We start from the raw sequence: 114,082 nt of genomic DNA on the forward strand, positions 1-114,082 counted from the left end.
CTCTCGCTGACCGCGCTCACCCAGGGGCCGGGCTTCGTCCAGGCCGGCACCGACCTGCTGCGTTCCAAGTCGCTGGACGCCAACTCCTACGACTCGGGCGACTGGTTCAACGCGATCCAGTGGGACCCGGCGCAGGGCAACGGCTGGGGCCGCGGCGTGCCGACGGCGGCCGACAACAAGGAGATGTGGCCGGCCGCCAAGTCGCTGCTGGCCGATCCGAAGCTGGCGATGGGGGCCGCCGACATCCGGGCGACCACCGCGCAGTACCAGCAGTTCCTGCGGATCAAGCAGGGCTCGCCGCTGTTCTCGCTGCTCACCCTGGCCGCCGTCCAGCAGCGGCTCTCCTACCCGCTCTCCGGCACGCCCGGCGAGACGCCCGGGGTGATCACGCTGCACCTGGACGGCACCGGGCTGGCCGGGGCGCAGAAGGGCATCACCGTGGTGTTCAACGCCACGCCCACCGCGCAGAGCCAGACCGTGGCCGCCCTGAAGGGGACGGCGCAGGCGCTGCACCCGGTCCAGGCGGGCGGGGCCGATCCGGTGGTCCGGCAGTCCGGTTTCGCCGCCGCCACCGGCACCTTCACCGTGCCGGGCCGCACCGTGGCGGTCTTCGTCCAGAACTGACGCTCCGCCGTACCCGGCCCCGCACCGCCCTCGGGCGGCGCGGGGCCGTGGTATTTCCCGCCGGTGCCCGGCGCGTGAGTGGCCGAAAACCGTCGTTGGCACGGCCGGAAAGGTGAGGTGACGGATCCGCCCGGCAGCACGGTCCACCGTGCGGATGCCGAGCGGGCCCTGAGCGCTGGTCAGTGCCCGCCGGAAGTGATCGAACCTTTCGGGTGGCGATGAAAACCGTCGTCGGTAGTTCCCGCGCCTGTAACACGGACGGGGGTCCGACGGATGAACGGTCCCGGTAGCTAATCGGCCAATCAGTGGCATGCATCTGTCATTCACGGCTCGTTTACTGCCACGATTCCCCCGGCTGCAGACGAGGGGGCCCCACCCCCCGGTGCGGCTGTCCCAGGTCAGGTTCAGCGCCTCTTCCTGCCAGCAACTGCTCGGTCTTTGCTCCGCAACCGCACCCGCGCCGCGCACCCGGCGGCGGGGGCCCCCACTGCGCCGCAACCCTGCGGCCAGGTTCTCTCCACCGCACGCGCACCCCGCGTCGGTCGGAAAAGGAGTCCGCATGTCCCGTTACACCCAGGCTCGGAAGGCAGCGGTTGTCATGGCCGCCTCCACCGCGCTTCTGGTGACCGGCATCCCCGTCATCGCGCAGGCCGCCACCCCGGACGCGCCGGCCGCGGTCGCCGCCCAGCAGGCGAGCCGTGCCCAGCTGATCGCCTCGGCGACCGGGCAGACCGCCGCCCTCGCCCAGACCCTGGGCCTGGGCAGCGAGGAGAAGCTGGTCACCAAGGACGTCTCCCAGGACGCCGACGGTACCCGCCACCTGCGGTACGAGCGCACGCTGAACGGCCTTCCGGTTCTCGGCGGCGACCTGGTCGTGCACCAGAGCGCCACGGGTGCGACCAAGGGCGTGGACCGCGCCAGCACCGCCCCGCTGACCGGCGTGAGCACCACGCCGAAGCTGGCCGCGCCGGCCGCGCAGTCCGCCGCGCTGGCCGCCGAGTCGGGCGCCGCGCTGGAGTCCGCGCCCCGCCTGGTGGTCTGGGCCGCCGACAACAGCCCGCGCCTCGCGTGGGAGACGGTCGTCTCCTCCACCGAGGCCGACGGCACCCCGAGCAAGCTGCACGTGGTCACCGACGCGACCTCCGGCCAGGTCATCCAGAAGTTCGAGGGCATCCAGACCGGCACCGGCAAGGGCGTCTTCGTCGGCAACGTCACCATCGGTACGACCCAGTCGGGCTCCTCGTACCAGATGAAGGACGGGGCTCGCGGTGGGATGTACACCACGAACCTGAACCACGGGACCTCGGGCACCGGCACCCTGTACACCAAGTCGACCGACAGCTGGGGCGACGGCACCGTCGCCAACAGCGAGTCGGCCGCGGTCGACGCCCACTACGGCGTCGCGGCCACCTGGGACTACTACAAGAACACCTTCGGCCGCAACGGCATCCGCAACGACGGTGTCGGCGCCTACAGCCGCGTCCACTACGGCAACAACTACGTGAACGCCTTCTGGGACGACTCCTGCTTCTGCATGACCTACGGCGACGGTGACAGCAACACCCACCCGCTCACCGAGCTCGACGTCGCGGGCCACGAGATGAGCCACGGCGTCACCGCGGCCACCGCCAACCTGAACTACTCGGGTGAGTCCGGCGGCCTGAACGAGGCCACCTCGGACATCTTCGGCACCATGGTGGAGTTCTACGCCAACATCCCGACCGACAACCCCGACTACCTGATCGGTGAGTTGATCAACATCAACGGGGACGGCACCCCGCTGCGCTACATGGACAAGCCCTCCAAGGACGGCGGCTCGGCCGACTACTGGTCCTCCACGGTCGGCAACAAGGACGTCCACTACTCGTCCGGTGTCGCCAACCACTTCTTCTACCTGCTGTCCGAGGGCAGCGGCGCGAAGGTGATCAACGGCGTCAGCTACAACTCGCCGACCCAGGGCAACATCGCCGTCAGCGGCATCGGCCGGGACAAGGCGGCGGCGGTCTGGTACCGCGCGCTGACCACCTACATGACCTCCACCACCAACTACGCCGCGGCGCGCACCGCGACGGAGAAGGCGGCCACCGACCTGTACGGCGCCGGCAGCGCCGAGCTCAACGCGGTCAGCACCGCCTGGGCGGGCGTCAACGTGGGCACCGCTCCGAACCCGGGTGGCGTCACCGTGACCAGCCCGGGCAACCAGAGCACCGCGCTGAACGGCTCGGTCAACCTGCAGATCGCCGCCACCGGCGGCACCGCCCCGCTGACCTTCACGGCCACCGGCCTGCCGACCGGCCTGTCGATCAGCTCCAGCGGCAAGATCACCGGCACCGCCACGACCGCGGGCACGTACAACGTGACCGTGACCGCGAAGGACGCCGCCAACAAGACCGGTTCCACCAGCTTCACCTGGACCGTCTCCGGCGGCGGCGGCAGCTGCACCCCGGCGCAGCTGCTCGGCAACGCCGGCTTCGAGACCGGCAGCGCCGCCCCGTGGACCGCCTCCAGCGGTGTCGTGGACAACAGCGCCTCGCAGGCCGCGCACGGCGGTACCTGGAAGGCCTGGCTGAACGGCTACGGCTCCGCCCACTCGGACAACCTCTCGCAGACGGTGACCATCCCGGCCGGCTGCAAGGCCTCGCTCAGCTTCTACCTGCACGTCGACACGGCCGAGACCGGCTCGACGGTGTACGACAAGCTGGCGGTCACGGTCAACGGCACCGCGCTGAAGACCTACTCGAACGTGGACGCCGCCGCGGGCTACCAGCTCCGCACCTTCGACCTCTCGTCCTACGCGGGCCAGACGGTCACCCTGAAGTTCGCCGGCACCGAGGACGCCTCGCTGCAGACCAGCTTCGTGATCGACGACACCTCGATCGCCACCAGCTGACCCGCTCCGGCGGTCAGTAGAACCAAGTAGGACAGGGAGCAGGGCCCGGCAGCCACGGCTGCCGGGCCCTGCGTCGTGGGTGCGGCGGGCGGCCCGTCCGGGGGCCCGCCCGGCGGGCACGGGGCGTGAGCTTCCGGAAACGGACCGGCAACCGCGGGGCAACCGCCGGGCAACACGAAACACGGGCGAAACGTGTCCGTCCGCAACCAGAAATCCGCCCTCGCGACACTCTCCCAACCGACCCGCGCTCCTCCCTGGCGCGGGCCCGTGGGAAGGCACGCCCCTATGTTCCTGGCTGACCCGTCGCCCGGCCTCGACACCGGAGACACCGCCTGGCTGCTGGCCAGTACCGCACTCGTCCTGCTGATGACCCCCGGCCTGGCGCTGTTCTACGGTGGCATGGTCCGCACCAAGAGCGTGCTCAACATGATCATGATGAGCTTCGTCTCCATCGCCGTGGTCACCGTGGTCTGGCTGCTGGCCGGCTACTCGCTCGCGTTCGGCCCGGACGTCGACGGCTGGGGGCTGATCGGCGGCCTGGACCACCTCGGGATGGCTGGAATCACCCCCTCCTCGCTCACCGGCCACGTCCCCACCGTGCTGTTCGCCACCTTCCAGCTGACCTTCGCGATCATCACCGCCGCGCTGATCAGCGGCGCCATCGCGGACCGCGCGCGGTTCGGTTCCTGGGTCGCCTTCACCGCGGTCTGGACGCTGCTGGTCTACGTCCCGGTGGCGCACTGGGTGTTCGCGCCCGGCGGGTGGATCCTGTCGAAGCTCGGCGCGCTCGACTTCGCCGGCGGCACGGTGGTCGAGGTCAACTGCGGGGCCAGCGGACTGGCCCTGGCCCTGCTGCTCGGCCCCCGGATCGGCTTCCGCAAGGAGGCGATGCGCCCGCACAACCTGCCCCTGGTGCTGCTCGGCGCGGGCCTGCTCTGGTTCGGCTGGTTCGGCTTCAACGCGGGCTCGGCGCTGGGCGCCAACGGCCTGGCCGCGTCCGCGCTGCTCAACACCCAGGCGGCCGGCTGCACCGGGCTGCTCGGCTGGCTGCTGGTCGAGAAGCGCCGGGACGGCCACGCCACCACCCTGGGCGCCGCTTCCGGCGCTGTGGCCGGCCTGGTCGCCATCACCCCCTCCTGCGGGAGCGTCGACCTGCTCGGTGCGCTGGTGATCGGGCTGGCGGCGGGCGTGGTCTGCTCGTACGCGGTCAGCTGGAAGTTCCGCTTCGGCTTCGACGACTCGCTGGACGTGGTGGGTGTGCACTTCGTCGCCGGGGTCATCGGCACCGCGCTGATCGGCCTCTTCGCCAGCGCCGCGATGACCGGCGGCCCGGTCGGGCTGCTGCACGGCGGCGGCCTCGGCCAACTCGGCAAGCAGCTGGCCGCGGTGGCCGCCGTCGCCGTCTACGCGTTCGCCATGACGTACGGGATCGGGCGGGCGGTCGACCGGGTGATGGGCTTCCGTGCCGACGAGGAGCACGAACTCACCGGCCTGGACCTCGCCGTGCACGCCGAGACCGCGTACGATCACGGCGTCCTGGGCCACGGTACGACCGCCCATGCCACCACCGTGCTCACGCACTCCTCCGACAGGACCCCCTCCGCATGAAGCTGATCACCGCGATCGTCAAGCCGTTCAAGCTGGACGAGGTCAAGAACGCCCTGCAGGCCATCGGGGTGCACGGACTGACCGTCACCGAGGCCAGCGGGTACGGGCGCCAGCACGGGCACACCGAGGTCTACCGGGGTGCCGAGTACCGGATCGACCTGGTCCCCAAGGCCCGGATCGAGGTGGTGGTCGAGGACGCCGACGCGGACCAGGTGATCGAGGAGATCGTCCGGGCCGCCCGGACCGGGAAGATCGGCGACGGCAAGGTCTGGGCGGTGCCGGTGGAGACCGTCGTCCGGGTCCGCACCGGCGAGCGCGGGCCGGACGCCGTCTGAGGCCCGCCCCGCCGTCCTGAGCGGCGCTGAGCGGCCCTGAGCTGCCCTGGAGACACTACGGCGATGCCCCCGTGCGAGACCGCGCGGGGGCATCGCCGCGCCGCGCGACGAGTGGAAGGTCGTATACGAGGTTTCCGGGGCTGCGGAAACGTTGTTCCCAAGGCCTTGACGGGCTCTCAGAGTGACCTTAGGTTCAGCGCTGAAAGTTTCCTGCAAGTTTCAGCAACCTTTCATGCGCGGTACCCCAGGCTGCCCCACCCCAGCCCCCAGGAGACATCGTGGTCACCACCGCCCCCGTCCGCCGGCCTGCCCGGACGGCCGGCGCGCTCGCCGCCTCCGCGGCGCTCGCGCTCTCGCTCACCGCCGCCTTCGGCGCGGCCCCCACCGCCCAGGCCGCCCCACCCGGCAACGGCAAGGACGTCACGGCCACCCTCTTCGAGTGGCGCTTCGACTCCGTCGCCAAGGCCTGCACCGACACCCTCGGTCCGAAGGGCTACGGCTTCGTCGAGGTCTCGCCGCCCCAGGAACACATCCAGGGCGGCCAGTGGTGGACGTCCTACCAGCCGGTGAGCTACCGGATAGCCGGGCGCCTCGGCGACCGGGCGTCCTTCAAGAGCATGATCGACACCTGCCACGCGGCGGGCGTCAAGGTGATCGCCGACTCGGTGGTCAACCACATGGCGGCCGGCTCCGGGACCGGCACCGGTGGTACCAACTACACCAAGTACACCTACCCCGGGTACTACCAGGACCAGGACTTCCACTCCTGCCGCACCGCGATCAGCAACTACGCCGACCGCTCGAACGTGCAGAACTGCGAACTGGTCAACCTCTCCGACCTGAACACCGGCAGCTCCTACGTCCAGCAGACCATCGCCGGCTACCTGAACGACCTGGCCTCGCTCGGCGTCGACGGCTACCGGATCGACGCGGCCAAGCACATCGCCGCCGCCGACCTCGCCGCGATCAAGGCGAAGACCGTCAACCCCAACGCGTACTGGGTGCAGGAGGTCATCTACGGCGCGGGCGAGCCGATCCAGCCCACCGAGTACACCGGCACCGGCGACGTCGACGAGTTCCGCTCCGGCACCTGGCTGAAGAGCGCCTTCCAGGGCGGCCGGATCGCCGACCTCGCCTCCTGGGGCTCCGGTCTGCTGCCGGGCGACAAGGCCCGGACCTTCGTCGACAACTGGGACACCGAGCGCAACGGCTCCACGCTGACCTACAAGGACGGCTCCGCCTACACCCTGGCCAACGTCTTCATGCTGGCCGACCCCTACGGCTCGCCCAACGTCTACTCCGGCTACGCCTTCTCCGGCCACGACGACGGCCCGCCCAACGGCGGCACCGTCAACGCCTGCTACAGCGACGGCTGGAACTGCACCCACGCCTGGCGGCAGGTCGCCAACATGGTGGGCTTCCGCAACGCGGTGGCGGGCACCGGGATCACCAACTGGTGGTCCAACGGCAACAACGCGATCGCCTTCGGGCGCGGCGGCAAGGGCTTCGTGGCGATCAACCGCGAGAGCGGGCCGGTCACCCAGACCTTCCAGACCTCGCTGCCGGCCGGCTCCTACTGCGACGTCCAGCACGGCGACCCGGCGGCGGGCGGCTGCGGCGGCCCGTCCTACACCGTCGGCTCGGACGGCCGCTTCACCGCGACCGTCGGCGCGGGCGACGCGGTGGCGCTGTACGTGGGCGCTCCCGGCGGCGCGGGCAGCTCGGGCGGTTCCAGCGGTTCCGGCGGTTCCGGCGGCGGGACGCCGGTGAGCGGCGGCGCCTCCTTCGCGGTCAACGCGACCACCGTGCCCGGGCAGAACATCTTCGTGGTCGGCGGCACGGCCGCGCTCGGAGGCTGGGACCCGGCCCGGGCGCTGCCGCTCTCCTCGGCCGCGTACCCGGTCTGGAAGCTGGACGTCACGATGCCGGCGGGCACGTCCTTCGAGTACAAGTACGTCCGCAAGGACGCCTCCGGGGCCGTGACCTGGGAGTCCGGCGCCAACCGCACGGCGACGGTGCCGGCCTCCGGCGGCCTGGTCCTGAACGACACCTGGCGCGGCTGACCCGCGCCGACGGCCGCCACCCTCCGCCCTGCGTCGGGGAGGGCGGCGGCCGTCAGCGTGCCACCCTCCCCGGGCGGCCGTCAGCGCGCCGCCCGGCAACTACCCCGGGCGAGTGGATCCCGCCGCTTCGCCGCCCCGGTACGGGTGAACGCTGTCAGCATCACGGGATGAGAACCACCCCCGCCGTCCTGGACGTCGAACTGTGCGGCGGCCGCTGGGACGGTCACCGCAAGCGGGTCCACGCCGCGGCTCCGCCGCCCTCGCTGCGGATGGTGCTGCGGGCCGAACTGCCCGCCGCGGAGGCCGGCGAGTACTGGCCGACCACCAGCGTCTACCGGCTGGACGAGACCGGCGGCCGACGGCGCTACCGCCACTCCCACGACGAGTAGCGCCGGGTGCCCCGCGGTCCGCGTCGGCCGGGTGCCCCCGCGGCCCGGGTCAGCCGCGTCCGATGTACGGCATCGCGGTCGCCATCACCGTGGCGAACTGCACATTGGCCTCCAGCGGCAGCTCCGCCATGTGCCGCACCGTGCGGGCCACGTCCGCGACGTCCATGGTCGGCTCCACCGCGATCCGCCCGTCCGCCTGCCGCACGCCGGTGCTCATCGCCGCCGTCATCTCGGTCGCCGCGTTGCCGATGTCGATCTGCCCGCAGGCGATCCGGTACGGACGCCCGTCCAGCGACAGCGACTTGGTCAGCCCGGTGACGGCGTGCTTCGTCGCGGTGTACGCGATCGAGTGCGGTCTCGGCACGTGCGCGGAGATCGAGCCGTTGTTGATGATCCGGCCGCCCCGCGGGTCCTGGGCCTTCATCCGCCGGAACGCGGCCCGGGCGCAGAGGAAGGCGCCGGTCAGGTTGAGGTCGACCACCGCCCGCCATTCGGCGATGTCCAGCTCGTCCACCGCGGCGGGCGCGCCGAACGTCCCGGCGTTGTTGAACAGCAGGTCGACCCGGCCGAACGGCTCGGCGGCCGCCGTGAAGAGCGCGTCCACCGCCGCCGGGTCGGTGACGTCGGTCGGCACCACGACGGCCGCCCCGCCGCCCGGTCCGGCCGCCGCGCAGAGTTCGGCCGTCCCGCGCAGCGGCTCCTCCCGCCGTCCGGCGAGCACGGGCAGCCACCCGGCGGCGGCCAGCTCCACGGCCACGGCGCGCCCCACCCCGCTGCCGGCTCCGGTGACGACGGCGATCTGCTGTGGCATGGCGGTACTCCTCGGAGGGTCTTCGGGCGGCCCGTCGGTCGACGGCAGGTGCGATCGTTCCCGATCCGCCGCCCCGAGTCACTGGTGGAAGGTCCCAAAGTCCGGCCCCCCTCCCGTCCGGCGCGCCGTCGGTTGTGGGGGCCCCGCAGGCGCCCCCGCCACCCGGCGGGGCGGGCCACCCGCCGGATGGCGGGGGCGCCTGCGGGGCTTGACCCGATCGGGGACAAACCTTGAATCGGCGCAGGCCGCAGCGCAACCGGGCCGCCCGGGTCCACGTCATAAGATCGCAGGACGGCGCGCTCCCGCGAGGGGCGGCGCGCCGCCGCCCCGGGGACCGGCGTGACGTCGCACCCCGGGTCTGTCCGGCCCCACCCGGGGGCCGCCGGCCGGCTCCCGAGGGGCCGGGCGTGACATCGGTCGGAGAGTCCTCACCGTGCAGCCGCAGTCCACCCGTGTCCGTGCCGCCCTGACCGGCGCCGCCGCCTTCGCCCTGGCCGCCTCGCTGGCGGCGTGCGGCAGTACGGATGCCGGCGGCAAGGGGGACGCCGCCAAGGCGAGCAGCGCCAAGGGCGGCGCCGGTACGGCGAGCGGCACCCCCGCACCCGGCAGCCCGACGGCCGCCCCCGGCACCCCGACGACGACGGCCCCGAACCCGGCCGGCAAGGTCCTCATGCCCACCGGCCCGGAGGCGAGCTTCGGCAAGGCCCGGGACACCGCGGCCGGACAGATCCTGATGACCACTTTGAACGGGCCCAAGTCGGGCGTCTCCGGCAAGGTCTGGGTCTGGCTGCCGCCCCAGTACAACGACCCGAAGTACGCCCGGACTGGCTTCCCCGTGCTCACCCTCTACGCGGGCGGCCAGAGCGCGGGATACAACACCTGGACCGACAACCAGCTGCCGATCCAGGAGATCGACGCCGATCTGGCGAAGGCCGGCAAGGCGCACCCGTTCATCATGATCATGCCGGTGCAGAACCTCGACTCCAACGAGGCCAAGGCCCTGGAGTGCGCCGACATCCCGGGCCAGCCCAAGATGGGCACCTGGATGGCCGAGGACATCCCGGACTTCGTCCGCGCCAACTTCCGGACGGTGAAGGGCCGCGACGGCTGGGGCCTGATGGGTGCCTCCACGGGTGCGTTCTGCAGTGCCAAGCTGGCGCTGCAGCACCCGGACAAGTTCAAGGCCGCCGTCCCGATCGACGGCTACTTCAACCCGGACTCGCCGCTCTGGAAGGGCCACGAGGCGGAGCGGCAGGCCAACAGCCCCGATCTGCTGGTCACCCAGGGCAAGGCCGAAGTGAAGCTGCTCGCCACCGCGGGCGGCGCCAACCCGTTCGAGATGAAGCTGGTCAAGGCGTGGGTCGCCAAGGCCGCACCGCCGCTCTCGGTCGAGTACTACGAGCAGGCCGGCGGCAAGCACCTCACCAGCGACTTCAAGAAGATGATTCCGGACACGCTGCAGTGGCTGACCAGGAACCTCGCGGGGCCGCAGAGCGACTGACCCGGCCGGGGCGGCGCCGCCGTGGACGCGTCCGGTGGCGCCGCCCCGGCGCGGGCCGCCGGACGCCGGGTCGGGGCCCCGCCTCCGTCTTCGTCCCCGCCTCCGTCTTCGTCCCCGTCGGCGCGCCCGTCGCCGACGGCGCGGACGGCTGCCGCCAAGTCCGCGGCAGGCCGCTGACCTGCGCGTCAATCGGACATTGATTCGCCTCTGATCGACTACGGCCACTGTGGTGGGACCGCATTCCGCCAGTGCCGCCAGCCACGGAACCGGTCCGGGAGGACCGGTCGTGCCATGCCGTGCAAGCCCGCCGTGCCAAGTCGTGAAGAGAGTGCCATGCCGAGCCGTCTGCTGTCCCTAGCGTCCCCCTCCGTGCCCGCCCAGGCGGGCTCCCAGTGTCAGCGGGCCGCCGACGAGGAGCCGCAAGCCATCCGGTTCGCCGGGCTGCGGCTGGTGCACAAGGCCCTCCGTCGCGACCTCGCCCGACTGCCCAACGCCCTGCGGCTGCTCCAGCCCGGCGAGGACGAGAAGGGCGAGGCGCTCCTGCGGCACTGGACCTTCGTCACCGCGATGCTGACCTGCCACCACGAGCAGCAGGACATCCGGGTCTGGCCGTTGGTCCGCCGCTTCGCGCCCGAGCTGCGCCTGCTGCTCAACTGGCTGGAGAGCGACCACCACAACCTGGACCACTCCTTCACCCGGGTCACCACCCTGGTCCGGATCGCCAGCCGGGACGCGGGCAGCACCTGGCCGGTCGCCTACGCCATGGACGACCTGGCGGCCCGGCTGGAGACCCACCTGCGGATCGAGGAGCGCCAACTGCTGCCGCGGATGGAGCGGGTCTTCGCGCGGTCCTCGCGGGTGGGAAGCCTGCCGGAGCTGCTGGACCTGCTGCGTTCCGCCGACGGCCCCGGTACCGCCGACGCGCTCGCCTGGCTGCTGGACGGCGTCGAGCCGGCGGTGGTCGAGTCCCTGCTGGCCCAGTGCGGCGACGATGTGGCGCGCAACTGGCCGCACTGGCACGCGACCTACCAGCGCTGCACCGGCCTGCTCTGGGGCCCGGCGGAGGCCCTGGACGGCTCCGCCGAGTGAGCGGCGGGCCGTTCGCGGGCCCTCGATCTACGCGCGTGGCATATGCCGGGCGCCTATGTCGCGACGGGGTGCGATGATCGGCGCCGGGTCCGCGTCGGGCGCGCTGGGCGTCTCAACTCCCCGTGCCCCCTAAGGGATTGACCCCGGTGCCGTAGGGGGCGGGATGGTCCGGACAGTCCGGGGGCGGCCAGGGGGAGGGTACCGCCGGGGGCCGATGGCGGGGCCCGGGCCGCCGCCTACCGTCGGAACCATGACCACAGCGACCACCACCGCGCGCCCCGCGCGCCGGCCCGTACCGGGCCGCCCGACCCTGTTCGCGGCGGCCGCCGTGCTGCTGCTCGGTGCCGGGCCGACCGCCTGCGAGGGCGGCGCCGCGCTCTGCACCAGCGACAACAGCTGCGACGTCGTCGTCCGTACCGCCGGCGGCGACTCCACCCACACCGTCGAGGTCTTCGGCGGCGACCGGACCGTCGAACTGATTGTCAGTCACATCACGGACAGTGCGGCCGAGGTGAGACTCGGGGACGACACCAGGACCGTCGCCGAGGGTGCCGAGACCGCCATCGGCACGGCCAAGATCACCCTGCGCGACGCCAACGCCCACGACCACGACGCCGAACTCCACGTCAGCCGCTGACCGTCGCCGCGGTCGAACGTCGCCGCCACGCACCGGGTGCCGCAGTCGCCCGTCGCCGCCATCGGCCGGGTGCCGCCGCGGGCCGGTACCGAGCCGCGACCGTGGCCCGCTACTCGGGCAGGCGGTTGAGCCAGGTCAGCGGAGTCACCCAGATCGCCTTCTCCGGCGAGCCGTCCCACTCCACCGGCAGGCCGGCCGCCTCCAGCGCCGCGACCACCGCGCGGCCGATCTCCACCGTCCTGAGCTCCGCCGGCTCGGCGCTCCCGCCGTCGGCCCGGAACCCGCCGTAGCGCAGCATCAGTCCACGCCCGGCGGCCGCCCCCTCGGTGTCCTGCTGATGGAAGAAGACGAAGCCGCGCGAATCCTCGTCCGCCTCGCCGCCGATCTCCGCATAGCCGCAGTTCGCACAGCAGGTGAAGTCCATCGCCGCGACGATGCCCTGCTCCTCCAGCGCGTCGAAGGCCTCCTCCAGCCGGTCCACGTCCGTGGTCTCCGGCCACGAAGCCTGCTCGGCCAGCCGCTCCTGCCAGAGCGGGGCGACGATCTCCTCGGCGTCCTCCGGCTCCAGCCCCTGGTCCTCGAACTCGTCGACCAGGGACTCGGCTATCTCGTCCGGCTCCTGGAACCCGCAGCGGATCAACTCGCGGGCACGCTCCTCCGCCTCGCGCCGTACCTCGAAGCTGAGCTCGGTCTCCTGGTTCATGCCCGCATCCTCGCACCGACCACCGACAGTCCCGCCGGCCGCCCCCGGTGCTACCGTCCGCCGGTGCCCTCCCTTCTCGAACCGCCTCTGATCACCCGTCTGCTGGCGGCCGACCGCATCCTGATCGCCGGCGCCGGCGGTGGATTCGACGTGTACGCGGGCCTGCCGCTGGCACTCGCGCTGCGCGCGGCCGGCAAGGAGGTGCACCTGGCCAACCTCTCCTTCAGCCACCTCCACGGCCTCCCCGCCGAGGTCTGGCTGGAGCCCGACGTCGCCCGGATCCGCCCCGACACCGCGGCCCCCGACGGCTACTTCCCCGAGCGGACGCTGGCCCGCTGGCTGCACCGGCAGGGCATGCCCGACACGGTGTGGGCGTTCCCGAAGGTCGGGGTGCGGCCGCTGCGCGACGCCTACCGGGCGCTCACCGCCCATCTCGCCGTCGACGCCGTGCTGTTGGTCGACGGCGGCACCGACATCCTGATGCGCGGCGACGAGGCCGGCCTGGGCACGCCGGAGGAGGACATGGCCAGCCTCGGCGCGGTCGCCGGGCTGACGGAGGTCCCCGAACGCCTGGTCGCCTGCCTGGGTTTCGGCATCGACGCCTTCCACGGCGTCAACCACGCGCTGGTGCTGGAGAACCTCGCCGCGCTGGAGCGGGCCGGCGGCTACCTCGGGGCGTTCTCGATCCCGCGCGACAGCCGGGAGGGCGCGCTCTACCTGGACGCCGTCGAGTACGCGAGGGCCGCGTTCCCCGAGTACCCGAGCATCGTCAACGGTTCGGTGGCGGCCGCCCTGCGCGGCGAGTTCGGCGACGTCCGGTTCACCGACCGCACCAAGGGCAGCCCGCTCTTCGTCAATCCCCTGATGACGCTGTACTTCGGCGTCACCGTCGAGGCCCTGGCCGCCGAGCACCGCTACCTGCACCTGATCGAGCGGACCGTGCTGACCCGCCAGATCAGCAGCGTGATCGAGGAGTTCCGCGACACCCTGCCGGTTCGGCGCCCGCCCCGGCAGTTCCCGCACTGACGGCGGCGGGTGCGCCGGGCCCCGGCGCCCGTTCAGCCCGAGGCGAGCCGGAACTCCAGGTTCCCGAACCGGACCTGGTCGCCCGGGCGGACGCGGACGCCGCCCGCGACCCGCAGCCCGTTCACGTGCGTGCCGTTGGTCGAGCCGAGGTCGTACAGCACCCAGTCCTCGCCCTCCCGCCGCAGTTCGGCGTGGTGGCGCGACACCGAGGCGTCGTGCAGCCGCAGCCCCGAGCCCGGCACCCGGCCGATCGTCAACTGCCGTGCGGCGGGGTGCGGCAGGCTCAGTCCGGGCAGCCGCTCGATCCGCCAGGCCCCGCGCAACCGCACGCCGAAGGCGGAGAGCTGACCCACCGTCCGCAGGACGAAGCGGCCGAACGGATTGCCGGTCGGCAGGTCGGCCATCGCCCGGTCGAGCTCGGCCCGACTGCCGGCGTGCAGGACGAGTTCCATCCGGCCGAGGAAGGTGTCGTGGGACAGCCGGCCGCTGCCCGCGCCCTCCCGCAGCACCCCGAGCGCCTGGTCGCGCTCGGCCTCGGACGGCCGGACCACGTGCGTCCGGATCTCAGGAGACGTCATGGCCCGATTGTCGGGTCACCCGCCCGTGCCTGTCCAGATTGCCGGGCGCGCCGGTCGGCCCGGCGGCCGCCGGTCCGTCCGCCGGTCCGTCCGCCCGGCCGTCCACCCGGCCGGCCGCCGGCCCGGGGTCAGGCCTTCCTGGCGGCGGCCAGGATCTTGACGGTGGTGTGCAGGAAGCGGGCCGTGGCCGAGCCCCGGTAGGACGCGCCGAAGAGCTTGCTGCCGGTGCGCCACTTGCCGTCCCGCAGGTGGATCACCACGTACGCGGCACCGGCGTCGGCGCCGATCACCTCGTAGTCGCCCTTGGGCGAGGTGTAGGGGACCGGGAAGTCCGCCGGCAGCGGCTCGGAGAGGAAGTTGACCACCAGACGGATCTCCGGGGTGGCCTCGATGCCCGCGAACGGCTCGGCGTCGAGCAGCGCCGCCACCTCGTCCACGGTGCGCAGCATCGTCGGGACGGGGTAGCCGAGCGCCTCGGCCAGGTGCTCCTCGATGCGCCGGGTGAGCGCGGCCCGGTCCGGCTCCGCGGTGCGGAAGAAGACGTTGCCGCTCTGGATGTACGACCGCACGTCGTCGAGGCCCAGCTCGGCGAAGAGGGCGCGCAGCCGCTCCATCTTCACCGTCCGGCCACCGACGTTGAGGGCCCGCAGGAACGCGATGTACGTGGTCGTGGTGGTCACCCGTCCAGTCTGGCACCGGGCACCGACAGCGCCTTCGACAGCGCCTCCCAGGCACGGTCGGTTCCCGGTGCCAGACTGGAGGCCATGGCTACCTGGCAGGATTTCGAGCGCGAGGCACCGGAGCTGGCCCTCGCCGTGCGGGCCCGTTTCGAGGCGAACAAGCACCACGTCCTGGCGACGCTGCGCGCGGACGGCTCGCCCCGGGTGAGCGGCATCGAGGTGGACTTCCTCGGGGCGGACCTGACGCTCGGGTCGATGTGGGGCGCGCGGAAGGCGCGCGACCTCCAGCGCGATCCCCGCTTCGCGCTGCACAGCACCCCGAGCGACGAGACCCTGGCGGGCGGTGACTCCAAGCTCTCCGGCCGGGCCGTCGAGATCACCGACGAGACCGAGCTGGCCGCCTACGCGGCTGACCTGCCGGAGCCGCCGCCCGGCCCGTTCCAGGCCTTCCGGCTGGAGCTGGAGCAGGCGGTGCACACCACCGTAGGCGACGACCACCTGTGGATCACGTCCTGGCGGCCGGGAGAGCCGGTGCGGCGGATCGAGCGGCACTGACCGGTGCCGGCCGCCCGGTCGCGGCGGCACCGTCCGCTCGCGGGCCCTACGGCAGGACCGACTTGAGGACCTCCGGCGTGCGGGCCACGACGGCGTGGCCGTCCTCCGCGGTGATGATCGGGCGCTGGATCAGGATCGGGTGCTCGGCCATCGCCGCGATCCAGCGCGCCCGGTCCTCCGGCTCCCTGGTCCAGCGCTTCATGCCCAGGTCCTGGGCCGCCTGCTCGTCGAGCCGGGTGATGTCCCACGGCTCCAGCGACAGCCGCTCCAGGACCTGCTCCAGCTCCGCGGCGGTCGGCGGGTCCTCCAGGTAGCGCCGCACGGTGTACTTGGCGCCGGCGGCTTCCAGTGCGCCGAGTGCCGTGCGGCACTTCCCGCAGCGGGGGTTGATCCAGATCTCCATGCCGCCAGGGTACCGACTGCCGGTCCCCGGCCGGGTGAACCCGGGCTCCCGGGAACTACCGTGCGTCCACCGGCGGTTTACGAACCGGCAGCGAGGCCCCGGGAACGCGGTCTCGGCAGCGGACCGCGGGAGGGGAGCACCGGGTGGACGGCGCGTCGATCATCGAGCGGCTGACGGCCGACAGGGGCATGGCGGACCCGTACCCGCTGTACGCGCGGCTGCACGAGCTAGGCCCCGCCGTGCCCGCCGGGCCCGGCACGGTCCTGGTGGCCGGCCACGCCGCGGCCAACCGGGTGCTGCGTGACCCCGGCTTCGGGTTGGAGGACATCGAGCTGCTGGCGGAGGCGAACGCCGAGGTGGCCCGGCACTCGTCGGTGACCCTGCTCGGCCGCTCGATCCTGCAGCGCAACGCGCCCGACCACGCCCGGGTCCGCTCGCTGATCGCCTCGGCCTTCAACGCCCGCCGGGTGGCGGCGCTGCGGCCGGCCGTCGAGGCCGCGGTCGGCCGGCTGGTGGACGCGATGGCGGAGCAGGGCGCGGACGGCTCGCCGGTCGACTTCATGGACGCCTTCGCGTTCCGGCTGCCGGTCGAGGTCATCTGCGAACTCCTTGGCGTCCCGGAGCCGGACCGCTACCGGTTCCGCGCCCTCGCGGGAGACCTGACCGTCGCCCTGGAGCTGGTCCAGGACCTCGCCGAGCTGGCCGTCGCCGACGCCGCCGCCGACGAGCTGTCCGGTTACTTCACCGCGCTCGCCGCCGAGCGCCTGGCCCGTCCCCAGGGCGACCTGGTCAGCGACCTCGCCCGGATCGCCGTCGACGCCCCGGAGCGGATCTCCGGCCGCGAGCTGCTGGCCAACCTGGTGCTGCTGCTGGTGGCCGGCTTCGAGACCACCACCAACCTGCTCGGCAACGGGCTCTCGCTGCTCTTCCGGCATCCGCGCGCGATGGCGGGGCTGCGCACCGGCGCGCTCGCCCCGGCGCGGTTCACCGACGAGGTGCTGCGCCACGACTCGCCGGTCCAGCTCACCACCCGGATCGCGCTGGCCGCCGGGCTCGACGTGGCCGGTGTGCCGACGCCGCCCGGCACGGTGGTGCTGGTCCTGCTGGCCGCGGCCAACCACGACCCGGCCCGCTACCACCGCCCGGAACTCTTCGACCCCACCCGGACGGACAGCCAGCCGCTCAGCTTCGGCGGCGGCGCGCACTTCTGCCTCGGCTCCCAGCTGGCCCGGCTGGAGGCCGAGCTCGCCGTGCCGGCGCTCCTCGACCGCTTCCAGCGACTCGCCCCCGGAGGCGTCCCCACCCGCCGCGACCGCCTCGTCCTCCGCGGCTTCGACACCCTCCCCGTCACCATCCGCTGACCCCGCCGAGCCCGGAACGCACCGTGCCCTGGGGGCCAGCGAAACGCTGACCCCCAGGGCATGGTGCGAGGCCGAACGGCCGTGCGGCGAGGGCCTTCTACAGGTCGTAGTACAGCTCGAACATGTCTCCGACCTGCGGAAACATGGAGCCCCTAGGAGATCATTTCACAACCAGTGCACGCGCGGCGGCCTCAACGGACGCGAGGCGCCGAAAGGCGCCAGGTGGTGATGATGAGGTCGCGCCAGTTGGTCGCTGTGGGGTGCTACGTAGGGCTAGCGAACTTCGTACAAGGCGTCCAGATCGGTCGCGATACCTCGCAGGTCGGCGCGCGGTCGCCTACTCGGACAGGGGTGAGAGGCGGAGGCGTTTGAAGGGCGGAGCGGCTGGGCGCCGGTGCTGCCGCCTGGCGAAGCATCGCGGCGGCGCCAGCCTGCTGTGAAGCGGCCGCTCGCCATGGCTGCGGCTCAGATGAAGAGTTCAAGCTCGGGGCTCAAACCGCTCTGGATCTCGGCGACGACGATCCAATGACGATGGCCCTCCAGTCTGTACACCGCCCGCAGTCGGACCACCGGCGCCTCGTCGTAGTAGTCCTCCGCCCAGTCCGCGATGCGGTCCTGGTACCAGCTCGGCGGCCGGGACTGCTCCACTGCCGGGGTACGAAGTGGCCGCCTCGTTCCAGACCACCCTTTAGGACGGCCTCGCGGCCCGGCTCGGTGACTAGGCCGATACCAGGGCTGAAGCGGACAGGCTTCCAAATGACGTTCGGCAGCTTCGCGCGCTGCCCGTCGGTCAGGGCCGGCCCGGCCGAGTGGCCCCGGTCGTTCAGCAGCGTGAGGGTCACCCGTGTCCAGACGGTCCAACCCGACCGGCCCGTCGAGGGCGACGCTCAGCCGGAAGTGGTCGGGGCCAAGGCGAGTCACATTGAACCTGAGTTCAGGCGTGAGTTCGCGGGGCCAGCGGTTCCGCTGGATCCCCGCGACCTCCTTGGCAGTGGCCGCCGCGTCCTTGGCGGTGAAGACGCCTCGAGGGTGGCCTGGCATGCCAGGGCCGCGGTTGACACAACACCGGCAGCAGTCCAGAACGTGCCGTCCATCCAGAAATGGGCCATGGCGTGGACCGTGGCAGCGCCCGTCTCCGGACCAGGGAGGGACGATCGAACCAGGACGTGATCGTTGGCCAAGCCTCAGCGCCCTCGCCTTCGCCCTCGACACTTTCCTCCCCGCCCGCTGCCACATCCCCGCCCCCACCCTGACCCGACTGCCTGTCTCCTAGAGGCCCGGACCCTCCTCGCCCGACGGGGGCGGGCGCACGCACCTATTGGCTGCGGGCCTCCGGAATGCGCCAGGTGATCAGGAAGCGCTCCGACGGGGGCTGGCCGGGTCTGCCGACCGGGATCATGCTTTTCACGAGGTAGCCGAAGACCTGGTGCTGGGCCTCCTCGGAGATCTCGTCCCAGGTGTCCGGGGTCAGGGTCATCACCTCGCGCACCAGGCTCTGGTCGGCCTCGGCGCGTAGCATCTCGATGCGGTCCTCGCGGTCCATCGTGTCGTCGGCGTGCATGGCTCGGATCGAGGCCGGGAGCAGGTTCGGCTCCGCGCGCAGGCGCCGGACGATCTCCTGGCAGGCGTAGCGGAAGCCGAGGTGTATCTCCAGCGCCTCGTAGCCCGGGTCCCGGTAGCCGTAGGGCGAGCCGCTCTCGGCCCCAATGTAGTCGCCCTTGAGGATGCGAAGCAGTGCGCGCAGGGCGAACTCCGCACCGTGGTCCTCGATGAGCCGGACGCCGGAGCTTACCCAGTCGTCCTCCGTCACCAGGGGCTCGTGCGGGACGGCAAGGGACGGGTGGATCTCGATGGCGTTGAACGGATTCAGCAGCATTCCGGCGACCAACTCCGGTGTCCACTCGCCGGTCTCGCCACCCCAGCCGTGCAGCGTCAGCTCCCTGGCGGACCTCATGGTGCCCGCTTCGCCAGCGCTCACCGCCCGCCACAGGCGCTGGAACCGCCGGACCTCGCCCTGCGGGTCCCTGGGCGGGTCACACTGGTCGGCCAGCACCGCGACGATCGCCTGGACGGTGTCCCACTTCGGTGCGTGGAGGCCGTTGAGAGCGGTGCGGACGCCTTCGTGGCTGGGGCAGCCGGGGAGGTCGGGTCGGTCCGCGATTAGGGCGCTGATCCTACGTGAACTCAATTTCCCAGCTGCGCGATGCAGTTCTTGTAGGGATCGGGCCAACTCGCTCTGAGAGAGGGTCAGTTGGTTAAGCGTAGTGGCTGCCACGGCTCGACAGGCTACCTTCCTGGGTCGGATGCCGGACGACCGCACATTCCTGTGTCGACGGCTGTCAGGTTTCGCCAGACTTCTCGGGGTAATGGCTGTCAGAATGGTGACAGGTCGTTGGCGGTGGTGTCGACGATGGGCGTACGCGCCGGACCGCGGCCGCGTCCCGTCCCAAGGAGCCACACCTGTGCACATTCCCGCCTATGCCTGGGTCATGATCCGCTCCGCCATGCCGATGGTACCCACTTCGCGTCAAGTTGCCGCACTGGATTGCTGCTTGTGCGACCAGCCGTTCGACGGCCGGGCGGCCGTCCCACTCGGGCCGACTCCGGCCACAGGCCTGTTTGGATGCCGGGACTGCCTGACCCGGCTGGTGAAGCGGGCTCGCCAGCTCCGCGACAGCGCGCTCGTCCAGGAGGCCGACCTGGCGCACGCGCAGGCGGCGGCGTGGAGCGCGACCCGCCTCCGCCACCTGGCTTCCCTCGAACACGTGCGGCGGGCCGCGGAGGCCGTGACAGGTCTTGCCGAGGACGACGGCGTCGAACCGCTCGACGTGGCGTGGCTGCTGGTGTCGCTGGAGTCGGCGCGCGCCTGGACCACCGAGGACGCTCCCCGGCCGCCCGGTTCCGAGCCGGTGGACGAGGAGCTTCGGGAGGCAGGTTTTCGGATCTCGCTGGAGATGATCTCCGCCCGTGAGGCCGTGGCGCGGCGCCTTGTCTACCACCTGATCAACGAAGCCGCGTTGCCGGAACCGGAGGCCTGCGCGGAAATGGAGTGCCCGGAGTCCTGCTTCGGCCGCCACGATTGGGAACACATCGACTGCGGACCGGACGCCGTCTTCGAGGACCTGGCCTGTCGCGGGATTGAGCTGGAACGCACCGACGACCTCCTGCCGCCGCGGCGCAGACCGTCAGTCGAGGAGGAGCCGCCGCTCACCGGCTTCGACGGCGACCCGGACGAGCTGGTGGACAAGTACGGGCAAGTGCTGGCGTACTTCGGGCTCGACCATGAGAACACCGAGGTACTCGTCGACGCTGCCGCGGTCGGGCTGGTGGCCGATGTCTGGCGCAACGGCCCCTTGGACGCGACACACGCGGCCGGTACTGGGCCGTCCGACGGCGAGATCTTCGCCCAGAGCGTCGACCTCTACCGCGCGGCCCGCGCAGCCCTGCTCTCCGCGCGGGATGGCGGCCCAGAGGAACTGCTCGTGTTCCAGGCAATCGCCTCCGATGTGCGGCTGCGGTGGGCGGGCGGTTCCTCCTTCACCCTGTTGGCCTGCGGAGAGCCCACCGACGAGTTCTGCCAGGACATCGATAACCGGCTCTGGTTCACCGGCAAGCAGATGAAGGAACTGGGCTGGAGGACTTCGTTGATGCACCGGGCGATGTCGGCCGTGGTCAAGACCCCGGGGCACTTCGGCATGCCGGGCTGGCCCGCCGTCGCGGCCACCGCCCTGCGGAGAATCGACACACTGGACCGGACGGACGCGCCCGGGACGCTGCACGACCTCGCAGCCGTCGAAGTCGCACTCAGGGAAGCACCGGACCGACTGGGCGCGGACGCGCTCGACTGGCTCTGCCGCCGGGGCGTGTTTGCCCCGGAAGTGGGCGTGCCGCGGTGAACTGGGACGGAATCACCATCGGCATCCTCGCGGCCTTCGGATGCGTCATGCTCGTACTCGCCCAGATCCGCGAGGTACTGGCCAAACTGCCCGAACTGATCCGGTCCTGGCGCCGGGTGCGACAGGAACTCGCGGCCCCGGTGCCCAGACCGGACGGGCACGGCAGTGACCCGGGTACCGGCACTGTCTAAGAGGTCCTAACAGAAGTCATAGTCGCGTGACTGTCAGATGATGCGCTCGTTGGTCCGTCTGTTGGAAAGAGGGAGTCTCGTCCGTGGGTCGTGTCGGACGAAATATGGGGCTTGATCGAGCCGTTGTTGCCCGGGCCGGCGCCGAAGCTGAAGCAGGGGCGACCTCGTGATCCGGACCGGCAGGCGCTGTGCGGCTGTTCGTGCTGCACACCGGCATCCAATGGGAGTACCTGCCCCAGGAGCTCCGCTTCGGCTCGGGCATGACCGGCTTGGCCGCCTGGAACGAGGCCGGCGTGTGGGACCGGCTCCATCTGGTCCTGTTGCGAAAGCTCCGGGCCGCCCGGCAGCTCGACTGGTCCCGGGCGGTGATCGACTCCAGCCACGTCCGGGCTGCCCGGAGGGGCCCAAAAGCAGACCGAGCCCGGTGGACCGCGCACGACCGGGCAGCAAGCACCACGTCCTCGTCGACGCCCAGGGCATCCCGCTCGCGGTGTCACTGACCGGAGGCAACCGCAACGACGTCACCCAGCTGCTGCCCCTGCTGGCGAAAGTTCCCGCCGTGGCCGGCCTCGTCGGCCGACCTCGGCGCCGCCCCGACCTCCTGTTCGCCAACCGCGGCTACGACCACGACAAGTACCGGCGCCTGGTGTGGAAGCAGGGCATCAAGCCGATGATCGCTCGCCGGGGCGTGCCTCACGGTTCCGGCCTGGGCGTCTACCGTTGGGTCGTCGAACGGACCATCGCCTGGCTCCACGGCTTCCGCCGCCTGCGCATCGGCTGGGAACGGCGCGACGACATCCACGAGGCCTTCCTCGGCCTCGCCGCCTGCCTGATCACTCACCGCCACGTCAAACGCCTTTGTTAGGACCTCTAAAGAGGTCTGCCGCTTTGGGGGTAGGGCTCGAACTCGGCGCGCGCAACAAAATCCCCCGTGCCGGTTTTCCGTCCGGCGAGGGCCACTTGTCGGCCAGCATAGGAGAAGTTGCGAGGCTCGGGGCGCCCTGCATGCCTGTTCACCGTTTCACTCTCATTTCACATCGCGAGTTGGCAGCGTTACTCCTGCAGGTGTTTCCGCAGGTCAGGAGAGGTCCTGACCTGCGGAAACGACGAGGGATCGACCTGTGTTCCCGCGGAGGGGTCCCTACAGGTCGTAGTTCTGATCGAACATGCCTCTGAGCTGCGAAAACATGACCCCCAAGGAAGATCATTTCATAATCAGTGCACACGCGACGGGGATCACGATGAGACGCGGTGAGAAGTGTCGAGCGGAAACTGTGAGGAGTCGAAGAGCCTGGTCCTCGGCGACCATTTCAAGCACAGGTGCGGAGACGCACCGATAAAGTGCTGCTCGCCATCGACCTCAAGGACAATCCGTTCGGCTTCGGCTGCGGAGCCGTAGAGGGATGGTCCCTGTCAGCCATGGTGACGGGCCAACAGGGAGTCGGGGATCGCTGCCGTGATAGGGGGTTCATGAGTTCCACGATGAGCGAAGTGCAGATCCTCGCGGGCTCGCGTGCAGAGCACGAGGAAGCGGAGGCGTGCCTCGACACCGGTCGGGTCCTCCGTGTAGCTGTCCAGGTCGGGGACGAAGACGCTGTCGAACTCCAGGCCCTTCATGCTCATCGTGCTGACGATTCTGATGGGATGGGTCGAGAAGTCCATGGAGTTGCGGTAGTGGTCGTCGAAGACGTACGCCTGGGTCTTCTTCTCGAGCCCACGGGACGCCAGCTCGCTCTGAATCCCTCGGATCGTCTGGACCGACCTACAGATGATTCCGATGCTTCGGTCCTGATGGGCGTTGAAGTACTGCACGATTCCGGTGAGGAGGCCTTCGAGGGACGGAATCCGCATGACGACGGGCAGGCTGCCGGACCGCCTCGGCAAGGGCAACTCGGTTCGGTCCTCCACGCGGAACTCCGACGCCAGCATGGCGATCTCGCGGCTGCTCCGGTGATTCTGTCGCAACTCCAACGGAGCAGCTGGCGTACCGAGCGTCCGACAGAGCTCGACAAGTGCCGTCTCCTCAGTACCTATGCGCTGTTTCTCATCCGCGAAGACGGTGACATCGACACCGAGGATGCGGCAGAGGCGGTAGAAGCCGAGCGGGAGATTCTGGCCTTCGTCGACGACGAGGTGCACCGTCACCCCGACGCCCCGCAGCATGCAGCTCCGCTGCATCTCGACCCAGTCGAAGCGCCGCTCATCCTCGGCGGCCCGTGGCGGTTTGCTTTCGAACTTCTCCCGCCACAAGGCATTGAGCCACCGGGCGCACGTGGTCACGCGCGGCGTCCCGGTCAGCTCCGGGGCCAGTTGCGCGATGTACTGGTGCAGCAGGTTGTAGCGGGTGAGGAGGACGACCTCGTGGCCGGCCGTGGCCAGCGCCCACGCACGGTAGACGGCCATCACGGTCTTTCCGCCGCCGGGGGGACCGGTGACGACGTGGCGTCCCCGGAAGGGCAGTTCGACCACCGCCCGCTGGTCGCCTCCGAGTTCCAGCAGTGAAGGGAATCTCATGACCCTTCCACTGCCTCGGCCGACTCCAGCAGGGCCGCCTGCAGAACCTCCTGAAAGAAGCCGGGAACCTCGTTGCCGCCGATCAGTAGAGTCCGGTCCAGGAGGGAATTGTCGATCTCGCAACAGGTCTCCGGGAGCAGGGTGCAGGCGTGGCACGCCGCGCGGTTCAGGTTGGCCAGCGACCGACCCGTCGAGTCGGCGCATAGTGGATCCTGCGAACACCACTGGGCTGATTCGAGCAGGCGGATCAGCGTCTCCCCCAGATACGGCGGCCGACCCTGACGGACGAGCCCGCCGAGGGTCCCCTCGGTGTCGCCAGCGGCCGTGTAGATGAACACGCCGGCCTGCGGTGGGTACGTGCTGTCCGTGGGATGGCTCCGGGCGTAGACGCGCTCGCGCAAGGATGCGGCGTTGTAGCCACTGTCGTAGGACAGCTGGCGGATGAAGTGGTGGGCCAGCGTATGCAGCATGACGAAGCGGGGCAGCAGCACCGGTCCTGACTTGTCCCTCAACCTGTCGACCTTGAACGATGCCTCCAGGTCCTGCTCGATCCGTCGGGTCCAGAGGCGGACCGATTCGAGTCGTTCCCAGGCACCCAGGCGTTCCTCGTCCAGTGAGACGAAGATCCCTTCGCCGTAGGTCTCCACAGCGGGCAGCCACTTCGCCCGCCTCGCGGTGTCGACCGAGACGAGTCGACCGCCCTCGTCGTTGTCGCCGGAGCTGGGTTCGTAACGGGAGAAGCCTTCGAGTGCCCGGACCTCGCGCACCTTGTCCGCCACGACGACGGAGGCGATCCTCCGATCCAGCTCCTGCATCGAGTTCGGGGCGGTGCTCGCGATGTCGAGACGCGTCCGACGCACGGAGAACGTCTTGGACCCGGGTACGGACTCCGGCTCGGAGAACGCCGCCCACTCGGCGATGCTGAGGTGCTCGTCCGAGCCGAACGGCGACGACGGGGTGTCTTGCGCGGAGGCACGGCGGCCGATCGCGTCGACGAACTCCTCGGTGACCCCGCACTCGGAGGCGATGATGGTCCGGAAGCTGTCGGCGATCGGACTGCCGTAGCGGTCCCGGTAGTCGAGCCAGAAGCGGTTGTCGACGACCAGTTGGATCGCCGGGTCCTGTTCAGACGGGGCGTTCGGGGCCGGGATATCGATCGCGGAGTGGACGACCGGGAAGTAGACGTTGGCAGCACCGCGCTGTACCGCCTGAGGGGTCTCCTCACAGGATTCCGGCTCGTCGGTCTCGTACTGCCAGGGGTGGGTCCCGGCGCAGTTCATGCCCAAACCTCGTAGGACGTTCTTGTGGCTGATGCCCGAGAGATCCCGCTGGGCGCGGCAGGTCTCGCACTCGATGTGCAGGGCCTCGAGACCGGACGATTCGGGTGTGGCGAGGAACCGGAGCCGACCAGACCGGCACTGTCGTTGATCGTGACCCTCGCTCGCTGAATGAGCCCAGCGGAACCAGTTGATGTCGGCCAGGTGACCGGACCGACAGACCTGGATGAAACGCATGGGCGCCAGTTTCGGTCTGCTCGGGCAGCGCCCGCAGGTGGGAACCCGGTCCTTCTCCTCGAGCGAGGTCTTCCAGAACGCCATCGACCGGCAGAGGGGGCAGAACAGCCACTTCGGGAAACGCACGTACGTGGGCCCGTTGCGGCTGGTGTAGGCCGCTTTCCCCGATGGGATGACGGGAGCCGAACGGAAATCGTCCACGCGCAGCTTCGTCGCGAGCCGGGGGGACTCCACCCGTTCGGCGGTCTTGGCCCAGCTGCGGATGTCCGCAGCCACGAACGATTCGCCCCGAAGATCGATAATCCCGCCGACCCCGAACGGAACAATGGTCTGCGTTCGGCGGACCTTGCGACGGATGTCCTTCACAGCGTTCACGCCCCTCTGACGACGACGAGGCAGTCGCGGTCGACATTTCGCATCGATTGGGCCGTTTCCCACAGACCCTCCTGCTTGCCGAAGTCGGTCAGGAGGGAGTTGAATGTGCGGCCCTGGGGACGGTAGTACAGCCGCCCGCCTTCGCCCCGCGCGCCCTCGGCGGCCTGCTGCCACTCGTCGATCCGCCTGTCCAAGTGCTCCGCCGTTGCTTCAGCCTCGTCCGGGTCGGCACGCCGTACGTGGTCGACGATGAGATTCCGGATCCGGGCGACCTCGTCCATGTGATCCAGGATCTCCCCGGCCCTGTTCTCGGCAGAGAGCCCGATCCCGTGGCGCACGAGGATGGTGAGCACGGCGTGCAGGGCGCGATCGCGGGACGGGAGCGACCACGGGGTGACGCTGGTGGGTTCGACGTGCCGGTAGAGCGAACGATGATAGACGCCGAACGACTCGTAGTGAGAGCGGTCACGAGGCTTGGTCGACCGGAACAATGTGACGATCAGTCCCGGGACGTCGCGTCGGCCCACACGGCTGGTGGCCTGGATGTACTCGGAAGTCGTCTTGGGCTGTCCGTTCATGAGCATCAGGCCGAGCCGAGGAACGTCGACACCGACCGACAGCATGTTGGTGGTGGCGAGGAAGGAAACACTGCCCTGCTCCCCGAAGCGCCTTCCCAGGCGGTCGAGCAGCCGCGGTTGGTCGGCTCGCGGGACGTTGCTGGTGAGTTCGACCACCGAGTCGTCGTTCAACCGGCGGCGTCGGGATTCGTCCTTGGTGAGGTGCTCCAGCCGCGCCGGGATGTCGTCCCTCGCGATCGTGACGGTCCGGCCGAGTTCCCTGAGGCTGTTGTGGTAGGCCACCATGGTCCAGTAGGCGTCCCGTCGTGCCTCGTCGCCCCCCAGGTCCATCGGCGCCTGGAGGCCAGCGGCGCCCACGTGGACAGTCGCCGTGGAAGCGGTGTGGCCCTGGGCCATCACGCCGACGTACAGGCGCCCGGGCTTCTCTTCGTCGGGTGAGGCGAAATACGAGCGACCCGCCTCGAGACCCGCGGGTGGGAACAACTGGACGGGACGTCCGTAGAGGCTTCGGATCTGGTCCTGTGAACGTCGGATCGTCGCCGTGGATGCAATGACCTTTGGTGTCGTGCCCTGCCAGGAGCAGAGTTCGAGGACTGCGGATTCGTACAGGCCGACCGTGGTCCCCAGGGGACCTGCCAACAGGTGCAACTCGTCCTGGATCACCAGGGACGGCGCTCGCCTGCCGTCCTTGCCGAAGAGGTTGCCGGCCTCGGACTCCCACGCCAGGCGGGCGAACTTGTCCACCGTGCCGAGCACGAAGGTCGGCGGTTCCCGGTAGATCTGCTCGTCCACCACGGCGACGGGCAGCCGGTCGTGGAAGACGCACGATTGCCGCGGACAGAAGAACCAGGTCTCACCTCCGTCCGCGTGGATGCCAAAGTCCTGGCCCTGACCGCTGCGTTCGGGGACGATTTCGGTACCGCACCAGGGGCAGCGCTCCAGCAGGAAGCGGTCGTCCGGTTCGGGCGACTGCTTCAGGGCGTCGAGTTCCTGTTCGGCGGCGGAGATCCTGTTCGGCGTCGTCTCCTGACCGACCCAAAGCCCGATACTGATGGGTTCCTGCCCGAGGTCGTGGCGCAGCTCGCCGTCGTGGCCGGCTCTGATGTACTCCAGCGCGCAGATCGCGGTGGCCGTGCGCTGGAACTGCTGCGTGGTCAACAGACTGAGGGTGTACCGGCTCAGGACCGCGGTGCCGCCGCCCGCGACACCGTACTGGAGACGGCGGCGGATGATCTCGAAACAAGCGGTGAGCAGGTAGGTCTCGGTCTTTCCGCCACCGGTCGGAAACCAGATGAGGTCGACCGTCCTGCGGTCCTCGTGGTCCGGGATCATCAGGCTCTCTACCACGAGCAGGAAGTAGGCGAGTTGGAACGGGTGCCAGGCGTAGTCGGTGGGAGGCTCCGCGAGTTCGACCACCTCGCTGTTCCTGCGTCGGCGATTGCCCGCCAGCTCGGGACGGCTGTGGAGCATTTGGAGTGCCATGGCCCGATTGGCGAGACGGAAGGATTCCCGCGCCCGATCCCCGGTGGGTGTCGACGAGGTGAGCGCGGTCACCCCGGAGGCCATTCGGTCGAGCGCCGCGCCGATCCTGCCCAGCAGGCGCCCGGCAGGAGCGGCGGCCCATCGCGGCAATGACTCGGCCGCGGACTGCTGGGCCTCGAACCACTTGCGGTACCCGAGGACGAACGAGTGCAGGCCGTCCCGCAGATCCTCGACCGTGAGCTCGGGCTTCGACAGGTGCGCGAGGTTGAGGACCGGCAGGTCCCGGGGACCGTCGGGCTTGATGTGCGCGACGACCTGTTCCGGCATGACCTCAGTACGCAGGGCGGTCACCGGGCCGGAGCTGTCGTCCCACACGACGGCACATCCGTGGCCCACGGCACGGGTGATGATGTGCCGGTACTGCACACGCAGCTCCTGCTCCTCCTCGTCTCTGCTGTTGAGGCGGGTGCTCGGGTATTCGAGCACACTGCCGTCGCTCGTGGTGGCGCGGAGCGAGACCTGGAAGAGCATCAGCTCCCGGTTCTTGTGACGACTCTCATCCTCCCTGTGCGCGTTGGACAGCACGCAGGTGACGAGGTGCCCGGTGCCGAAGCTGCGCCAGCGGACGTGCAGCAGGCCGTGTCCCTCCAGGCAGGAGACCGGTGAGTCGAATCCGAGTTCCACGGTCGTGGGCGTCGACAGCCTCGGCTGTCGCCTCCAGCTGCGTCGTCCGCCATCACGGAGCGTCAGGTAGCGCGATGCCTCGCAGAGGACCTCGATCCGACGGGCGTCAGTGAAGAAGGAGAAGCCGAGAGAGGAGGGGAGCCAGGCGTTGGCCTCGGCGACCGGATCATCGGCAAAGCCGTCGTCCTCGCCCGACCCGGCCGCGGACTCGTCGAAGCTCTCCTCGCCCTCGACCGCCGCGTGTTCGAGCATGGAGGAACCGCGCGGGTGCAGCGTGCCCATCAGGTAGCGGCGGTCCGGCGGATCGACGATGTGTTCCTCCTCCTCGGGCCCCGGACCGACCAGTTGACGGCGGAGGTAGGAGACGTAGGTGTCTCGGTGGGCGGAGAGCGACGGCTCGGCGTCGGTCACTTCGGTGCTCCCCCTCGCGTGATCACGGCCGCGCCCAGATCGCCCAGCATCTTCCTGACACCTGGACGACATGCGACCCAGAGCTGGGCACGAGCCCTAGTGCAGGCGACGTAGAGCGCATCGAGTCGGCCGTCCAGATGCTGGGGCTCAAGGTCGATCAGACAGACGACGTGATTCTCGTGCCCTTTGAAGTCGGCGACGGACGACCAGGTGAGCCTGCGCCTGGTACGGGCGGAGCCGACCACGTCGGTGAAGAGTTCGATCTTGGACACACGCCGGCACAAGCGGGCGGAGCTCGAGTCCCAGTCGCCCGCGACCGACAGCAGCGTGATGTCCTGTGGTGAGACCTCCTGCTCCAGGAGGTCGTTCACGTAGGCATCGAGGAACGCAGCCTCGTCCTGCGCGTCCTGGACGTTCTGGTACAAGGGGCGCTCTCCTTCGCCGGCCGAGGCGACACCCACGTCGGCGCCCGTGTAAGCCTTGACCTCCTTGACGATCTGCACGGTGTTGCGGCAGTTGCGCTTCATCGGCCCGTTCATCGTGCCCATGCCGCGCAGGTAGGCCCATGCCTCGGGGTCGAAGGTCGCCGGAGCGAGTAGCTGGTTGTTCTGGTCCAGCATGAATGTCCATCGGCCCTGTTCGAGCCCGCCCGCCGACAGACCGTCCAGGACACTGAGACTGTCGAACGTCATCAGGTCCTGGGCCTCGTCGACGATCAGGTGGTCGAAGGTCCGACCATGAACCTCCGCCAACCGATCGAACGGCAGGACGGTGACCGGGTGGTCGGAGAGGATCCCGGTCAGGTGGGTGGTCAGGGTGGGGCTCGCGGCGGTGAAGAGAACGCTGCCGGTAGCGGAGCTGCGTCGCGCGGCCTCGGCCGCGAGGAACGTCTTCCCGGTACCGGCGCCTCCGGTCCAGATGAGGCGGGAGTTTGACTCCAGCTCGTCGAGTCTGTCTAGCTGCTCCTCGGTGAGGCGCTCGAAAGCCACGTCCAGGTCCGTCAGCCGGGCGCGCAGGTTCGGGACGAGATCGAAGTCCGGGCGTACCGCCTTGAGCATCTTCTCGCGCAGCGGCGCCGGTACGGGGGTCTTCGCCCACCGGTTGCGCGTGCGCCAGAAGCGGGTGGCCCGAGCGATGCCCTCGGTCAGCCCGCGCCCGCCGTCGTATGACTTGCTACCCAGATACTGCTCGGGCTCGAACTCGGTGCTCCGGTCGAGGTCGACGTCGGGTGTGATCACCAGATATCCGCTCGGGACCCCCAGCGTTCGTAGATCGCCGACCCGCTCGCCGAGCTGCTGCTCGAACGCGTGCATACCCCCGCTGGCCTGAGCGAAAGGGCTCTCGCCGGGGTGCTCGTCGACACCGGACGGCCCGTAGTACCACTTACCGTCCTGCTGGCCAACCCTGCCGCCCTTGACCTCGATGAAGAGCAGCAGCTCCGGCATGATGACGACAAAGTCGATCTCGCCGACGCGCTTCCGGGCGTGTCGTGGGAGGTGGACCGAGTGCAGCGCGACGCTCCGGGCATCCGGGATCGCTTTGAGCGCCGAGAAGACACTGCGCTCCGCCCGACTGCGCGTGCTGTTCGAGATCTCACTCGGGATGATCCGCATCAACTCTCCCCACCCTCACCGACAGATCTTCAACATACCGACTTTCCGCCATTCGAGTGCGGGCTGTGTCGAGGAGTCGCTGGCAGTAGGGGTCGGTCGAGTGATGAACTACGGGGGGACACGTGCGAGCGGGTGGGGCGATCATGGTGAACGGTGGTGCAGCCGGTGGGCGCCTGCATGGTATCGACCGGGCTTTCCTCGTCGGTCTGATCGGTCGATTCGAATCGGAAGGGGTGGACGGCAGGTACGCGCTGACACAGGTGGCGAGGGCCGCGCGCCTCGACGAGGAACAGGCCGTTGACCTGTGGATGTCGGTCGCCAGGAGCCGGGCGGGCTTCGCCTCCGACGAGGGGGAGCGGGTCGGGGCCGGGCCGGTCGACAGGTCCGAAGCGGTGTCCGTCGAGAACGTGGATGACGCCGCCGAGTTCGGCTTCCCCGACGACGAGGTGGAAGCTCCGGACATCGACCAGTTCCGGGGTACGGTGCGTGTCCATGACCTGGAGGCGGCACGCCGCCTGGGCCGGATCGTGCTCCGTGCCGATCGGCGGCGACTTCACCCGGACAAGCATGTCCTGAGCGCGGAGGAGGAGGTGGGACTCTGTCTTCTGTTCCGAGACGGCATCGCGGCGGGGGCAGAACTGCCGGACGGATACGTCGCCGCTCTCGCACGCGACGGCGAGCCATACCAGGCATTTTCGGCGATGATCGCCCATAATCGCCGGTTGGTCCTCAGCACCGTTCTGGCGCTGGGGTACCGGGCGGATCACCCTGATCACGAGGATCTCGTGCAGCACGGCACGATCGGTCTGATCAGGGCTGTGGAGAAGTTCGACATCTCCGTCGGGTGCAAGTTCTCCACCTACGCGACCTGGTGGATCCGTCAGCGCGTCACTCGCGCAGTGGCCGACGAAGGGTCGGTCATCCGCCTTCCGGTCTACATATGGACCGAGATCGAAAAGCTCCGGCGGAGAGAGCGGGAGTTCCACGAGCGAGGAGTCCGACCGACCGCCCTCGATCTCTCGCTCGCATGCGACCTGCCCATGGAAAAGGTGACCGAGTATCTGCGGCTCGGTCGACGGACGGCCTTCTCGATGGACCAGCCCGTCGGTGAAGGCGTGACGCTCGGACAGCTGATGGTCGTCGAGACGGCATCGGTCCCGGGGCCGGAGCACGCGCTGTGGTCCCGGTTCCAACGCCAGGAGCTCCTGCAGTGGTTCGAGGACTGCGGACTGCAGGAACGGGACCGCAAAGTGCTGTTCCTGAGGTTCGGATTCCTCGACGGCCGGCGGTGGACCTTGGACGATATCGGCAAACAGTTTAATGTCACGCGCGAACGTATTCGGCAGATCGAGGGCAGAGCACTGAAGGACCTCGGGATCCTGCTCGGCCTGCGGCCGGACAATGCCGCTTCCGAGCGACGGCGGTCGAAGGCGGCCGCGAGGCGGGCGGCCCTGGAGCGGGCCGAGCGGGGCGGAACCCCGGGGCGTCGCGGTACGGTCGGCAAAGCGGAAGTAAAGGACAGTTCCGAGGGGAGAGGGGGAACGGTGACCTCGAAGGAGGCATACCCCGGTCCGCAGAAGGCCGGACCAGCGGGCGAGCACGGTGTCGATGCCACGGGCCTCAAGGCGGCGATGTCGACGACCACGGTGGAGGGTTCTTCGGGTGGTGTCGGTGTGCCGCCGGTCTGGTACCACCGTCCCGGTCACAAGGATGGTGGGCGGGAGTTCGGCAACGCGGCCGCCTTTGCCTTCGAGGCGGACCTGGAGGTACTGGCACGCGAAGCCACGCAGAACAGCCTGGACGAGCGCGATCGGCGGAACGACCGTCCGGTCAGGGTCCGTTACACGATCCACGAGCTGACCGGGGACCATCTGGCCCGATTCCGAGACGCGATCCGTTGGGACGACCTCAGGCCGCACTACGAGGCTGCCGCTTTGCAGGACCAGAAGGTCGGACGCGTCATCAGCACAGGTCTGCGCGAGATGTGCGAGAAGGAACGGCTGGTTCTGCTCCGCATCGACGACTACAACGCGAGCGGCCTGACAGGCGACGACTACGAGAACGGCCGGTTCGCCGCCGTGGTCCGACGTCAGCTCGACAGCCGGAAGGCGGACGCTTCGGCCGGGGGCTCGTACGGCCTTGGGAAGGCGACCCTGTGGGCCACCAGCCGGCTCGGCCTCGTGCTCATGAACTCGACTCTCTCCGAACCGCACGAGGGACACATTAGGCGCCGGCTGATCGGACGGCTCGACCTGCCGTGGCGGGAGGTGTCCGGTGAGAGGTTCGCGGGTCCCGCCTGGCTGGGGCAGCCGGACCCCGCAGCGGAGAACACGAGTGTCGTTCGCTCCTGGTGGGCGGACGAGGAGACGGTTGAACGCCTGCACCTCACCAGGGAGTACGACGACCCCGGGACGTCCTTCCTGATCGTGGGAGCGCACGACGTGGCGAGCCTCGTCGGTGCGGGACCGGACGATGACGGCGACCCGAGTGACGACGAGGACAGTCTGGAGCGCATGCACCAGCGTCTGGTCGGTGCACTGGGAGGTAACTTCTGGGCCGCAATGACGGCGGGAGGGGATCGTCCCCACCTCCTGGAGGCGTCGGTCCGGACGCTGCGCAATGGTGTGGCACACCTTGCGGAGGAGCGGGTCGATCCCCAGCTGCACCAGCCCGCTCGTACCCGCGCGCTCCAGGCATTCCTGGCCGGTACCACGGTGGACCGGCTCACTGCTGCGGGGCAGGTGGCTCTCGCCACGGTGCGCTTGAACCTCCCCGAGCGGGAGGGGCTCGCCGTTACTGCGGGCGAGCACCGAGCGGTGCTGCTGGTCACCGATGCCACGGACGCCGATGGCAGGATCAACCAGGTGACCACGATGCGTGGAAACCGCATGACGGTCCGGACCAGCCGGGTACCAGGGCTCCCGGTCGGGACCAACCCGTTCCAGGCCGTGCTGCTCGCGGGCCGGGCGGCGGGGGAGGACGCGCCGTTCGCCGTCGAGGCGGAGGAGTTCCTGCGTGCCTCGGAGCCGCCGGAGCACAACAAGTGGGGCCAGACCGACGAACTGAGAACGCGCTACTCGCCGTCCGCACACCGTCGGATCGCGGCGATGACGGCGGAGATCAACAAGGCGGTGCAGCAGCTTGTGGCGGTCACCAGGAAGGACAAGCGCGACGGCACGAGCAGGGTTAGTAGGCGACTGAAGATCTCGGGGAAGCCCGCCGTCAAGGTCAGGGGTACGGTCACGCCGCCCAGGCTCGACGATCTGGAGACCATCATCGACTCCTTCGGCGCCTGGCAGATCACTGCGGTGGTCAAAGTGTCGCCGGGAGAGGAGGCGTGGGCCATGAGCCCGGTGGCGAAGGTGGAAGTGCGTTCCGGCCCCCGCCCGTTGGTCCGATGGTCCGAGCTGGCCGCTGTCAGTAACTGTGAACTGGTCGACGGTGTCCTGCACTTCGCACCGGGTGCGCGACGCGCGGTGTTCCGCGGAGTCACCGACGTGTCGACGCATCCGGTACGAGCCGGACTGGCCGGACTCGTCGTCGAACTTCAGGAGAGCAAGGAGGCCGACGCATGAGGGCCTACGCGTACCCACGGTTGACCGGTCCGGTGACGACCAGGGTTACCGCGGTTCGGCTGCGCGGTCCGGGCGACAGTCGGGAACACTTGGAGTCCCGTGGGTGGTCGGTGGTCGAACAGGTCGTCGCGCTCGGCATGGCGGAGCGGGGCGACTGGCACACGGCCAGGCTCTCACTTGCGGTGACGGTGCCTGCTCGGGAGATCGAGACGAAGAAGCATTGGTCGGACGTCGCCGTCGTCGCCGTACTGACGGAGGGGATCACAAATGCCCGAACGGTGGCCCGGTTGACACCCGGCACCGATGGCGGCCAGGAATGGACCGGTGAGATCGAACTCGACCGGGACAGCCACGTCGACCGGGCGTCCCTCGCCGTGCACGTGGCTGCCACGGTGGGAGGTGTGACGGGCAGGATCATCGGGTCCACCGAGCAGGATTGGCTCGTCGACGTGACCTCTGAAGCTCCATTGAGGGATCGCCAACTCGATGTAACCACTGTAAGTTTCGCTCGCGGCAAGGAGTGGTTGAGGCCCTTCAGGGAGGTTCCCTGGATAGTGGATATCTCCGGTCGAATGCCCGCAGTGCGCCTGAACTCGGACTTCGAGGGATTCGCGGCACTCGTCCAGAGCCCTGGTTCTAAGATGGAGACCATGGTGGGTGAGATGCTGCTGGCGCAGATGTGCGCGGAGGTGTGGACAGCGGTGTTCCATACGGCCATCGGAGACCTGGAGATCGAGGAGGACGGGGCGCCGCTCTTCCCACCGGACTGGCGGGGCGCGGTGCTCCGCGAGATGCTTCCGGACATCGTGCCCGGGCGATCGGCCGAGGCGGCCCTGCGCGAGGTCCACAACAGGCGTGTCGGCGAGGGTAGCTGGGCCGATCTGCAACCGCGGATCCAGTACGCCGCGGCTCGTCGCGCTGATGTTCCCAAGGCATTGACCTCTGCTGTCCGTGATATCGAACGATTCGAGCAGGAGACCCACGCGTGACCTCCCGACCGGAGCACTTGCCGGAGCGCCTCGCTCTGATCTCCGATGCGCAGGCCGCCGAGTACCTGACGGCGGGAGTGCTCGAAGGAAAGGACGATGTCCGTTCCATCGCTCTGAGCAAGGCGGCGGAGCCGCTGCCCGGAGATGACGTGCGAGCAGACTTGTACCGTGTCCGGGACCTGATCGACGACGCGATGGACATGTTCCACTCCGAACGGCCGACCGCGGCGGACGCATGGTTGGCCCCGAGACTCCACGAAACCCTTCGACTGACTCGTAGGGAAGCCGCCGAGAAGGGATTCTGGACCTACCTGGCCCTCGGGGTGGCGCCCGACTACGTTGTGTGGCGTCACCTGCCCGACCCGAGGGCCGACGGGTCTCCCCGCGCCGTGGCCCGGGACAGGTTCGTCGGTCCACACTACAAGCAGGCGTTTGCCAGGCTCTGGTGGGCCGCCGAGCTGTTCCGTGACGGCCCGGACTACCGGCCTGTTGTTGTCGCCTGCGGCAACCAGGACATGCTCAATTCCGCGGTGCGGCTCGATGTCATCGACCACCGCCCGACCGCTCTGGCCTTGGTCCGACTCCTAGAGCGGGGAACGGTGCGGACCGGGCGGGAGGTCAATGCGTTGATGCCGGCGATCAACGCCGCAGCGGTCACCCTGATGTACGACGTCATCGCCCCGGACGTCGATCGTGACGGAGATGCTCTGCGCGAGTGGGTCGAGGGCGCGGCCTCAGCTCTTCCTGCTCTGCGGAACACCTTGCCGGACGGACCCGACGAGGAACAGGTCCCGGAGGACGCAGTGCGGCACCTGGTGGCCCAATTCGAGGATCTGTTCTCCGACGTCTCGGTCAGGGGGCGGGCTTCCGGTGAGTCTGGTTGACCTTGTGGCTGTCCTCTGGGCATCGGGTCCGGTCACCGCATCCGATGTCACGTAGGCGGGCGATCAGATCGTCGCTCACTTCCGGCCAGGTCGTCGAGTCCGCCAACTGTGCGCCCGAGGGAGCGGTGCCGCGCAGCGCGTGGCTGAGCACGTGCATGCCGAGTCGGGGCGGCACGGCGTTTCCGACCTGCTGCGCCTGATCGTTGCCCGACCAGGGGAAGTTGTGTGGGAAGGTCTGCAGCACTCCGGACTCGGCGATCGTGAACCGATCAAATTTGTTCTCTTCGTAATCCATTTGTGTCCGGTAGATTTTGTTACGGGATACCTTTCCGGTGACGGTGAAGGCGGGCTCGGAGGACAGCCGCCGACCGCGCTTCTTCGGGTTGCCGTTGGAACCGTAATTGGATACGACGAAGAACTTCGTCCGGCCCTTGGCGTGGAACCGGGACATGTCGACCGACGAGCCTGGTAGCACGTCAGCGGCATCGAGCGCCTCCGCCATGGAGACCCAGTTGTCTGCGGGACGGGAATCGATCGTGAATGCCTCTGTCTGGCTTGTCTTGCCCCTGCCGCGACGCACATCGAAAGAACGGTGCGTTGTGCTGGGCCGTGAGACAGCGCCGGAGCCCACGAGGCGCGCGATGAGCACTGCTCGAGTGCGTGTCTGTGGGACCCCAAACTGTTCGGTCTTCAGCACCCAGCAATCCGCCTCGTACTTGACGCCTCCAAGCCGTCCTTCGCCACTGCGCAGGAGTTGGGCGTAGACCTCCCACAATGGCAGCACCGCGGGTACCTGTTCCAGGACGATCGCCCGATACGGGTCACGGCCCTTGGTCTCTATTGCCTTGAGCAGCCAACGGAGGGGCTCCAACACCAGTGCGGTGCGTGGGTCCACGTTCAGGGAGTGCAGGTCCTCGTCGATCCGGGCTTCGTCCTCGCCGGAGACGAGTCGGCGGATGAACTCCTTCACCGTGTCGAGCGCTGCCCTTCCGGCACCACGCCCCGCCACGGAGAACGACTGGCACGGGGGGCCGCCAGCCAACACGTCCACCGACCGGGGGATCTCGTCGAAGCGTGTCCGGCGCATGACGCTGACATCGGCGTGGAATGTCGGAAGGCCGGCCGCATAACGGGTTTCGCAGGCGTTCCGATCCCATTCGATGCCGATGCTCTTGTACCCCAGGAAGTGCGCGGCCACATCGAGCCCGCCGGGGCCCGCGAAGAGGTCCAGGACGCGGACTTCATCGAGAGGGTCGATCTGTGTTCCTGGGCTGCTCATGGGGCTGAAGTCTAGCCGGCGGCAGCGACAGCGCCGAGGGCCGGGCGTCGACCGGCTGGTCGTGAGCACAGGGGTACGTTGAGCGTCAGGCGTCCTTGGCCTGTCGACTCCGCGGTTCCGGGGCCGCTGTTCCGTGCGGTGTCCCCTTACCGCGGCGGTGTTGTCCACGGTCCGAGCTCTCTACGAGGAGTCGAGCGAGCCGCCTTCTCCTCATCCACGGCCGTGGCGACCGTGCGCGCGACGGTGTTTGGTGACTCGTGTTCCCAGAAGCGCATGACCGTCCAACCCTCGGATATCAGCTGGGCGTTCGTCTCCAGATCTCGTCCGATGTTGCGGTCGAGCTTTTGCCGCCACCACTCCGCGTTTGCCTTGGGGCTCGTGGCGTGCTCCGGGCAGCCGTGCCAGAAGCAGCCGTCGATGAGAACGGCCAACCGGGCTCGTGTGAATGCGATGTCGATCTTGCGTCTGCGCATGCCGGGCACGGGAAAGTGGGTGCGATAGCGATAGCCCGAGGCATGGAGGATCTTTCGTACGGCTAGCTCGGCCGCCGTGTCGCGGCTGGTCTGGCGACTCATCCGGGCCGAGACCTCAGGGGTGGAGGGCAGTACAGCTGGCATGGCTCCATTGTCCCGTTCTCATGGCGTGCACCGGCATCGTGTGCCCGCCTGCCTGGGCACTGGCGGTGTCACTGCTGATGCTGTCAAGGTCCCTGAGGCTGGGTCTCCGGCAACGCCTTCCGGCGTGGCAGTCGGCGATGCCGCACGATTACCGAGATGCCTCGCCCCATCGCCGCCAGCACGATCGCGAAATAGACCGCCGCGACGGTGTGGCCAGCGGGACGGTGCCGGCCCCGCCTCCGGGGGGTGTGGAGCGGGGGCGCAGACCGAAGGCGAAGAGTGTGGGGAGGCTGACGACGATGATCTTCCGCCGCTCGGGATTCGTGCGCCGAAGCCCGGTCGGCCGGTTGGAATTAGTTACATGCAATGCGCTCGACGGGGAGACCCGGCCGAGCGCAGGCGCGGGCTGCTTGCGTCCTGATCACCACGTGATGCAGCGGGTCCTCAGGTTGGCTCGCCAAGCGGCAGCCAGGACGACGCACACGCAACGGCTACTCATCGTCACGACGCTGGGGGCTGTGCAGTGGCGGTCAGGCCTCTGAGGAGTTTGCGTCGAGATCGAACTCGGTGCACTCTCATTTCACACCGCGAGCCCGTGAGTCTTCGAGTGCAGCTTTCCCACGGATGTTTCCGCAGGTCAGCGAGGCGCTGACCTGCGGAAACGGTGAGAGATCGAACTGCGTTTCCGCAGGTCAGACGGGGTCCTACAGGTCGTAGTACAGCTCGAACTCGTGGGGGTGGGGGCGGAGGGCGATCGGGGCGATCTCGTTGGTGCGCTTGAAGTCGATCCAGGTCTCGATCAGGTCGGGCGTGAAGACGTTGCCCGCGAGCAGGTACTCGTGGTCGGCCTCCAGGGCCTCCAGGACGGCCGGGAGCGAGGACGGCACCTGCGGCACGTTGGCGTGCTCCTCGGGGGCCAGCTCGTACAGGTCCTTGTCGACCGGCTGCAGCGGCTCGATCTTGTTCTTGATGCCGTCGAGGCCGGCCATCAGCATCGCGGCGAACGCGAGGTACGGGTTGGACGACGGGTCCGGCGCGCGGAACTCGATGCGCTTGGCCTTGGCGTTGGAGCCGGTGATCGGGATCCGGATCGCCGCCGAGCGGTTGCGCTGCGAGTAGACCAGGTTGACCGGGGCCTCGAAGCCGGGCACCAGCCGGTGGTAGGAGTTCACCGACGGGTTGGTGAAGGCGAGCAGCGAGGGGGCGTGCTTCAGCAGGCCGCCGATGTAGTAGCGGGCGGTGTCGGACAGGCCGGCGTAGCCCTGCTCGTCGTAGAAGAGCGGCGAGCCCTCCGTCCACAGCGACTGGTGGACGTGCATGCCCGAGCCGTTGTCGCCGAAGATCGGCTTCGGCATGAAGGTGGCGGTCTTGCCGTTGCGCCACGCGACGTTCTTGATGATGTACTTGAACAGCATCAGGTCGTCGGCGGCGTGCAGCAGCGTGTTGAACTTGTAGTTGATCTCCGCCTGGCCGGCCGTGCCGACCTCGTGGTGCTGGCGCTCGACCTCCAGCCCGGCCGCGGCCAGTTCCAGCGACATCTCGGCGCGCAGGTCGGCGAAGTGGTCGACGGGCGGGATCGGGAAGTAGCCGCCCTTGTACTTGACCTTGTAGCCGCGCACGTCGCCCTCGGCGGAGCCGCTGTTCCAGGCGCCGGCCTCGGAGTCGATGTGGTAGTACGACGCGTTGGCGCTGGTGTCGAAGCGCACCGAGTCGAAGACGTAGAACTCGGCCTCGGGGCCGAAGAACGCGGTGTCGGCGATGCCGGAGGAGGCGAGGTACGCCTCGGCCTTCTTCGCGACGTTGCGCGGGTCACGGCTGTACGCCTCGCCGGTGACCGGGTCCTGGATGAAGAAGTTGATGTTGAGGTGCTTGTCCCTGCGGAAGGGGTCGAGGCGGGCCGTGGCCAGGTCCGGGACGAGTGCCATGTCGGACTCGTGGATGGCCTGGAAGCCGCGGATCGACGAGCCGTCGAACATCAGGGTCTCGGACGGGTCGAAGGTCGCCGCGGGTACGGAGAAGTGCTGCATGACGCCCGGGAGATCGCAGAACCGGACGTCGATGAACTTCACATCGTTGTCCTGAATGAACTGCTTCACTTCGGCGGCGTTGTTGAACATCCATCCTCCTCGGCGTGCGAATGGGGCTCACCCTAGGAACAGGCCGTTTCCGACCGGTGACCCGCTCGTTTCCTGAATGTTAACCGCCGCCCCCGGGCGGGCGGCAAAGTCGTACGCTCCGGGGCAAAACGCTTCGCCGGCCCGGATCGCGCCCCCCGAGTGGTCTGGACCACTTGGGAAGCCCCGGGAGACGCGATTCACCCTCCGGGGGAGCCGGTGCCGAGCCGCGCCGTCCGCCCGGTTAGTGTGGATTCGTGGACACCAGAGAAGCGTTGGGATCGTGGATCGACGGCCCGAAGGCGGCCGCCGAGAAGATGGGTGCCGACTTCGGCCACCGCGGTGAGCGCCTCGGACTGCCCAAGGAGGGCACCGGCTCGATCGGCGGCCCGGGCCGGCGCCTGGGCGCGCTGTTCGTCGACGGCTGGCTGATCGCCCTGGTCGCCTACGGGCTGCTGGGCAAGGGCTCGCCGGCCTCGGCGAACCTGTGGACCACCCCGCTGTTCTTCGCCGTCACCGTGCTCCTGCTCGCCACCACGGGCACGACCGTCGGCAAGCGGCTGTTCGGTCTGCGGGTGGTCCGCCTGGACGGCCGCCGCGCGACCATCCCGCAGGTGCTGCTGCGCACCCTGCTGCTCTGCCTGGTGGTGCCGGCCCTGGTGTGGGACCGCGACACCCGCGGCCTGCACGACAAGGCGGTCGGCACGGTCGAGGTCCGCATCTAGCGGACGCCGCCCCACGGCGCCCCCCCGGAACGACGAACGGCCCCGCAGCGGAGATTCCGCGGCGGGGCCGTTCGCGTCGATGGGGGAGGGGGTCAGCGGACCTGGCCGCCCTTGGGCATCCGGGCGCCCTTGGGCATCGGGCCCTTGGGGATCGGCGCCTTGGAGAGCAGGTCGCCCAGCGCGCGGAGGCGGTCGTTGGTCTCGGTGACCTGGGCGGGCGTGATCGCGCGGGGCAGTCGCATCAGGTGGACCTGCAGCTTCTTGAGCGGGATCTCGCCCTCGCCGGTGCCCACCACGATGTCGTGCACCGGCACGTCGCCGACGACCCGGGCCATCTTCTTCTTCTCGGACGCCAGCAGCTGGCGGACCCGGTTCGGGTTGCCCTCGCCGATCAGCGCGATGCCGGCCCGGCCCACGGCGCGGTAGACCGCGTCCTGGTTACGGGTGACCGCCACCGGGGTGGAGCTCGCGCTCCAGCCTCGCTTGATGTTGTTCAGCACCGCCGCCACGGCCCCCGGCTGCCCTTCCATCTGCCCGAACGCCGCGCGCTCGGCCCGGCGCCCGAAGACGATCGCCATGGCCAGGAAAGCCACGATGAAGCCCAGGATGCCCAGATAGATCGGGTGGTCGATCGCGAAGCCGATGGCGAGGAACACGCCGAAGGTCAGCAGGCCGACGCCGGCGATGATCAGGCCGATCTTGGTGTCGACCTTCTTGGTCATGGTGTATGCCAGGCGGATCTGCTTCAGTCGCCCGGGGTTCTCGGATGTTTCCCTCGCCATAACGCTCATGGTACGTGCCGTCGGTACGGGATAACCAAGCCCGGGTACCCGTTCGCACCGAACCGTGACCCGGGTGCCCCGGGACGGTCGCGCACAGTGGTCGCGCGGGGGCGGCGCCGGAGGGGCCCTAACGGCGCGCGGACTCCACCACGGGGCCTCCCGGCACCGTGTCGCGCTCGCGGTCCGCCGCGTAGCGGCGGTTCTCGCAGACCGCGGCCCAGGCGTTGCGCCGGGCCTGTCGCTGCCCGCCCGCGAGCAGCACGCTCTCGGCCAGCCGCAGCGCGGTGCCCACCGACCGGATGCCGACCTGCATGTCGAACAGCTCCTCTTGTGGCGGATCCTGTCGCGGATCTCGTCGCGGATCTCGTGGTGGATCACAGGGTGGATCGTGTGGCGGAAATGATTCGAACGCTTCCATCCTCACCACTCCGTGTTACCAGCCCGTGACCCGTCAGTCAAAGCCCGGTGAACCCGAAGGGGCGGAGCCGTAGCTCCGCCCCTCAGATGGCTCACACCGGACGGCGGCCGGACCGGACCGCGGCCCCGCGGCCGGAACGACCCCGCAGCGGCCGCCGGCCGCAACCGGCCCCGCGGCCGCGGCCGGAACACGACCGGACGCGGTCAGACCGCCGCGGTCCGCTCGCGGTGCTCCAGCGCCTGCCGGTACAGCCGCCCGGCGCGGTACGAGGACCGCACCAGCGGGCCGGACATGACCCCGGCGAAGCCGAGCTCCTCGGCCTCCTGCTGCAGCTCGACGAACTCGTGCGGCTTCACCCAGCGCTCGACCGGGTGGTGGCGCAGCGACGGGCGCAGGTACTGGGTGATGGTGATCAGCTCGCAGCCGGCGCCGACCAGGTCGGCCAGCGCCTGGCTGACCTCCTCGCGGGTCTCGCCCATGCCCAGGATCAGGTTGGACTTGGTCACCAGCCCGGCCGCGCGGGCCTGGGTGATGACGTCCAGCGAGCGCTCGTAGCGGAACGCCGGGCGGATCCGCTTGAAGATCCGCGGCACCGTCTCGACGTTGTGCGCCAGCACCTCGGGGCGGGACGAGAAGACCTCGGCCAGCTGCTCCGGGACGGCGTTGAAGTCGGGGATCAGCAGCTCGACGCCGGTGCGGCCGCTCTCGCGGCCGGCGGTCAGCGCGTGCACCTGGCGCACCGTCTCGGCGTACAGCCAGGAGCCGCCGTCCGCCAGGTCGTCGCGGGCGACGCCGGTGATGGTGGCGTAGTTGAGGTCCATGGTCACGATGGACTCGGCGACGCGGCGCGGCTCGTCACGGTCGAAGTCGGCGGGCTTGCCGGTGTCGATCTGGCAGAAGTCGCAGCGGCGGGTGCACTGGTCACCGCCGATGAGGAAGGTCGCCTCGCGGTCCTCCCAGCACTCGAAGATGTTGGGGCAGCCGGCCTCCTGGCAGACCGTGTGCAGCCCCTCCTTCTTCACCAGCGACTGGAGGGCGTTGTACTCCGGCCCCATCTTCGCGCGGGTCTTGATCCACTCGGGCTTCCGCTCGATGGGGGTCTCGCTGTTGCGGACCTCCAGGCGGAGCAGCTTCCTGCCGTCGGGTGCGACAGCGGACACGTGCGACTCCTAGAACTAGACGGGGTACCCCCAGGGTACGCCTGTGCTTGTACGGCCTTCGCCGGGCCCGTGGCCCGCAAACGCAGGGCAACAGTGCTACCGGCCGGTAGATTCCCGGGTGGCGAGGTCGGTCGGCCCCCGGGGGCGGGCTCAGCGGCCGAGTGCCGGTTCCGGCAGCTCGGCGAACACCTCCGCCAGGCGCTTCTCGACCACGGACAGCGCCTCGCCGACTTCGAAGTCGCGGCCCAGCTCACCGGAGAGCGAGGCCACGCCCGCGTCCCGGATGCCACAGGGCACGATCCGGTCGAACCAGGTCATGTCCGGATTGCAGTTCAGCGCGAAGCCGTGCATCGTCACCCCGCGCGAGACGCGGACGCCGATCGCGGCGAGCTTGCGGTCGTCGCCGCGCTGCCCGGCGTTGGACGGCGCGTACTCGGGGCCGGCCAGCCGCGGGTCGATGCCCAGTGGCAGGCCCATCCGCAGGGTGAGCTTGCCGATGTCCACCACCTGCGCCGGGTCGACCACCGCGTCCGGGATGCTCGCGCCGAGCACCCAGACCCCGCTGCGGCCCTCGATCCGGGTGGTCTCCACGCCGAACTCGCCGCAGGCCCGGATCAGGGCCTCCTCCAGCCGGCGCACATAGGCGACGACGTCCATCGGCTCGGGGAGCTTCACGATCGGGTAGCCGACCAGCTGGCCGGGGCCGTGCCAGGTGATCTCGCCGCCCCGGTTGACCTCGACCACCGGCGTGCCGTCCAGCGGCAGGTCGGCCGGGTTGGTGCGGCGGCCCATGGTGTACACCGGGGGGTGCTCCAGCAGCAGCACGGTGTCGGGGATCTCGTCCGCGACCCGCAGGGCGTGCAGCCGCTGCTGCTCCTCCCAGGCCTCCTGGTAGGGGACGGCACCTTCGCCGGTGCCCAGGCGCACGAATCGTACGTTCCCGCTCATGCGCCCACCTCGTCGCGCTCTGTGGCCACTGCTGCTCCTTGCCCGGCGTTCGAGACCAACCTCGCCACTGTACGCCCGAGCCCCGGCCGGTCGTTCAGGTGCCCGAATGCGGTGGACGACCGGCCCGAACCGCCCGCAGCGACCCCCGGGAGCGCCCCGGGAAGGCCCCGGGAGCACCCCGGCTCAGGCGCCGGCGAGCAGTTGGAGGCGCAGCGCCAGCTGGAGCTCCAGCGCGCGCTCGGGACGGTTCCAGTCCGGGCCCAGCAGCGCCTCGACCCGGTCCAGCCGCTGCACCACGGTGTTCACGTGCACGTGCAGCTCGTCCTTGGCCCGGGTCAGGCTGCCGCCGCAGTCGAAGTAGGCGCGCAGGGTGCGGACCAGTTCGGTGCCGCGCCGGGCGTCGTAGTCCAGCAGCGGGCCGAGCGTCGCGCGGACGAAGCCGTCGACGTCGTGGCCGTCGCCGAGCAGCACGCCGAGGAAGCCCAGGTCGCGGGCCGAGGCGCCGTCCCCGGCCCGGCCGAGCACCCGCAGGGCCCGGACGCAGCGCAGGCCCTCGGCGTACGAGGAGGCCAGCGCGACCGGCCCGGCGGCGGGACGGCCGACGCCCACGGTGACCGGGAAGCCGGCCAGCCGGGCCAGCCGCTCGGCGGCCAGCTCGGCCGCCTGCTGGGCGGACGCCGGGCCCGCCGTACCCGCGGCGCCCGTCGGCGCGTCCTCCGGGAGCAGCAGGACCACGGCCTCGCCGTGCTCCGCGCTGATGCCGCGCGAGCCGAACAGGTAGCGCCCCGCCGCGCCCGCCAGCCGGCCGCGGTCGGTCGCCGCGGCGCCGGGGGCGCCGGCCGGCTCCGCCACCAGCACCAGGTGCGGGCGGCCGAGGTCCACGCCGAGCCGGCGCCCGCGCGCGGTCAGGCCGGCCGGGTCGCGGTCGGGGGCGGTCAGCAGGTCGGCCAGCAGCTCGCCGCGCACCCGGTTCTCGGTCTCGGCCACCGAGCGGCGCAGCAGCAGGAGCAGCGCGGTGACCACCGCGGCCCGTTCGAACAGCCGCCGGTCGGCGTCCTCCAGGCCCGGCCGCCCGCGCAGCACGAGGGTGCCCAGCGGCTCCTGGCCGGCCAGCACGGCGCAGACCCAGTCCTCGCCGTGCCGCACCGACCGGCCCTCGGCGCGGGAGGCGGCGACGGCCCCGGCCAGCCCCTCGGCGGGTCCGGCCCGGCCGGCCAGCGGGTCGCCCTCGGTGTCCAGGACCGCCACCTCGCCGCCCAGCAGGGCGGCGACCTCGGCGGCGACGTCCGGTACCTCGGCGCCGCGCAGCACCAGGTCGGTGAGCCGGTCGTGGCCCTGCTCGGCCCGCTGGACGGCGGCGGAGTGGGCCCGGATCAGTTCGTTGGCGCTGTTCAGCCCGGCCAGCGCGGCCCGGGTGTCGGCCAGCGACTTGGCGGTGTCCAGCGCGATCGCGGCGTGCGCGGCCAGCGAGCAGAGCAGCGCGACCTCGTCGGGGGAGAAGGCGCGCGGGGCGCGGTCCGCGGCGAACAGCACCCCGATCACCCGCCCGCCGAGCAGCAGCGGCACTCCGATGATCGCCACCAGGCCCTCGTCCAGCACGCCGGCGTCGATCGTGCCGGTGTGGTGGAACCGCTCGTCGGTCCGGTAGTCGGGGGTGGCGTACGGGCGGGCGGTCTGGGCGACCAGGCCGCCGAGGCCGTCGCCCAGGCTCAGCCGCAGGGTCTGGAAGAGCACCGAGACGGAGCCGTCGGTGACCCGCATGTAGGTGTCGCCGGCGGCCTCGTCCGGGAGGGTCAGATAGGCGGTGTCGGTGCCGAGCAGCAGCCGGGCCCGGCGGACGATCGCCTGGAGCACGGTGTCCAGGTCCCGGGAGGCGGCGAGGTCCCCGGCGGTGTCGAAGAGCGCCGTCAGCTCGGCCTCGCGGCGGCGGTGCTGACGCAGCGTCCGGTGCACCCGCAGCGCCTGCCAGGTGGCGTCGTCGATCGCGCTCAGCACGGCGGCCGGCGCCCCCCGGCGGCGAGCGTCGGCCAGGACCTCGGCGAAGTCCTCGGTGGCGGCCCCGGAGGCCAGGAGGTCGAGCAACCGCCGTAGCGCGGGTGCCGCGCCGGTCTCGGGACGGGGGTCGTTCACGGTACGGCCGCCAATCGGCAGTGGGTCGCTACCCCAGGGACGGAAGCGCGATCGTAGCCGCTCGGCCCGGCGGGCGCGGGTGGCCGGTGCGGGTGGCCGGCGCGGGTGGCCGGCGCGCACGGTGTCGTGGGCGCCGGCCACCGGTCCGTCAGGCCCGCGCGGTCCTGGTGACGGCGGCGCTCTCCGGTGCACCCGCCACCCGGTCCTGCGCACCGGCCTGTGCACCGGCCTCCGGGTCGGCCTCGGTCAGGTCGCGGCCGCGGGTCTCCCGGGCGCAGAGCACCGCGAGGACGGTGATCACCGCCGCGACGGCGACGTACACCGCGATCGGCGTCGAGCTGCCGTAGTCCTTCAGCAGCGCCGTCGCGATCAGCGGGGCCGGGGCGCCGGCCGCCACCGAGGCGAACTGGGCGCCGATGGAGGCGCCCGAGTAGCGCATCCGGGTCGCGAACATCTCGGAGAAGAAGGCCGCCTGCGGCGCGTACATCGCGCTGTGGAAGACCAGCCCGACGGTCACCGCCAGAAGCAGCGAGCCGAACGAGCGGGTGTCCACCAGCCCGAAGAAGACGAACGCCCAGACCCCGACGCCCACCGCGCCCACCAGGTACACCGGCTTGCGCCCGACCCGGTCGGAGAGCGCCCCGAAGACCGGGATCAGCGCGAACTGGATCGCCGAGGCGATCAGCACCGCGTTCAGCGCGGTCTGCTTCGGCAGGTGCACCTGGGTCACCGCGTAGGCCAGCACGAAGGTGGTCATCACGTAGTACGAGATGTTCTCCGCCATCCGGGCGCCCATCGCCACCAGCACCTCCCGCCAGTGGTGGCGCAACACCGCCACCAGCGGGGGCTGCTCCACCGCCCGGCCGGCCGCCTTCCGCGCCTCGGCGGCCGCCAGCGCCTGCTGGAACAGCGGCGACTCGTCCACCGCCAGCCGGATCCACATGCCGACCGCCACCAGCAGCGCCGACAGCAGGAACGGCACCCGCCAGCCCCAGGACAGGAAGGTGGCGTCCGACTGCACGGTGGTGAGCAGCGACAGCACGCCCGCCGCCAGCAGGTTGCCCGCCGGGGCGCCGCCCTGCGGCCAGGACGCCCAGAAGCCGCGCCTGCGCGCGTCCCCGTGCTCGGAGACCAGCAGGACCGCGCCGCCCCACTCGCCGCCGAGCGCGAAGCCCTGCACCAGCCGCAGCACGGTCAGCAGCACCGGCGCGGCGGCGCCGATCTGGTGGTACGTCGGCAGCAGGCCGATCAGCGTGGTCGAGCCGCCCATCAGCAGCAGGCTCACCACCAGCAGCCGCTTGCGGCCGACCCGGTCGCCGAAGTGCCCGAAGACCAGCGCGCCCAGCGGCCGGGCGGCGAAGCCGATCGCGTAGGTGAGGAAGGCGAGCAGGGTCCCGGTCAGCGGATCGCTCGCCGGGAAGAACACCTTGCCGAACACGAGCGCCGCGGCCGTGCCGTAGAGGAAGTAGTCGTACCACTCGATGGTGGTGCCGATGAGGCTGGCACCGACCACCTTCCAGAGGGGGGAGCCTGGTCTCGCGACGGCGGGGGAACTGGCCATGGGCGGGGTCACCTCGAAGGGGGGAGTGGGGTGCGGGGGCATCAGCGGGCCGTCCAGCCGCCGTCGACGGGGAGGCTGGCGCCGGTGATGTAGGAGGCGTGCGCGGAGCAGAGCCAGAGGGCCAGCTGCGCCACCTCGTCGGGTTCGATCAGCCGCTTGACGGCGGGCCGGTCGAGCATGATCTGCTCCACCACCTCGTCCTCGCGGATGCCGTGCGCGAGCGCCTGGTCGGCGATCTGCCGCTCCACCAGCGGGGTGCGCACGTACCCCGGGTTGACGCAGTTGCTGGTGACTCCGTGGGGCGCGCCCTCCAGCGCGACCGTCTTGCTCAGACCCTCCAGGGCGTGCTTCGCCGTCACGTAGCCCGACTTGAAGGCGCTGGCCCGCAGGCCGTGCACGGAGGAGATGTTGACCACCCGCCCCCAGCCCCGCGCGTACATGTGGGGCAGGGTGCGGCGCAGGATGCGGAACGGGGCCTCGACCATCACCCGCTGGATCAGGGTGAAGCGCTCGATCGGGAACTCGTGGACGGGCGCGACGTGCTGGAGGCCGGCGTTGTTGACCACGATGTCGGCGTCGTCCGGCAGCGTCTCCACCGCCTCCGGGTCGGCGAGGTCGGCGACGTGCGCCACGCCGCCGATCCGCCCGGCGAGTTCCCGGGCCGGGGCGGCCGCGAGGTCGACGACGTAGACCCGGGCGCCGGCCTCCGCGAAGGCTTCGGCGCAGGCCCGGCCGATGCCCGAGGCGGCCCCGGTGACCAGGGCCGTACGGCCTTCGAGCGGGCGGGCTGAAGTGGTGTCCATGGCCGAGAACGGTAGGAAGCCGGCGGCCCGGCTCCCATGTGATGGCGTACCACAGCGGCCGGGCGCCCTGTGGTGGTCACCGCTACGAGGGCCGATCGGCGGTTCAGCCGCCCCGGGCCAAACCCGTGCCGCTCGGGCTTCCCCACAATGGGCGCCGATGCTTCACCCGTTCGGAGGATTGCTCGGTCAGAACCGCCCATAGCGCCCGAATGCTCGCTACATTCACGCCGATTCCCGACAGGGGGCGCCGCCACAGGCAGCCGAAGTGCTGGTGGAGCCGGTACGGCGTCCGAGAGGTGTTGACTGACTATGCCCCAACGGCCTGCAACCGACAGCCCGGCGTACGGACCGCTCGACCCGCTCGACCAGCACCGAGGTCCGGTCGGCCGGGCCCTTCCGGACGCCCCCGAGGCCCCGGCCGCCGCCGATATGCGGCTGCCCGCGCAGGTCACGACCGCACCGCACCGGAGCGCCCCGGCGCCCGCGGACGCGCCCGTCGCACCCGCGCCCGCCCCGCCACCGGCCGCGGTGAGCACCGGTCCGGCTCCGCAGAACGGCCAGCTCGCCGCCCTGATCGAGGAGGCCGGCTTCTCGCACGCCGGCCTGGCCCGCCGGGTCGACCAGCTCGGCCTGGAGCACGGCCTGGACCTGCGGTACGACAAGACCTCGGTCACCCGCTGGCTCCGCGGCCAGCAGCCGCGCGGGGCCACCCCGGCGCTGATCGCCGAGGTCTTCACCCGCCGGCTCGGCCGCCGCCTCACCGCCCAGGACCTCGGCCTGGACGCCTGCGCCCCGGTCTACGCCGGCCTGGAGTTCGCCGAGACGCCGCAGGAGGCGGTGGACATCGTGGCGAGCATGTGGCGCAAGGACAACGGCCCGCAGTCCGAGCTGCGCCGGATCGCCTTCACCCCGGCCGGCCTGGTCGTCCCCAGCCGGGACTGGCTGATCGGCCGCACCGACGAGCGGGTCGCCCGGGACGGCTCCACGCTGCCCCGGCCGGACACCGCCGCCGGCCCGGCGCCCGGCGGTCCGGCCGGGCCCGGCGGGCCGTCCGCACCCCAGGCGCGCGCTGCGGCGCCCGGAGCGTCCCCCGCCCGCCCGGCCCGCGGCGCCGGCGCACCGCCGGCCCCGGCCGCCTCGGCCGCCGCGATCGGCCGGGTGCCGACCCAGAGCCGTCGGCCGCCGACCGCCGTCGAACCGCCGTACACCGACCCGGCCCGCGAGCCGAGGCCCGCGCTGCGCGTCGGCCGGGGCGACATCGCCGCCATCCGCGCCGTCGGGGACCTCTTCCGCGCGCTGGACCACGCCTACGGCGGCGGGCACGCCCGCCAGGCGCTGGTCCGCTACCTGGAGAGCGAGGCCGAGCCGATGCTGCGCGGCCGCTACGGCGAGCAGATCGGGCGGGCGCTCTTCGGGGCCGTCGCCGACCTGACCAGGCTCGCCGGCTGGACGTCCTTCGACATCGCCGCGCACGGCCTGGCCCAGCGCTACTTCGTCCAGGCCCTGCGGCTCTCCCAGGCCGCCGGGGACCGCGCGCTCGGCGGCTACATCCTGGTGACGATGAGCCAGCAGGCCGTCCATCTCGGCCACGGCCGGGAGGCGGTCCAGCTGGCGCGGGTCGCCCAGCAGGGCGTGGGCACCGCCGTGCCGCCCACCGTGCAGTCGCTGCTGCACGCCGCCGAGGCGCGCGGCCACGGCCTGCTGGGCGACGTCCGCTCCTGCACCACCGCCCTGGTCCGCTCCGAGCGGGCCCTGGCCGGCGCCCGGGCCGGCGATGAACTGCCTTCCTGGGCGCGCTACTTCGACGAAGCGCAGCTCTCCGACGAGTTCGCCCACTGCTACCGGGACCTCCAGCAGTGGCGGACGGCGGCGCAGCACGCCGAGAAGTCCCTGCGGCTGCGCTCGCCCGCCTACGCCCGCAGCCGGATCTTCTGCCGGATGGTGCTGGCCACCGCCCGGCTCGGCATGGGGGACTTGGACGAGGCGTGCACCATGGCCACCGACGCACTGCGGGCGGCCGGGGAGATGCGCTCGGCCCGTTCGCTGGAGTACGTCCGGGACTTCCACCGCCGGCTCACCCCCTACCGGGGCAGTCCGGTGGCCCGCGCCTTCGAGGAGACGGCGCGCCAGGCGGGGGTGATCTGACGACGGCCCGCGCCGGGGGGCCGCCCGGCCGGGCCCGGCGGCCGGTCCGCCGCGGCGGCTACCAGCTCTCGGCGTTGACCCGCTGCCGGTCGCCCCCGGCGGCCGGTGGGCGGGCGCTCCCGCGCAGCCGCTGGGCGAGCAGTGGGAAGGCCAGGACGGAGAGCATCCCCGCGCCGACCAGCGCGGCCGCGGTGGAGGACGGCAGGTGCCCGGCGTCCACCTCGATCGTGGTGATCACCACGACCAGCGGCAGCGCGGTCGCGCCGTACAGGCCGAGCGCCGCCCGGTCGCGGCGGCCCAGCCCGATCGGGGCGAGGAGGGCCGCCGGCAGTCCGCGCACGGCCAGGAGCAGCAGCAGGAACACCGGGACGAGCAGCAGGCTGCCCGGGTCCCGGAGCAGCGCCTCCAGGTCGAAGTTCATCCCGCTGACCACGAAGAACACCGGCACGAGGAAGCCGAAGCCGATGCCCTCCAGCTTGGCCTCGATGACCTCCTCCGTGGCCTCGGGCACGTCGGTCAGCAGCAGATGGGAGATGATCCCGGCGGTGAAGGCGCCGAGCAGCATGTCCAGGTCGAGCCAGACCGCGGCGGACACCATCGAGGTCAGCACCAGGATCACCGTGCGGATCGCGAACTGGCCGGAGGTGCGCAGGGTGCGGCGGATCAGCCGGGTCACCCAGTCCGGCCGGGGCCGCCGGGCGAAGCCGACGGCGGCCGTCGTGATCACCGCGAAGACGGCCAGGATGACGGCGGTCCTGGCCGGGCTGTTGCCGCTGAGCAGGATCGCGACCGCGATGATCGGCCCGAACTCGCCGACCGCGCCGGTGGCCATCACCAGCGAGCCGAACGGCGTCGGCAACTCCCCGGAGTCGCGCAGGATCGGCAGGATGGTGCCGAGCGCGGTGGTGGTGAGCGCGAGCCCGGCGAAGGCGCCGTTCAGCGGGTCCCGGTTGACCGTGGCGCCCACGCCGAGGGCCACCACCAGGGACACCAGCCACGCGGCGCCCGCCCGCTTCAGCGGGCCGCCGCGCAGCTTGGCGAAGTCGATCTCGTAACCGGCCAGGAACATCAGCATCGCCAGGCCGAATTCGGAGAGCGCGTCGACCAGCCCGTCGACCTGCGCCCAGTCCAGGACGTCGGGGCCGATCAGGACGCCGAGCACGATCTCGAACACCACCGTGGGCACGGCGACCCACCGCAGCAGCCGGTCGGCCAGCAGCGGGGCGGCCACGGCGGCGGCCGGGATCAGGATCAGTGCGAGCGGGTCGATCCGGCAGTCGGCGCTCACCGGGCGAGGGGCCCGGGGTCCTGGACGGAAAACGTCCGATTAGCGGTCATATCGGCATACTGGCATGCCGTGACGTGCCGTCCCGGCAGCCCGGCGGCCGCGTGTTACGCCGCCGCCTCCGCCTCCCGGGCGGAGACCGGCAGCCCGAGGTCGCGCGCCACGGCCAGGGCCGCCCGCCGCCCCGACACCAGGGCGCCCTGGACGCTGCTGGTGTCCCGGTGGTCGCCGCAGACGTACAGCCCGGCCAGCAGGCGCACCGGGCGGCGGTTGTTGTGCGGCGGCGGCATGGCCGGCACCGCGTCCGGGACGTGGCGCACGCTCAGGAACTGCCAGCCCTTCGTCGGGACGCCGTACAGCTCCGCCAGCCGGGCCCGCACCGCGGGTTCGAGCGCGGCGGGCCCGCCGGAGTCGAAGGAGCGCCGCCCCAGCACGGTGGTGGCGATCAGGGCCTGCCCGGGCGGGGCGTACGAGTGGTGCAGCTCGCTGAGCACCAGGGAGTGCGAGACCAGCGGCGGGTGGCCGTTCGGCCGGTCGCCGTCCAGCAGCAGGACGGCCTCGCCGATCGGCGCCCGGTCGGCCGCGTGGTAGAAGGTCGTGACGGGGTGGAAGTCCGGCAGTCGCAGCCCGGGCAGTAGCGCGGCGGCCGAGCGTGCGTCGGTCGCCACCACGACGGCCTGGGCGCCGATCCGGCCGTGGCCGGCGGTCTCCACGCCGTCGGCCGCGATCGAGGTGACCCGCACGCCGGGCCGCAGGGTGTCGGCCGGCAGGGCGGCGGCCACTTGGGCCGGGACGGCCGCGATCCCGTCGGCGGGCAGACAGAGGCGGCCGCGCGCGTAGCAGCGCAGCACCAGGTCGGCGATCCGGCTGCTGGTGCCCAGGGCCGGATCGCTGAGCAGGGCGCCGAGCAGCGGCCGCAGGAAGCCGTCGACGGTGCGCGGGGCGAGCCCGCGTTCGCCGAGCGCGCGGGCGGTGGTGGTCTCCGGCCGGGCCTGCAGTCGGCCGGCCGGGGTGGCGGCCAGCCGGCTGAGCCAGCTGCCCAGCCGGGCCTTGTCCAGCGGACTGCCCAGCGGGGCCCGGGAGGCCGCCTGGCGGGCGGCGGTCAACTGCGGGTCCCCGGCGCGGTAGCGGCGGCCCCCGCTGTGCACGAGCACGCCGGGCGCGAGCGGGTGCAGGCCGAGCCGGTCCAGGTCGAGCGCCCGGCTCAGCTCGGGGTACGCGGTGTTCAGCAACTGGCTGCCGTGGTCGAGCCGGAAGCCGTCCAGCTCGCGGGTGGCCATCCGGCCGCCGATCCGGCCCGAGGCCTCCAGGACCTGGACGGTCAGGCCGTAGCCGGTGAGCGCGCGGGCGGCGGCCAGGCCCGCGAGTCCGGCCCCCACCACGACGACGTCCGGATCGGACTGTCGGCGGGTGCGGCGGGTGAAGTCGTATGTGGGCACTGGCGTGCTCCCTCCCTGGTCCCGGAGCTTCGGCCGACGCAGGCAGCGGGGTGCCGGGACACGGTCCGACGGTGTGATGCCCAGTCAGTACGAGCGTCAGACAAGCACACCGGGCCCTATCCGGGTCCCGGGGAGGGTTCGACAGCATGCGGTGGGGGCGCGGTCACACACGGTGCCCGCAAGTGGTCCGGTTCGGGCTCCACGGGCGCGCACCGTCACCAGGGGCGTGCGGCGCGCCTGGTTCGTGCTCCCGTGCGCCCCCTCCCGGAGCCCCTCCCGACCCCCGCTCGGCATATGCCCCCGGCCAGGGCTGATGCCGTAGCGGGCGTACGCGGGCGGCCCGGGCGGGGCAGCCGCGCCCGGACCACTCGGCCTACCGCAGGCGCCCTACCGGACGCGCCCGCTCCGCGCGCACCCCGCGGCCGCCCGGAGCGGCCGCCACCATGCCGCCCCGCGGCGACGGCGCCGCCGCGACCGCACGGCACCGCCGCTACGGCTCCGCCACTCGCGGAACCGCCGCGACGCCGCCCCGCCGCTACAGTGCCGCCCGCACCGCCGAGTCCACGTCCGGGTGCTCGAAGCGGAAGCCGGCCTCCAGCAGCCGCCGCGGTACCACCCGGTGGCTGCCGGTCACCTCGACGGCCAGCTCGCCCAGCACCGCCTTGAGCGCCGCCTCCGGCACCGGGAACGGCGTCGGCCGCTTCAGTACCCGGCCGAGCGCCGCCGTCAGTTCGGCGTTGGTGACCGGCTCCGGCGCGCTGAGGTTGAACGCGCCGCTCAGGTCGTCGCGGTCGATCAGGAACCGCAGTGCGGCGACCTCGTCCGCCAGTGAGATGAAGCTCCAGTACTGCCGGCCGTCGCCGAGCCGCCCGCCGAGCCCCAGGCGGAACAGCGGGAAGAGCCGACCGCCGGCCCCGCCCGCGGCCGAGAGCACCAGCCCGGTGCGCGGGTGGACCACCCGGATCCCGGCCCGTTCGGCGGGCCGCGCGGAGGCCTCCCACTCGACGCAGACCTCGGCGAGGAAGTCGTCCCCGGCGGGCGAATCCTCGTCGATCACCCGGTCGCCGGTCTGGCCGTAGTAGCCGACGGCCGAGGCGCTGACGAAGACCCGGGGCGGCTTGTCGAGTTCGGCCATCGCGACGGCCAGCGTTTCGGTGCCGAGCACCCGGCTCTCCCGGATCTCCCGCTTGTACGCGTCGGTCCAGCGGCGGTCGCCGACCCCGGCGCCCGCCAGGTGCACCACCGCCTCGACGCCGGCCAGCCCGGCCCGGTCCACCTGGCCCAGCAGCGGGTTCCAGCCGATCGCCGTCGTCCCGTCCGGCCGCGGACCGGTTCTGGAGCGGTGCCGGACCAGCCGGACCACCTCGTGGCCGTCGGCCAGCAGCGAGCGGACGAGTGTCGAGCCGATCAATCCCGTGGATCCTGTGACCGCGATGCGCATGGGCCCATCCTCGCAGTTTCCGGCGGCCGGAACTCCGTATCCACCCCGGGCGCGGCTGACTAGCATGGCGCGCATGCACGCCGAAGATCTGATCATCCGTCCCGCCCAGACCGAGGACGAGAAGGAACTCTCCGCGCTCAACCGGGCCGCCTGGTCCTGGCAGAGCGACGTCGCCCCGCAGCCGGCCGAGGGGGACACCGTGTTCGACGAACGCCACACCCCGGACCAGTTCCTGCTCGCCCTGCTGGGTGGCCGGATCGTCGGCTACATCCGGGTGGTTCCGCCCACCCCGCTGGCCAGTAACGGGCACGTGCGGCAGATCCAGGGGCTGGCGGTCTCCGCCGGGGCCCGCGGCCGGGGCGTCGGCCGGGCGCTGGTGGAGGCGGGCTGTGCGGCCGCCGCGGAGCAGGGGGCGCGTCGGATCACCCTGCGGGTGCTCGGGCACAACGCCCCGGCCCGCCGCCTCTACGAGGCCTGCGGCTTCGTGGTCGAGGGTTCGCTCGCCGAGGAGTTCCTGATCGACGGCCGGTACGTGGACGACATCTGGATGGCCCGTTCACTGCTCGGCTGACCCCGCGCTCCGCCCTCCCGCGCCTGGCGGGTCGCCCGTCGCCCCCTCCGGCGCGGCGGGTGGGTCGCGTGCCGCCTCCCGGGGCCCGAGTCGCTGACGGGACGTCAGATCAGGGTCCCCGGGGTGGTGCAGACTCGTGACAGACCCAACCTGTCTGGAGCAGTGCCGCGCCGGGTACCGTACGGCCGTGAGCAACTCGACGCCTCCCGGGTGGTACCCGGTACCGGGTGCGGACGGCACGCCCGGTCATGAGCGCTGGTGGGACGGCAACGCCTGGACCAGCGACGTCCGCCCCCTCCAGGCGGGCGGCGGCGGGCTCGCCGACGCCCCGACCCAGGTCTCCTGGCAGACCCCGCAGCAGCCCGCCCCCGTCTCCCCGCCGCCCGCGTACGGCTACGGCGCGCCTCAGCAGGGCACGCCCGGCTACGGCTACCCGACGCCGGACCAACAGGCCTACGGCTACCCGCAGGGCGGCTATCCGCCGTCGCCGCCGCCGCCCGGCCGGATGAAGCCGGGCGCGGTCGTGGGGATCGTGGTCGGCGTGCTGGCCGTGGTCGGCGTGGTCGCCGCGATCGCCCTCAACAGCGGCGGCGATCCCAAGGCCGACCCGGAGCCGGTGCCGACGGTCACCGTCACCGACACCCCGAGCCGGACGCCGAGCCCCGGCCCGACCACGCGCACACCCGCGCCCACGCCCACGCCGGCCCCTAGCCTGCCGCCGGTGCCGGTGGTCAAGGACACCGCCGCGGACGCCCAGCACTCCATCACGGTGCCGATCTTCCAGGGCTGGGACTCGCAGACCGACACCACGCACTCGACGGTCTTCCTGGGCAGCGGCCGCTACACCTGCCCGAGCGGCGGCTCCTGCATCAGGGGCCAGTTCTCGGTGGAGAAGGACACCATCTCCGGAGCCTCGGCCCGGGCGGCGGCGGAGGCGGCGATGCCCACCTACGCGGCGGCGATCTTCACCGGGATCACCTCGCACACCGACGCGGGCTCCGCCAACACCACCGTGGCGGGCGTCTCCGGCTACGCGGTGCGGTGGCACATCACCACCTCGGACGGCACCAAGGGCTACATCCTGCTGGCGGCCGTCCCGGCCAAGGGCGGTGGCTTCGTGGCCTTCGAGGGCGGGGTCGACGACGCCGCGGGCGCACCCGATCCCACCGTGCTCGACCAGATCCTCAAGGGCATCAAGCAGGACGGCAGCGGCTCCGGCTCCGGCACCTGAGCCCGGGCGTCCGACGCCACCGGCAGCCCGAGCGGGTGTCCGAGCCACCCGCTCGGGCACCCGCTCCGGCGTTCCGGCCGCCACCGGGCCGGACCTCCCACCGGGCCGGACCCTTCGCCGGGCCGCTCCCGGTACCGCTCCCGGGTCAGTCCCCGTACCGCTCCCAGAGCTTGGGGAACCGTTTCGCCATCGTGTCCGGGTCCTCGAAGTCCAGCGCGGCGCCGGCCGGCCGCGCGGGCTGCCGGTCGCCCACCTCGGGCAGCGGCAGCCCGGTCAACTGCTCGTACGCCTCGTCGGCCGCGTAGCCCAGGTCCTCGGCCTCGCCGTCCTCCTCCTCGTCGAACTCCGGGAGCAGGTCGGCCAGATCGTCCGGCTCGTGCAGGCCGCCCTCGAACACCTCCCGCCCCTGGCCGATCAGCCAGCAGCGGAAGTAGTCGAAGGTGTCCTCGGAGGCGCCGTCCAGCAGCAGGTGGGCCGCGCCCCACAGGTCGGTCCGGTAGGCGCGCTGGAACCGGGCCTCGAAGAGCCGCGCGAAGTCGATGACGTCGTCCGGGGTCAGTTGGACGAGCCGTTCCACCAGCCGTTCCGCCTGCTCGTCGGGGTCGCCGTCGGCGTCCTCCCGGGTGTCGTCGATGATCTGCCAGAAGTCGGTCTCGTCCATCACCGCTCCAGCATCCCTGTTCGCCCGCGCGATCGCATGCGATGGGCCCGGCGAAACGCGGGCCGCGCCGGGGGAGTACGGGTACCGAGGCCGGTGTCGGGCGGCCGGGCGCCAACGCGGAACCCCGCGCCGTCCGGGGACGACGCGGGGTTCCGTACTGCGTGGGCTGCCGTGGCGGCCGGCTCAGAGGCCGAGCTCGACCTCGAACTCGCCGGCCTCCAGGATCTCCTTGACGGCCACCAGGAAGCGGGCGGCGTCGGCGCCGTCCACCAGGCGGTGGTCGTAGGAGAGCGACAGGTAGGTCATGTCACGGATGCCGATGGCGGTGCCGCCGTCGGCCTCGATGACGACCGGGCGCTTGACCGTCGCGCCGATGCCCAGGATGGCGACCTGGTTCGGCGGCACGATGACGGTGTCGAACAGCGCACCGCGCGAACCGGTGTTGCTGATGGTGAAGGTCGCGCCGGACAGCTCGTCCGGAGTGATCTTGTTGCCGCGGACCTTGCCGGCCAGCTCCGCGGTCTTCTTCGAGATGCCGGCGATGTTGAGGTCGCCCGCACCCTTGATGACCGGGGTCATCAGACCCTTCTCGGAGTCCACCGCGATCCCGATGTTCTCGGAGTCGAAGTAGGTGACGGTGCCCTCGGCCTCGTTGATGCGGGCGTTGATCACCGGGTGGCTCTTCAGCGCCTGGGCGGCGGCCTTGACGAAGAACGGCATCGGGGACAGCTTCACGCCCTCGCGGGCGAGGAAGGCGTCCTTGGCCTTGCCGCGCAGCGAGATGACCTTGGTGACGTCCACCTCGACGACGCTGGTCAGCTGGGCCTGCTCGTGCAGGGCCTTCAGCATGTTGTCGCCGATGGCCTTGCGGATGCGGGTCATCTTGACCGTCTGGCCACGCAGCGGGGACGGCGCGGCGGCGGCCTTCGGCGCGGCGGCCGGGGCGGCAGCGGCGGGGGCCGGAACGGCCTTCGCCGCCTCGGCGGCGGCGATGACGTCCTGCTTGCGGATGCGGCCGCCGACACCGGTGCCGGTGACGGAGGCCAGGGCGACGCCCTGCTCGGCGGCGAGCTTGCGCACCAGCGGGGTGACGTAGGCGTCACCGCTGTCGGCGGCCGGCGCGGCGGCCGGAGCCGGGGCGCCGGCCGGAGCCGGGGCGGCGACCGGAGCGGCCGGAGCGGCCGGAGCCGGCGCGACGGGGGCCGGGGCGGCGACGGGGGCCGGGGCCGGCGGGGCCACCGGGGCGGCCGGAGCCGGAGCCTCGGCCGGAGCCGGAGCCGGAGCCGGAGCCGGAGCGGGGGCGGCGGCCGGAGCCGGGGCGGGAGCGGCGGCCGGAGCCGGGGCGGGAGCGGCAGCCGGGGCCGGGGCGGCCGGGGCCGCGCCCGGGGCGCCGATCAGCGCGAGCTGGGCGCCGACCTCGGCGGTCTCGTCCTCGCCGACCAGGATCTTCACCACGACACCGGCGACCGGCGACGGGATCTCGGTGTCGACCTTGTCGGTGGAGACCTCGAGCAGCGGCTCGTCGACCTCGACCGTCTCACCCTCGGCCTTCAGCCAGCGGGTGACGGTGCCCTCGGTGACCGACTCGCCCAGCGCGGGGAGCAGCACCGGGGTGGCGTCGGCGGCCGGCGCGGCGGCCGGGGCGGCCGGAGCCGGAGCCTCGGCGGCCGGGGCGGGGGCGGCGGGCGCCTCCGCGACCGGGGCCGGGGCGGCGGCCGGAGCGGCCTCGGCGGCCGGGGCCGCGGCGGGGACCGGCGCGCCGGAGCCGTCGTCGATGACCGCCAGCTCGGCGCCGACCTCGACGGTCTCGTCCTCGCCGACCTTGATCGAGGCCAGGATGCCCGAGGCCGGGGCCGGGATCTCGGTGTCGACCTTGTCGGTGGAGACCTCGAGCAGCGGCTCGTCGACCTCCACACGCTCACCCTCGGCCTTCAGCCAACGGGTGACGGTGCCCTCGGAAACGCTCTCGCCCAGCGCGGGCAGTGTTACTGAGACCGCCATGGTTTCAGCGACTCCTATCAAGTCTTGCGTACTGGAATGGGGGGAGTGGGGCGTGATCAGTCGTGCGCGTGCAGCGGCTTGCCGGCCAGCGCCAGGTGCGCCTCGCCCAGGGCCTCGGACTGGGTCGGGTGGGCGTGGATGAGCTGCGCGACCTCGGCCGGCAGAGCCTCCCAGTTGTAGATCAGCTGCGCCTCGCCGACCTGCTCGCCCATCCGGGCGCCGACCATGTGGACGCCGACCACGGCGCCGTCCTTGACCTGGACGAGCTTGATCTCGCCGGCGGTCTTCAGGATCTTGCTCTTGCCGTTGCCGGCCAGGTTGTACTTGAGGGTGACGACCTTCTCCTTGCCGTACAGCTCGACGGCCTTGGCCTCGGAGATGCCGACGGAGGCCACCTCGGGGTTGGAGTAGGTCACGCGGGGGACGCCGTCGTAGTCGATCGGCACGGCCTTGAGGCCGGCCACGCGCTCGGCGACCAGGATGCCCTCGGCGAAGCCGACGTGGGCCAGCTGCAGGGTCGGGACGAGGTCGCCGACGGCGGAGATGGTGGGCACGTTGGTGCGCATGTACTCGTCGACGAGCACGTAGCCGCGGTCCATCGCGACGCCGTTCTCCTCGTAGCCGAGGCCGGCCGAGACCGGGCCGCGGCCGATGGCCACGAGCAGCAGGTCGGCGTCGATCTGCTTGCCGTTCTCGGTGGAGACGCGCACGCCGGTCTCGGTGTACTCGACACCGGAGAAGCGGGCCTTCAGCTCGAACTTGATGCCGCGCTTGCGGAACGCGCGCTCCAGCAGCTTGGAGGAGTTCTCGTCCTCCAGCGGGACCAGGTGCGGCAGCGCCTCGACGATGGTGACGTCGACGCCGAAGGACTTCCAGACCGAGGCGAACTCGACGCCGATCACGCCGCCGCCGAGGATCACGGCGGACTTCGGGATGCGGTCGAGCTTGAGCGCGTGGTCCGAGGAGATCACGCGGTCGCCGTCGATGGTCAGGCCCGGCAGCGACTTCGGCACGGAGCCGGTGGCGAGGACGATGTGGCGGCCCTCGACGCGCTGGCCGTTGACGTCCACCGAGGTCTGCGAGGAGAGCTTGCCCTCGCCCTGGATGAAGGTCACCTTGCGGGAGGCGACCAGGCCCTGCAGGCCCTTGTACAGGCCGGCGATGACGTCGTCCTTGTACTTGTGGACGCCGTTGATGTCGATGCCCTGGAAGGTGGCCAGAACGCCGAACTCGGCGGCCTCCTTCGTCTCGTCCGCGATCTCGGCGGCGTGCAGCAGTGCCTTGGTCGGGATGCAGCCGCGGTGCAGGCAGGTGCCGCCCAGCTCACCCTTCTCGACCAGGGCGACGCTCAGACCCAGCTGAGCGGCGCGGAGCGCCGCGGCGTAACCGCCGCTTCCGCCTCCGAGAATGACTACGTCGAAAACGGTGCTGGCGTCGTTCGCCACGTCACGTCCTCCATGCAATGGGGTGGGTCGCCGGGCCGGTCGCGGTCCGGTGGGTCGGAAGCCTTTGTGGGGCGCCCAGTCGTGCCGGAAATACATCTTCGCACTTGTTCACGGCAGCTGATGTCCGGGTCCACCCCACGGGCGTCCCAAAGGGCGGTCACAGGGGCGGGAACAGCCCCGACCGAAGGGCATCATCGCAGCTCAATGCGGGCTTGACAGCGGCGGGAGCGGCCTTTGGCGCGGCCCGGCCCGCCCCCGGTTCCGCACTGTGGAACAAAGTTTCGCCCGCAGCGAACAGAGGTGCGGACGGGCTCCCGCCTTCTACTCGCAGGTAACAGCGCCGCGGGCGGGCGGGCACCCGAGGGCGGGCCGGCCCCGGGAACGCGGACGGGGTCCGGCGCGAGTGCGCGGGACCCCGTCCGTCCGAACCCCGGATCAGGCCTTGTCGCCCGCCGCGGTCCGCTCGGCGAAGCGGACCAGGGTGCGCACCGCGCTCGCGGTGCCGCCCTTGGGGGTGTAGCCGAACGGCGCGCCCTCGTGGAAGGCGGGGCCGGCGATGTCCAGGTGGGCCCAGTCGATGCCCTCGGCCACGAACTCCTTGAGGAACAGGCCGGCCACCAGGCCGCCGCCCATCCGCTCGCCCATGTTGGCCAGGTCGGCGATGGTCGACTCGGTCATGCCCTTGCGCAGCTCGGCCGGCAGCGGCATCGGCCAGGACTGCTCGCCGGCCTCGCCCGCGACGGTGTGCAGGGTCTCGCGCAGCTCGTCGTTGTTGGCCATCACGCCGAAGGTGCGGCTGCCCAGCGCCAGCATCATCGCGCCGGTCAGCGTCGCCACGTCGACGATCACGTCCGGGTTCTCCTCGCCGGCGCGCACGATGGCGTCGGCCAGCACCAGGCGGCCCTCGGCGTCGGTGTTCAGCACCTCGACGGTCTTGCCGCCGTACATGCGCAGCACGTCACCCGGGCGGGTGGCGGTGCCCGACGGCATGTTCTCGGCCAGCGCCAGCCAGGCGGTGACGTTGACGGCGAGGCCCAGGCGCTTGGCGGAGACGACGGCGGCGAACACCGCGGCCGCGCCGGCCATGTCGCACTTCATGGTCTCGTTGTGGCCGGCCGGCTTCAGCGAGATGCCGCCCGAGTCGTAGGTGATGCCCTTGCCGACGAACGCCAGGCTCGCCTTGGCCTTCGGGTGGGTGTAGGCCACCTTCACCAGCCGCGGCGGGTTGGCCGAGCCGTTGCCGACGCCGAGCAGGCCGCCGAAGCCGCCCTTGAGCAGCGCCTTCTCGTCCAGCACCTCGACCTTGAGGCCGTGCTCCTTGCCGGCCGCCTGGGCGATCGCGGCGAAGCCCTTGGGGTTCAGGTCGTTGGGCGCGGTGTTGACCAGGTCGCGGGCGCGGTTCATCTCCTCGCCGAGGACGACGGCGCGCTCGACGGCGGCCTTGGCGTCCTTGCTGCCCTTGCGGACGGTCAGCAGCACGAGCTCGCCGACCGGCTCCTTGGCGCTGCCGTTGCCCTTGTAGGTGCCGAAGGAGTAGGCGCCGAGCAGGCCGCCCAGCGCGACCGCCTCGACCTCGTCGGCGGACTCGGCCGGCAGGGCCAGCGCGGCCTTCTTGCTGCCGCCCAGGGTGCGGGCGGCGACACCGGCGGCGCGGCGCAGCGTCTCCAGGCCGTAGCCGGCGTCGGCGGCCTCGCCCAGGCCGACCGCGAGCACGAGCGCGGCCTTCAGGCCGGCGGGGGAGGGGACCTTGACGGCCTCGCCCTCGGCGCCGGTCGCGCCCAGGGTGGTGAGGACCTCGGCCAGCTTGCCCTCGAACGCCTCGCTCACGGCCTCGGCGCCCGGCGCCAGCACGATGCCCTTCGGGCCCTTCGCCACACCGATCACCACGGCGTCCGCGCGCAGCGAGGCGGCGGAGGAGGTGCTCACAGACAATGCAGTCACGTAATGCGTCCTGTTCTATCGCGGTCCACGGCACCGGTCACGGCACGGCTGCCGCACCGGCGCAGCCCGGGGCCGCCACTGCGGGCCGTCCCGCCGGAACGGGCCGGGTCCGGGGCCCCTGGCGCGTGCGTCCACCGGTCACGGCGGCCGCACACACCAGAAGCCCCGGCTCCTCGACGCGCGTCGGCCGGGCCGGACCTGCGACGGTGCAGGGCTGCGGTGCTCCACGCATGGTAGTCCGCATGCTGGGATCACGCGCCGCCGGTGTCCCAACGCCGGGAGCGGGGGCCGGCGGCGGGTCTCAGCCCATCAGCGCGAGGGTGACCAGGGTGCCGGTCGCGGCGGTCTCCGCCATCGCGCCGAGGACGTCCCCGGTGATGCCGTCGAACCGGCGTACGCAGCGCCGCAGCAGCAGCCAGGAGCAGCCGAGGCCGACCGCAACGGCCAGCGGCAGCCGGAGGACTGACGAGCCGTCGAGCAGGCCGAAGGCGGCCAGCAGCAGCGCCGAGCCGGCCGTCGCCGCCACCGCCGCGGCCGGCGGCACGGTGCCGGCCACCATCGCGCCGAGCCCGCCCGGCCGGGCGGCCGGCACCGGGCGCAGGCAGCCCCAGCCGAGTGCGCACCGCGCGGCCGTCGCCGAGGCGAGCACCGCGAGCGCGCCGCCGGCCGGCGACGCGTCGAACCGGCCGGTCAGCGCGGCGATCTGGGCCAGCAGCACCAGCACCAGGGTCAGTACGCCGAACGGCCCGATGTCGGACTGCTTCATGATGCGCAGGGCGTCCTCGGCCGGTTTGCCGCTGCCCAGGCCGTCGGCGACGTCGGCCAGGCCGTCCAGATGCAGGCCCCGGGTCAGCGCGGCCAGCACGCCGACGGCGGTCACCGCGCCGAGCGGCCCGCCCGCGCGCCAGGCCACCAGCGCTCCCGCGCCCGCGGCCAGTGCCCCGAGCGTCAGGCCGACCACCGGCGCCGCCGTCATCGCCCGGCCCGCCGTGGGGCGGTCCCACCGCTCGACCCGCACCCTCAGCACGGAGAGCGTGCCGAACGCGAACCGCAGCCCCTCACCCCACCGGGCCGGCTCCCGTGCCGAAGCGTCCTGCATGGCCCGCCGCTCCTCGCATCCGTACCGTGGTGCGCCGCGCACCGCGACGACCCGCCCCCGTCCGGGCCCCGGGGCGGTCAGACCCGGCCGAGCAGCTCCGCGGCCGAGGGCAGCTTCGGCTGCTCCTTGGGGGCCGCCGGGGTGCTCGGGGCGGGCGCGTGCTCGGCCAGGGCGTCCGCCGCGGCCTGCAGCAGCGGCAGCGCCATCAGCGCGCCGACGCCCTCGCCCATGGTGATCTCCTGCTCCTGCAGGGGCGTCAGGGTCAGCCGGTCGTAGGCCTTGGCCTGGGCCGGCTCGCCGGTGGACTGCCCGGCCCGCCACCACTCCGGCGCCCGGAACGCGATCCGCTGCGCGACCAGCGCGCAGGCCGCCGAGACCACACCGTCCAGCACCACCGGGAGCTTGCGCACCGCGGCCTGAAGCAGGAAGCCGGTGATCGCCGCGAAGTCGGCACCGCCGGTGGCGCCGAGCAGCGCCAACTGGTCGCCCAGCACCGGCCGGGCCCGCCGCAGCGAGTCCCGGACGGTCGCGCACTTGACCATCCACACCCGGTCGTCGATGCCCGAGCCGCGCCCGGTCACCGCGGCCGCGTCGGTGCCGCAGAGCGCGCCGACCAGGACGGCCGCCACGGTGGTCGCGCCGACCCCGAGGTCGCCCAGGACGATCAGGTCGGTCCCGGCGTCGGCCTCCTCGTCGGCGACGGCCATCCCGGCCCGGAAGGCCTTGACCGTCTCCTCGGGGCTCAGCGCGTCCTCGACGTCGACCCGGCCGGAGCCGCGCCGCACCCGGTGGGCGACGACCTCGTCCGGGAAGTCGGAGGGGTCCGCGTCCACCGCGACGTCCACCACCCGCACCTCGGCGCCGAAGCGCCGGGCGAGCAGGGCGACCGGCGCGGTGCCGTCCAGCACCGCCCGCACCCGGGCGGCCGTGCCGCCCTGCGCGGGCAGCCGGGACACCCCGAGGGCCGCCACCCCGTGGTCGGCGGCGAACAGCAGCACCTTGGGCGCCGACAGCGGCCGCACCGGGGAGCGGCCCTGTACGGACGACAGCCAACTGCCCAGCTCCTCCAGCCGGCCGAGGCCGCCGCGCGGGCGGTCCAGCGCCTGCCAGCGCTCTTCGGCGGCCCGCCGGGCGCTCTCGTCGGGGCGCTCGACGAGCGAGGAGAACGTATCGAGATCCACGGTCGTGTCCATCGATCGGAAGGCTACACGCCGCGGGTGTTCAGCCTGCGGCGGGCTTGACCGTCAGAACCTGCCCCGCCACGACGAGCAGCACACGCTCCGAGGCGTCGGCCACCGCCATGTTCAGCCGGCCCAGGGTGTCGCGGAACCGGCGGCCCGAGGCGGTGGCCGGGACGACGCCCATGCCCACCTCGTTGCTCACCGCGACCACCGGGCGCCGGGTCGCCGCCCAGGCCCGGGCGAGCTCCTCGCAGCGCCGCTGGACGGCCGCCTCGCCGCCGTCCGCCCAGACCGCGTCGTCCCAGGCGCCGCACTCGTCCATCACCGCGGTCAGCCAGAGCGCCAGACAGTCGATCAGCACCGGCGCCGGGTCGGCGGGGTCGGCCAGGACCGCCGCCAGGTCGCAGGTCTCGGCGGTGCGCCAGCTCGCCGGCCGCCGGTCGCGGTGCAGCGCCACCCGCTGGGCCCACTCGGTGTCACCGTCGCGGGCGCCGCCGGTGGCCACGTACAGCACGTCCGGGTACCGGGCGAGCAACTGCTCGGCCCTGGTGGACTTTCCGGAGCGGGCGCCGCCGAGGAGCAGGGTGCGGGGGAGTGCGGGGTGGGCTGCCATGCCGTCCATCCTGCCAAGGCGGTGGCGCCCCGCCCCGCGCGGGCCCGGCCCGGCCGGCCGGGGAGCCGCGACCCGGCCGACAAACGCGGCCCCGGTCAGGCATACGGAAGATCGGGCCGGGCAGGCTAAGGTGCGCGCAGCAGCAGGCAGCGCACAGGTCGTCAGTGGGAGGAACCGGGCATGGTCTGGACGTGGCGGTACGAGAAGGCGGACGGCACCGTGGTGGCCCCGGGCGGCGGCCAGGAGGAGGAGTTCGCCGGCCAGGGGGACGCCGAGACCTGGATCGGGGAGAGCTGGAAGCAGCTGGCCGAGGACGGCGTGGACACCGCGGTCCTGCTCGACGACGGCCGGGAGATCTACTCGATGAGCCTGCACGAGGCCTGAGCCCGCCCGCACGCCCTCGGGAGCGGCCGCTACTTGGCCCCGAAGACGTGCAGCAGCGCGGCGACCTGCCGGTACGGGTCGGTGCGGCCGGCCCGCTCCTCGGCCTCCAGCAGCTGGGCCAGCTGCCGGCCGTCCACCGGCGGCGCCGCGTCGTCGGGCGCGCTGTCGGTGAAGACCCGCACGCCGTACCAGTGCCGCAGCGGCACGGACACCTCGGAGAGGGTGACGGCGAGGTCGGCGAGCCGGTCGGCCCGGGCGGCCAGCCCGAGCCGGTTGTAGTAGCGGTCGCTCTCGAAGGCGTGCAGGGCGGCCCGCCAGTCCCCGGCGGCGGCGGGCCGCAGGGCCAGCGCGTCACGGTTGCGGACCAGCAGCGAGAGCAGCCCGCCCGGGGCCAGCAGCCGGGCCAGCGAGGCGATCATCGGATCCGGGTCCGGCAGGTACATCAGGACGCCGTGGCAGAGCACCACGTCGAAGCTGCGCGGCCCGAACCAGCGCCCGCACTGGTGGCCGTCGCCGCTGAGCAGCTGCATCCGGCCGCGGACCTCGGGCGGCTCCTCGGCGAGCGCCCCCTGGGCGACGCCGAGCGCGACCGGGTCGGAGTCGATCCCGGTGACGTAGTGGCCGTCCCGCGCCAGCCGCAGGGCCTGGGTGCCCTGGCCGCAGCCGATGTCGAGGACGCGCTGTTCGGCGCGGCCGGTCAGCTGCTCGGCCAGCTGCCGGGCGACCAGCTCCTGCCGGACGAGGTTGCGCAGGCTGCCGAGGCGGTCCAGCCACGGGCCGGTGCCGCCGGCGAAGGAACCGCTGCGCGAGGGCAGCCGGCGCTCCTGGGCGAGCCGGTCGTGGCCGCCGTCCCCCTGGCCCGGAAGCGCGTACAGGCCGGGCCCCTCCCAGGAGGGAGGGGCCCAGCCGGAGTCCACCGGTTCGGCGGTCAGGGCTTCTCTCCGCGCCGCACCTGCGGCTTGGGCAGGCGCAGCCGGCGCATCTGCAGGATGCGCATCAGGCCGTAGGCGACCGCGCCGCGGGTGTTCTGGCCCGCGAACCGCTCGGTGAGCGACTTGCGCAGACCGAACCCGAGGCGGACGAAGTCCAGCACCACCAGCACGAAGAAGGCCAGGAAGAGCAGGGTGGAGAGCAGCTGGAGGGCGGGCACCTTGACGATGCTGAGCACCAGGATGACCACGGCGGCGGGCAGGAAGAACTCGGCCAGCGACCAGCGGGCGTCCACGTAGTCGCGGGTGAACTTGCGCACCGGGCCCTTGTCACGGGCCGGCAGGTGCCGCTCGTCGCCCTCCAGCAGCGCGGTGCGCTGCTTCTCGCGCTCGCTGCGCATGCGCTCGCGCGCCTGGCGGGAGGCCTCCTTGCGGTCCTTGGGCACGGTCACCCTGGTCCGCCGGTGGGCCTCGGCCTCACTGCGCTTGGGCGTCGGCCGGCCCTTCTTCGCCTGCGGATCGCGGGTCTGGGTCGTCTCGTCCTGCTTCTCCAGCACGGCGGCGGAGGCAGCGGCATCATCTGAACGGCGTCGGAACACACCCCCAGCGTACGGGGTGCGCGACCGCTTCCACGGGTGTCCTCGGACCCAAACGCATATCGATCGCGCCGGTCCGGGCCCTCGGCCGGGCTTCCGGGGGTCTTCCCGTAGGGGATCACCGCTTCGGACGATGGGTGGGATGAGGGGCGGATCCACCCCGGGGATGAGGCCCGGGAGGGGGACGCTGTAGCAGTCTTGTTGCAGGCAGGTGCACTGCGGCGAAGGGCTCGCTGCACATACACTCGTCGTGTCTGGTAACGAGATAAAGACCGCAGGCCGGAGAAGGGGGCACCCGAGGCCCATGAGCGACGGAATCATGAAGCGTATGGGGTTGATCTTCCGCTCCAAGGCGAACAAGGCCTTGGACCGGGCGGAGGATCCCCGTGAGACGCTCGACTATTCGTACCAGAAGCAGCTTGAGCTGCTGCAGAAGGTGCGTCGCGGTGTCGCGGACGTGGCCACCTCGCGCAAGCGCCTGGAGCTCCAGCTGACCCAGCTGCAGCAGCAGTCCGCCAAGTACGAGGACCAGGGCCGCAAGGCCCTCTCGCTCGGCCGGGAGGACCTCGCGCGCGAGGCCCTGACCCGCAAGTCGAACATGCAGTCCCAGATCACCGACCTGGAGACGCAGTACCAGCAGCTCCAGGCCGAGGAGGAGAAGCTCACGCTCGCCTCCCAGCGGCTGCAGGCCAAGGTCGACGCCTTCCGCACCAAGAAGGAGACGATCAAGGCCACCTACACCGCGGCCCAGGCGCAGACCCGGATCGCCGAGTCCTTCTCCGGCATCTCGGAGGAGATGGGCGACGTCGGTCTGGCGATCCAGCGGGCCGAGGACAAGACCGCCCAGATGCAGGCCCGGGCCGGTGCGATCGACGAGCTGCTGGCCTCCGGCGCGCTCGACGACGCCAGCGGTCTCGGCCGCAAGGACGACATCGAGGCCGAGCTGGAGCGGGTCGCCGGCGGTTCGGACGTCGAGCTGGAGCTGGCCCGGATGAAGGCCGAACTGACGGGCGGCTCGCCGGCCTCCGGTCCGCAGGCCATCGAGCCGGGCAAGGGGCAGCCGCAGGACGCCCAGCCGGACTCCCCGCGGATCAACTACAACAAGTGACCTGAGCTTCACCCCACGAACCAGGGAGACGCACGGCATGATCATGAGGGTCATGGGGGAGGGCCAGTTCGAGGTGGGCGACGCCCATCTGAACCGGCTGAACGAGCTGGACGACGAGCTCGTCACCGCACTGGACTCGGGGGACGAAGAGCAGTTCCGCCGAGCGCTCGGGGAGCTGCTGGGCGCCGTCAAGGAGTTCGGCACCCCGCTGCCGGACGCCTCGCTGGAGCCCTCCGACCTGATCCTCCCGGCTGCTGACTCGACGATCGACCAGGTCAGGGAGCTGCTGCGGGCCGAGGGTGACGGCCTGATCCCCGGATTGCCCGAGTAGCGGCCGTCTCGCGCCAGACGAAAGGGCGGGCTCCTCCAGTACGGAGGAGCCCGCCCTTCGGCGTGCGGTGGCTACGGCAGGGCGAGCATCCGGTCCAGCGCCGCCTTGGCGTGCTTCTCGGTCTCCGGGTCGACCCGGATCACGTTCGGCACCCGGCCCTCGACCAGCGACTCCAGTGCCCAGACCAGGTGCGGCAGGTCGATCCGGTTCATCGTGGAGCAGAAGCAGACCGCCCGGTCCAGGAAGACGATCTCCTTGTCCGGGTGCGCCTTGGCGAGCCGGCGGACCAGGTTCAGCTCGGTGCCGATGGCCCACTTGGAGCCGGGCTCGGCGGCGTCCAGCGCCTTGATGATGTACTCGGTCGAGCCCACCATGTCGGCGGCCGCGACGACCTCGTGCTTGCACTCGGGGTGCACCAGCACGGTGACGCCGGGGATGCGCTCGCGGACGTCGTTGACCGAGTCCAGCGAGAACCGGCCGTGCACCGAGCAGTGGCCGCGCCAGAGGATCATCTTGGCGTTCCGCAGCTGCTCGGCGGTCAGGCCGCCGTTGGGCTTGTGCGGGTTGTAGAGCACGCAGTCGTCCAGCGAGAAGCCCATCTCGCGCACCGCGGTGTTGCGGCCCAGGTGCTGGTCGGGCAGGAAGAGCACCTTCTGCCCCTGCTCGAAGGCCCACTCCAGGGCCCGCTTCGCGTTGGACGAGGTGCAGATGGTGCCGCCGTGCCTGCCGGTGAAGGCCTTGATGTCGGCGGAGGAGTTCATGTACGAGACCGGGACGGTGACGTCGGCTATGCCGGCGTCGGTCAGGACGTCCCAGCATTCGGCGACCTGCTCGGCGGTGGCCATGTCGGCCATCGAACAGCCGGCCGCGAGGTCCGGCAGGACGACCTGCTGGGCGTCGCCGGTGAGGATGTCCGCGGACTCGGCCATGAAGTGCACGCCGCAGAAGACGATGTACTCGGCCTCCGGGCGGGCGGCCGCGTCGCGCGCGAGCTTGAAGGAGTCGCCGGTGACATCGGCGAACTCGATCACCTCGTCGCGCTGGTAGTGGTGGCCCAGGATGAAGACGCGATCCCCGAGCGCCTCCTTCGCGGCCCGCGCACGGGCGACGAGGTCCGGGTCGGAGGCGGCGGGAAGGTCGCCGGGGCACTCGACGCCGCGCTCGCTGTTCGGGTCGGCCTCACGGCCGAGCAGCAGCAGAGCGAGCGGCGTCGGAGTGGGGTCGACGCCGTAGGTCTCGGTGATGGTGGTGGTCACGGGCGGGTGCCCTTCTGTGCGGCCGATCAGTCGGTGCAGCCTTCTCGTCTATCTGACGCTATCTATGATAACCGCTTAGCGTCAGACTGACGATGGCCATTCTGTCGATGTGACGAGAACCGCTTCCCGCTTCGGGCCCGTTCGGCGGCGCCGGAAGCACGATATGGGGCGGTTCGGCGTGGCCGAACCGGTATCCGGGCCCGGCCGGGTTTGGCTGGGCCCATGAAGGCAATCGCGATCCGCCGCTACGGCGGCCCCGAGGTGGTGGAGTACACCGACCTCCCGGACCCCAAGGTCGGGCCGGACTCGGTACTGGTGGAGGTCAGGGCGGCCGGGGTGAACCCGGTGGACTGGAGGGTCCGGGACGGCGCTCTGGACGGCCTGCTGGACGTCCACTTCCCCCTGGTGATGGGCTGGGACGCGGCCGGGGTGGTCCGGGCGGTCGGCGGCGGGGTGACCGAGTTCGCCCCCGGCGACGAGGTCTACGGCTACGTGCGCAAGGACTCCGTCGAGCACGGGACCTACGCCGAGCTGGTCGCCGCCCCCGTCCGCACGCTGGCCCGCCGGCCCGCGGCCCTGGACTGGGCGCAGAGCGGCGGCCTGCCACTGGCCGGCCTGACCGCCCTCCAGGGCCTGCGGGCGCTGCGGGTGGCCGCGGGCGACACCGTGCTGGTGCACGCCGCGGCCGGCGGCGTCGGCCACCTGGCCGTGCAGATCGCCAAGGCGTTCGGGGCCCGGGTGATCGGCACCGCGGGCGAGCGCAACCACGACTACCTGCGCGGCCTCGGCGCCGAGCCGGTGGCCCACGGCGAGGGCCTGGCCGAGCGGGTCCGGGCCCTGGCGCCCGGCGGGGTGGACGCCGCCCTCGACCTGGTCGGCGGCGGGGCCGTCGAGGTCTCGGCCGCCCTGGTCGCGGACCCGTCCCGGATCGCCTCGGTGACGGACTACCGGGTGAAGGCGCTCGGCGGCCACTACGTCTGGGTCCGCCCCGACGCCGCCGGGCTGGCGGAGCTGGCCGCGCTCGCCGACGACGGGCGGCTCACCGTCACCGTCGCCTCCACCTTCCCGCTCGCGCAGGCCGGCTCCGCCCAGGCGCTCAGCGCGGAGGGCCGCACCCGGGGGAAGATCGTGCTCCTGGTGGACTGAGAACGGTCCGCGAGCCGTCATCTGCCAGCGGTGGACTCGGTCCTGTCATCCGCCAGAATGGTGCAGAACCGTTTCGGCGGCCACCGTCCCGCCGACCCCCGTACGACCCGTGGAGCCCCGCACCGATGACCAGCAGTCGAGCACACGAGACGGTCGGGGCGACCCTCGACGAGACCGACCGTCTCCTGCTCGCCCGGCTGGGCAGCGACGGCCGGGCCTCCTACGCCGAGATCGGCGTGCAGGTGAACCTCTCCGCCACCGCCGTCCGCCGCCGGATCGACCGACTGCGGGCGCGCGGGGTGGTCCGCGGCTTCACCGTCGTCCTCGACCCCTCGGTGCTCGGCTGGCAGACCGAGGCCTTCGTCGAGGTGTACTGCCGGGAGCGGACCGCCCCGGAGGAGATCCTGGCGAGCCTGCGCCAGTTCCCCGAAGTGGTCGCGGCCTGGACGGTCACCGGCGACCCGGACGCCCTGGTCCACCTGCGGGCCTCCGACACCCGGCACCTGGAGGCCGTGATCGAGCGGATCCGGCGGGAGCCCGGCGTCCAGCGCAGCCGCTCCTCGGTCGTGCTCTCCCAGCTCATCGGCTGAATCCGAACGGCCCAGTCCGCTCCCTCCAGGGGCCGGCGCGGCCGCCCCCCGGGGCCGCCCGGCGGCCTGCGCAGGAATCCTGCGCGGGCCCCGGCCAAGACGCTCGAATCCTGCCTGACCAGCCGCGTTCGGACGCGCGGCGGGGGCGCGGTGCTGCCTAGGCTGATCACATCCGGCGGAGCGGTGAGACGTCCCGCGCCGCCGGACCTCCCCCGACACCCCACAGCCGAGAGGGACCCCCGTGTCCGCAGCACCCGACCGCATGCACCGGCCAGACAACGAGCTGGTCGACCTGGTTTTCGACTACATGCGGGAGCGGCTGCAGTACGACCCCGTTCCGCTCGACCACCCCGGCGACGGCGAGCACCTGCGCACCCAGCTGGCCGGTCTGCTCAACGCGGACGGCAACAACCCGGCCGACGTGCTGAAGCTCTACGACCACGAGCTCTCCCGCGCGGTGATCTCCGCCGACAGCCCGCGCTACCTCTCGTTCATCCCGTGCGCGCCGACCAAGGCCGCGCTGCTCTTCGACATGGTCGTCTCCTGCGCCTCGCTGCAGGGCATCTCCTGGCTGGAGGCGGCCGGCGCCATCGCCGCCGAGAACCAGGTGCTGCGCCTGATCGCGGACCGGGCCGGGATGCCCGAGTCGGCCGGCGGCACCTTCGTCTCCGGCGGTTCGGCCGGCAACCTCTCCGCGCTGGTCGTCGCCCGCGACACCGCCCGCCGCCGGCTCGGCGTCGGCCCGGAGGCCCGGCTGCGGATCGCCGTCGCCGACCAGGTGCACTCCTCGGTCAAGAACACCTTCAACATCATCGGCGTGGAGGCCTTCAAGGTCCCCACCGTCGACCGCCGCTTCACCGGCGAGGCGCTGCGCGCCGCCCTGGCCGCCGACCCGAACCCGGAGACGGTGATCGCCGTCGTCGGGACGGCCGGCACCACCAACGAGGGCATCATCGACGACCTCCAGGGCCTCTCCGAGGTGGCCCGCGAGCGCGGCCTCTGGTTCCACGTGGACGGCGCCTACGGCGGCGCGGGCCTCTTCGCCCCCTCCGTCCGGGCCCGCTACGACGGCATCGAGCACGCCGACTCCTTCGTGGTGGACCCGCACAAGTGGCTGTTCGCCCCGTTCGACTGCGCCGCGCTGATCTACCGCAACCCGCAGCTCGCCCGCGCCGTGCACACCCAGGACGCCTCCTACCTGGACGTGCTGCACACCGAGGGCGACGAGTGGAACCCCACCGACTACGCCTACCACCTGACCCGGCGCGCCCGCGGCCTGCCGCTCTGGTTCTCGCTGGCCGTGCACGGCACCCAGGCCTATACCGACGCCATCGAGACCGGCCTCACGCTGGCCCGGGACACCGCGCAGCTGATCCGCGACACCGAGCACCTGGAGCTGCTGTTCGACCCGCAGCTCTCGGCGGTCTGCTTCCGCCGCAAGGGCTGGACCAACGACGACTACTACCGCTGGTCGCAGCAGCTGCTGGCGGACCAGATCGGCTTCGTCACCCCGACCGGCTGGGACGGCGAGACGGTCGCCCGCTTCGCCTTCCTGCACCCGGGCACCACGATGGCGATGGTCCGGGAGATCCTGGACACCATGGTCTGAGCCCCCGCGGCCGACCGTGCGAACGCGACGGCCCCCCGCCGGCCGACCGGCGGGGGGCCGTCGCGTCACAGCAGCGCGCCGTCGGGCAGGTACGGCGCCGGCGGGCGCATCCCGCGCAGGCCCAGGAAGCCCACGGTCCGCGGGCTCAGCCCGACCTCCAGGCCGACGTCCAGCGCCCACTCCTGCTCGGCGGTCAGGTGCCCCACGTGGGCGTCCACGCCGTCCGGCACCCGCGCCAGCGCCTCGCGCAGCAGCCGGGCGGCGATCCGCTTCGAGGTCGCGGCCAGCAGCCGCACCTCGCCGCCGTCGCGGTAGCAGTAGCCGCTGCCGGCCAGCGCGTCGGCGATCAGCAGCTCCTCGCAGTGGCCCAGCATCAGCTCGTGGTCCGGCCCGTGCGCCGCGCCGCGCAGCCGGCGGTCCACCGAGTCCAGCAGGTGCCGGTGGCTGGCGTTGCCGGGGTGCACCGGGATGTCACCGGGGTCGAGCAGCCCGGCCCGGTCCACCCGGCCGGTCAGCGCCATCGCCGGGTGCAGGGTGAACCCGGCCAGCCGGTACCGGCGGGCCGCCGCCGGGGACGGCGGGACGCAGAGCATCCCGCGCAGGCAGCCGCGCCCGTACGCGGCGGCCCGCTCCAGCAGCAGCCGGCCAAGGCCGTGCCCCTGCGCCTCGGGCCGCACCACGAGCAGCGCCAGGATCCAGAGGCCCTCGCGGCGCAGCGACAGCACCGCGCCGACCGGTTCGCCGTCGCGCTCCGCCAGCCAGCAGCCCTGCGGGTCGGTCCGGACGAGGTGTCTGGTCCTGGCCAGCCGGCCCACCGGGGGCCCGTCCTGCGGGGCCGGGCCGGCGGTGTCGGCGAGCGGCGCGAACGAGGCGCGGGCGATGTGCTGGACGGCCTCCGCGTCGGCGGCGGTGTCCTGGACCAGGCGCAGGATCATGCCCACCATCCTGGCCGTCGCACCGGTCGCCCGGGGCCGGTTCCGCCGGATCCGCGGTCGGGGCGGTGTCCGAGCCGCGCCGTCTGTGCGAGCATGGGGAGCGTAGGGGAGCGGGTGGTACACCCGGCCCACGAATATTCCGCCGCCGAAAGCCGCCGAAATTACACCGCCGTCCGGGAAATGAATCCGGACGGCCGTTGGTTGGCACTGGCGGCAGACCGTCGTCAAGACCGGGAGAAAGCAGATGACCGTCCAGGACGAGACCACCGTCGAGAGTGGCATCCTCCTTACCGATGCCGCCGCGGCCAAGGTCAAGGGCCTGCTGGAGCAGGAGGGCCGCGACGACCTTGCGCTTCGCGTCGCCGTCCAGCCCGGTGGTTGCTCCGGCCTGCGTTACCAGCTGTTCTTCGACGAGCGCTCGCTCGACGGCGACGTGCTCAAGGACTTCAACGGTGTCAAGGTCGTCACCGACCGGATGAGTGCCCCGTACCTCGGCGGCGCCACCGTCGACTTCGTGGACACCATCGAGAAGCAGGGCTTCACGATCGACAACCCGAACGCCACGGGCTCCTGCGCCTGCGGCGACTCGTTCAGCTAGTCGGCAGACGGCGAGGGCGGCCCCGGATTCTCCGGGGCCGCCCTCGCCGTTTTCCCGTACCGGGCCACGGGCCCTACTTCCCGCCGATCTCCGGGCCGGGGCCGGCCGGGTCCGGGCCGACGTGCGGGTCGCTCTCCAGCGGCACCGGCTGACCGGTCGCGAGGTCCGTCACCGCCCGGCCCATCAGCGGCTGCTTCAGGTCGGCGGTCACCGTCTGCCGCTTGGCCAGCTCGGCGCAGGCCTGCCCGGCCGGCATCGGCGCCGCCACCGTGACGCGGACGTCCACCCGTCCGGGCTTGGACTCGTCCGCCTTCAGCGCGTACTTCTCGCAGATCCCGCCGTAGAACCAGACCGTCAGCTTGGTCCCGTCCACCCGGTAGGTGATCGCGGGGTGGGCCGGCCGGCCGTTCGGGTCGGGCTCACCGACCGCGATGCCCTCCCGCGGGGGAGTGGGCACCGGGGTGGGCGTCTGGCCCGGGCCGGTGCCCGGCGCGGGGCCGGTCGGCCGGGGGTCGGGGGTGCTCGCCGTCGGATCGGTCGGCGGGGTCGCCGCCGGCGGCGAGTCCGGGGCCGGCGGCGCGGTGGTGGCGGTCGTCGGGGCGGGGGAGCCGGGCGAGGGCGTCGCGCTCGCCGACGGCGAGGCCGAACCGGTGGCCGAATCCGCGGCCGCCTTGCCGTCACCGTCCCCACAGCCGGCCAGCGCGGCCGCCGCCAGCAGCAGACCCGCCAGGGCCGCCGCCCGCCGTCGGCCCGGCCGGGCGGGCCGTGCTCCACCGGTACGCCGGGGCATCGTCTCCAGGTCCATCTGACATCCTCCCGAGGGTTTCGGCGGCGCCGCCTCCACGGCCGCACCGCGCGGATGTGACGTGCCTCGGACGAATCCGGTTCCCGCCCGCCCCCGGGGAGGATCACATGCCGTACTCGGCCATCCCGGCGACCAGGCGCTGGGCCCCGGAGGAGACGCTGAAACCGACTGGGGCGGGAGCGCTGGGCTCCGGGCCGGTCGCCAGCAGCGGCCAGAAGCGGCGCAGCTGCCGGGAGGAGTCCACCAGCGCGTCCAGCGTCTCGCCGTCGGCGTCGCCCTTGAGGGCGGGCGGAACACGCAGCGGGTGGTGATTTGGCATCATCGGGCATCGCTCCGATCCACGGTGCCGCGGCCGCACTGCCACGGCTCGGTCAGGGCCGGACCGGCCCCTGCCAGCGACCCTAGGCCGCCCGTCCGGCCCCCACCAGAGCTACCCGGGGGTAGTACACGTTCGACGGCGACCGGTGCCAGGAGGGGCGCTCTTGCTGCCGCCCGCCCCCCGCCCGGTACCGTGGGTGGGTTCCGCCCCCTGCTTTTCCCGTGGCCCATGCCGCCCTCCTGAGGAGACCTCCCGTGCGTATCGCCGTCGCCGGTTCGATCGCGACCGACCACCTGATGACGTTCCCCGGTCGGTTCTCCGACCAGCTCGTGGCCGAGCAGCTGCACACCGTGTCGCTGTCCTTCCTGGTCGACACCCTCGACATCCGTCGCGGCGGTGTCGCGCCGAACATCGCGTTCGGCATGGGTGTCCTCGGGCTGAGCCCGATCCTGGTCGGCGCCGCCGGCGCGGACTTCGGGGAGTACCGCAGCTGGCTGGAGCGCAACAACGTGGACTGCCGCTCGGTCCACATCTCCGAGACCCGCCACACCGCCCGCTTCATGTGCACCACGGACGAGGACCACAACCAGATCGCCTCGTTCTACACCGGTGCCATGGCCGAGGCCCGCAACATCGAGTTCAAGCCGATCGCCGACCGGGTCGGCGGGCTGGACCTCGTGCTGATCGGTGCCGACGACCCGCAGGCCATGGTCCGCCACACCCAGGAGTGCCGGACCCGCGGCTACGCCTTCGCCGCCGACCCGTCGCAGCAGCTGGCCCGCCTGGACGGCGAGGACATCCGCGAGATCGTCGACGGCGCCGCGTACCTGTTCACCAACGAGTACGAGGCCGCGCTGATCGAGACCAAGACCGGCTGGGACGCCGAGGAGATCCTGACCCGGGTGGGCACCCGGATCACCACCCTCGGCAGCAAGGGCGTGCGGATCGACCGCAAGGGCGAGGCCCCGGTGGTCGTCGGCTGCGCGCCCGAGGAGGCCAAGGTCGACCCGACCGGCGTCGGTGACGCCTTCCGGGCCGGCTTCCTGGCCGGTCTCTCCTGGGAGCTGGACCTGGAGCGCTCCGCCCAGCTCGGCTGCATGCTCGCGACCCTGGTGATCGAGACCGTCGGCACCCAGGAGTACGAGCTGCGTCCGCTCGCCTTCCTGCAGCGCTTCGAGGCCGCGTACGGCGCCGCAGCCGCCGCCGAGGTCCGGGCGCACCTGGTCAAGTAGCCGAGCGGTCCGGCGTACCCGCTCAGGCGGTGCGCCGCACCAGGTAGGCCGAGCCCCGGTCGCCGCCGAAGTCGGCGGCCGGGGCCTCGCCCAGGTACTCCTGGCCGCGCATGCCGCACCAGGCCGGGACGTCCAGCCGGGCCGCCTCGTCGTCGGCGAGCACCGCGACCGTCCCGCCCGCCGGCACCTCGCCGATCCGCTTGGCGAGCTCGATCACCGGCAACGGGCAGCGCTTGCCCAGCGCGTCGATCACCAGCGCGTCGGTCGCCGGCGCGCCGCTCTGCGGCCCGGGGGCGCCCGCCGGCTCCCCGGCCGGCCCGGGCAGCGCCAGGTCCAGCCCGAGCGGGGCGCGGACCCGGGCCACCAGCTCCGGCAGCACCGCGAGGAACCGCTCGACGTCGGCCTCGGCCGCGCCGAACGGCAGCGAGACCCGGACGTTCCCCTCGGTGAGCACGCCCATCGCCGCCAGCACATGGCTCGGCGTCAGGGTGGAGGAGGTGCAGGACGAACCGGAGGAGACCGCGAAGCCGGCCCGGTCCAGCTCGGTCAGCAGCACCTCGCCGTCGACGTACAGGCAGGAGAAGGTGACGAGGTGCGGCAGCCGTCGCACCGGATCGCCGACCACCTCGACCTCGGGCACCGACCGCGGCACCCGGGCCCGGATCCGCTCGACCAGCGCGTGCAGCCGGGCGTTCTCCCGCTCGGCCTCGGCCCGCACCGCCCGGAGCGAGGCGGCCGCGGCCACGATCGCCGGGACGTTCACGAAGCCCGGCACCCGGCCGCCCTCGCGCTCGTCGGCCGGCAGCGGCGAGGCGTACCGGACCCCCTTGCGCACCGCCAGGACGCCGACCCCGGCCGGGCCGCCCCACTTGTGCGCACTGGCCGTCAGCAGCGACCAGCCGCCCGGGACGTCCACCCGCCCGGCGCTCTGCGCGGCGTCCACCAGCAGCGGGACGTCACCGCAGACCTCGGCCACCTCGGCCACCGGCTGCACCGTGCCCACCTCGTGGTTGGCCGACTGGAGCACGGCCAGCGCGGTGTCCGGCCGCAGCGCCGCCGCGAACCCCTCCGGCGACACCCGCCCGTACCGGTCGACCGGTACCACGCCCACCTCGCCGCCGGCCCCGGGCCGGGAGTGCTCCCAGCGCTCGGCGGTGTGCAGCACGCTGGAGTGCTCCACCGCGGAGTGCACCAGGTGCGCGCCCCGGCGCCGGTGGCCCGCCAGCGCGCCGAGCATGCCCGTCTGGACGGCCTGGGTCCCACTGGTGGTGAAGGAGATCTCGTCGGCCCGGGCGCCGAGCACCTCGGCGACCGTCTCGCGGGCGGCGTCCAGCAGCATCCGGGCCTGCCGCCCGGAGCGGTAGAGCCGGGCCGGATCGGCCCACCCCTCGTCCAGCGCGGCGGTCAGCGCCTGCCGCGCGACGGGGTGGAGCGGGGCCGTGGACGCCACATCGAAGTACACGGTCACATTTAACGACACTCCCGGTCGCATTCCGGCCGTCGGCCACGCTCACCGACCGTCAGACGATCAACCCGAATGTCCGATTCGTCCTCGTCCGACGGGCCGTCACCCACGTTGTTCGAGGTCATCCCCCGATCGGGCGTACGGACCTCTAATGCCTACGATGACCTGCGGCGCAGCCCTTGCGGGGCCTGATCGGGCGACCGGGCGGCGCGTTACCGGGACCTGCCCGTCAGCAGCGCATAAGGCTGGAGTAGGGTTTGGCCCGCATAAGCATTCAAACCGTGCCCGTGGACGGGTCGCCGGGGAGGCTCACAAACCTCCGCGGGGCGACGCGAAGGCGGGCGAGACTTCGGGAAGGCGCTACGTGAGTCCCAACGGCTCCGACCGCTCGCCGCGGCGCACGATGCGGCGGAAGCTGCCTCAGGCGCTGGCACTGGGCCTCGTCATCGCGACCGCCACCGGCTGCTCGGCCAACGACCTCCCCAGGCTTGGCCTCCCGAGCCCCGTCACCGAGGAAGGGCCGCTGGTCCTCCACATGTGGCAGGGGTCCTGGATCGCGGCGCTGGTGGTCGGCGTACTGATGTGGGGTCTGATCATCTGGAGCGTGATCTTCCACCGGCGCAGCCGCACCGGTGTGCAGGTCCCTCCGCAGACCCGGTACAACGTGCCCATCGAGGCGCTCTACACCGCGGTCCCCATCATCATCGTGTCGGTTCTCTTCTACTTCGTCGCCCGCGACGAGTCGAGGCTGATCTCCGTCTCCGAGAAGCCGCAGCACACGGTCAACGTGGTCGGCTTCCAGTGGAGCTGGGCGTTCAACTACGAGAACACCGAGAACCCCGACCCGGCCAACAAGGACGCCGCGTACGACGTGGGCACCCCCAAGGAGGTGCCGACCCTGTACCTGCCGGTCAACGAGTCGGTCCAGTTCCGGCTGACCTCTCGTGACGTCATCCACGACTTCTGGCCCGTCAACTTCATGATGAAGATGGACGTCGTCCCGGGCGTGGTGAACAAGTTCGAGGTCACCCCGACCGTCAAGGGCACGTACATGGGCAAGTGCGCCGAGCTCTGCGGCGTCGACCACTCGCGCATGCTCTTCAACGTGAAGGTCGTCGACCGCGCGGAGTACGACAAGCACCTGGCGGACCTCCGGGCCAAGGGCCAGACCGGCGCGGTGCCCTCCGGCATCACGACCATGGGAAGTGAAGAGAAGTGACCATCCTCAACGAGCCCGCCGCGGCCGGCGGGGGCGCCGGGGCCGTCACGGTCGGGGCGCAGCGGACCCGGAAGCCGGGTTCGACCATCATCAAGTGGCTGACCACCACTGACCACAAGACGATCGGCACGCTCTACCTGGGCACGTCGTTCGCCTTCTTCCTGATCGGTGGCATCCTCGCCCTGGTCATGCGCGCCGAGCTGGCTCGTCCCGGGACCCAGATCCTGTCGAACGAGCAGTTCAACCAGGCGTTCACGATGCACGGCACGATCATGCTGCTGATGTTCGCGACGCCGCTCTTCGCCGGCTTCGCGAACTGGATCATGCCGCTCCAGATCGGCGCCCCGGACGTGGCGTTCCCGCGTCTGAACATGTTCGCGTACTGGCTGTACCTGTTCGGCTCGACCATCGCGGTGGCCGGCTTCGTCACCCCGCAGGGTGCGGCCGACTTCGGCTGGTTCGCCTACTCCCCGCTGTCGGACGCCGTCCGCTCGCCGGGCATCGGCGCCGACATGTGGATCATGGGCCTGGCCTTCTCCGGCTTCGGCACCATCCTCGGTGCGGTCAACTTCATCACCACGATCATCTGCATGCGCGCGCCCGGCATGACGATGTTCCGGATGTCGATCTTCGTCTGGAACGTCCTGCTGACCGCCGTGCTGGTCCTGCTGGCCTTCCCGGTCCTGGCCGCCGCGCTGTTCGCCCTGGAGGCGGACCGCAAATTCGGGGCACACGTCTTCGACCCGGCCAACGGCGGGGCGCTGCTCTGGCAGCACCTCTTCTGGTTCTTCGGCCACCCCGAGGTGTACATCATCGCGCTGCCGTTCTTCGGCATCGTGTCGGAGATCATCCCGGTCTTCAGCCGCAAGCCGATGTTCGGCTACTCCGGCCTGATCGCGGCCACCATCGCGATCGCCGGTCTGTCCGTGACGGTGTGGGCCCACCACATGTACGTCACCGGCCAAGTGCTGCTGCCGTTCTTCTCCTTCATGACCTTCCTGATCGCGGTCCCGACCGGTGTGAAGTTCTTCAACTGGGTCGGCACCATGTGGAAGGGCTCGCTGAGCTTCGAGACCCCGATGCTCTGGACGGTCGGCTTCCTGGTCACCTTCCTCTTCGGTGGTCTGACGGGTGTCCTGCTCGCCTCCCCGCCGATCGACTTCCACGTCTCGGACTCGTACTTCGTCGTCGCCCACTTCCACTACGTGGTCTTCGGCACCGTCGTCTTCGCGATGTTCGCCGGCTTCCACTTCTGGTGGCCGAAGATGACCGGCAAGATGCTGGACGAGCGCCTCGGCAAGATGACCTTCTGGACGCTCTTCATCGGCTTCCACACCACCTTCCTGGTGCAGCACTGGCTCGGCGCGGAGGGCATGCCCCGCCGCTACGCCGACTACCTGGCCGCGGACGGCTTCACCACGCTGAACACCGTCTCGACCATCGGCTCGTTCCTGCTCGGCCTGTCGATCCTGCCGTTCCTGTACAACGTCTGGAAGACGGCCAAGTACGGCGAGAAGGTCGAGGTGGACGACCCGTGGGGCTACGGCCGCTCGCTGGAGTGGGCGACCTCCTGCCCGCCGCCGCGGCACAACTTCCTCACGCTGCCCCGGATCCGCTCCGAATCGCCGGCCTTCGACCTCCACTACCCGGAGATCGCCGCGCTGGACTACCTGGAGAACCACGGTGAGCCGGCCAAGCACCTCGCCGGTGTGACCCCGGCCAAGTACGACGTCCCGCAGCTGGGCAAGGGCAAGAAGGAAGGCGACGCCTGATGAAGGAACAGGGCAAGATCTTCCTGGGCCTCGCGGTCTTCACGCTCGCGATGGCGATCACCTACGGCGTCTGGACCAACCACTCCGACCTCGGGGTGGAGGCCGCCGGTACCACCGCGCTGTTCCTCGCCTTCGCCCTCTGCGCCTTCATCGGGTACTACCTCGCCTTCACCGCCCGCCGGGTGGACAGCGGCGCTGGTGACAACCCCGAGGCCGAGGTCGCGGACGACGCCGGCGAGCTGGGCTTCTTCGCCCCGCACAGCTGGCAGCCGCTCTCGCTGGCGATCGGTGGCGCGCTCGCGTTCATGGGCGTGATCTTCGGTTGGTGGCTGCTGTACTGGTCGATCCCGATCATCCTGATCGGCCTGTTCGGCTGGGTCTTCGAGTTCTACCGGGGCGAGAACCAGAACCAGTAGGTCTCCCTCGCACAGGGCCGGGCATTCCGCAAAGGATGCCCGGCCCTTTTGCGTCCCCGGAGTGACGGCCTCACCCCCCTGGGCGAACGGGGGGTCGCTCGGATGTCGCTCCGCCGCTTCACGTTCCTACGATCTGATCAATCGTGCGAACCCTCGGAGGCGGTCATGGCCGACAGGCGCGGAACCGCAGGTATCGGCAGCATCTCGCTGGCTCTCGTCGTACTGGCCCCACTGGCCGCCTGCTCGTCCGGTGAGGACGACGCCCCGGGCGCCGTCCACCGGGTCGACGCGGCCCCGCTGGTGCACCTCTCGGCGACCGGGACGGTGGATCCGTCCCAGCCGGTGACGGTGACGGCGGTACCCGGCAGCCGGCTCACCGACGTCACGGTGGTCGGTCCGGACGGCCGGGTGGTGGCCGGACAGCTCTCGGCGGACCAGCTCAGCTGGCAGACCACCGGGCGCCTCAAGGCGGCCACCGCCTACACCGTCAGGATCGCCGCCGACGACGGCAAGGGCGGTCGCGGCGAGACCACCGCCGGCTTCAGCACGGTGGCGGGCCAGCGCCTGCTCACCGCCAAGCTCGGCCCGGACTCCTCCGGCACCGGCCTCTACGGCGTCGGCCAGCCGCTCACCGTCCAGCTCTCGGAGGCGGTGAAGGACCCGCAGGCCCGCCAGGAGGTCGAGCGCGCCCTGACCGTCACCTCGCAGCCCGCCGTCACCGGCGGCTGGTACTGGGTGGACGACAAGAACCTGCACTTCCGGCCGGAGGAGTACTGGCCGACCGGCACCACCGTCAGCCTGGTCTACGACGGCACCGGCAGCCGGATCGCGGACGGCCTCTACGGCGGCGACCGCGCCGCGCTGGCCCTGCGGATCGGCGAGCGGGTGGAGTCGGTGGTGGACGCCGCCACCCACGAGCTCACCCTGACGCGCGGCGGCGAGGTGGTCCGGACGATACCCGTGACCACCGGCAAGCCCGGCTTCGACACCCGCAACGGCGTCAAGGTGGTGCTCGGACAGGAGCGCCAGGTGCGGATGAGCGGCGAGACGATCGGCATAGCCGCCGGCAGCTCGGAGGCCTACGACCTCAACGTCGAGTGGGCCACCCGGGTGACCTGGAGCGGCGAGTACGTGCACGCCGCGCCCTGGTCGGTGGGCTCGCAGGGGGTGGCGAACGTCAGCCACGGCTGTACCGGCATGAGCACCGAGAACGCGAAGTGGTTCTACCAGAACACCCGGATCGGCGACCTGGTCACGGTGGTCAACAGCCAGGGCCCGAGCATGGAGTCCTTCGGCAACGGCTTCGGGGACTGGAACATCGCCTGGACCGACTGGGTCAAGCACAGCGCCCTCGGACAGCCCGTCAACACCACGCCGCCGGCCTCCCGGGCCCCCGCCACCGGGATGATCCGCCCGGAGCTCTGACGCCCCTCCCGGCCCCGGCCCGGGCCGCTCAGCCCTCCCGGCCGGGCTCCCGGTGGGCCAGCCGCAGCGCCGTCGCCACGGCCGCCAGGGCGTCCGCCTCCGGCACGCCGAGCCGCCGGACCCGCTCGGCGTACTCGGTGGCCGCGGCGGCGGCCAGCCGGTGCGCGGTGTCCCCGGTGGCGGCGATCAGGGTGCCGCGCCGGCCGTGCGTCTCCACCACCCCGTCGGTCTCCAGCTCGCGGTAGGCCCGCGCCACCGTCCCGGCCGCCAGCCCGAGCTGCTCGGCCAGGGCCCGGACGGTGGGCAGCCGCAGCCCGGTCGGCAGGTCACCGGTGCGGGCGCGCTCGGCGATCTGCTCCCGGATCTGCTCGTACGGGGGCGTGGCGGCGGCGGGGTCGACGGACAGCTCCACGGGGGCTCCTGACGGTGGGGCGGACGGGAAAGCCCGAGGGCCGCCGACCAGGAAGAACTCTGGTCGGCGGCCCTCGGGGGTGACGCGGGGGATGCGTACGGGATCAGTGGTGGCCGTGGCCGCTGGTGATCTCGTGGTGCTCCTCGGCGGTCGGCTTCGGGATCCGGCTGCCCTCGCCGTAGAAGCCGCGGGAGAGCTTCGCCCGGGTACGGGGGATCAGCCCGGCCTTGGCGGCCACGCCGTTCTCGTCCGTCTCGGCCGGCAGCTCGAACACGGGCGGCTGCTCGTGCGAGGTGAGCTTGTGCAGGTCGGCCTGCGGCAGCTGGGCGTGCACCTCGATGAACTCGCCGTGCGGCAGGCGCTTGATGACGCCCGTCTCGCGGCCGTGCAGCACCTTCTCCTTGTCCCGGCGCTGGAGGCCGAGGCACCAGCGCTTGGTGGCGATGAAGGTCAGCACCGGCACCACGAAGAAGCCCACGCGGACGAAGTACGTGATGTCGTTGATCGACAGGTGCAGGTGGGTGGCGAACAGGTCGTTGCCACCACCGACCAGCAGCACCAGGTACAGGCTGATCCAGGCGGCGCCCAGCGCGGTGCGGACCGGCGCGTTGCGCGGGCGGTCCAGGATGTGGTGCTCGCGCTTGTCGCCGGTGACCCAGGACTCGATGAACGGGTAGACCGCGATCGCGACCAGGACCAGCGGGAAGATCATCAGCGGGACGAAGACACCCAGGTTCAGGGTGTGGCCCCACAGGCCGATCTCCCAGCCCGGCATGACGCGGATCAGGCCCTCGGAGAAGCCCATGTACCAGTCCGGCTGGGCGTCCGTGGACACCTGGTCGGGGCGGTACGGGCCGTACGCCCAGATCGGGTTGATCGTGGCGATCGCCGAGACGGCGGCGATGAGACCGAAGACCAGGAAGAAGAAGCCACCGGCCTTGGCCATGTAGACCGGCATCAGCGGCATGCCGACGACGTTCTTCTCGGTCTTGCCCGGGCCCGCCCACTGGGTGTGCTTGTGGTAGAAGACCAGGATCAGGTGCGCGACCAGCAGGCCGAGCATGATGCCGGGGATCAGCAGCACGTGGATGGTGAAGAACCGCGGCACGATGTCGTGGCCGGGGAACTCGCCGCCGAACAGGAACATCTGGATGTAGGTGCCCACCAGCGGGACGGCGAGGATCGCGCCTTCCATGAAGCGGATACCGGTGCCCGAGAGCAGGTCGTCGGGCAGCGAGTAGCCGAAGAAGCCGTCGAACATGCCCAGGACCAGCAGCAGGAAGCCGAAGACCCAGTTGATCTCACGCGGCTTGCGGAACGCGCCGGTGAAGAACACGCGCATCATGTGCACGAGCATCGCGGCCACGAAGACCAGCGCGGCCCAGTGGTGGATCTGGCGGACCAGCAGGCCGCCGCGGACCTCGAAGCTGATGTCCACCGTCGACGCGTACGCCTCGGACATCGGGATGCCCTTGAGCGGGATGTACGAGCCGTCGTAGATGACCTCGCCCATGCTGGGCTTGAAGAACAGCGTCAGGTACACGCCCGTCAGGATGATGATGACGAAGGTGTAGAGGCAGATCTCGCCCAGCATGAAGGACCAGTGGTCCGGGAAGATCTTCCGCAGGTTGGCCTTGGCGAGGGAGTAGATCCCCAGCCGGCCGTCCGTCCAGTCAGCAGCCTGCTCCCACTTGTTGGCGGGCTTGGCACGCGTGCTGCCGGCGGGCTTGGCGGCACCGGAGGTGGTGCTGCTCGCGCTACTCATCGAGCACGCTCCCAGTAGCTCGGGCCGACGGGCTCGTCGAAGTCGCCGGTGGCGACCAGGAAGCCCTTCTCGTCAGTGGTGATCTTCAGCTGCGGCAGCGGGTGGCCGGCCGGGCCGAAGATGACGCGCGCGCCGTCCGCCAGGTCGAAGGTCGACTGGTGGCAGGGGCAGAGCGCGTGGTGGGTCTGCTGCTCGTACAGGCTGATCGGGCAGCCGACGTGGGTGCAGATCTTGGAGTAGGCGAGGATGCCCTCGAAGCCCTTCTCCCGGGACTCGGTGTCCTTGATGTCCTCCGGTGCGATGCGCACCAGCATCAGGGCGTCCTTGGCGATCTGCTGCTGGAAGTCCTCGTCGTGCGTGCTGAGACCCTCCGGCATGGCGAAGGTCAGCGAGCCGACGATGACGTCCTCGGCCTTCATCGGCTGGTTGGTGTTCATGTTGATCAGCTGCAGCGGCTTCACATCGGTGGCCTCGCGCCAGCCGGTGTGCTCCAGCTTGTCCTCGGGCAGCGGGCCCAGGTCGCGCAGCAGCACGACGCCGGACAGCGGCACCAGGGCCATCGAACCGATGAGGGTGTTGCGGATCATCTTGCGGCGGCCGAAGCCGGACTCGGCGGCGCCGGTCCTGAACTGCTCGATGACGTCCGCGCGGACCTCGTCGTCGGCCTCGATCGGGTGACGCTCGGCCGGGATCTCGTGGTCCGACATCAGGGTGCGGGCCCAGTGGACCGCACCCGCGCCGATGCAGAACAGCGCGACGCCCAGGGTCATGCCCAGCGCGAAGTTCAGCGCGCTGACGTGGCCCAGCGGGAAGATGTAGACGATCTTGTCCGGGTCGATGGCCACGTAGGAGGCGATGAAGCCCACGGTGGCGAGCATCGAGACCACGAACATCAGCGAGACCTGGCGCTCGGCCCGCTGGGCGGCCCGCTCGTCGATGTCGGTGCGACGCGGTTGGTGGGCCGGCAGGCCCGGGTCGGCGAACGGATCGCCGTGGGCGGCCACCTCGTGGTGTCCGGCGGAGCCGTGTGACTCCGGGAGCTTCTCTTCTGACATGTCGTGGCTCATGACTTCTTGGCCTTGGTGGTGTGGGCGGCGACCCAGATCGCGACCGCGATGAGCGTGCCGAGACCGAAGATCCAGCCGAACAGGCCCTCGGTCACCGGACCGAGGCTGCCGAGCGTGAGACCGCCGGGGTTCGGCTCATCGTTGGTGGTGTGGCGGACGAAGGCCACGATCTGCTTCTTCTGCTCCTCGGGCATGGTGGTGTCCGGGAACGACGGCATGTTCTGCGGGCCGGTCTGCATGGCCTCGTAGATGTGCTTGGCGTCCACTCCCTCCAGCGACGGGGCGTACTTGCCCTGGGTCAGGGCACCGCCCTGGCCGGCGAAGTTGTGGCACTGGGCGCAGTTGGTGCGGAACAGCTCGCCACCCTTGGAGAGGTCCTCGGGGTTGGTCGAGGTGTACTGCTCCTCGGTCGGGATGACCGGGCCGGGGCCGAGCGAAGCCACGAAGGCGGCGAGCTGGTCGATCTCCGCCTGCGAGTAGATGTTCTTCTTGCGCGGCACCTGGGCGCCGGGCTGCTGGGCCGGCATGCGGCCGGTGCCGACCTGGAAGTCGACCGCGGCTGAGCCGACGCCGACCAGGCTCGGACCGTCGCTGCTGCCCTGGCCGTTCAGGCCGTGGCAGGAGGAGCAGCCCACGGCGAAGAGCTTCTTGCCCTCATCGATCGCGAGCGACTGCGCGGCGACGTCGGCCTGCGCCTTGTCGGCGGGCGCGAACGCGGCGTACAGCCCCCCGGTTGCCGCCAGGGCGAGAAGTAGGACGACCAGCGCCGCCAATGGGTGGCGCCGTCGTGCGGAGAGCTTTTTCACGGAATAACCCCGGTGTCAGGATCTGGTCGACTGGTGGGTGCACCCGGCGGCCGGTCTGGCCGGCACGAGGCTGCCTGTCTAGGGCTGCGCGCGCGGTCGGTCGGTTGGGAGCGTAGGCACCGGCAAATCGGGCCGTCGCCGGTGAGGGCGGGACCCGGAGCCGGTGGCCAGCGACCTGATCAGCTGGTTACTTGATCAGGTAGATGGTCGCGAACAGGCCGATCCACACGACGTCGACGAAGTGCCAGTAGTACGACACCACGATGGCGGCGGTGGCCTGCTCGTGCGTGAAGCGCTTGGCTGCGTACGTCCGTCCGAGGACCAGCAGGAAGGCGATCAGACCACCCGTCACGTGCATACCGTGGAAGCCGGTGGTCAGGTAGAACACCGTGCCGTACGGGTCGGAGGACAGCGAGAGGCCGTCCTTCTTGACCAGCTCGGTGTACTCGAAGATCTGGCCGCCGATGAAGATCGCGCCCATCACGAAGGTGATGACGAACCACGAGCGGAGCTTCTTCACGTCCCCGCGCTCGGCAGCGAACACGCCGAGCTGGCAGGTGAGAGAGGAGAGCACCAGGATCGTGGTGTTGACCGAGGAGAAGGGCACGTTGAGGGCGTGCGCCTTCTCGCTCCAGAACTCGGCTCCCTTGACGGAGCGGAGCGTGAAGTACATCGCGAAGAGGGCCGCGAAGAACATCAACTCGGAACTGAGCCAGACGATCGTTCCGACGCTGACCATGTTCGGCCGGTTGACCGATCCGTGCGCGTGCCCGGTTTCTACTGCTGTTGCTGTCGCCACGACGGACATTATGTCGGTCCCTTATTCCGTCTTCACGCCGGGGGGTGTCCCTCGGAGTGTCCGGTGCGTGCGGTATGCCCCGGTGGGGCCCGCCGGGACGCCCGGATGGCGGCTGAGCAGGGGCGTGTCCCTTTTCTGACGGTTCTTCGAAGGCATCTTCGACCCTGATGCCCAGCGTGTCGCTCCACTCCTTCGGGGCCCGCCGGGAGTAAGGGAAAGGCCCTCGGGTCGGCCGTACGGGTGGACCGCGACCGCGGGGGTGACGGCCTGTCCTCCGGGCGGGTGAGTCGTGGGCGCGGCGGCTTGAGACGGATCGCGCGGGAGTGGCTCGGCGGGCGGTGATCGGGAGTAGCATCCGGGTTGAGACGAACGTGGTCCGGATCACACTTGAGGGAGCAGGGCCCATGGCGTACACCACCGACGAGACGCTGACCGTTCTCGTCTACAGCCACGACCGCAACACCCGCGAGCAGGTGCTGACGGCCCTCGGCCGCCGGCCCGCGGAGGATCTGCCGGAGCTGACCTACCTGGAGTGCGCGACGACCCCCGCGGTGCTGAAGGCACTGGAGAAGGGGGGCGTGGACCTCTGCGTGCTGGACGGCGAGGCGGTCCCGGCCGGCGGCCTCGGGCTCGCCCGGCAGTTGAAGGACGAGATCTACGGCTGCCCGCCGGTGCTGGTGGTGATCGGCCGGCCGCAGGACTCCTGGCTGGCCGCCTGGAGCCGGGCCGACGCGGCCATCTCCCACCCGGTGGACCCGGTGGCGCTGGCCGAGGCGGCCGCCACGCTGCTCCGGGCCCGGCTGGCGAAGCGGGCGCCGGCCGCCCGGTAGGACCGCGTCTCAGTGGGAGAGAAGTGAAGGCGACGGCGGGGCGGAGGCGTCCCGCCGCTCGATAGGCTGGCTCCATCCTTACGGAGAACCCCTCGGGGAACCGACAAGAGCTGGAGTCAGCCATGGTGAACGTGAACCCTGCGAACGGCGGCAAGGACCCCGTGCAGGTGGTCCGCACCTGGCCGGACATCCTGTCGGCGCTGCTGCGGGGCGAGGACCTCGACCGGGCGGACACCGCCTGGGCGATGGACCGGATCATGAGCGGCGAGGCCTCCGCCGTGCAGATGGCCGGCTTCATGGTCGCCCTGCGGGCCAAGGGCGAGACGGTGGACGAGATCGTCGGCCTGGTGGACTCGATGTACGCGCACGCCGAACCGCTCTCCATCCCCGGCCCGGCGGTCGACATCGTGGGCACCGGCGGCGACCGGGCGAAGACCGTCAACATCTCGACCATGTCGGCGATCGTCGCCGCGGCGGCCGGTGCCAAGGTGGTCAAGCACGGCAACCGGGCGGCCTCCTCGGCGAGCGGCTCCTCGGACGTGCTGGAGAAGCTCGGCGTCAATCTGGACCTCTCGGCCCGGCGGGTCGCCGAGGTTGCCGAGGAGGTCGGACTGACCTTCTGCTTCGCGGCCAGGTTCCACCCCGCGATGCGGCACACCGCCCCGGCCCGCAGCGGCCTCGGGGTGCCGACCGCCTTCAACACCCTCGGCCCGCTGACCAACCCGGCCAAGGTCACCGCACACGCGATCGGCTGCTTCGACACCCGGCTGGCCTCGCTGATCGCCGGGGTACTGGCCCGCCGGGGGTCCACCGCGCTGGTCTTCCGCGGCGACGACGGCCTGGACGAGCTGACCGTCACCACCACCTCCCGGGTCTGGATCGTGCGCGACGGCGAGGTCACCGAGACCTCCTTCGACCCGCGCGACGTCGGCGTCCAGCTGGTGGGCATCGAGGCGCTGCGCGGCGGGGACCCGGCGTTCAACGCGGACGTCGCGCGCCGGCTGCTGGCCGGGGAGCGCGGGGCGGTGCGGGACGCCGTCCTGATGAACACGGCGACGGCGCTGGTGGCGCTGGACCTCACCGACGCGCCGCTCGCCGAGCAGCTGGCGGCCGGAATGGAGCGGGCCGCGGCGGCCATCGACTCGGGCGCCGCGCAGGATCTGCTGCGGCGCTGGTCCGAGGCCACCACCCGGGTGTGAAGCGGCGGTCGGGCCCGCGGGGGGATGCCTCCCCGCGGGCCCTTCGCGCGTCCGGCGGGGGCGTCGCCGGGCCCCGGCGGTGGACCGCTGTCCGGATGGCGGACCCCTGTTTGACCACTCGGCGGACGCGACCTAGAGTCTTCGCCAGGTCATGAGTGACAGCGTCAAGCCCCAGCTGGCTGTCCGGCAACCCTCCGTCCGTGGCGGGGTGCCCTGGGTGAGGACCGGGTCTCGCGGCGAACCGTCCGCGTGACAAGCGCGGACGCCGGCTGACACGCACCTCCGGGGTCCTTACCCGTCGAAGGAGTGCACCCCCATGTCCGTCGCCACCGAGATCTGCGCCCCGCTCCCCGTCCTCGGCCACGACGTCGAGGTCCCGCTGGTCAACGGTGACAAGGTCACCTACGCCGCGCTCGACTACGCCGCCAGCTCCCCGGCGCTGCAGCGGGTCTGGGACGACGTCGCCGCCTACGCCCCCTACTACGGCAGCGTGCACCGGGGCGCCGGCTACCTTTCCCAGCTCTCCACCGACCTCTTCGAGCAGAGCCGCCGCACCGTCGCGGACTTCCTCGACCTGCGCGAGGGCGACCAGGTGGTCTTCACCCGGGCCACCACCGACTCGCTGAACCTGCTGGCGGGCGCCGTCCCGGCCGGCACCCGGGTCTTCGCCTTCGAGACCGAGCACCACGCCTCGCTGCTGCCCTGGCGCCACGCCGGGCTGAGCGTCACCTACCTGCGCGCCCCGCGCTCGCACGCCGAGGCGGTCGCCGCGCTGGACGCCGCGCTGGCCGAGGCCCCCGAGGGCCCCAAGCTGCTCTGCGTCACCGGCGCCTCGAACGTCACCGGCGAGCTCTGGCCGGTCGCCGAGCTCACCGAGACCGCCCACCGGCACGGCGCCCGGGTGGTGCTGGACGCCGCGCAGCTCGCCCCGCACCACCGGGTCTCGGTGCGCGAGCTGGGCGTGGACTGGATCGCCTTCTCGGGCCACAAGATCTACGCGCCGTTCGGCGCCGGGGTGCTGGCCGGCCGGGCCGACTGGCTGGACGCGGCCGAGCCGTACCTGGCCGGCGGCGGCGCCACCCGCACGGTCGCCCGGGAGGCCGACGGCTCGGTGGCCGTGCAGTGGCACACCGGCCCGGCCCGGCACGAGGCCGGCTCGCCGAACGTGATCGGCGTCTACTCCATCGCCTCGGCCTGCCGGGCCCTGACCGAGGCCGGCTTCGACGCGCTGGAGGCCCGCGAGCAGCAGCTGATCGCCCGGCTGAAGGCCGGGCTGGCGGAGGTCCCGCAGGTGCGGGTGCTGAACCTGTTCGGCGCGGACTCGGCCCGGGTGGGCGTGCTCTCCTTCGTCGTCCAGGGCTGGAACAGTTCGCACTTCTCGGCCGCGCTCTCCGCCGAGTACGGCATCGGGGTGCGCGACGGCCTGTTCTGCGCGCACCCGCTGGTGCGCACCCTGCTCGGCGACGAGGACGTGGCGCCGTCCGAGTGCGGTGCGCCGGAGGCGTCGCTGCCGGGGGAGCGCAGCCTGAACGCGATCCGGGTCAGCTTCGGCGCGGGTACCCCGGACGAGCACATCGACCGGTTCCTGACCGCCGTCCGCGAGCTGGTCACGGACGGCGCGGCCTGGAACTACCGCAACGAGGGCGGCCGCTGCGTCGCGGACACCCGGCGCGAGGGCTGAACGGGGGAGGCTACTCGCCCAGGCCGAGCGCGAAGGCGGTCTCCAGGTCGTGCTGGGAGTAGGTGCGGAAGGCGATCTGGGTCTCGGTGTGGGCCACGCCCGGGACCTTGTTCAGCCGGCCGGGGATCACCTCGGCCAGGTCGTCGTGCCGGCGCACCCGCACCATCGCCACCAGGTCGTAGCCGCCGGTGACCGAGTAGACCTCGCTGACGCCCTCGATGGCCGCGATCGCCTCGGCGATCTCCGGGATGCGGTCGACGCTGGTCTTGATCAGGACGATGGCGGTGATCACTGTTCGGGCTCCTTTGTGAGGTGCCGCCAGGGTATCGGGCGTCAGCGGGGCCGTCGCGAGGGGCGGGTGGCCAGCGTGCAGGCGTACAGGAACCCCGCCGAGAAGCCGATCACGTGGACCAGGTAGGCGACGCCCGGCCCCGCCGAGTGCACCGACCACCACTGGAGCGCGAACCAGAGGCCGAGCACCAGCCAGGCCGGGAACCGCAGGGGCAGGAAGAGCAGCAGCGGGACGAGCGTGGTCACCCGGGCCCGCGGGTGCAGCCTCAGGTAGGCGCCGAGCACGCCGGCGATCGCCCCCGAGGCGCCGATCAGGACCCGGGTGTAGTCCGCCGAGTGCGCCTCGGCCAGCGCGAAGCCGTAGGTGGCCAGCGAGCCTGCCGCCAGGTAGAAGAGCGCGAACCGGGCCCGGCCGAAGCGGGCCTCCACGGTGGGGCCGAAGACCTGGAGGAAGAGCAGGTTGCCCAGCAGGTGCAGCCAGCCGGCGTGGACGAAGAGCCCGCTGAGGACGGACATCGCCGGGTGCTTGCCGGGGGTCGGGGCGGCCGGGCAGCCCGGCACCGGGTCGGGGGCCTCGGCCACCTGTTCGGCGCTCAGCGGCCGTCCGGCCAGCAGCTCGGCCGGGACGGCGCCCCAGCGCTGCTCGTACCGCTGCTCCGCGCAGACCCGGTCCTGCCCGCGGCCGTACAGCGGGTTGAGCCCGGCCGCCGGGCCGAGCAGGAAGACCAGCACGTTCAGCGCGATCAGTGCGTAGCTGACGGCCGGGACGGGCGCGGCCGGGGGGCCGTCCCGCGCGCCGGTGTGGTCGAGGACCGGGATCGCCATGCGACCAAGCATCCCTCCGTCCGGCCCGGGCGACACCGCGCTGTACGGCAGGTGGACCACCCCCGCGATCGCCGTGACCGGTAGCCGGGGTGGTTGCCCCAGGCAATAGGCTTGGGGCGGGCAATCCCGCCTCCCGCCGCCGATGCCGGGGCTCCGGGGGGAGCGCCTGAGCCCACCCAGGGACCACCCGAGAGGACCCCCGATGACCGTCCCCGCCCTGACCGCAGAGACGCGTTGGCGCTGCACCCTGTGCGGCAACCTGACCCGCTTCGATGTCACCCGCACCGCCCGGGTGACCGAGTTCCTGCACTTCGACCTGGCCGGCGAGTCCAAGGTGGAGGAGACCGAGGTGCACAGCGAGACCATCGAGTCGGTGCGCTGCCGCTGGTGCAACGCGGTGGACCAGGTCGAACTGGTGGCCCGTCCGGGCGCCGAGGCCGCCGAGCAGGCGTGATGCCCGCCCCGCGCGGTGGACGGTGCGCGGCACGGCCGTCCGCCGCGCGGGACAATACAGACAGAGCGCACGGAGCGTGACGACCAGGGGTACGGCCGACGGCCGTACCCCGCTGGCGAGGATCGGAGCCGAGGACGTGGTGGACGCAGCGCAGGAGCCCGCCGGGCCGCAGGGGCGGCAGCCCGCTGTGGACGCGCAGGCGCCGGACGCGGTCGAGGCCGCCGCGCCCGGCACCGGCGCCCCCGCCGAGGAGGTCGACGGCGAGGAGGCCGGCGGCTCCGGCGGTGAGGAGCCGGCGGCAGCCCGCGCGGCCGAGAAGCTCGACCGGCCGCTGCCCGAGGGGGTGCGCCGGCGTGTGGTGGGCCTCGCCGCCGACGCGCTCGGCGGGCTGCCGGTCGCGGAGCTGCCGCAGACGCTGCGCCCGTACGCCAAGTTCACCCCGGCGCGCCGGGCCAAGTACGCCGCCACCGCGCTCGCCGCGGCGCTGGAGTCCGAGCCGGCGTTCCGGGTGCGGATAGCGGAGCGGCTGCGGCTCGGGCAGCCGGACCTGGTCCGGGCGCTGGAGTCGGGCAGCGTGCCGGGCGCGGCCGATCCGATGGACGTGGCGGCCGCCGCCTACCTGGTCCGGTCGGCGGGCTGGAGCCGCCTGGTCGTCGAGGCCGGTGAGGAGGCCGAGCGGGCCGGCGCCGAGGGCGCGGCGGCCGAGGCGGCCCGGCTGGCCGAGAAGCTGCAGGCAGAGCTGGCCGAGGTGCGCGCCGCTGCCCGGGCGGACCTGGACCGGCAGCGGGCCGAGTCGGAGGACGTCCGCAAGGAGGTGGAGTCGCTGCGCAAGAAGGTGCGTTCGCTGGAGAGCGACACCCGGCGGGCCCAGGCCGAGACGCGCCGGGTCACCGGGGAGCTGGAGGCCCTGAAGGCGCAGACGGGCGTCGAGCGCGGCGCCGCCGAGAGCGAGGCGCGGCGGCTGCGGCACCGGATCTCCGAGCTGGAGAACGCCGCCGAGCAGGGCCGCCGTTCGGCCCGCGAGGGGCGCAGCGTCGAGGACATGCGGCTGCGGCTGCTGCTGGACACCGTGCTGCAGTCGGCGCAGGGGCTCCAGCGGGAGCTGGCCCTGCCGGTCTCCCAGATCCGCCCGGCCGATCTGGTCGAGGCGGTGGTGCCGGGTTCGGCCTCGCCGCACGACGTGGCGCGGCGCGGGCTGGCCGAGGACGACCCGGCGCTGCTGGACCAGCTGCTGGCGATCCCGCAGGTCCACCTGGTGGTGGACGGCTACAACGTGACCAAGACCGGCTACCCGGCGCTCCCGCTGGAGCAGCAGCGGATCCGGCTGCTGGGCGGGCTGGCGATGCTGGCCCAGCGCACGCAGGCGGAGGTGACCTGCGTGTTCGACGGCCAGGACCTCGACGTGCCGGTGATCCTGGCGCCGCCGCGCGGGGTCCGGGTGCGGTTCAGCCGGACCGGGGAGACCGCCGACGAACTGATCCGCCGCCTGGTGCGGGCCGAGCCGCAGGGCCGGCCGGTGGTGGTGGTCTCCACCGACCGGGAGGTCGCGGAGGGCGTGCGGAAGGCGGGCGCGCGCCCTGTAGCCTCGGTGCTGCTGCTGAACCGACTGGCCCGGCCCTGACCTCGGCCGGGGGTCGGCCGGCAGGGGATGACGCCTGGTCAGCGCCCGGTTTGCGGGGATGTGTGGATCCCGTGAAGTCATGGCGGGGGGCGGGAGTTCACGCCATCGGGGGAGTGGCGCAAAGCGTGGATCTTCACTAGGGTCTGGCGTCAAACCTATTTTCCGGATTCTCACTCGTTCGGGTGAGTCCGTTGGAAGAAGGAGCCGGTCACTTGGCCACCCACCGCCGTCCCAAGCAGTCGAGCCGTGCACGGGTCACCGTGCTGACCGCTGCCGCTGCGACCGCGGTCGCCCTCTCGGCCCAGGTCAGCGCCCACGCCGCGCCCAGCCCGTCCCCCAAGAAGGAGGACGTGAAGGCGCAGGTCGACCAGCTGCAGGAGGAGGCCGAGCAGGCCACCGAGAAGTTCAACGGTGCCAAGGAGCGGGCGGACCAGCTGCGCAAGCAGGCGGACCAGCTCCAGGACCAGGTGGCTCGCGGCCAGGACCAGATGACCCAGCTTCAGGGCGGGCTGGCCGAGGTCGCGGCCGAGCAGTACCGGACCGGCGGCATCGACCCGTCCGTCCAGCTGATGCTCGCCTCCGACCCGTCCGGCTACCTGGACAAGGCCGCCAGCGTCCAGCAGGCCAGCTCCAGCCAGACCGAGGCGCTCAAGGGCCTGCAGGACCAGCAGCGCCGGCTGGACCAGCAGAAGGCCGAGGCGGCCGCCGTCCTCGCCTCGCTGGACAGCACGACCAAGGACCTGAACCAGTCCAAGGCCGAGGTCAACAAGAAGCTCAAGGAAGCCCAGGACCTGCTGAACTCGCTCAGCGCCGCCGACCGGGCCGCGCTGAAGGCCGCCCAGCAGCAGGCCGACCGGGCCTCGCGCGGCAGCGAGCGCACCGACCTGAGCAGCCTCCCGCAGGGCAGCGGCTTCGCCGGGCAGGCCGTCGCCAACGCGATGAGCAAGCAGGGTTCGCCGTACGTCTGGAGCGCGGTCGGCCCGAACTCCTTCGACTGCTCCGGTCTGATGGTCTGGTCGTACGCGAAGGCCGGCGTCTCGCTGCCGCGCACCTCGCAGGCGCAGGCCAACTACGGCTCGAAGGTGGCCTCGCTGGCCGACGCCCAGCCGGGCGACCTCATCATCTACCGCCCGGACCGCAGCCACGTCGGGATGTACATCGGCAACGGGATGGTGGTCCACGCGCCGCACACCGGTGACGTGGTGAAGGTGATGAAGGCCGACGCGATGCCGATCAACGCGATCCGCCGGGTCTGACGGACCGACATGCCCACGGGCCGGGATCCGGCCCTGTGATCCGCGCCACCCCCGGAACCGGGGGTGGCGTCGGTGTCTGCGGCCGCATCATGACAAACGATCAGCTCCATGTGGGCGCGTGATCACACCCGGTCATATTCACAAATGAACTTGGATATTCTTCCGGCATTTTTCTGACAAGGATTTGAACGGATCACGGTTCTGTTACTAGGGTCGTGCCTCGAACCACCGCACAGTCGATCACCCAGCAGGGGTGGCGGCGGAGGTTTACCGCCGAGTTCGTGAAGCAGCGGGGCAGAGCATCTGCCCGTCGGGGAGTCCAGTAGTCGGGGGCGCTGTGGAACGGAGCCGGGGAACCATGTTCCTCCGGGGTGAATCGGCGCCAGGTCGACCGTCGTGCGGTCGGTGAGGCGTCGTAGGGCACGCTTCCGGCCCGAACCCGTCAGCTCACCCGGTAGGCGGACGTAGGAAGAAGGAGTCCGCCTTCGTGGCGTCCCATCGTCGTCCCAAGCCCGCCGGCCGCGCCCGGGTCTCGATTCTGACCGGTGTCGCCGCCGCGGCGGTCGCGCTCTCCGCGCAGTCCGGCGCCCACGCCGACCCGACGCCGACCAAGGATCAGGTCAAGGAGCAGATCGACCAGCTCAACGAGCAGGCCGAGCAGGCCACCGAGAAGCTCAACGGTGCCCAGGCCAAGCAGCAGGAGCTGCAGAAGCAGGTCGGTGAGCTGCAGGACAAGGTGGCCCGTCAGCAGGCCGCGGTGACCGAGGCCCAGGGCGGTCTCGCCGAGATCGCCGGCGAGCAGTACCGCAACGGCGGCATATCGCCGACCGTGCAGCTGATGCTCTCGTCCAGCCCGGACAGCTTCCTCAGCCAGGCCGGCGCCATCAACCAGGCCGGCAGCACGCAGTCCGGTGCGCTGAAGGACCTCCAGGAGCAGCAGCGCAGGCTCGACCAGGACCGCAACGAGGCCCAGGGCAAGCTCGGCGAGCTCGAAGCCACCACCCAGCAGCTGAAGGCCTCCAAGGAGGAGGTCCAGGGCAAGCTGGCCAAGGCCCAGGACCTGTACAACTCGCTGTCCGAGCAGGAGCGCCAGGCGATGCGCGCGGCCGAGGAGAAGGCCGCCGCCGAGGCGAAGGCCAAGGCGGACGCCGCCAAGGCCGAGGCCAAGGCCAAGGCGGACGCCGACCGCGCCTCCCGCGACAACACCCGCGACCAGCTGCCCGCCCCGTCGTCGCCGGCCGCCAAGCCCGCCGCCGCGGCCGCCGCGCCGTCCGCGCCCGCCGCCAACGGCTCGCGCGCCGCCGCCGCGATCGCCGCCGCGGAGAGCAAGCTGGGCGCCCCGTACGTCTACGGCGCGGCCGGTCCGAGCTCCTTCGACTGCTCCGGCCTGACCAGCTGGGCCTACGCCCAGGCGGACGTGTCGCTGCCGCGCACCTCGCAGTCCCAGGCCACCGCCGGTACCAACGTGGGCACCAATATCGCCAACGCCCAGCCCGGCGACCTGATCATCTACCGTGCGGACCGCAGCCACGTCGCGCTCTACGTCGGCGGCGGCCAGGTCATCCACGCGCCGAAGCCCGGCGCGAACGTCCGGTACGAGACCGCCAGCATGCTGCCGATCTCGGCCATCGTGCGCGTCTGATCCGACGTCTGCTCCCGCAGGCCCGGTCTCCCCTCGTGGGAGGCCGGGCCTGCGGCTTTCGTGCTGGACCGTGCTGATGTCCGATTGCGGGTCAAATATTCGGGTTGGGAGGGGTTTGGACTCGCTCGCCCGGACTCGCTAACGTCTGCCACCGGACTCCCGCTCGACAGCCGCCCGCACCGGTGCGGCGGCGGGGCCGGGTCGCAGGATCGGAGTTACCGTCGTATGGCCGTGCACCGCCGTTCCCCCCTGCCGGGCGCGTTCGCCCGTGCGCTGGTGCTGACCGCCGCGGCCACCACCGCGCTGGGGGTGGCCACGGGGGGTGCCGCCCAGGCCGCCCCGGGCACGCCGGACGGGCCGTCGAACCGCAAGGACGTCAAGGCGCAGGTGGAACAGCTGTACGACGAGGCCGAGCAGGCCTCGGAGAAGTACAACGCCGCACTGGACGTCCAGCAGCGCCTCCAGCACGAGACCGGCACGCTCCAGCAGCAGGTCGCCGTCGCCCAGGGCGAGCTCAACGAGCTCCGCGGCGACCTCGCCACCGTGGCCGGCGCCGAGTACCGGGGCGGCGGGATGGCGCAGACCGTCCAGCTGATGCTCTCCACCGACCCGGAGGGCTACCTCTCCAAGGCCCGCAGCCTGGACCAGGCCGCCGAGCGGCAGAACGAGACGCTGCACGAGGTGGTGGCCCGTCAGCGCCGGCTCGACCAGCGCCGGTCGGAGGCCTCGATGAAGCTCTCCGAGCTGGAGGAGACCCGCCGGGCCCTGGCCGAGAGCAAGCAGCAGATCCAGCAGCGGCTGGCCAAGGCGCAGCGGCTGCTCAACAGCCTGGGGGCGGGCGAGCGGGCCCGGATGGTGGCCCAGGACGCCCGCGAGGCCGAGCAGCGGGCCACCCGCGGCACCGACCGCCTCGACCTGGGCACGGCCCCGCCCGCCTCCGAACGCGGCGCGGCCGCGCTGGCCGCCGCCGTGCGGATGATCGGTTCGCCCTATGTGTACGGATCCGCCGGGCCCCGCGCGTTCGACTGTTCCGGTCTGATGTACTGGAGCTGGCGGCAGGCCGGAGTGACCCTGCCGCGCACCTCGCAGGCCCAGGCGTACGCCGGCCGGCGGGTCAGCATCTCCGACGCGCGACCGGGAGACCTGGTGATCTTCTACCGGGACAGGCACCACGTCGGCATGTACGCCGGCGGCGGGGTGATCGTGCACGCCCCCTACCCGGGCGCCAAGGTCCGCTACGAGAGCGTCAACGCGATGCCCGTCGCGGAGGTGATCCGGCTCTGAGCCGGCCCGTCCCGACCCCTCCTGCCGACGCCGTGACACGCCGCCGCGCACTGTCCCGGCGCGGGGCCCTGCTGCTCGCGGCGGGCGGACTGGCCCAGCTGTCGCTGCCCCGGGCGGCTCCGGCGGCCTCAGTGGCCGCGGTGGCGGACCAGCGGGCCGAGGTGGTCGCGGTGCTGGCCGAGCGGGCCCGGACGCTGACCGCCCCACCGTCCGCGCCCCCGGTGGAGGCGGCCTACCGCAACCTCGTGCTCGGTCCGGCCGGTCGGCCGGACCGGCTCACCGCCACCGCCGAACTGACCGTCCGGGTGACCGGCTACGACGCCTACCCGGTGGTCCACCCGCGCCGGCTGGAGCTGTGGCGGACCGGCGGGGGCTGGCGGGTCGAACGCGAGGACGGCCCGGACGGGCCGGCGCCGCTCTGGGACTTCGGGGCCGTCCGGGCGGCGGCCGGCGCGCACTGCCTGGTGCTCGGCCTGGCCGACGGCCCGGACCCGGCGCAGCTCATGGCCGTGGCCGACCGGGCCGTCCCGGCCGTCACCGCGCTCTGGGGCACCGCCTGGCCGGGCCGGCTGCTCCTGGAGCTGCCCGCCACCGAGGAGCAGTTCGGCCGGCTGCTGGACGCCGACCCGGCGGGCTGGACCGGCATGGTGGCGGTCACCACCGCCGCGCCCGGCGCCCCCCGGCACACCCCGGCCGACCGGGTGCTGGTCAACCCCGGGGCCTACCGGGGGCTCAGCGACTTCGGCCGCCAGGTGGTGATCACCCACGAGGCCGTGCATGTGGCGACCCGGGCCGACACCCGGGCCTGGACGCCGCTCTGGCTCTCCGAGGGCGTCGCCGACTGGACCGGCTACCGGGACTCCGGCCGCTCGCCCCGGCAGATCGCCCCCGAGCTGGCCCGGGACGTCGCCGCCGGCCGGGTGCCCTCGGCGCTCCCCGCCGACCGGGACTTCACCGCCGGGGCCGACGGCATCGCCCAGGCCTACGAGCAGGCCTGGCTGGCCTGCGACCTGATCGCCCGCCGCTTCGGGCCGGACCGGCTGGTCGGCTACTACCGGGCGGTCGGCGCGGCGGGCGCGGGCGCGGGCCGGGAGGAGCAGTCGGACCGCGTCCTGCGGGACGAGCTGGGCCTCGGACTGGCCGAGTTCACCGCACTCTGGGTCGCCGAGGTCCGCCGCCTGGCGGCCTAGCGCCGCCGCTGGGCCCCTAGCGCCGCCGCTGGGCCGGCGGCCGGTCGATGCCGTCCAGCAGGTCCTGCTCGTACGCGATCCCCGGGCGCACCGGGTAGCCGTTCGCCGACACCGGCTCCGGCTCCGCGCGGTCCAGCACGACGGTCGGCGGGAGCTGGGCGGCCCCGCGGGTCGAGCGCCAGAGCCGGACGCAGGAGAGCCCGGTGGCGGCCAGCAGCAGCAGGTTGCGCAGGGTCAGCGCGGTGACGGCCCAGGGCTCGCTGCCGACCAGCTCGCTGAAGAGCAGCGGGAACTCCACCACGGTCAGCGGCGTCGCGGCCAGGACCAGCAGCGCCACCGGGCGCTGGCTGGTGCCGCGCACGGTCAGGCAGACCGCCGCCACGCCGACCAGCCAGACCAGGTACTGCGGGCTGATCACCCGGCTGGTCACGGTGAAGATCAGCAGCGCGGCCAGCGCCGCGTCGTACATGGTGGCCGCGTTGCGGCGCTTGGCGGTGAAGCGCCAGAGCAGCAGCCAGGCGAAGCCCAGCAGGCTGCCGGCCAGCATCACCTTGCCGACCACGTTCACCCACGGCCCGAGCATCTCGACCGAGCCGTAGTTCATCGTCACCCTGCCGTCCCAGGCGCCGGCCATCCGGGCGAAGTGCAGCGGCAGCGCGCCGACCGACTCCACCTCGACGCCGCGGTCCTTCTGGAAGGTCAGGAACTCGAAGGCGCCGTTCATCCCGGCCGCCAGCAGGAAGCCCACCGAGACGGCGGTGGCCGCGGCGGCGGTCCAGGAGCGGCGGGTGCGGCGGCCGGACGGGGTGCCGATCAGGCCGATCAGCGGCCAGATCTTGATGATCCCGCCCAGCCCCAGCAGGATGCCGCCGATCGCCGGGCGGCGGATCAGCGCCAGCAGGCCGGCCACCGCGACGGCGGTGACGATGACGTCGTACCGGTTGTAGATCATCGGACCGAGCAGTGGCACGCCGGCCACCCAGACCCAGGCGCCGGTCAGGGCCCGGCCCCTGCGCAGGCCGGTACGCACCAGCAGGGCCATCGCGACCGCGTCGGCCAGCCCGCAGATCACCCAGAAGGAGACCAGGTACGACCAGGGCAGCAGCCCGGGCAGCATGATCACCAGGGCGGCGCCGGGCGGGTACTGCCAGGTCACGTCGTCCAGCGGGAAGGTGCCGGTCTGCAGGACGCCGTACCAGCCGTGGTAGATCAGCCAGACGTCCGTGGTGATGTCCCCGCCGGCCATCCGCAGCACGCCGGTCACCAGCAGCAGCAGCAGTGCCCGGGAGGCCAGCCACGTCCCGCCGAGCGCGCAGAGGGCCCCGGTACGCCGGGAGGGGCCGGTGGGGGCCGGTACGGGCTCCTGGCGGACGGCCAGCGCCGTGCCGGGGCCGTCGGCGCCGCTGGGTGAACCGGACTTGGTGGCCGGGGCCAACTCCACTGCGCTCCCTCGTTCGTCTCGGACGTCCCACCGGAGGCGTCGCGCGACGGACGCCCGGGCGGCCGGTGCCGGGCGCGGCGCCACGTTCGGCGGGGCCGCACCGGCTGCCTAGGTTCTAGGACAGACCCGGGGGAGAAACGGTTGCCGTGCGCGGATCCGTTCCCGGCGGGTCGTGGTGTTGACCTATCGTACGGATCACCCAGCGGTACACCGAGCACCCCCCGACCGAGCGAGCCGTGGCCAGATGCACAAGACCTTGATCGTCACCAATGACTTCCCGCCGCGACCCGGCGGCATCCAGGCCTTCGTCCACAACATGGCTGTCCGTCAGCCCGCCGGGAGCATCGTGGTCTACGCGTCGACCTGGCGCGACGGCGCCGAGGTCGCCCGCTTCGACGCCGAACAGCCGTTCCCGGTGATCCGCGACCGGACGAAGGTGATGGTTCCCACACCGCGCGTCACCCGGCGGGCCGCCGAGATCCTCCGCGCCGAGAAGTGCGACTCGGTCTGGTTCGGCGCGGCCGCCCCGCTCGGGCTGATGGCGCCCGCGCTGCGCCGGGCCGGAGCCGGCGGGCGGCTGCTCGGCATGACGCACGGCCACGAGGCCGCCTGGGCCCAGCTCCCGGTGGCCCGGCAGCTGCTGCGCCGGATCGGCGCCGGTACCGACACCCTCACCTACCTCGGCGAGTACACCCGCTCCCGGATCGCCGACGCGGTCGGCCCGGAGGCGGCCGCCCGGATGGTGCAGCTGCCGCCGGGGGTCGACGAGCAGACCTTCCACCCCGACTCGGGCGGCGCCGAGCTGCGCCGCCGGCTCGGGCTGGCCGACCGGCCGGTGGTGGTCTGCGTCTCCCGGCTGGTGCCGCGCAAGGGCCAGGACACCCTGATCGAGGCGATGCCGCAGATCCTCGCCGAGGTGCCGGACGCCGTGCTGCTGATCGTCGGCGACGGACCCTACCGGGCGGACCTGGAGAAGCTCGCCGACGCCCGGGGCGTGCGCCACGCGGTGCGGTTCACCGGCGCGGTGCCGTGGTCGGAGCTGCCCGCGCACTACGGCGCCGGGGACGTCTTCGCGATGCCCTGCCGGACCCGGCGGGGCGGGCTGGACGTCGAGGGCCTGGGCATCGTCTACCTGGAGGCCTCGGCGACCGGTCTGCCGGTGGTGGCCGGGGACTCCGGCGGCGCGCCGGACGCGGTGCTGGAGGGCGAGACCGGCTACGTGGTGCCGGGCGGCTCGCCGGCCGCCGCGGCCGAGCGGATCGTCCGGCTGCTGAACGACGAGGAGCTGCGCCGGCGGCTCGGCGAGGCCGGGCGGCGCTGGGTGGACCGCTCCTGGCGGTGGGACCTGCTGGCCGGGCGGCTGACCTCGCTGCTGGCGGGCTGACGAAGCGGTGCGGGCCCCGCCACCGCGGCGGGGCCCGCACCGTACGGTCAGCGCTGGTAGATCGCCTCGACGTCGGCCGCGAAGTCCTTCAGCACCAGGTTGCGCTTGAGCTTGAGCGACGGCGTGAGGTGGCCGCTCTCCTCGGAGAAGACGGTGTCCAGCAGCCGGAACTTCTTCACCGCCTCGGCGTGCGAGACGGCGGCGTTGCCGTCGTCCACGGCGGCCTGGACGGCGGCCAGCAGGTCCGCGTCCTCGCGCAGCTCGGCCACCGTGGCGGTGGCGGGCTTGCCGTTCAGCTCCTTCCACTTGGGGAAGAAGTCCTCGTCCACGGTGACCAGGCAGCCGATGAACGGCCTGCGGTCGCCGACCACCATCACCTCGCCGATCAGCGCGTGCGCCCGGATCCGGTCCTCGATCACCGCCGGGGCGACGTTCTTGCCGCCCGCGGTGACGATGATCTCCTTCTTGCGGCCGGTGATGGTGAGGTAGCCCTCGGAGTCCAGCGAGCCGATGTCGCCGGTGGAGATCCAGCCGTCCTTCAGCGCCTCGGCGGTGGCCTGCGGGTTGTTCCAGTAGCCGGTGAACACCTGCGGGCCCTTGAACAGGACCTCGCCGTCCTCGGCGATCCGGACGGCGGCGCCGGGCAGCGGCTGGCCGACCGTACCGATCTTCGGCTTGTCCCACGGGTTGAAGGCGGTGGCCGCGCAGGTCTCGGTCAGGCCGTAGCCCTCCAGGACGGTGAAGCCGATGCCCCGGTAGAAGTGGCCGAGCCGCTCGCCGAGCGGGGCGCCGCCGGAGATCGCGTGGGTGGCCCGGCCGCCGAGCGCGGCGCGCAGCTTGCTGTAGACCAGCTTGTCGAAGATCTTGTGCTTGATCCGCAGGCCCAGGCCCGCGCCGCCGGCGTCCAGCGCCCGGCTGTACGCGATCGCGGTGTCGGCGGCCTTGTCGAAGATCTTGCCCTTGCCGTCGGCCTGGGCCTTCGTGCGGGCGGTGTTGTAGACCTTCTCGAACACTCTCGGCACGCCCAGGATCAGGGTGGGCCGGAACGCCGCCAGCTCGGCGGTGACGTCCTTGATGTCCGAGACGTGGCCGAGCTTGATCGGGGCCATCGCGGGGGCGATCTCGGCGATCCGGCCGAGCACGTGGGCCAGCGGCAGGAAGAGCAGCACCGAGCTCTCGCCGGTGCGGAACAGCGGGGCCAGCCGCTCCACGATGTTGCCGCACTCGGCCATGAAGTTGGCGTGGGTCAGCTGGCAGCCCTTGGGGCGGCCGGTGGTGCCCGAGGTGTAGACGACGGTGGCGATCGAGTCGGCCGTCGCCAGCGACCGGCGCTCGGCCACGGTCGCGTCGGTGACGTCCCGGCCCGCCCCGGCCAGCGTCGCCAGGGCGCCGCCCTCGATCTGCCAGGTCTGCCGCAGCAGCGGCAGGCGCCCCCGGACCTCCTCGACCACCGCGGCGTGCTGGGCGGTCTCGGTGAGGACGGCCACCGCCCCGGAGTCGCCGAGGATCCACTCCACCTGTTCGGCGGAGGAGGTCTCGTACACCGGCACGGTGATCGCGCCGGCCGTCCAGATCGCGAAGTCCAGCAGCGTCCACTCGTAGCGGGTGCGGGACATGATGCCCACCCGGTCGCCGGGCTCGATGCCCGCGGCGATCAGACCCTTGGCGGCGGCGTGCACCTCGACCAGGAACTGGGCGGCGGTCAACTCCTGCCACCGGCCGTCCACCTTGCGACTGAGCACCACGACGTCCGGGTGCCGCTCGGCGTTCTGGTGCACGAGGTCGGAGAGGTTACCGCCGCTCGGTACCTGGTAGAGGGCCGGAAGGCTGAAGTCGAGCAAGACTGCTCCTCGTTCGCGACGCTGCGGGACGGCAGGACGTTACTGCCCGGTAGGCAGCTTCGACCAGGGGGGTCGGCTCCGGTGTTCGAAGTGTCACACCTTTACCCGGTCCGACCAGGCCGTGACCGGGTCGTTCGAATGGCACCCTACGGCAGCCCGGACGTGACCGGCGGGTAGCCTGCGAGCGCCCCCGAGCCCGGGGCCGCGCACCCTCCGAGCCCCGGACCTGAGGGATCGCCGGGCGCGATAGCCTGCTCCGGGCGCACCCGACCGAGCAGGCTCGGCCGGGCCGGCAGCAAGGGACGACGCGGAGGGCCATACCCATGGCGGAGCACACCAGGTCGAGCATCACCATCGACGCGACCCCGGCGAAGGTCATGGCCGTGATCGCCGACTTCGCCGCCTACCCGGCCTGGACCGGCGAGGTCAAGGAGGTCGAGGTGCTGGAGACCGCCGAGAACGGCCGCGCCGCCCAGGTGCGCCTGCTGCTCGACGCCGGCGCCATCCGCGACGAGCACGTGCTGGCCTACACCTGGGACGGCGACCGCGAGGTCGGCTGGACGCTGGTGCGCAGCCAGATGCTCCGTTCGCTGGACGGCTCCTACTCGCTCGCCCCGCTGGACGGCGGCCGGACCGAGGTCACCTACCAGCTGGCCGTCGACGTCAAGATCCCGATGCTCGGGATGATCAAGCGCAAGGCCGAGAAGGTCATCATCGACCGGGCGCTGGCCGGACTGAAGAAGCGCGTCGAGGGCTGACGCCGGGAAAGCGGGGCTGGACGGCATGACGGCGACACGCACCATCCTGGTCAGCGGCGACGCGGCGGCGCCCATGGTGGCCGCCGCCACCGCCCTGCACGCCGCCCGGCAGGGGCGGCGCACCCTGCTGCTGGCCGCCGACGACCCGCACCGCACCCTGGACGCCGTCCTCGGCGCCCGGCTGGAGCCCGAACCGGCCCCGTACACCCCCGGCCTGACCGTGGCCCGGATCGACGAGCAGGCCGCGTTCCGGCACGCCCTCGGCGAGATCGGCGGCCGGATCAAGCCCGCGCTCGACCTGCTCGGCGCCGACCCGCTCGACCCCGAGGAGCTCACCGCCCTTCCCGGCACCGCCCGGCTCGCCCTGCTCCGGGCCCTGCCCGCCGCCGAGGCCGACGTCCTGGTGGTGCTCGCCCCGCCGCCCGCCGAGCTGATCGCCGCGCTCGCGCTGCCCGAGCAGCTGGAGCGCTACCTGGCCCGGCTGGTGCCCGAGCAGCGGCAGGCCGCCCGGGCGCTGCGCCCGCTGCTGGCCGGCCTGGCCGGGGTGCCGATGCCCGCCGACTGGCTCTACGAGGGCCGGACCAAGGCGGCCGCCGCGCTCGCCGAGGCCCGTGCGGCGCTCGCCGCCCCCGGCACCAGCGTCCGCCTGGTCACCGCCGCCGACGCCCACCCGTACGGGGAGCTGCGCCGGATCCGGGCCGGGCTGGCGCTGCACGGCCACCGGCCGGACGCCGTGGTGGTGCACGGCGCGCTGCCGGACGCCGCCGCCGACTCGGCCGACCCCTGGCTGGCCGGGCTGGCCCGGCGCCGGCAGGAGGAGCTGGCCGCGCTGACCGCCGCGAGCGACGTCCCGGTGCTGGTCACCGGGTTCGCCGAGGTCACCCTGGAGGCCGTCGCGGACCGCCTCTACGGCGCGGGCGCCGGCCCGGCCCCGCTCGACCCGAAGCCGTGGAGCGTCGAGGACCGGCTGGCCGAGGACGGACTGCTGGTCTGGCACCTCGCGCTGCCCGGCGCCGAGCGGGCCGACCTGGACCTGGTGCGGCGCGGCGACGAACTCGTGGTCGGCCTCGGTGCCCACCGGCGGGTGCTCACGCTGCCCTCGGCGCTGCGCCGCTGCACGGTGGCGGGCGCGGGCCTGCACGACGGGGCGCTCGCCGTCCGCTTCGCGCCCGATCCGGCGCTCTGGCCGCGCGGCTGAGCACCCTGCGCGGACGCGACCGGGCCTCCCGCGCCGCCCGGTGACCGTGCGCCGATTCGTCTCCCGCGCCGCCCGGTGACCGTGCGCCGGCCCCGATGGCGGGCCGTCGGGGCGGTCGGGCCCGTCCGGTAGCGTCGGGGCCAGGGGCCGCAGGCGCGGCCGGAGCTGAGGAGACGCCCGCGATGACCACTGCCGACGACCGCACCGAGCAGGCCGCCGAGCACCCGTTCGGCCCGGAGCTGGGCCCGCTGGTGGACGAGGTGCGCCGGTTCGCGTCCGTCGTCGGCCAGAAGGCCCAGGAGGCGAGCGCCGACACCCTGATCTCGCTGGCCGGCCTCGCCGAGCGCCTGCGCGAGAAGCAGCCCGAGGTGTACGGCCACCTGTCCGCCGCCGGCACCGGCCTGGCCGCCGCCGGCGGGGAGCTGATGGCCGCCTACCGGGCCGCCGTGGCCGGCCACGAGCACCGCTGGACCGCCGGGGACGCCGCGCGCAGCGAGCGGATCGACCTCGACACACCTGACGGGCCGTCCGACAAGCAGTGAAGCCCGGACTCCCGGGAAGTGACCGTGCGGACCCTTGCTGTGACGGAGCGGGGCGGAATGTACGACTTTTGAAGCTGCTCGGCGAGCTTGGTCGTGAATTGTCTTCGGTTAATGTAGGCGACGGTGTGTACGGGGGCAGGGTTGGACGGTACCGTTCCGTCCAGCGGGAACGAGTGAATAGCTGAGGGACACATGGCTCTGACCATCGGCGTCGACGTCGGCGGGACCAAGATCGCGGCAGGCGTGGTCAACGAGGCGGGCGAGATCCTGGCCCGGACCAGGGTGCCCACCCCGGCCGACCCGCAGTGGGCGGTCGATGCCATCGCGCAGGCCGTGCGCGAGCTCAAGGAGCAGTACCCCGACGTGGTCGCGGCCGGCGTCGGAGCCCCCGGCTTCGTCGACCGCGACCGCTCCACGGTGATCTTCGCCCCCAACATCGACTGGGAGGACGAGCCGCTGCGCGGCCGGATCGAGGAGCTCACCGGCCTGGACACCGTGGTCGAGAACGACGCCAACTGCGCCGCCTGGGCCGAGTTCCGCTTCGGCGCCGCCGCCGAGTACTCGGACATGGTGCTGATCACCGTCGGCACCGGCATCGGCGGCGGGATCGTCCTGGACGGCCGGCTGCACCGCGGCCGGTTCGGCGTGGCCGGCGAGATCGGCCACCTCAACATGGTCCCCGACGGCCTGCCCTGCGGCTGCGGCGGCAAGGGCTGCTGGGAGCAGTACGGCTCGGGCCGGGCGCTGCGACGCTACGGCCGGGAGATGGCCGCCGCCGACCCGGTGCGCGGCCGACGGATGCTGGATCTCAACGACGGCGTCGCCGAGACCATCCGCGGCATCCACATCACCGAGGCGGCCGAGGCGGGCGACCCGCTCGCCCTGGACTGCTACAACGAGCTGGCCGACTGGCTGGGCCGCGGCATGGCCGACCTCGCCGCGCTCTTCGACCCGGCGGTCTTCGTGCTGGGCGGCGGGGTCTCCGACTCCGGCCGGCTGCTGCTCGACCCGGTCGCCAAGGCCTTCGAGCACTACCTGACCGGCGGGGTGCACCGCCCGCGCGCCGAGGTGGTGCTCGCCTCGATGGGCTCCGCCTCCGGCATCGCCGGCGCGGCGGACCTCGCCCGCACCGTCTGACCCACCCCGCACCCGCCGACGGCGGCGGCGCGACCGGAGCCCTCGTGGCCCGGCCGCGCCGCCGCCGTCGTGTTCCGCCCCGGCCGCCCGGCCCCTGTCGTACGGTCGACACCGGACGAAAGGGGAGGACAGCCTTGACCACCGGACCGACCGACCTGCCGCCGCCCGGGCCGCGGCGGCTGCGGCTGCTCAGCTACAACATCCGCTCGCTCCGCGACGACCGGCGCGCCCTCGTTCGGGTGATCCGGGCCTGTGAACCGGACGTGGTCTGCGTTCAGGAGTCGCCGCGTTACTGGCGCCCGCGGGGCCGGGCGGCCTGGCTGGCGCGGGCGACCGGCACCGAGGTGCTGGCCGGCGGCGGCCGGATCGCCGCGGGGCCGCTGCTGCTCGGCGGCCCGGGCGTGGAGCTGCTCGCGGTCCACGACCGGCTGCTGCCCAAGACTCGCGGGCTGCACGCGCGCGGCTTCGCGAGCGCGCTGGTCCGGATCGCCGGCTCGGCGCCGTTCGGCGTCACCAGCTGCCACCTGAGCCTGGACGCCGAGGAGCGCCGCGGCCAGTTCGAGCTGCTGCTGGACCAGCTGAAGATCACCGAACTCGGCGTGGTGGCGGGGGACTTCAACGAACACCCGGACGGCGCCGGCTGGCAGCTGCTGGCCGGCCGGCTGCAGGACGGCCATCTCGCGGCGCCCTGGGGCGGCACCTTCACGTCCGTCCCGGAGAACCCCTACCAGCGGATCGACGCCGTCTTCGCGACCCCCGGCGTCCGGGTGCTCGCGTGCGGGGTGCCGCACGGCCTGCCCGGTGTCACCGAGGGCGATCTGCGGGCCGCCACCGACCATCTGCCGCTGCTCGCCGTCCTGGAGCTCCCGGCCGGCTGAACTCCGTGGCCGGGCCGGGGTGACCGGCCCGGCCACGGGCCGCCGGTGCGCCGGCCCTACACGACGGCGCCGCCGTGCGGGTCCTCCGGCTCGTCCTCGTCGCGCTCCTTCATCCGGACCACCAGGGTGACGAAGCCACCGAGGAACGCGGTCACGCCGACCCAGGCCGGCCAGCCGGACACCTCGCGCCAGACCACCGCGTCGAACAGCAGCAGGGCCGGGCCGCCGAGCACGGCGAGCCAGGCGAACTTGGCGGTGACGTCGGCGGCGGGCAGCGGCGGCGGCTCCGGCGGGACGAAGTGGCCCTCGTCCGTCTCCTCGGTCAGCTCGAAGTCGCGCGGGCCCGATCCGGCGGCCGGCATCACCGGGCGGGTGGAGCGGGGCCGCGGCTGCGGTGCCAGGTCGGCGAGGTCGTCCGGGTCGGTGCCCTCCTTGAACCCGCCCTTGAGCTCGCCGCGCGCCCGGAGGTCCTCGACCTCCGGCCAGTCCGGGTTGTTGAGGTCGACGGGGTCGTCGAACTGGGCGACCAGCGCGGCGAAGATCTCGTCCTGCTCGGCCTGGCTGCGCTCGGGCGCCCGCCGCACCCGGGGCGCTTCGGGCGCCGGGGCGGCCTCACCCGAGGCGCCCTCGGTCTTCACGCCGTCGGTCTTCGCGCTCTCGGTCTGCGCGCTCTCGGTCTTGGCGGCCTCGGTCCTCACGCCGTCGGCCTTGGCGGCCTCGGCCTTCGAGGCGTCCGCCTCGGTGTTCTCCGCGTCCTCGCGGGGCGCCTCGTCCTCGCCGCCCGCCGTGCTGCTCTCGTGCACTTCCGGCCCTTCAGCCTTGGTGATCGTCGGATTCGATCCGGGTGACGCCCGCCGCGTGCGCGGGAGCCAGCCGTCGGATGAAGTCCTGGCCGGCCGCGAATATTTCCGCCGCGTCGTGGTCCAGCGTCGCGACGTGGTAGCTGCGCTGGCACAACCGCTCCGTCACGTCGGTCGAGGATATCCGGGCCAGCACCAGTTCCGAGTTGGCCGCCGAGACCACGTGGTCCTGCGGGCTGTGGAAGAGCAGGACCGGCTGGGTCACCTGCGGCAGCCGGCGCTGCACGTCCTTCCAGAGCCGGGCCAGCGACCAGGCGGCGTGCAGCGGCGTCCGGTCGTAGCCGACCTCGACGGAGCCCGGGCGGGCGATGTCGTTGGCGATCCCGGGCAGGCTCGGCACCACGTGGCGCAGCACCGGAAGCAGCACGCTCGCGGGGTTGTCGGAACGCACCGACGGGTTGACCAGCACCAGTCCGGAGACCACCGGGCCGTGCAGCGCGGCCAGCCGCAGCGCCAGCCCGCCCCCCATCGACAGCCCGAGGACGAAGACCCGCTCGCACTCGGCGGCCAGCGCCAGCAACTCCCGCTCGACCTCCGCGTACCAGTCCTCCCAGCGGGTCACCTGCATGTCCTGCCAGCGGCTGCCGTGGCCGGGCAGCAGCGGCAGCGAGACGGTGTACCCGGCCGCCGCCAGCTCCTCGGCCCACGGGCGCAGCGACTGCGGCGAGCCGGTGAACCCGTGGCAGAGCAGTACGCCCACCGGCCCGCCCCGGTGGCGGTACGGTTCGGCACCGGGCAGCAGCGGCATGACGGGCTCCTTCGCGGGCGGCGGCGCGTTGGGACGGGGGAGGGCGGAACGGCGGGCTGCGGAAACCGCATCGTCCCACGCGCCCGCACGCGTCGTACACCCCTGCCGGACACCCCGGCGGGGCGGGGCGGGGCGCGGGCGGTGGCCGCGGGGCATTAGGATCGACCGGTCCGCATAACAGGAGGCCCGGCGTTGTTCTACCGACTGATGAAGATGATCGTCGCGCCACTGCTACGGATCTTCTTCCGGCCGTGGATCGAGGGTGAGGAGAACATCCCCGCCGAGGGTGCCGCGATCATCGCGAGCAACCACCTCTCCTTCTCGGACTCCTTCTTCTTCCCCGCGCTGATCAGGCGTCGGGTGACCTTCATCGCCAAGGCGGAGTACTTCAACACGCCGGGCCTGAAGGGCAAGCTGACGGCCGCCTTCTTCAAGGGCGTCGGCCAGCTGCCGGTGGACCGCTCCGGCGTGCGCGGCGCGGGCGAGGCGGCGATCCGCAGCGCGATCGCCGTGCTGGACCGCGGCGAGCTGTTCGGCGTCTACCCGGAGGGCACCCGTTCGCCCGACGGCAAGCTGTACCGCGGCAAGGTCGGCGGCCTGGCCCGCGTCGCGCTGGCCACCGGCGCGCCGGTGATCCCGGTCGCGATGATCGACACCGAGAAGGTGCAGCCGCCCGGCCAGGTCGTCCCCAACTTCGGCATCCGTCCGGGCATCCGGATCGGCCGGCCGCTGGACTTCTCCCGCTACCACGGCATGGAGAACGACCGCTTCATCCTCCGTTCGGTGACGGACGAGGTGATGTACGAGATCATGCGGCTCTCCGGCCAGGAGTACGTGGACGTCTACGCGACCGCCGCCAAGCGGCAGATCGCCGACGACAAGAAGCGTGCCGACGCCGAGCGCAAGGCCGTCCAGAAGGCCGAGCAGGCCGCCGCCAAGGCCGAGAAGGCGGAGGCGGAGAAGGCGCAGAAGGCCGCCGAGCAGGAGCAGAAGGAGAGCGGGTCGGCCTAGGCCGGGAGGCCGGATCCGCCCGCAGGGGGAGGGGCACGGAGATGTCGGACGGCAACAGACCCGGAGCGGTCGGCGCCGCGGTGGCGGCCGGCGGCATGTCCGTCGAACTGCCGCTCTGGCGGGCCATCTCGTTCTTCCGGGTGCTGGCGCTCTGCTACGCGGTGCTGCGCTACCTCGACTCGTACCTGGAGTTCCTGCACCCCGTCGCCGGCTGGATCTACCTCGGCACGCTGACGCTCTGGACGCTCGCCAGCACCCGCGCCTTCGCCGGGCCGCTGCGCTGCACCTGGTACGTGCTCGGCACCGACCTCACCCTGGTCGTCACCGGCATCGTGATGAGCGGGATGACCGATGACCCGGCCCGGATCGCCCACGGCGCGCCCACGCTGCCCACCATCTGGGCGGCCGGCACCGTCCTGGGTTTCGCGGGCCGGGGCGGCTGGCGCTGGGCGGCGGCGGCCGGATCGGTGATCGGGGTGGCGAACATCCTCGGCCACGGCGGTCCTACCGGCGACAACATCCACAACATCGTGCTGCTGATGGTGGCCGGCTGCGCGATCGGCTACGTGATCGAACTGGCCCGCGCCAGCGAGGCGACGCTGACCCGGGCGCTCCAGGTCGAGGCCGCGAACCGGGAGCGCGAGCGGCTCTCCCGGGACATCCACGACGGGGTGCTCCAGGTGCTCGCCCTGGTCCAGCGCCGGGGCGGCGAGCAGGGCCCCGGCCGGGGCGCGGACTTCGCCGAACTCGGCCGGCTGGCCGGCGAGCAGGAGCGCGCGCTGCGGGCCCTGATGAGCGGCGGACCGCTGCCCGCGCAGCGCGCGCCGCTGGAGCCGCAGGACCTGCGCACCCTGCTCGGCCCGTACACGGACGAGCGGATCACCCTCTCCGCCCCCGGCACCCCGGTGCTGCTGCCCGGCCCGGCGGCCGGCGAGCTGGCGGCGGCCGTGGGCGCCGCGGTCGACAACGTCCGCCGGCACGCCGGGCCCGGGGCGCATGCCTGGATCCTGCTGGAGGACGAGCCGGAGGCCGTCACGGTCAGCGTCCGCGACGACGGTCCGGGCTTCGCGGCCGGGCGGCTCGGTGAGGCGGAACAGGCCGGCCGGCTGGGCGTCTCCCAGTCGATCCGCGGCCGGCTGCTGGACCTCGGCGGTACGGCCGAGCTGTACTCGGTGCCCGGGGAGGGCGTCGAGGTCGAACTGCGCGTCCCGAGGAGGGGTTCCGATGGCTGACCAGCCGATGACCGACCGGCCGCCGGTGCGGGTGATGGTCGTGGACGACCACCCGATGTGGCGCGACGCCGTGTCGCGCGACCTCGCCGAGGCGGGGCTGGACGTGGTGGCCACCGCCGGGGACGGCGAGGAGGCCGTCCGCCGGGCCCGTGCCTGCGCCCCGCAGGTGGTGGTGCTGGACCTCAACCTGCCCGGCCTGTCCGGCGCCGAGGCCTGTCGCCAGGTGGTCGCCCAGGATCCCTCGGT

At 72.1% G+C, this 114,082-nt stretch carries 100 protein-coding genes, 1 pseudogene and 2 riboswitches (2 of these 103 running past the window's edge); of the genes and pseudogenes, 52 read left to right on the plus strand and 49 right to left on the minus strand.

The genetic code is table 11. From position 1 onward, the window contains the following. The 6 genes from pulA to ACIF6L_RS07420 all read left to right on the plus strand — a co-directional run. Positions 1-624: the 3' end of a pullulanase-type alpha-1,6-glucosidase gene (gene pulA, locus ACIF6L_RS07395; protein ID WP_396486923.1), read on the plus strand. It extends 4,902 nt beyond the left edge of the window; only the last 624 of its 5,526 coding nucleotides appear in the window; the start codon falls outside the window, past its left edge; its stop codon occupies positions 622-624. A gap of 559 nt (positions 625-1,183) precedes the next feature. Further along, entirely contained in the window at positions 1,184-3,514 is a 2,331-nt protein-coding gene (locus ACIF6L_RS07400; RefSeq protein WP_396486922.1) for a M4 family metallopeptidase, read from the plus strand. A 285-nt stretch (positions 3,515-3,799) separates the two neighbouring features. Further along, positions 3,800-5,122 carry an ammonium transporter gene (locus tag ACIF6L_RS07405; RefSeq protein WP_396486921.1) on the plus strand — a complete coding sequence of 441 codons (1,323 nt, stop codon included), beginning with the start codon at positions 3,800-3,802 and terminating at the stop codon, positions 5,120-5,122. Continuing rightward, complete coding sequence (locus ACIF6L_RS07410) at positions 5,119-5,457, plus strand: P-II family nitrogen regulator (protein ID WP_329487365.1); 339 nt, start codon at positions 5,119-5,121, stop codon at positions 5,455-5,457. The genes ACIF6L_RS07405 and ACIF6L_RS07410 overlap by 4 nt, the downstream gene beginning before the upstream one ends. 278 nt (positions 5,458-5,735) lie before the next feature. Beyond that, the gene (locus tag ACIF6L_RS07415) at positions 5,736-7,520 is read left to right on the plus strand and encodes a carbohydrate-binding module family 20 domain-containing protein (protein ID WP_396486920.1); all 1,785 of its coding nucleotides are present in this window, start codon (positions 5,736-5,738) and stop codon (positions 7,518-7,520) included. A gap of 167 nt (positions 7,521-7,687) precedes the next feature. Continuing rightward, positions 7,688-7,909 (plus strand): hypothetical protein, encoded by a 222-nt coding sequence (locus tag ACIF6L_RS07420; RefSeq protein ID WP_329487364.1) that lies wholly within the window; start codon positions 7,688-7,690, stop codon positions 7,907-7,909. Positions 7,910-7,958: 49 nt separating this feature from the next. Here the strand turns inward: ACIF6L_RS07420 and ACIF6L_RS07425 are convergent, their stop codons facing one another. Further along, entirely contained in the window at positions 7,959-8,720 is a 762-nt protein-coding gene (locus tag ACIF6L_RS07425) for an SDR family oxidoreductase (protein ID WP_396486919.1), read from the minus strand. Between the two features lie 433 nt (positions 8,721-9,153). Between ACIF6L_RS07425 and ACIF6L_RS07430 the strand changes: the two genes are divergently transcribed. The 3 genes from ACIF6L_RS07430 to ACIF6L_RS07440 all read left to right on the plus strand — a co-directional run bounded on the left by ACIF6L_RS07430 (position 9,154) and on the right by ACIF6L_RS07440 (position 11,947). Next, complete coding sequence (locus ACIF6L_RS07430; protein ID WP_359802742.1) at positions 9,154-10,221, plus strand: alpha/beta hydrolase-fold protein; 1,068 nt, start codon at positions 9,154-9,156, stop codon at positions 10,219-10,221. 333 nt (positions 10,222-10,554) lie between these two features. Then, positions 10,555-11,310 carry a hemerythrin domain-containing protein gene (locus ACIF6L_RS07435; protein ID WP_396486918.1) on the plus strand — a complete coding sequence of 252 codons (756 nt, stop codon included), beginning with the start codon at positions 10,555-10,557 and terminating at the stop codon, positions 11,308-11,310. A 250-nt stretch (positions 11,311-11,560) separates the two neighbouring features. After that, the gene (locus ACIF6L_RS07440) at positions 11,561-11,947 is read left to right on the plus strand and encodes a hypothetical protein (protein WP_396486917.1); all 387 of its coding nucleotides are present in this window, start codon (positions 11,561-11,563) and stop codon (positions 11,945-11,947) included. A 109-nt stretch (positions 11,948-12,056) separates the two neighbouring features. Here the strand turns inward: ACIF6L_RS07440 and ACIF6L_RS07445 are convergent, their stop codons facing one another. Further along, entirely contained in the window at positions 12,057-12,650 is a 594-nt protein-coding gene (locus ACIF6L_RS07445; protein WP_396486916.1) for a DUF6891 domain-containing protein, read from the minus strand. A 63-nt stretch (positions 12,651-12,713) separates the two neighbouring features. On the opposite strand from ACIF6L_RS07445, the gene ACIF6L_RS07450 reads away from it, so the two are divergent. Continuing rightward, a complete protein-coding gene (locus ACIF6L_RS07450; protein WP_352286979.1) occupies positions 12,714-13,676 on the plus strand; it encodes a DUF1152 domain-containing protein in 963 nt (320 codons plus the stop codon). Between the two features lie 32 nt (positions 13,677-13,708). Here ACIF6L_RS07450 and ACIF6L_RS07455 read toward each other — a convergent pair whose 3' ends face one another. Together ACIF6L_RS07455 and ACIF6L_RS07460 are read right to left on the minus strand one after the other, a co-directional pair. Further along, positions 13,709-14,254, minus strand: a complete 546-nt coding sequence (locus ACIF6L_RS07455) for a DUF1707 and FHA domain-containing protein (protein WP_329487357.1) — start codon at positions 14,252-14,254, stop codon at positions 13,709-13,711. 128 nt (positions 14,255-14,382) lie between these two features. After that, positions 14,383-14,934, minus strand: coding sequence for a DUF1697 domain-containing protein (locus ACIF6L_RS07460; RefSeq protein ID WP_329487356.1), 552 nt, complete (start codon positions 14,932-14,934; stop codon positions 14,383-14,385). Positions 14,935-15,018: 84 nt separating this feature from the next. On the opposite strand from ACIF6L_RS07460, the gene ACIF6L_RS07465 reads away from it, so the two are divergent. Beyond that, the gene (locus tag ACIF6L_RS07465) at positions 15,019-15,489 is read left to right on the plus strand and encodes a pyridoxamine 5'-phosphate oxidase family protein (protein ID WP_396486915.1); all 471 of its coding nucleotides are present in this window, start codon (positions 15,019-15,021) and stop codon (positions 15,487-15,489) included. A gap of 46 nt (positions 15,490-15,535) precedes the next feature. Here ACIF6L_RS07465 and ACIF6L_RS07470 read toward each other — a convergent pair whose 3' ends face one another. Further along, on the minus strand, positions 15,536-15,892 hold the full coding sequence (locus ACIF6L_RS07470; protein WP_329487354.1) for an ArsC/Spx/MgsR family protein: 357 nt from the start codon (positions 15,890-15,892) through the stop codon (positions 15,536-15,538). 143 nt (positions 15,893-16,035) lie between these two features. Between ACIF6L_RS07470 and ACIF6L_RS07475 the strand changes: the two genes are divergently transcribed. Continuing rightward, entirely contained in the window at positions 16,036-17,253 is a 1,218-nt protein-coding gene (locus ACIF6L_RS07475; protein WP_396486914.1) for a cytochrome P450, read from the plus strand. A 465-nt stretch (positions 17,254-17,718) separates the two neighbouring features. Here the strand turns inward: ACIF6L_RS07475 and ACIF6L_RS07480 are convergent, their stop codons facing one another. Together ACIF6L_RS07480 and ACIF6L_RS07485 are read right to left on the minus strand one after the other, a co-directional pair. Then, positions 17,719-17,901: a hypothetical protein gene (locus ACIF6L_RS07480; protein WP_396486913.1), complete on the minus strand. Its 183-nt coding sequence runs from the start codon at positions 17,899-17,901 to the stop codon at positions 17,719-17,721. Between the two features lie 667 nt (positions 17,902-18,568). After that, entirely contained in the window at positions 18,569-19,441 is an 873-nt protein-coding gene (locus ACIF6L_RS07485) for a hypothetical protein (RefSeq protein ID WP_396486912.1), read from the minus strand. A gap of 274 nt (positions 19,442-19,715) precedes the next feature. Between ACIF6L_RS07485 and ACIF6L_RS07490 the strand changes: the two genes are divergently transcribed. The 3 genes and pseudogenes from ACIF6L_RS07490 (at position 19,716) to ACIF6L_RS07500 (ending at position 22,205) form a co-directional block, all read left to right on the plus strand. After that, positions 19,716-21,149 carry a hypothetical protein gene (locus tag ACIF6L_RS07490; RefSeq protein ID WP_396486911.1) on the plus strand — a complete coding sequence of 478 codons (1,434 nt, stop codon included), beginning with the start codon at positions 19,716-19,718 and terminating at the stop codon, positions 21,147-21,149. Next, positions 21,146-21,340, plus strand: a complete 195-nt coding sequence (locus ACIF6L_RS07495; RefSeq protein WP_396486910.1) for a hypothetical protein — start codon at positions 21,146-21,148, stop codon at positions 21,338-21,340. The genes ACIF6L_RS07490 and ACIF6L_RS07495 overlap by 4 nt, the downstream gene beginning before the upstream one ends. Positions 21,341-21,370: 30 nt before the next feature. Continuing rightward, positions 21,371-22,205, plus strand: a pseudogene (locus ACIF6L_RS07500) (IS5 family transposase). 548 nt (positions 22,206-22,753) lie between these two features. On the opposite strand, the gene ACIF6L_RS07505 reads toward ACIF6L_RS07500, so the two are convergent. The 4 genes from ACIF6L_RS07505 to ACIF6L_RS07520 are packed head-to-tail and all read right to left on the minus strand — an operon-like array spanning position 22,754 to position 30,511. After that, positions 22,754-23,854, minus strand: a complete 1,101-nt coding sequence (locus ACIF6L_RS07505; protein WP_396486909.1) for a hypothetical protein — start codon at positions 23,852-23,854, stop codon at positions 22,754-22,756. Then, a complete protein-coding gene (drmB, locus tag ACIF6L_RS07510) occupies positions 23,851-25,734 on the minus strand; it encodes a DrmB family protein (protein ID WP_396486908.1) in 1,884 nt (627 codons plus the stop codon). Before drmB ends, ACIF6L_RS07505 begins: the two co-directional genes overlap by 4 nt. 5 nt (positions 25,735-25,739) lie before the next feature. After that, positions 25,740-28,898, minus strand: coding sequence for a helicase-related protein (locus ACIF6L_RS07515; RefSeq protein WP_396486907.1), 3,159 nt, complete (start codon positions 28,896-28,898; stop codon positions 25,740-25,742). Then, on the minus strand, positions 28,895-30,511 hold the full coding sequence (locus tag ACIF6L_RS07520) for an NERD domain-containing protein (protein ID WP_396486906.1): 1,617 nt from the start codon (positions 30,509-30,511) through the stop codon (positions 28,895-28,897). The genes ACIF6L_RS07515 and ACIF6L_RS07520 overlap by 4 nt, the downstream gene beginning before the upstream one ends. Before the next feature lie 143 nt (positions 30,512-30,654). On the opposite strand from ACIF6L_RS07520, the gene ACIF6L_RS07525 reads away from it, so the two are divergent. From ACIF6L_RS07525 to ACIF6L_RS07535, 3 genes are all read left to right on the plus strand, one after another. Then, entirely contained in the window at positions 30,655-34,086 is a 3,432-nt protein-coding gene (locus ACIF6L_RS07525) for a sigma-70 family RNA polymerase sigma factor (RefSeq protein WP_396486905.1), read from the plus strand. A gap of 110 nt (positions 34,087-34,196) precedes the next feature. Beyond that, positions 34,197-35,075, plus strand: coding sequence for a hypothetical protein (locus tag ACIF6L_RS07530; RefSeq protein ID WP_396486904.1), 879 nt, complete (start codon positions 34,197-34,199; stop codon positions 35,073-35,075). After that, a complete protein-coding gene (locus ACIF6L_RS07535; protein ID WP_396486903.1) occupies positions 35,072-35,959 on the plus strand; it encodes a DUF6339 family protein in 888 nt (295 codons plus the stop codon). Before ACIF6L_RS07530 ends, ACIF6L_RS07535 begins: the two co-directional genes overlap by 4 nt. On the opposite strand, the gene ACIF6L_RS07540 is transcribed toward ACIF6L_RS07535, so the two are convergent. The 3 genes from ACIF6L_RS07540 to glnA form a co-directional block, all read right to left on the minus strand. Continuing rightward, on the minus strand, positions 35,928-37,238 hold the full coding sequence (locus ACIF6L_RS07540) for a DNA cytosine methyltransferase (protein WP_396486902.1): 1,311 nt from the start codon (positions 37,236-37,238) through the stop codon (positions 35,928-35,930). The genes ACIF6L_RS07535 and ACIF6L_RS07540 overlap by 32 nt on opposite strands. Positions 37,239-37,384: 146 nt before the next feature. Beyond that, a complete protein-coding gene (locus ACIF6L_RS07545) occupies positions 37,385-37,855 on the minus strand; it encodes a very short patch repair endonuclease (RefSeq protein WP_396486901.1) in 471 nt (156 codons plus the stop codon). A gap of 704 nt (positions 37,856-38,559) precedes the next feature. Next, the gene (glnA, locus tag ACIF6L_RS07550) at positions 38,560-39,972 is read right to left on the minus strand and encodes a type I glutamate--ammonia ligase (RefSeq protein ID WP_329487352.1); all 1,413 of its coding nucleotides are present in this window, start codon (positions 39,970-39,972) and stop codon (positions 38,560-38,562) included. A gap of 254 nt (positions 39,973-40,226) precedes the next feature. Between glnA and ACIF6L_RS07555 the strand changes: the two genes are divergently transcribed. Further along, positions 40,227-40,694, plus strand: a complete 468-nt coding sequence (locus tag ACIF6L_RS07555) for an RDD family protein (protein ID WP_329487351.1) — start codon at positions 40,227-40,229, stop codon at positions 40,692-40,694. A gap of 92 nt (positions 40,695-40,786) precedes the next feature. Here the strand turns inward: ACIF6L_RS07555 and ACIF6L_RS07560 are convergent, their stop codons facing one another. The 7 genes from ACIF6L_RS07560 to ACIF6L_RS07590 form a co-directional block, all read right to left on the minus strand. Beyond that, complete coding sequence (locus ACIF6L_RS07560) at positions 40,787-41,476, minus strand: DUF4191 domain-containing protein (protein ID WP_329487350.1); 690 nt, start codon at positions 41,474-41,476, stop codon at positions 40,787-40,789. 127 nt (positions 41,477-41,603) lie between these two features. Continuing rightward, complete coding sequence (locus tag ACIF6L_RS07565; protein ID WP_329487349.1) at positions 41,604-41,789, minus strand: hypothetical protein; 186 nt, start codon at positions 41,787-41,789, stop codon at positions 41,604-41,606. Positions 41,790-42,097: 308 nt separating this feature from the next. Continuing rightward, positions 42,098-43,054: a lipoyl synthase gene (locus tag ACIF6L_RS07570; RefSeq protein ID WP_329487348.1), complete on the minus strand. Its 957-nt coding sequence runs from the start codon at positions 43,052-43,054 to the stop codon at positions 42,098-42,100. Positions 43,055-43,204: 150 nt separating this feature from the next. Next, the gene (lipB, locus tag ACIF6L_RS07575) at positions 43,205-44,002 is read right to left on the minus strand and encodes a lipoyl(octanoyl) transferase LipB (RefSeq protein WP_329487347.1); all 798 of its coding nucleotides are present in this window, start codon (positions 44,000-44,002) and stop codon (positions 43,205-43,207) included. Positions 44,003-44,185: 183 nt separating this feature from the next. Next, entirely contained in the window at positions 44,186-46,132 is a 1,947-nt protein-coding gene (locus ACIF6L_RS07580) for a helix-turn-helix domain-containing protein (protein WP_396486900.1), read from the minus strand. Positions 46,133-46,280: 148 nt separating this feature from the next. Next, positions 46,281-47,693, minus strand: a complete 1,413-nt coding sequence (locus tag ACIF6L_RS07585) for an MFS transporter (RefSeq protein ID WP_396486899.1) — start codon at positions 47,691-47,693, stop codon at positions 46,281-46,283. Positions 47,694-47,734: 41 nt separating this feature from the next. Beyond that, positions 47,735-48,496 (minus strand): 3-hydroxybutyrate dehydrogenase, encoded by a 762-nt coding sequence (locus ACIF6L_RS07590; RefSeq protein ID WP_396486898.1) that lies wholly within the window; start codon positions 48,494-48,496, stop codon positions 47,735-47,737. A 309-nt stretch (positions 48,497-48,805) separates the two neighbouring features. Between ACIF6L_RS07590 and ACIF6L_RS07595 the strand changes: the two genes are divergently transcribed. Continuing rightward, complete coding sequence (locus ACIF6L_RS07595) at positions 48,806-50,641, plus strand: regulator (RefSeq protein ID WP_396486897.1); 1,836 nt, start codon at positions 48,806-48,808, stop codon at positions 50,639-50,641. 58 nt (positions 50,642-50,699) lie between these two features. On the opposite strand, the gene ACIF6L_RS07600 is transcribed toward ACIF6L_RS07595, so the two are convergent. The 3 genes from ACIF6L_RS07600 to ACIF6L_RS07610 form a co-directional block, all read right to left on the minus strand. Beyond that, complete coding sequence (locus tag ACIF6L_RS07600; protein WP_396486896.1) at positions 50,700-51,929, minus strand: cation:proton antiporter; 1,230 nt, start codon at positions 51,927-51,929, stop codon at positions 50,700-50,702. Positions 51,930-52,033: 104 nt separating this feature from the next. Next, on the minus strand, positions 52,034-53,365 hold the full coding sequence (locus ACIF6L_RS07605) for an FAD-dependent oxidoreductase (protein ID WP_359838204.1): 1,332 nt from the start codon (positions 53,363-53,365) through the stop codon (positions 52,034-52,036). 535 nt (positions 53,366-53,900) lie between these two features. Continuing rightward, positions 53,901-54,806, minus strand: coding sequence for a TIGR01777 family oxidoreductase (locus ACIF6L_RS07610; protein WP_396486895.1), 906 nt, complete (start codon positions 54,804-54,806; stop codon positions 53,901-53,903). Between the two features lie 73 nt (positions 54,807-54,879). Here ACIF6L_RS07610 and ACIF6L_RS07615 point away from each other — a divergent pair, with 73 nt between their 5' ends. Beyond that, positions 54,880-55,377, plus strand: a complete 498-nt coding sequence (locus ACIF6L_RS07615) for a GNAT family N-acetyltransferase (RefSeq protein ID WP_396486894.1) — start codon at positions 54,880-54,882, stop codon at positions 55,375-55,377. Between the two features lie 187 nt (positions 55,378-55,564). Continuing rightward, positions 55,565-56,608 carry a DUF2510 domain-containing protein gene (locus ACIF6L_RS07620; RefSeq protein WP_329487337.1) on the plus strand — a complete coding sequence of 348 codons (1,044 nt, stop codon included), beginning with the start codon at positions 55,565-55,567 and terminating at the stop codon, positions 56,606-56,608. Between the two features lie 145 nt (positions 56,609-56,753). Here the strand turns inward: ACIF6L_RS07620 and ACIF6L_RS07625 are convergent, their stop codons facing one another. The 7 genes from ACIF6L_RS07625 to cobU all read right to left on the minus strand — a co-directional run bounded on the left by ACIF6L_RS07625 (position 56,754) and on the right by cobU (position 65,549). Further along, the gene (locus ACIF6L_RS07625) at positions 56,754-57,269 is read right to left on the minus strand and encodes a DUF4240 domain-containing protein (RefSeq protein WP_329487336.1); all 516 of its coding nucleotides are present in this window, start codon (positions 57,267-57,269) and stop codon (positions 56,754-56,756) included. Between the two features lie 183 nt (positions 57,270-57,452). Further along, positions 57,453-59,270: a 2-oxoglutarate dehydrogenase, E2 component, dihydrolipoamide succinyltransferase gene (gene sucB / locus ACIF6L_RS07630; protein WP_396486893.1), complete on the minus strand. Its 1,818-nt coding sequence runs from the start codon at positions 59,268-59,270 to the stop codon at positions 57,453-57,455. Between the two features lie 56 nt (positions 59,271-59,326). After that, positions 59,327-60,715, minus strand: a complete 1,389-nt coding sequence (gene lpdA, locus ACIF6L_RS07635; RefSeq protein ID WP_329487334.1) for a dihydrolipoyl dehydrogenase — start codon at positions 60,713-60,715, stop codon at positions 59,327-59,329. A gap of 435 nt (positions 60,716-61,150) precedes the next feature. After that, positions 61,151-62,656: a leucyl aminopeptidase gene (locus ACIF6L_RS07640; RefSeq protein WP_329487333.1), complete on the minus strand. Its 1,506-nt coding sequence runs from the start codon at positions 62,654-62,656 to the stop codon at positions 61,151-61,153. Positions 62,657-62,957: 301 nt separating this feature from the next. Beyond that, entirely contained in the window at positions 62,958-63,755 is a 798-nt protein-coding gene (locus ACIF6L_RS07645; RefSeq protein WP_396486892.1) for an adenosylcobinamide-GDP ribazoletransferase, read from the minus strand. A 77-nt stretch (positions 63,756-63,832) separates the two neighbouring features. After that, positions 63,833-64,948: a nicotinate-nucleotide--dimethylbenzimidazole phosphoribosyltransferase gene (locus tag ACIF6L_RS07650; RefSeq protein WP_359802669.1), complete on the minus strand. Its 1,116-nt coding sequence runs from the start codon at positions 64,946-64,948 to the stop codon at positions 63,833-63,835. 28 nt (positions 64,949-64,976) lie between these two features. Then, positions 64,977-65,549, minus strand: a complete 573-nt coding sequence (gene cobU, locus ACIF6L_RS07655) for a bifunctional adenosylcobinamide kinase/adenosylcobinamide-phosphate guanylyltransferase (protein WP_396486891.1) — start codon at positions 65,547-65,549, stop codon at positions 64,977-64,979. A 180-nt stretch (positions 65,550-65,729) separates the two neighbouring features. Here cobU and ACIF6L_RS07660 point away from each other — a divergent pair, with 180 nt between their 5' ends. Beyond that, a complete protein-coding gene (locus tag ACIF6L_RS07660) occupies positions 65,730-65,933 on the plus strand; it encodes a hypothetical protein (RefSeq protein WP_359802666.1) in 204 nt (67 codons plus the stop codon). Between the two features lie 29 nt (positions 65,934-65,962). Here the strand turns inward: ACIF6L_RS07660 and ACIF6L_RS07665 are convergent, their stop codons facing one another. Together ACIF6L_RS07665 and ACIF6L_RS07670 are read right to left on the minus strand one after the other, a co-directional pair. Further along, positions 65,963-66,703 carry a methyltransferase domain-containing protein gene (locus ACIF6L_RS07665; protein ID WP_352287237.1) on the minus strand — a complete coding sequence of 247 codons (741 nt, stop codon included), beginning with the start codon at positions 66,701-66,703 and terminating at the stop codon, positions 65,963-65,965. A 158-nt stretch (positions 66,704-66,861) separates the two neighbouring features. Continuing rightward, positions 66,862-67,461, minus strand: coding sequence for a DUF3043 domain-containing protein (locus ACIF6L_RS07670; protein ID WP_329487329.1), 600 nt, complete (start codon positions 67,459-67,461; stop codon positions 66,862-66,864). Between the two features lie 316 nt (positions 67,462-67,777). Here ACIF6L_RS07670 and ACIF6L_RS07675 point away from each other — a divergent pair, with 316 nt between their 5' ends. Together ACIF6L_RS07675 and ACIF6L_RS07680 are read left to right on the plus strand one after the other, a co-directional pair. Further along, positions 67,778-68,566 carry a PspA/IM30 family protein gene (locus ACIF6L_RS07675; protein WP_380392108.1) on the plus strand — a complete coding sequence of 263 codons (789 nt, stop codon included), beginning with the start codon at positions 67,778-67,780 and terminating at the stop codon, positions 68,564-68,566. A 37-nt stretch (positions 68,567-68,603) separates the two neighbouring features. Further along, positions 68,604-68,897: a hypothetical protein gene (locus ACIF6L_RS07680; protein WP_396486890.1), complete on the plus strand. Its 294-nt coding sequence runs from the start codon at positions 68,604-68,606 to the stop codon at positions 68,895-68,897. Between the two features lie 71 nt (positions 68,898-68,968). Here ACIF6L_RS07680 and nadA read toward each other — a convergent pair whose 3' ends face one another. After that, positions 68,969-70,153 carry a quinolinate synthase NadA gene (gene nadA / locus ACIF6L_RS07685; RefSeq protein ID WP_352287028.1) on the minus strand — a complete coding sequence of 395 codons (1,185 nt, stop codon included), beginning with the start codon at positions 70,151-70,153 and terminating at the stop codon, positions 68,969-68,971. 222 nt (positions 70,154-70,375) lie between these two features. Between nadA and ACIF6L_RS07690 the strand changes: the two genes are divergently transcribed. The 3 genes from ACIF6L_RS07690 to ACIF6L_RS07700 all read left to right on the plus strand — a co-directional run bounded on the left by ACIF6L_RS07690 (position 70,376) and on the right by ACIF6L_RS07700 (position 73,498). Then, positions 70,376-71,299, plus strand: a complete 924-nt coding sequence (locus ACIF6L_RS07690; protein ID WP_329487326.1) for an NADP-dependent oxidoreductase — start codon at positions 70,376-70,378, stop codon at positions 71,297-71,299. A gap of 125 nt (positions 71,300-71,424) precedes the next feature. Beyond that, complete coding sequence (locus ACIF6L_RS07695; RefSeq protein ID WP_329487325.1) at positions 71,425-71,889, plus strand: Lrp/AsnC family transcriptional regulator; 465 nt, start codon at positions 71,425-71,427, stop codon at positions 71,887-71,889. A 241-nt stretch (positions 71,890-72,130) separates the two neighbouring features. Further along, on the plus strand, positions 72,131-73,498 hold the full coding sequence (locus ACIF6L_RS07700) for a pyridoxal-dependent decarboxylase (protein ID WP_329487324.1): 1,368 nt from the start codon (positions 72,131-72,133) through the stop codon (positions 73,496-73,498). A 65-nt stretch (positions 73,499-73,563) separates the two neighbouring features. Here the strand turns inward: ACIF6L_RS07700 and ACIF6L_RS07705 are convergent, their stop codons facing one another. Continuing rightward, positions 73,564-74,433 carry a GNAT family N-acetyltransferase gene (locus ACIF6L_RS07705; protein ID WP_396486889.1) on the minus strand — a complete coding sequence of 290 codons (870 nt, stop codon included), beginning with the start codon at positions 74,431-74,433 and terminating at the stop codon, positions 73,564-73,566. Between the two features lie 244 nt (positions 74,434-74,677). Here ACIF6L_RS07705 and erpA point away from each other — a divergent pair, with 244 nt between their 5' ends. After that, positions 74,678-75,031, plus strand: a complete 354-nt coding sequence (gene erpA / locus ACIF6L_RS07710; RefSeq protein WP_329487322.1) for an iron-sulfur cluster insertion protein ErpA — start codon at positions 74,678-74,680, stop codon at positions 75,029-75,031. A gap of 73 nt (positions 75,032-75,104) precedes the next feature. Here the strand turns inward: erpA and ACIF6L_RS07715 are convergent, their stop codons facing one another. Both ACIF6L_RS07715 and ACIF6L_RS07720 read right to left on the minus strand, forming a co-directional pair. Further along, entirely contained in the window at positions 75,105-75,836 is a 732-nt protein-coding gene (locus ACIF6L_RS07715; protein ID WP_396486888.1) for a hypothetical protein, read from the minus strand. A 103-nt stretch (positions 75,837-75,939) separates the two neighbouring features. Further along, positions 75,940-76,158: a hypothetical protein gene (locus ACIF6L_RS07720; RefSeq protein ID WP_329487320.1), complete on the minus strand. Its 219-nt coding sequence runs from the start codon at positions 76,156-76,158 to the stop codon at positions 75,940-75,942. A 251-nt stretch (positions 76,159-76,409) separates the two neighbouring features. Here ACIF6L_RS07720 and ACIF6L_RS07725 point away from each other — a divergent pair, with 251 nt between their 5' ends. Further along, a complete protein-coding gene (locus tag ACIF6L_RS07725) occupies positions 76,410-77,387 on the plus strand; it encodes a carbohydrate kinase family protein (RefSeq protein ID WP_396486887.1) in 978 nt (325 codons plus the stop codon). A gap of 22 nt (positions 77,388-77,409) precedes the next feature. Here the strand turns inward: ACIF6L_RS07725 and ACIF6L_RS07730 are convergent, their stop codons facing one another. Continuing rightward, positions 77,410-78,879, minus strand: coding sequence for a cysteine desulfurase/sulfurtransferase TusA family protein (locus ACIF6L_RS07730; RefSeq protein WP_396486886.1), 1,470 nt, complete (start codon positions 78,877-78,879; stop codon positions 77,410-77,412). A 337-nt stretch (positions 78,880-79,216) separates the two neighbouring features. Between ACIF6L_RS07730 and coxB the strand changes: the two genes are divergently transcribed. The 4 genes from coxB (at position 79,217) to ACIF6L_RS07750 (ending at position 83,684) form a co-directional block, all read left to right on the plus strand. Next, complete coding sequence (gene coxB / locus ACIF6L_RS07735) at positions 79,217-80,071, plus strand: cytochrome c oxidase subunit II (protein WP_329487317.1); 855 nt, start codon at positions 79,217-79,219, stop codon at positions 80,069-80,071. Next, the gene (ctaD, locus tag ACIF6L_RS07740; RefSeq protein WP_380389849.1) at positions 80,068-81,843 is read left to right on the plus strand and encodes a cytochrome c oxidase subunit I; all 1,776 of its coding nucleotides are present in this window, start codon (positions 80,068-80,070) and stop codon (positions 81,841-81,843) included. The genes coxB and ctaD overlap by 4 nt, the downstream gene beginning before the upstream one ends. Beyond that, positions 81,843-82,259 carry a cytochrome c oxidase subunit 4 gene (locus tag ACIF6L_RS07745; protein ID WP_329487316.1) on the plus strand — a complete coding sequence of 139 codons (417 nt, stop codon included), beginning with the start codon at positions 81,843-81,845 and terminating at the stop codon, positions 82,257-82,259. The genes ctaD and ACIF6L_RS07745 overlap by 1 nt, the downstream gene beginning before the upstream one ends. A gap of 165 nt (positions 82,260-82,424) precedes the next feature. After that, on the plus strand, positions 82,425-83,684 hold the full coding sequence (locus ACIF6L_RS07750) for an Ig-like domain-containing protein (RefSeq protein ID WP_359802647.1): 1,260 nt from the start codon (positions 82,425-82,427) through the stop codon (positions 83,682-83,684). A gap of 28 nt (positions 83,685-83,712) precedes the next feature. Here ACIF6L_RS07750 and ACIF6L_RS07755 read toward each other — a convergent pair whose 3' ends face one another. The 5 genes from ACIF6L_RS07755 to ACIF6L_RS07775 form a co-directional block, all read right to left on the minus strand. After that, positions 83,713-84,096, minus strand: a complete 384-nt coding sequence (locus ACIF6L_RS07755) for a GntR family transcriptional regulator (RefSeq protein ID WP_329487314.1) — start codon at positions 84,094-84,096, stop codon at positions 83,713-83,715. Between the two features lie 103 nt (positions 84,097-84,199). Further along, positions 84,200-85,861: a ubiquinol-cytochrome c reductase cytochrome b subunit gene (locus tag ACIF6L_RS07760; protein WP_329487313.1), complete on the minus strand. Its 1,662-nt coding sequence runs from the start codon at positions 85,859-85,861 to the stop codon at positions 84,200-84,202. Further along, positions 85,858-86,928 carry a Rieske 2Fe-2S domain-containing protein gene (locus tag ACIF6L_RS07765; protein ID WP_380389855.1) on the minus strand — a complete coding sequence of 357 codons (1,071 nt, stop codon included), beginning with the start codon at positions 86,926-86,928 and terminating at the stop codon, positions 85,858-85,860. The genes ACIF6L_RS07760 and ACIF6L_RS07765 overlap by 4 nt, the downstream gene beginning before the upstream one ends. Next, positions 86,925-87,734, minus strand: coding sequence for a c-type cytochrome (locus tag ACIF6L_RS07770; protein WP_359802645.1), 810 nt, complete (start codon positions 87,732-87,734; stop codon positions 86,925-86,927). The genes ACIF6L_RS07765 and ACIF6L_RS07770 overlap by 4 nt, the downstream gene beginning before the upstream one ends. A 187-nt stretch (positions 87,735-87,921) precedes the next feature. Then, positions 87,922-88,542: a heme-copper oxidase subunit III gene (locus ACIF6L_RS07775; protein WP_073923280.1), complete on the minus strand. Its 621-nt coding sequence runs from the start codon at positions 88,540-88,542 to the stop codon at positions 87,922-87,924. A gap of 395 nt (positions 88,543-88,937) precedes the next feature. Between ACIF6L_RS07775 and ACIF6L_RS07780 the strand changes: the two genes are divergently transcribed. From ACIF6L_RS07780 to ACIF6L_RS07790, 3 genes are all read left to right on the plus strand, one after another. Further along, entirely contained in the window at positions 88,938-89,363 is a 426-nt protein-coding gene (locus ACIF6L_RS07780; RefSeq protein WP_329487310.1) for a hypothetical protein, read from the plus strand. Positions 89,364-89,485: 122 nt separating this feature from the next. Beyond that, positions 89,486-90,562 carry an anthranilate phosphoribosyltransferase gene (gene trpD / locus ACIF6L_RS07785; protein WP_329487309.1) on the plus strand — a complete coding sequence of 359 codons (1,077 nt, stop codon included), beginning with the start codon at positions 89,486-89,488 and terminating at the stop codon, positions 90,560-90,562. Between the two features lie 147 nt (positions 90,563-90,709). After that, positions 90,710-90,827, plus strand: a riboswitch (SAM riboswitch). Between the two features lie 51 nt (positions 90,828-90,878). Next, complete coding sequence (locus ACIF6L_RS07790) at positions 90,879-92,243, plus strand: aminotransferase class V-fold PLP-dependent enzyme (RefSeq protein WP_359802640.1); 1,365 nt, start codon at positions 90,879-90,881, stop codon at positions 92,241-92,243. A 10-nt stretch (positions 92,244-92,253) separates the two neighbouring features. Here the strand turns inward: ACIF6L_RS07790 and ACIF6L_RS07795 are convergent, their stop codons facing one another. Further along, entirely contained in the window at positions 92,254-92,535 is a 282-nt protein-coding gene (locus ACIF6L_RS07795; RefSeq protein ID WP_329487307.1) for an Lrp/AsnC ligand binding domain-containing protein, read from the minus strand. 41 nt (positions 92,536-92,576) lie between these two features. Next, complete coding sequence (locus tag ACIF6L_RS07800) at positions 92,577-93,359, minus strand: rhomboid family intramembrane serine protease (RefSeq protein ID WP_329487306.1); 783 nt, start codon at positions 93,357-93,359, stop codon at positions 92,577-92,579. 202 nt (positions 93,360-93,561) lie between these two features. Here ACIF6L_RS07800 and ACIF6L_RS07805 point away from each other — a divergent pair, with 202 nt between their 5' ends. From ACIF6L_RS07805 to ACIF6L_RS07830, 6 genes are all read left to right on the plus strand, one after another. Beyond that, positions 93,562-93,813: a hypothetical protein gene (locus tag ACIF6L_RS07805; protein ID WP_329487305.1), complete on the plus strand. Its 252-nt coding sequence runs from the start codon at positions 93,562-93,564 to the stop codon at positions 93,811-93,813. Between the two features lie 76 nt (positions 93,814-93,889). Next, positions 93,890-95,434, plus strand: a complete 1,545-nt coding sequence (locus tag ACIF6L_RS07810; RefSeq protein ID WP_352287055.1) for an NYN domain-containing protein — start codon at positions 93,890-93,892, stop codon at positions 95,432-95,434. A 212-nt stretch (positions 95,435-95,646) separates the two neighbouring features. Next, positions 95,647-96,690, plus strand: a complete 1,044-nt coding sequence (locus ACIF6L_RS07815; protein ID WP_329487301.1) for an NlpC/P60 family protein — start codon at positions 95,647-95,649, stop codon at positions 96,688-96,690. A gap of 323 nt (positions 96,691-97,013) precedes the next feature. Beyond that, positions 97,014-97,167, plus strand: a riboswitch (cyclic di-AMP (ydaO/yuaA leader). A gap of 10 nt (positions 97,168-97,177) precedes the next feature. Next, positions 97,178-98,332, plus strand: a complete 1,155-nt coding sequence (locus ACIF6L_RS07820; RefSeq protein ID WP_329487300.1) for an NlpC/P60 family protein — start codon at positions 97,178-97,180, stop codon at positions 98,330-98,332. Positions 98,333-98,557: 225 nt separating this feature from the next. After that, complete coding sequence (locus ACIF6L_RS07825; RefSeq protein ID WP_359802630.1) at positions 98,558-99,616, plus strand: NlpC/P60 family protein; 1,059 nt, start codon at positions 98,558-98,560, stop codon at positions 99,614-99,616. A 32-nt stretch (positions 99,617-99,648) separates the two neighbouring features. Then, on the plus strand, positions 99,649-100,806 hold the full coding sequence (locus tag ACIF6L_RS07830; protein ID WP_396486885.1) for a hypothetical protein: 1,158 nt from the start codon (positions 99,649-99,651) through the stop codon (positions 100,804-100,806). Between the two features lie 16 nt (positions 100,807-100,822). Here the strand turns inward: ACIF6L_RS07830 and ACIF6L_RS07835 are convergent, their stop codons facing one another. Further along, complete coding sequence (locus ACIF6L_RS07835; RefSeq protein WP_359802625.1) at positions 100,823-102,247, minus strand: glycosyltransferase 87 family protein; 1,425 nt, start codon at positions 102,245-102,247, stop codon at positions 100,823-100,825. A gap of 244 nt (positions 102,248-102,491) precedes the next feature. On the opposite strand from ACIF6L_RS07835, the gene ACIF6L_RS07840 reads away from it, so the two are divergent. Then, positions 102,492-103,631 carry a glycosyltransferase family 4 protein gene (locus ACIF6L_RS07840; RefSeq protein WP_329487296.1) on the plus strand — a complete coding sequence of 380 codons (1,140 nt, stop codon included), beginning with the start codon at positions 102,492-102,494 and terminating at the stop codon, positions 103,629-103,631. 47 nt (positions 103,632-103,678) lie between these two features. On the opposite strand, the gene ACIF6L_RS07845 is transcribed toward ACIF6L_RS07840, so the two are convergent. Continuing rightward, the gene (locus ACIF6L_RS07845) at positions 103,679-105,472 is read right to left on the minus strand and encodes a long-chain fatty acid--CoA ligase (RefSeq protein WP_329487295.1); all 1,794 of its coding nucleotides are present in this window, start codon (positions 105,470-105,472) and stop codon (positions 103,679-103,681) included. Positions 105,473-105,795: 323 nt separating this feature from the next. Here ACIF6L_RS07845 and ACIF6L_RS07850 point away from each other — a divergent pair, with 323 nt between their 5' ends. From ACIF6L_RS07850 to ACIF6L_RS07870, 5 genes are all read left to right on the plus strand, one after another. Further along, positions 105,796-106,230 (plus strand): SRPBCC family protein, encoded by a 435-nt coding sequence (locus ACIF6L_RS07850; RefSeq protein ID WP_329487294.1) that lies wholly within the window; start codon positions 105,796-105,798, stop codon positions 106,228-106,230. Positions 106,231-106,255: 25 nt separating this feature from the next. After that, complete coding sequence (locus tag ACIF6L_RS07855; protein WP_396486884.1) at positions 106,256-107,428, plus strand: ArsA family ATPase; 1,173 nt, start codon at positions 106,256-106,258, stop codon at positions 107,426-107,428. A gap of 182 nt (positions 107,429-107,610) precedes the next feature. Next, entirely contained in the window at positions 107,611-107,970 is a 360-nt protein-coding gene (locus ACIF6L_RS07860) for a DUF5304 family protein (protein WP_329487292.1), read from the plus strand. A 192-nt stretch (positions 107,971-108,162) separates the two neighbouring features. After that, positions 108,163-109,107 (plus strand): ROK family glucokinase, encoded by a 945-nt coding sequence (locus ACIF6L_RS07865; protein ID WP_359802613.1) that lies wholly within the window; start codon positions 108,163-108,165, stop codon positions 109,105-109,107. Between the two features lie 134 nt (positions 109,108-109,241). Continuing rightward, positions 109,242-109,985 (plus strand): endonuclease/exonuclease/phosphatase family protein, encoded by a 744-nt coding sequence (locus ACIF6L_RS07870; RefSeq protein WP_396486883.1) that lies wholly within the window; start codon positions 109,242-109,244, stop codon positions 109,983-109,985. A gap of 56 nt (positions 109,986-110,041) precedes the next feature. Here ACIF6L_RS07870 and ACIF6L_RS07875 read toward each other — a convergent pair whose 3' ends face one another. Both ACIF6L_RS07875 and ACIF6L_RS07880 read right to left on the minus strand, forming a co-directional pair. Beyond that, positions 110,042-110,788: a hypothetical protein gene (locus tag ACIF6L_RS07875; RefSeq protein ID WP_396486882.1), complete on the minus strand. Its 747-nt coding sequence runs from the start codon at positions 110,786-110,788 to the stop codon at positions 110,042-110,044. Positions 110,789-110,798: 10 nt separating this feature from the next. After that, positions 110,799-111,593 (minus strand): alpha/beta fold hydrolase, encoded by a 795-nt coding sequence (locus ACIF6L_RS07880; protein WP_352287078.1) that lies wholly within the window; start codon positions 111,591-111,593, stop codon positions 110,799-110,801. 192 nt (positions 111,594-111,785) lie between these two features. Here ACIF6L_RS07880 and ACIF6L_RS07885 point away from each other — a divergent pair, with 192 nt between their 5' ends. The 3 genes in view from ACIF6L_RS07885 to ACIF6L_RS07895 are tightly spaced (at most 41 nt apart) and all read left to right on the plus strand, a layout consistent with a single transcriptional unit that may run on beyond the window. Continuing rightward, positions 111,786-112,604 carry a lysophospholipid acyltransferase family protein gene (locus tag ACIF6L_RS07885; protein ID WP_329487287.1) on the plus strand — a complete coding sequence of 273 codons (819 nt, stop codon included), beginning with the start codon at positions 111,786-111,788 and terminating at the stop codon, positions 112,602-112,604. A gap of 41 nt (positions 112,605-112,645) precedes the next feature. Beyond that, positions 112,646-113,836, plus strand: coding sequence for a MacS family sensor histidine kinase (gene macS / locus ACIF6L_RS07890; RefSeq protein ID WP_396486881.1), 1,191 nt, complete (start codon positions 112,646-112,648; stop codon positions 113,834-113,836). Next, positions 113,829-114,082, plus strand: partial view of a response regulator gene (locus tag ACIF6L_RS07895; protein WP_396486880.1) — the beginning only. 430 nt of this gene lie beyond the right edge of the window; only the first 254 of its 684 coding nucleotides appear in the window; the start codon lies at positions 113,829-113,831; the stop codon falls past the right edge of the window. Before macS ends, ACIF6L_RS07895 begins: the two co-directional genes overlap by 8 nt.

Origin of the sequence: Kitasatospora sp. NPDC086009 (genome assembly GCF_044540385.1) — a bacterium.
Classification (GTDB): Bacteria; Actinomycetota; Actinomycetes; order Streptomycetales; family Streptomycetaceae; genus Kitasatospora.

Excerpts from the sequence above, each read along its gene's own strand:
- trpD (WP_329487309.1), top strand. The coding sequence starts at position 89,486 with ATGGTGAACGTGAACCCTGCGAACGGCGGCAAGGACCCCGTGCAGGTG.
- ACIF6L_RS07790 (WP_359802640.1), top strand. The coding sequence starts at position 90,879 with ATGTCCGTCGCCACCGAGATCTGCGCCCCGCTCCCCGTCCTCGGCCAC.
- ACIF6L_RS07465 (WP_396486915.1), top strand. The coding sequence starts at position 15,019 with ATGGCTACCTGGCAGGATTTCGAGCGCGAGGCACCGGAGCTGGCCCTC.
- ACIF6L_RS07615 (WP_396486894.1), top strand. The coding sequence starts at position 54,880 with ATGCACGCCGAAGATCTGATCATCCGTCCCGCCCAGACCGAGGACGAG.
- ACIF6L_RS07880 (WP_352287078.1), bottom strand. The coding sequence starts at position 111,593 with ATGCCGCTGCTGCCCGGTGCCGAACCGTACCGCCACCGGGGCGGGCCG.
- ACIF6L_RS07590 (WP_396486898.1), bottom strand. The coding sequence starts at position 48,496 with ATGGACACCACTTCAGCCCGCCCGCTCGAAGGCCGTACGGCCCTGGTC.
- ACIF6L_RS07505 (WP_396486909.1), bottom strand. The coding sequence starts at position 23,854 with ATGAGATTCCCTTCACTGCTGGAACTCGGAGGCGACCAGCGGGCGGTG.
- ACIF6L_RS07545 (WP_396486901.1), bottom strand. The coding sequence starts at position 37,855 with ATGCCAGCTGTACTGCCCTCCACCCCTGAGGTCTCGGCCCGGATGAGT.
- ACIF6L_RS07425 (WP_396486919.1), bottom strand. The coding sequence starts at position 8,720 with ATGCCACAGCAGATCGCCGTCGTCACCGGAGCCGGCAGCGGGGTGGGG.
- ACIF6L_RS07760 (WP_329487313.1), bottom strand. The coding sequence starts at position 85,861 with ATGAGTAGCGCGAGCAGCACCACCTCCGGTGCCGCCAAGCCCGCCGGC.
- ACIF6L_RS07565 (WP_329487349.1), bottom strand. The coding sequence starts at position 41,789 with ATGCAGGTCGGCATCCGGTCGGTGGGCACCGCGCTGCGGCTGGCCGAG.
- ACIF6L_RS07525 (WP_396486905.1), top strand. The coding sequence starts at position 30,655 with ATGGTGAACGGTGGTGCAGCCGGTGGGCGCCTGCATGGTATCGACCGG.
- ACIF6L_RS07745 (WP_329487316.1), top strand. The coding sequence starts at position 81,843 with ATGAAGGAACAGGGCAAGATCTTCCTGGGCCTCGCGGTCTTCACGCTC.
- ACIF6L_RS07560 (WP_329487350.1), bottom strand. The coding sequence starts at position 41,476 with ATGGCGAGGGAAACATCCGAGAACCCCGGGCGACTGAAGCAGATCCGC.
- ACIF6L_RS07405 (WP_396486921.1), top strand. The coding sequence starts at position 3,800 with ATGTTCCTGGCTGACCCGTCGCCCGGCCTCGACACCGGAGACACCGCC.
- glnA (WP_329487352.1), bottom strand. The coding sequence starts at position 39,972 with ATGTTCAACAACGCCGCCGAAGTGAAGCAGTTCATTCAGGACAACGAT.
- ACIF6L_RS07690 (WP_329487326.1), top strand. The coding sequence starts at position 70,376 with ATGAAGGCAATCGCGATCCGCCGCTACGGCGGCCCCGAGGTGGTGGAG.
- erpA (WP_329487322.1), top strand. The coding sequence starts at position 74,678 with ATGACCGTCCAGGACGAGACCACCGTCGAGAGTGGCATCCTCCTTACC.
- ACIF6L_RS07520 (WP_396486906.1), bottom strand. The coding sequence starts at position 30,511 with ATGCGGATCATCCCGAGTGAGATCTCGAACAGCACGCGCAGTCGGGCG.
- ACIF6L_RS07765 (WP_380389855.1), bottom strand. The coding sequence starts at position 86,928 with ATGAGCCACGACATGTCAGAAGAGAAGCTCCCGGAGTCACACGGCTCC.
- ACIF6L_RS07680 (WP_396486890.1), top strand. The coding sequence starts at position 68,604 with ATGATCATGAGGGTCATGGGGGAGGGCCAGTTCGAGGTGGGCGACGCC.
- ACIF6L_RS07675 (WP_380392108.1), top strand. The coding sequence starts at position 67,778 with ATGAAGCGTATGGGGTTGATCTTCCGCTCCAAGGCGAACAAGGCCTTG.
- ACIF6L_RS07435 (WP_396486918.1), top strand. The coding sequence starts at position 10,555 with ATGCCGAGCCGTCTGCTGTCCCTAGCGTCCCCCTCCGTGCCCGCCCAG.
- ACIF6L_RS07625 (WP_329487336.1), bottom strand. The coding sequence starts at position 57,269 with ATGGACGAGACCGACTTCTGGCAGATCATCGACGACACCCGGGAGGAC.
- ACIF6L_RS07720 (WP_329487320.1), bottom strand. The coding sequence starts at position 76,158 with ATGATGCCAAATCACCACCCGCTGCGTGTTCCGCCCGCCCTCAAGGGC.
- ACIF6L_RS07850 (WP_329487294.1), top strand. The coding sequence starts at position 105,796 with ATGGCGGAGCACACCAGGTCGAGCATCACCATCGACGCGACCCCGGCG.
- ACIF6L_RS07825 (WP_359802630.1), top strand. The coding sequence starts at position 98,558 with ATGGCCGTGCACCGCCGTTCCCCCCTGCCGGGCGCGTTCGCCCGTGCG.
- ACIF6L_RS07610 (WP_396486895.1), bottom strand. The coding sequence starts at position 54,806 with ATGCGCATCGCGGTCACAGGATCCACGGGATTGATCGGCTCGACACTC.
- sucB (WP_396486893.1), bottom strand. The coding sequence starts at position 59,270 with ATGGCGGTCTCAGTAACACTGCCCGCGCTGGGCGAGAGCGTTTCCGAG.
- ACIF6L_RS07855 (WP_396486884.1), top strand. The coding sequence starts at position 106,256 with ATGACGGCGACACGCACCATCCTGGTCAGCGGCGACGCGGCGGCGCCC.
- ACIF6L_RS07800 (WP_329487306.1), bottom strand. The coding sequence starts at position 93,359 with ATGGCGATCCCGGTCCTCGACCACACCGGCGCGCGGGACGGCCCCCCG.
- ACIF6L_RS07660 (WP_359802666.1), top strand. The coding sequence starts at position 65,730 with ATGGTCTGGACGTGGCGGTACGAGAAGGCGGACGGCACCGTGGTGGCC.
- ACIF6L_RS07715 (WP_396486888.1), bottom strand. The coding sequence starts at position 75,836 with ATGGACCTGGAGACGATGCCCCGGCGTACCGGTGGAGCACGGCCCGCC.
- ACIF6L_RS07730 (WP_396486886.1), bottom strand. The coding sequence starts at position 78,879 with ATGCGACCGGGAGTGTCGTTAAATGTGACCGTGTACTTCGATGTGGCG.
- ACIF6L_RS07540 (WP_396486902.1), bottom strand. The coding sequence starts at position 37,238 with ATGAGCAGCCCAGGAACACAGATCGACCCTCTCGATGAAGTCCGCGTC.
- ACIF6L_RS07410 (WP_329487365.1), top strand. The coding sequence starts at position 5,119 with ATGAAGCTGATCACCGCGATCGTCAAGCCGTTCAAGCTGGACGAGGTC.
- macS (WP_396486881.1), top strand. The coding sequence starts at position 112,646 with ATGTCGGACGGCAACAGACCCGGAGCGGTCGGCGCCGCGGTGGCGGCC.
- ACIF6L_RS07750 (WP_359802647.1), top strand. The coding sequence starts at position 82,425 with ATGGCCGACAGGCGCGGAACCGCAGGTATCGGCAGCATCTCGCTGGCT.
- ACIF6L_RS07705 (WP_396486889.1), bottom strand. The coding sequence starts at position 74,433 with ATGATCCTGCGCCTGGTCCAGGACACCGCCGCCGACGCGGAGGCCGTC.
- ACIF6L_RS07775 (WP_073923280.1), bottom strand. The coding sequence starts at position 88,542 with ATGTCCGTCGTGGCGACAGCAACAGCAGTAGAAACCGGGCACGCGCAC.
- ACIF6L_RS07650 (WP_359802669.1), bottom strand. The coding sequence starts at position 64,948 with ATGGACACGACCGTGGATCTCGATACGTTCTCCTCGCTCGTCGAGCGC.
- ACIF6L_RS07440 (WP_396486917.1), top strand. The coding sequence starts at position 11,561 with ATGACCACAGCGACCACCACCGCGCGCCCCGCGCGCCGGCCCGTACCG.
- lipB (WP_329487347.1), bottom strand. The coding sequence starts at position 44,002 with ATGAGCGGGAACGTACGATTCGTGCGCCTGGGCACCGGCGAAGGTGCC.
- ACIF6L_RS07780 (WP_329487310.1), top strand. The coding sequence starts at position 88,938 with ATGGCGTACACCACCGACGAGACGCTGACCGTTCTCGTCTACAGCCAC.
- ACIF6L_RS07840 (WP_329487296.1), top strand. The coding sequence starts at position 102,492 with ATGCACAAGACCTTGATCGTCACCAATGACTTCCCGCCGCGACCCGGC.
- ACIF6L_RS07445 (WP_396486916.1), bottom strand. The coding sequence starts at position 12,650 with ATGAACCAGGAGACCGAGCTCAGCTTCGAGGTACGGCGCGAGGCGGAG.
- ACIF6L_RS07695 (WP_329487325.1), top strand. The coding sequence starts at position 71,425 with ATGACCAGCAGTCGAGCACACGAGACGGTCGGGGCGACCCTCGACGAG.
- ACIF6L_RS07805 (WP_329487305.1), top strand. The coding sequence starts at position 93,562 with ATGACCGTCCCCGCCCTGACCGCAGAGACGCGTTGGCGCTGCACCCTG.
- ACIF6L_RS07420 (WP_329487364.1), top strand. The coding sequence starts at position 7,688 with ATGAGAACCACCCCCGCCGTCCTGGACGTCGAACTGTGCGGCGGCCGC.
- ACIF6L_RS07470 (WP_329487354.1), bottom strand. The coding sequence starts at position 15,892 with ATGGAGATCTGGATCAACCCCCGCTGCGGGAAGTGCCGCACGGCACTC.
- ACIF6L_RS07865 (WP_359802613.1), top strand. The coding sequence starts at position 108,163 with ATGGCTCTGACCATCGGCGTCGACGTCGGCGGGACCAAGATCGCGGCA.
- ACIF6L_RS07860 (WP_329487292.1), top strand. The coding sequence starts at position 107,611 with ATGACCACTGCCGACGACCGCACCGAGCAGGCCGCCGAGCACCCGTTC.
- cobU (WP_396486891.1), bottom strand. The coding sequence starts at position 65,549 with ATGGCAGCCCACCCCGCACTCCCCCGCACCCTGCTCCTCGGCGGCGCC.
- ACIF6L_RS07595 (WP_396486897.1), top strand. The coding sequence starts at position 48,806 with ATGCCCCAACGGCCTGCAACCGACAGCCCGGCGTACGGACCGCTCGAC.
- ACIF6L_RS07455 (WP_329487357.1), bottom strand. The coding sequence starts at position 14,254 with ATGACGTCTCCTGAGATCCGGACGCACGTGGTCCGGCCGTCCGAGGCC.
- ACIF6L_RS07400 (WP_396486922.1), top strand. The coding sequence starts at position 1,184 with ATGTCCCGTTACACCCAGGCTCGGAAGGCAGCGGTTGTCATGGCCGCC.
- ACIF6L_RS07585 (WP_396486899.1), bottom strand. The coding sequence starts at position 47,693 with ATGGCCAGTTCCCCCGCCGTCGCGAGACCAGGCTCCCCCCTCTGGAAG.
- ACIF6L_RS07645 (WP_396486892.1), bottom strand. The coding sequence starts at position 63,755 with ATGCAGGACGCTTCGGCACGGGAGCCGGCCCGGTGGGGTGAGGGGCTG.